This is a genomic window from Alphaproteobacteria bacterium, assembly GCA_016699305.1.
In the GTDB taxonomy this organism is placed as follows: Bacteria; Pseudomonadota; Alphaproteobacteria.
Window position 1 is genome coordinate 1 of record CP064970.1, and the last position, 114,544, is coordinate 114,544.

General features: G+C 57.1%; 112 protein-coding genes, 2 tRNA genes and 1 pseudogene (1 of these 115 cut by a window edge). 62 read left to right on the forward strand and 53 right to left on the reverse strand.

The window, feature by feature from the left end; all coding sequences use genetic code 11:
• Positions 1-23: 23 nt before the first annotated feature.
• The 15 genes from IPI58_00005 (at position 24) to IPI58_00075 (ending at position 10,381) form a co-directional block, all read left to right on the forward strand.
• Positions 24-1,430, forward strand: coding sequence for a phage tail tape measure protein (locus tag IPI58_00005; GenBank protein QQR69116.1), 1,407 nt, complete (start codon positions 24-26; stop codon positions 1,428-1,430).
• Positions 1,431-1,447: 17 nt separating this feature from the next.
• A complete protein-coding gene (locus IPI58_00010; protein ID QQR69117.1) occupies positions 1,448-2,620 on the forward strand; it encodes a DNA circularization N-terminal domain-containing protein in 1,173 nt (390 codons plus the stop codon).
• Entirely contained in the window at positions 2,617-3,663 is a 1,047-nt protein-coding gene (locus IPI58_00015) for a baseplate protein (protein QQR69118.1), read from the forward strand. Before IPI58_00010 ends, IPI58_00015 begins: the two co-directional genes overlap by 4 nt.
• Complete coding sequence (locus tag IPI58_00020; protein ID QQR69119.1) at positions 3,656-4,120, forward strand: phage baseplate assembly protein; 465 nt, start codon at positions 3,656-3,658, stop codon at positions 4,118-4,120. Before IPI58_00015 ends, IPI58_00020 begins: the two co-directional genes overlap by 8 nt.
• A gap of 65 nt (positions 4,121-4,185) precedes the next feature.
• On the forward strand, positions 4,186-4,572 hold the full coding sequence (locus IPI58_00025; protein ID QQR69976.1) for a phage GP46 family protein: 387 nt from the start codon (positions 4,186-4,188) through the stop codon (positions 4,570-4,572).
• Positions 4,562-5,608 (forward strand): baseplate J/gp47 family protein, encoded by a 1,047-nt coding sequence (locus IPI58_00030; GenBank protein QQR69120.1) that lies wholly within the window; start codon positions 4,562-4,564, stop codon positions 5,606-5,608. Before IPI58_00025 ends, IPI58_00030 begins: the two co-directional genes overlap by 11 nt.
• Before the next feature lie 44 nt (positions 5,609-5,652).
• On the forward strand, positions 5,653-6,303 hold the full coding sequence (locus IPI58_00035; GenBank protein QQR69121.1) for a DUF2313 domain-containing protein: 651 nt from the start codon (positions 5,653-5,655) through the stop codon (positions 6,301-6,303).
• A gap of 14 nt (positions 6,304-6,317) precedes the next feature.
• Positions 6,318-7,181: a hypothetical protein gene (locus IPI58_00040; protein QQR69122.1), complete on the forward strand. Its 864-nt coding sequence runs from the start codon at positions 6,318-6,320 to the stop codon at positions 7,179-7,181.
• Positions 7,182-7,193: 12 nt separating this feature from the next.
• Positions 7,194-7,559 (forward strand): tail fiber assembly protein, encoded by a 366-nt coding sequence (locus tag IPI58_00045; protein QQR69123.1) that lies wholly within the window; start codon positions 7,194-7,196, stop codon positions 7,557-7,559.
• On the forward strand, positions 7,559-8,770 hold the full coding sequence (locus tag IPI58_00050) for a hypothetical protein (protein ID QQR69124.1): 1,212 nt from the start codon (positions 7,559-7,561) through the stop codon (positions 8,768-8,770). Before IPI58_00045 ends, IPI58_00050 begins: the two co-directional genes overlap by 1 nt.
• 23 nt (positions 8,771-8,793) lie before the next feature.
• The gene (locus IPI58_00055; protein ID QQR69125.1) at positions 8,794-9,135 is read left to right on the forward strand and encodes a hypothetical protein; all 342 of its coding nucleotides are present in this window, start codon (positions 8,794-8,796) and stop codon (positions 9,133-9,135) included.
• Complete coding sequence (locus tag IPI58_00060) at positions 9,132-9,332, forward strand: hypothetical protein (GenBank protein QQR69126.1); 201 nt, start codon at positions 9,132-9,134, stop codon at positions 9,330-9,332. Before IPI58_00055 ends, IPI58_00060 begins: the two co-directional genes overlap by 4 nt.
• Complete coding sequence (locus tag IPI58_00065; protein QQR69127.1) at positions 9,329-9,991, forward strand: structural protein P5; 663 nt, start codon at positions 9,329-9,331, stop codon at positions 9,989-9,991. Before IPI58_00060 ends, IPI58_00065 begins: the two co-directional genes overlap by 4 nt.
• Positions 9,988-10,227 carry a hypothetical protein gene (locus tag IPI58_00070; GenBank protein ID QQR70110.1) on the forward strand — a complete coding sequence of 80 codons (240 nt, stop codon included), beginning with the start codon at positions 9,988-9,990 and terminating at the stop codon, positions 10,225-10,227. Before IPI58_00065 ends, IPI58_00070 begins: the two co-directional genes overlap by 4 nt.
• Complete coding sequence (locus tag IPI58_00075; GenBank protein ID QQR69128.1) at positions 10,148-10,381, forward strand: hypothetical protein; 234 nt, start codon at positions 10,148-10,150, stop codon at positions 10,379-10,381. Before IPI58_00070 ends, IPI58_00075 begins: the two co-directional genes overlap by 80 nt.
• Before the next feature lie 5 nt (positions 10,382-10,386).
• Here the strand turns inward: IPI58_00075 and IPI58_00080 are convergent, their stop codons facing one another.
• Positions 10,387-11,061 carry a hypothetical protein gene (locus tag IPI58_00080; protein ID QQR69129.1) on the reverse strand — a complete coding sequence of 225 codons (675 nt, stop codon included), beginning with the start codon at positions 11,059-11,061 and terminating at the stop codon, positions 10,387-10,389.
• A 170-nt stretch (positions 11,062-11,231) separates the two neighbouring features.
• Between IPI58_00080 and IPI58_00085 the strand changes: the two genes are divergently transcribed.
• Entirely contained in the window at positions 11,232-12,074 is an 843-nt protein-coding gene (locus IPI58_00085) for a DNA adenine methylase (GenBank protein QQR69130.1), read from the forward strand.
• A gap of 93 nt (positions 12,075-12,167) precedes the next feature.
• On the opposite strand, the gene IPI58_00090 is transcribed toward IPI58_00085, so the two are convergent.
• From IPI58_00090 to IPI58_00110, 5 genes are all read right to left on the reverse strand, one after another.
• Positions 12,168-12,243, reverse strand: a tRNA-Ala gene (locus IPI58_00090).
• Positions 12,244-12,359: 116 nt separating this feature from the next.
• Positions 12,360-13,133 carry a hypothetical protein gene (locus tag IPI58_00095; GenBank protein ID QQR69131.1) on the reverse strand — a complete coding sequence of 258 codons (774 nt, stop codon included), beginning with the start codon at positions 13,131-13,133 and terminating at the stop codon, positions 12,360-12,362.
• A 14-nt stretch (positions 13,134-13,147) separates the two neighbouring features.
• Positions 13,148-14,302 (reverse strand): DegT/DnrJ/EryC1/StrS family aminotransferase, encoded by a 1,155-nt coding sequence (locus tag IPI58_00100; protein ID QQR69132.1) that lies wholly within the window; start codon positions 14,300-14,302, stop codon positions 13,148-13,150.
• A 25-nt stretch (positions 14,303-14,327) separates the two neighbouring features.
• Entirely contained in the window at positions 14,328-15,371 is a 1,044-nt protein-coding gene (locus tag IPI58_00105; GenBank protein ID QQR69133.1) for an NAD-dependent epimerase/dehydratase, read from the reverse strand.
• A gap of 99 nt (positions 15,372-15,470) precedes the next feature.
• Positions 15,471-15,896, reverse strand: coding sequence for a hypothetical protein (locus IPI58_00110; protein QQR69134.1), 426 nt, complete (start codon positions 15,894-15,896; stop codon positions 15,471-15,473).
• A 174-nt stretch (positions 15,897-16,070) separates the two neighbouring features.
• Between IPI58_00110 and IPI58_00115 the strand changes: the two genes are divergently transcribed.
• A complete protein-coding gene (locus IPI58_00115; GenBank protein ID QQR69135.1) occupies positions 16,071-17,972 on the forward strand; it encodes a hypothetical protein in 1,902 nt (633 codons plus the stop codon).
• Between the two features lie 245 nt (positions 17,973-18,217).
• Here IPI58_00115 and IPI58_00120 read toward each other — a convergent pair whose 3' ends face one another.
• The 3 genes from IPI58_00120 to IPI58_00130 form a co-directional block, all read right to left on the reverse strand.
• Positions 18,218-20,182, reverse strand: coding sequence for a hypothetical protein (locus IPI58_00120; protein ID QQR69136.1), 1,965 nt, complete (start codon positions 20,180-20,182; stop codon positions 18,218-18,220).
• A 120-nt stretch (positions 20,183-20,302) separates the two neighbouring features.
• Positions 20,303-20,665: a TIGR02300 family protein gene (locus tag IPI58_00125; protein ID QQR69137.1), complete on the reverse strand. Its 363-nt coding sequence runs from the start codon at positions 20,663-20,665 to the stop codon at positions 20,303-20,305.
• A gap of 133 nt (positions 20,666-20,798) precedes the next feature.
• The gene (locus IPI58_00130) at positions 20,799-21,338 is read right to left on the reverse strand and encodes a hypothetical protein (protein QQR69138.1); all 540 of its coding nucleotides are present in this window, start codon (positions 21,336-21,338) and stop codon (positions 20,799-20,801) included.
• Positions 21,339-21,473: 135 nt separating this feature from the next.
• Between IPI58_00130 and IPI58_00135 the strand changes: the two genes are divergently transcribed.
• The 11 genes from IPI58_00135 (at position 21,474) to IPI58_00185 (ending at position 29,143) form a co-directional block, all read left to right on the forward strand.
• The gene (locus IPI58_00135; protein ID QQR69139.1) at positions 21,474-22,013 is read left to right on the forward strand and encodes a gamma carbonic anhydrase family protein; all 540 of its coding nucleotides are present in this window, start codon (positions 21,474-21,476) and stop codon (positions 22,011-22,013) included.
• The gene (petA, locus tag IPI58_00140) at positions 22,010-22,567 is read left to right on the forward strand and encodes a ubiquinol-cytochrome c reductase iron-sulfur subunit (GenBank protein ID QQR69140.1); all 558 of its coding nucleotides are present in this window, start codon (positions 22,010-22,012) and stop codon (positions 22,565-22,567) included. The genes IPI58_00135 and petA overlap by 4 nt, the downstream gene beginning before the upstream one ends.
• Entirely contained in the window at positions 22,564-24,402 is a 1,839-nt protein-coding gene (locus IPI58_00145) for a cytochrome b N-terminal domain-containing protein (protein ID QQR69141.1), read from the forward strand. Before petA ends, IPI58_00145 begins: the two co-directional genes overlap by 4 nt.
• A 114-nt stretch (positions 24,403-24,516) precedes the next feature.
• Positions 24,517-24,744, forward strand: a complete 228-nt coding sequence (locus tag IPI58_00150; protein QQR69142.1) for a F0F1 ATP synthase subunit C — start codon at positions 24,517-24,519, stop codon at positions 24,742-24,744.
• 17 nt (positions 24,745-24,761) lie between these two features.
• Positions 24,762-25,388 (forward strand): hypothetical protein, encoded by a 627-nt coding sequence (locus tag IPI58_00155; GenBank protein QQR69143.1) that lies wholly within the window; start codon positions 24,762-24,764, stop codon positions 25,386-25,388.
• 10 nt (positions 25,389-25,398) lie between these two features.
• Entirely contained in the window at positions 25,399-25,914 is a 516-nt protein-coding gene (locus IPI58_00160) for a hypothetical protein (GenBank protein QQR69144.1), read from the forward strand.
• Between the two features lie 33 nt (positions 25,915-25,947).
• On the forward strand, positions 25,948-26,337 hold the full coding sequence (rbfA, locus tag IPI58_00165; GenBank protein ID QQR69145.1) for a 30S ribosome-binding factor RbfA: 390 nt from the start codon (positions 25,948-25,950) through the stop codon (positions 26,335-26,337).
• Positions 26,338-26,381: 44 nt separating this feature from the next.
• Positions 26,382-27,350 carry a DHH family phosphoesterase gene (locus tag IPI58_00170; protein ID QQR69146.1) on the forward strand — a complete coding sequence of 323 codons (969 nt, stop codon included), beginning with the start codon at positions 26,382-26,384 and terminating at the stop codon, positions 27,348-27,350.
• A 9-nt stretch (positions 27,351-27,359) separates the two neighbouring features.
• The gene (gene truB / locus IPI58_00175; protein ID QQR69147.1) at positions 27,360-28,280 is read left to right on the forward strand and encodes a tRNA pseudouridine(55) synthase TruB; all 921 of its coding nucleotides are present in this window, start codon (positions 27,360-27,362) and stop codon (positions 28,278-28,280) included.
• 15 nt (positions 28,281-28,295) lie between these two features.
• On the forward strand, positions 28,296-28,565 hold the full coding sequence (gene rpsO / locus IPI58_00180; GenBank protein QQR69148.1) for a 30S ribosomal protein S15: 270 nt from the start codon (positions 28,296-28,298) through the stop codon (positions 28,563-28,565).
• Complete coding sequence (locus IPI58_00185) at positions 28,565-29,143, forward strand: NUDIX domain-containing protein (GenBank protein ID QQR69149.1); 579 nt, start codon at positions 28,565-28,567, stop codon at positions 29,141-29,143. The genes rpsO and IPI58_00185 overlap by 1 nt, the downstream gene beginning before the upstream one ends.
• 159 nt (positions 29,144-29,302) lie before the next feature.
• On the opposite strand, the gene hpnH is transcribed toward IPI58_00185, so the two are convergent.
• Positions 29,303-30,490, reverse strand: a complete 1,188-nt coding sequence (gene hpnH / locus IPI58_00190; protein ID QQR69150.1) for an adenosyl-hopene transferase HpnH — start codon at positions 30,488-30,490, stop codon at positions 29,303-29,305.
• A 38-nt stretch (positions 30,491-30,528) separates the two neighbouring features.
• Positions 30,529-31,491 (reverse strand): 4-hydroxy-3-methylbut-2-enyl diphosphate reductase, encoded by a 963-nt coding sequence (gene ispH / locus IPI58_00195; GenBank protein ID QQR69151.1) that lies wholly within the window; start codon positions 31,489-31,491, stop codon positions 30,529-30,531.
• Between the two features lie 149 nt (positions 31,492-31,640).
• Between ispH and IPI58_00200 the strand changes: the two genes are divergently transcribed.
• A complete protein-coding gene (locus tag IPI58_00200; protein QQR69152.1) occupies positions 31,641-33,050 on the forward strand; it encodes a two-component sensor histidine kinase in 1,410 nt (469 codons plus the stop codon).
• Between the two features lie 2 nt (positions 33,051-33,052).
• Positions 33,053-34,288, forward strand: coding sequence for a CCA tRNA nucleotidyltransferase (locus IPI58_00205; GenBank protein ID QQR69153.1), 1,236 nt, complete (start codon positions 33,053-33,055; stop codon positions 34,286-34,288).
• Here the strand turns inward: IPI58_00205 and IPI58_00210 are convergent.
• From IPI58_00210 to IPI58_00220, 3 genes are read right to left on the reverse strand one after another with little or no spacing between them, the layout of a single operon-like run.
• Positions 34,285-34,908: a TIGR00730 family Rossman fold protein gene (locus tag IPI58_00210; GenBank protein QQR69977.1), complete on the reverse strand. Its 624-nt coding sequence runs from the start codon at positions 34,906-34,908 to the stop codon at positions 34,285-34,287. The genes IPI58_00205 and IPI58_00210 overlap by 4 nt on opposite strands.
• A 28-nt stretch (positions 34,909-34,936) precedes the next feature.
• Positions 34,937-36,223 carry a hypothetical protein gene (locus tag IPI58_00215; protein ID QQR69154.1) on the reverse strand — a complete coding sequence of 429 codons (1,287 nt, stop codon included), beginning with the start codon at positions 36,221-36,223 and terminating at the stop codon, positions 34,937-34,939.
• Positions 36,220-37,812 (reverse strand): hypothetical protein, encoded by a 1,593-nt coding sequence (locus tag IPI58_00220; GenBank protein ID QQR69155.1) that lies wholly within the window; start codon positions 37,810-37,812, stop codon positions 36,220-36,222. The genes IPI58_00215 and IPI58_00220 overlap by 4 nt, the downstream gene beginning before the upstream one ends.
• A gap of 237 nt (positions 37,813-38,049) precedes the next feature.
• On the opposite strand from IPI58_00220, the gene IPI58_00225 reads away from it, so the two are divergent.
• The 4 genes from IPI58_00225 (at position 38,050) to IPI58_00240 (ending at position 43,491) form a co-directional block, all read left to right on the forward strand.
• Entirely contained in the window at positions 38,050-39,756 is a 1,707-nt protein-coding gene (locus tag IPI58_00225; GenBank protein ID QQR69156.1) for a L,D-transpeptidase family protein, read from the forward strand.
• A 122-nt stretch (positions 39,757-39,878) separates the two neighbouring features.
• On the forward strand, positions 39,879-41,357 hold the full coding sequence (locus tag IPI58_00230; protein QQR69157.1) for a hypothetical protein: 1,479 nt from the start codon (positions 39,879-39,881) through the stop codon (positions 41,355-41,357).
• Positions 41,358-41,456: 99 nt separating this feature from the next.
• Positions 41,457-42,809: a preprotein translocase subunit SecY gene (gene secY, locus IPI58_00235; protein ID QQR69158.1), complete on the forward strand. Its 1,353-nt coding sequence runs from the start codon at positions 41,457-41,459 to the stop codon at positions 42,807-42,809.
• Between the two features lie 25 nt (positions 42,810-42,834).
• Positions 42,835-43,491 carry an adenylate kinase gene (locus IPI58_00240; protein ID QQR69159.1) on the forward strand — a complete coding sequence of 219 codons (657 nt, stop codon included), beginning with the start codon at positions 42,835-42,837 and terminating at the stop codon, positions 43,489-43,491.
• 162 nt (positions 43,492-43,653) lie between these two features.
• Here IPI58_00240 and IPI58_00245 read toward each other — a convergent pair whose 3' ends face one another.
• Complete coding sequence (locus IPI58_00245) at positions 43,654-44,613, reverse strand: ABC transporter ATP-binding protein (GenBank protein QQR69160.1); 960 nt, start codon at positions 44,611-44,613, stop codon at positions 43,654-43,656.
• 155 nt (positions 44,614-44,768) lie between these two features.
• Here IPI58_00245 and IPI58_00250 point away from each other — a divergent pair, with 155 nt between their 5' ends.
• From IPI58_00250 to IPI58_00265, 4 genes are all read left to right on the forward strand, one after another.
• Entirely contained in the window at positions 44,769-45,032 is a 264-nt protein-coding gene (locus IPI58_00250) for a hypothetical protein (protein QQR69161.1), read from the forward strand.
• Between the two features lie 450 nt (positions 45,033-45,482).
• Complete coding sequence (locus IPI58_00255; protein ID QQR69978.1) at positions 45,483-45,671, forward strand: hypothetical protein; 189 nt, start codon at positions 45,483-45,485, stop codon at positions 45,669-45,671.
• A 114-nt stretch (positions 45,672-45,785) separates the two neighbouring features.
• Positions 45,786-46,088: a BON domain-containing protein gene (locus IPI58_00260; GenBank protein QQR69162.1), complete on the forward strand. Its 303-nt coding sequence runs from the start codon at positions 45,786-45,788 to the stop codon at positions 46,086-46,088.
• 33 nt (positions 46,089-46,121) lie between these two features.
• A complete protein-coding gene (locus IPI58_00265) occupies positions 46,122-46,280 on the forward strand; it encodes a DUF3309 domain-containing protein (protein ID QQR69163.1) in 159 nt (52 codons plus the stop codon).
• Positions 46,281-46,333: 53 nt separating this feature from the next.
• Here IPI58_00265 and IPI58_00270 read toward each other — a convergent pair whose 3' ends face one another.
• The 4 genes from IPI58_00270 to IPI58_00285 all read right to left on the reverse strand — a co-directional run bounded on the left by IPI58_00270 (position 46,334) and on the right by IPI58_00285 (position 49,240).
• Entirely contained in the window at positions 46,334-47,305 is a 972-nt protein-coding gene (locus IPI58_00270) for a ketoacyl-ACP synthase III (GenBank protein ID QQR69979.1), read from the reverse strand.
• 23 nt (positions 47,306-47,328) lie between these two features.
• Positions 47,329-48,402: a phosphate acyltransferase PlsX gene (gene plsX / locus IPI58_00275; protein ID QQR69980.1), complete on the reverse strand. Its 1,074-nt coding sequence runs from the start codon at positions 48,400-48,402 to the stop codon at positions 47,329-47,331.
• Positions 48,403-48,500: 98 nt separating this feature from the next.
• Positions 48,501-48,704 (reverse strand): 50S ribosomal protein L32, encoded by a 204-nt coding sequence (gene rpmF / locus IPI58_00280; GenBank protein QQR69164.1) that lies wholly within the window; start codon positions 48,702-48,704, stop codon positions 48,501-48,503.
• A 188-nt stretch (positions 48,705-48,892) separates the two neighbouring features.
• A complete protein-coding gene (locus IPI58_00285; GenBank protein ID QQR69165.1) occupies positions 48,893-49,240 on the reverse strand; it encodes a hypothetical protein in 348 nt (115 codons plus the stop codon).
• A gap of 263 nt (positions 49,241-49,503) precedes the next feature.
• Between IPI58_00285 and clpB the strand changes: the two genes are divergently transcribed.
• Both clpB and IPI58_00295 read left to right on the forward strand, forming a co-directional pair.
• A complete protein-coding gene (gene clpB, locus IPI58_00290; protein QQR69166.1) occupies positions 49,504-52,119 on the forward strand; it encodes an ATP-dependent chaperone ClpB in 2,616 nt (871 codons plus the stop codon).
• A 186-nt stretch (positions 52,120-52,305) separates the two neighbouring features.
• A complete protein-coding gene (locus tag IPI58_00295) occupies positions 52,306-53,097 on the forward strand; it encodes a hypothetical protein (protein QQR69167.1) in 792 nt (263 codons plus the stop codon).
• 226 nt (positions 53,098-53,323) lie between these two features.
• On the opposite strand, the gene IPI58_00300 is transcribed toward IPI58_00295, so the two are convergent.
• The 3 genes from IPI58_00300 to IPI58_00310 all read right to left on the reverse strand — a co-directional run bounded on the left by IPI58_00300 (position 53,324) and on the right by IPI58_00310 (position 55,600).
• Positions 53,324-53,689 carry an HU family DNA-binding protein gene (locus IPI58_00300; protein ID QQR69168.1) on the reverse strand — a complete coding sequence of 122 codons (366 nt, stop codon included), beginning with the start codon at positions 53,687-53,689 and terminating at the stop codon, positions 53,324-53,326.
• Between the two features lie 241 nt (positions 53,690-53,930).
• Complete coding sequence (locus IPI58_00305; protein QQR69169.1) at positions 53,931-54,845, reverse strand: EamA family transporter; 915 nt, start codon at positions 54,843-54,845, stop codon at positions 53,931-53,933.
• Entirely contained in the window at positions 54,845-55,600 is a 756-nt protein-coding gene (locus IPI58_00310) for a triose-phosphate isomerase (GenBank protein ID QQR69170.1), read from the reverse strand. The genes IPI58_00305 and IPI58_00310 overlap by 1 nt, the downstream gene beginning before the upstream one ends.
• A gap of 102 nt (positions 55,601-55,702) precedes the next feature.
• Here IPI58_00310 and IPI58_00315 point away from each other — a divergent pair, with 102 nt between their 5' ends.
• From IPI58_00315 to IPI58_00325, 3 genes are all read left to right on the forward strand, one after another.
• The gene (locus IPI58_00315) at positions 55,703-57,598 is read left to right on the forward strand and encodes a peptidyl-prolyl cis-trans isomerase (GenBank protein ID QQR69171.1); all 1,896 of its coding nucleotides are present in this window, start codon (positions 55,703-55,705) and stop codon (positions 57,596-57,598) included.
• Positions 57,599-57,701: 103 nt separating this feature from the next.
• A complete protein-coding gene (efp, locus tag IPI58_00320) occupies positions 57,702-58,268 on the forward strand; it encodes an elongation factor P (GenBank protein QQR69172.1) in 567 nt (188 codons plus the stop codon).
• Between the two features lie 36 nt (positions 58,269-58,304).
• Positions 58,305-59,141 carry an inositol monophosphatase gene (locus IPI58_00325; GenBank protein QQR69173.1) on the forward strand — a complete coding sequence of 279 codons (837 nt, stop codon included), beginning with the start codon at positions 58,305-58,307 and terminating at the stop codon, positions 59,139-59,141.
• Between the two features lie 33 nt (positions 59,142-59,174).
• Here the strand turns inward: IPI58_00325 and IPI58_00330 are convergent, their stop codons facing one another.
• Positions 59,175-59,993 carry an undecaprenyl-diphosphate phosphatase gene (locus tag IPI58_00330; GenBank protein QQR69981.1) on the reverse strand — a complete coding sequence of 273 codons (819 nt, stop codon included), beginning with the start codon at positions 59,991-59,993 and terminating at the stop codon, positions 59,175-59,177.
• A 309-nt stretch (positions 59,994-60,302) separates the two neighbouring features.
• On the opposite strand from IPI58_00330, the gene IPI58_00335 reads away from it, so the two are divergent.
• A complete protein-coding gene (locus IPI58_00335; protein ID QQR69174.1) occupies positions 60,303-67,973 on the forward strand; it encodes a tail fiber domain-containing protein in 7,671 nt (2,556 codons plus the stop codon).
• A 79-nt stretch (positions 67,974-68,052) separates the two neighbouring features.
• Here the strand turns inward: IPI58_00335 and ettA are convergent, their stop codons facing one another.
• From ettA to IPI58_00380, 9 genes are all read right to left on the reverse strand, one after another.
• Positions 68,053-69,735, reverse strand: a complete 1,683-nt coding sequence (ettA, locus tag IPI58_00340) for an energy-dependent translational throttle protein EttA (protein QQR69175.1) — start codon at positions 69,733-69,735, stop codon at positions 68,053-68,055.
• A gap of 103 nt (positions 69,736-69,838) precedes the next feature.
• Positions 69,839-70,588: a F0F1 ATP synthase subunit A gene (locus IPI58_00345; GenBank protein QQR69176.1), complete on the reverse strand. Its 750-nt coding sequence runs from the start codon at positions 70,586-70,588 to the stop codon at positions 69,839-69,841.
• A gap of 32 nt (positions 70,589-70,620) precedes the next feature.
• Positions 70,621-70,992: an AtpZ/AtpI family protein gene (locus IPI58_00350; protein QQR69177.1), complete on the reverse strand. Its 372-nt coding sequence runs from the start codon at positions 70,990-70,992 to the stop codon at positions 70,621-70,623.
• 104 nt (positions 70,993-71,096) lie between these two features.
• A complete protein-coding gene (locus tag IPI58_00355) occupies positions 71,097-72,389 on the reverse strand; it encodes a serine hydroxymethyltransferase (GenBank protein QQR69178.1) in 1,293 nt (430 codons plus the stop codon).
• 54 nt (positions 72,390-72,443) lie between these two features.
• Complete coding sequence (locus IPI58_00360; protein QQR69179.1) at positions 72,444-72,821, reverse strand: hypothetical protein; 378 nt, start codon at positions 72,819-72,821, stop codon at positions 72,444-72,446.
• A gap of 240 nt (positions 72,822-73,061) precedes the next feature.
• Positions 73,062-73,135, reverse strand: a tRNA-Cys gene (locus IPI58_00365).
• Positions 73,136-73,202: 67 nt separating this feature from the next.
• Positions 73,203-74,603 carry a DNA repair protein RadA gene (radA, locus tag IPI58_00370; protein ID QQR69180.1) on the reverse strand — a complete coding sequence of 467 codons (1,401 nt, stop codon included), beginning with the start codon at positions 74,601-74,603 and terminating at the stop codon, positions 73,203-73,205.
• Positions 74,604-74,613: 10 nt separating this feature from the next.
• On the reverse strand, positions 74,614-75,108 hold the full coding sequence (locus IPI58_00375; GenBank protein ID QQR69181.1) for an RNA pyrophosphohydrolase: 495 nt from the start codon (positions 75,106-75,108) through the stop codon (positions 74,614-74,616).
• A complete protein-coding gene (locus IPI58_00380; protein ID QQR69182.1) occupies positions 75,095-76,186 on the reverse strand; it encodes a divergent polysaccharide deacetylase family protein in 1,092 nt (363 codons plus the stop codon). Before IPI58_00380 ends, IPI58_00375 begins: the two co-directional genes overlap by 14 nt.
• 275 nt (positions 76,187-76,461) lie before the next feature.
• On the opposite strand from IPI58_00380, the gene IPI58_00385 reads away from it, so the two are divergent.
• The 3 genes from IPI58_00385 to radC are packed head-to-tail and all read left to right on the forward strand — an operon-like array spanning position 76,462 to position 81,042.
• Positions 76,462-79,428: a hypothetical protein gene (locus IPI58_00385; protein QQR69183.1), complete on the forward strand. Its 2,967-nt coding sequence runs from the start codon at positions 76,462-76,464 to the stop codon at positions 79,426-79,428.
• Between the two features lie 55 nt (positions 79,429-79,483).
• On the forward strand, positions 79,484-80,305 hold the full coding sequence (gene map / locus IPI58_00390) for a type I methionyl aminopeptidase (protein QQR69184.1): 822 nt from the start codon (positions 79,484-79,486) through the stop codon (positions 80,303-80,305).
• A complete protein-coding gene (gene radC / locus IPI58_00395) occupies positions 80,302-81,042 on the forward strand; it encodes a DNA repair protein RadC (protein ID QQR69185.1) in 741 nt (246 codons plus the stop codon). Before map ends, radC begins: the two co-directional genes overlap by 4 nt.
• Positions 81,043-81,088: 46 nt before the next feature.
• Here the strand turns inward: radC and IPI58_00400 are convergent, their stop codons facing one another.
• The 4 genes from IPI58_00400 to IPI58_00415 form a co-directional block, all read right to left on the reverse strand.
• Positions 81,089-81,886, reverse strand: a complete 798-nt coding sequence (locus tag IPI58_00400) for a PhzF family phenazine biosynthesis protein (protein QQR69982.1) — start codon at positions 81,884-81,886, stop codon at positions 81,089-81,091.
• Positions 81,887-82,256: 370 nt separating this feature from the next.
• Positions 82,257-82,712, reverse strand: a complete 456-nt coding sequence (locus IPI58_00405) for a periplasmic heavy metal sensor (protein QQR69186.1) — start codon at positions 82,710-82,712, stop codon at positions 82,257-82,259.
• A complete protein-coding gene (locus tag IPI58_00410) occupies positions 82,709-83,074 on the reverse strand; it encodes a hypothetical protein (GenBank protein ID QQR69187.1) in 366 nt (121 codons plus the stop codon). Before IPI58_00410 ends, IPI58_00405 begins: the two co-directional genes overlap by 4 nt.
• An 83-nt stretch (positions 83,075-83,157) precedes the next feature.
• Complete coding sequence (locus IPI58_00415) at positions 83,158-83,739, reverse strand: sigma-70 family RNA polymerase sigma factor (GenBank protein QQR69188.1); 582 nt, start codon at positions 83,737-83,739, stop codon at positions 83,158-83,160.
• A gap of 232 nt (positions 83,740-83,971) precedes the next feature.
• Between IPI58_00415 and IPI58_00420 the strand changes: the two genes are divergently transcribed.
• Entirely contained in the window at positions 83,972-84,469 is a 498-nt protein-coding gene (locus IPI58_00420) for a hypothetical protein (GenBank protein QQR69189.1), read from the forward strand.
• 108 nt (positions 84,470-84,577) lie between these two features.
• Here the strand turns inward: IPI58_00420 and IPI58_00425 are convergent, their stop codons facing one another.
• A complete protein-coding gene (locus tag IPI58_00425; protein ID QQR69190.1) occupies positions 84,578-85,405 on the reverse strand; it encodes an EF-hand domain-containing protein in 828 nt (275 codons plus the stop codon).
• On the opposite strand from IPI58_00425, the gene IPI58_00430 reads away from it, so the two are divergent.
• Positions 85,371-85,781, forward strand: a complete 411-nt coding sequence (locus tag IPI58_00430) for a hypothetical protein (GenBank protein QQR69983.1) — start codon at positions 85,371-85,373, stop codon at positions 85,779-85,781. The genes IPI58_00425 and IPI58_00430 overlap by 35 nt on opposite strands.
• 57 nt (positions 85,782-85,838) lie before the next feature.
• Here IPI58_00430 and IPI58_00435 read toward each other — a convergent pair whose 3' ends face one another.
• From IPI58_00435 to IPI58_00450, 4 genes are all read right to left on the reverse strand, one after another.
• A complete protein-coding gene (locus tag IPI58_00435) occupies positions 85,839-86,615 on the reverse strand; it encodes a hypothetical protein (protein ID QQR69191.1) in 777 nt (258 codons plus the stop codon).
• Between the two features lie 38 nt (positions 86,616-86,653).
• Positions 86,654-87,517: a hypothetical protein gene (locus tag IPI58_00440; protein ID QQR69192.1), complete on the reverse strand. Its 864-nt coding sequence runs from the start codon at positions 87,515-87,517 to the stop codon at positions 86,654-86,656.
• Positions 87,518-87,651: 134 nt separating this feature from the next.
• Positions 87,652-88,137 carry a MerR family transcriptional regulator gene (locus IPI58_00445; protein QQR69984.1) on the reverse strand — a complete coding sequence of 162 codons (486 nt, stop codon included), beginning with the start codon at positions 88,135-88,137 and terminating at the stop codon, positions 87,652-87,654.
• Positions 88,137-88,469 carry an integration host factor subunit alpha gene (locus IPI58_00450; GenBank protein ID QQR69193.1) on the reverse strand — a complete coding sequence of 111 codons (333 nt, stop codon included), beginning with the start codon at positions 88,467-88,469 and terminating at the stop codon, positions 88,137-88,139. The genes IPI58_00445 and IPI58_00450 overlap by 1 nt, the downstream gene beginning before the upstream one ends.
• 269 nt (positions 88,470-88,738) lie before the next feature.
• Here IPI58_00450 and topA point away from each other — a divergent pair, with 269 nt between their 5' ends.
• Positions 88,739-91,450 carry a type I DNA topoisomerase gene (gene topA / locus IPI58_00455; protein QQR69985.1) on the forward strand — a complete coding sequence of 904 codons (2,712 nt, stop codon included), beginning with the start codon at positions 88,739-88,741 and terminating at the stop codon, positions 91,448-91,450.
• Positions 91,451-91,688: 238 nt separating this feature from the next.
• On the opposite strand, the gene IPI58_00460 is transcribed toward topA, so the two are convergent.
• The gene (locus tag IPI58_00460) at positions 91,689-92,144 is read right to left on the reverse strand and encodes a hypothetical protein (GenBank protein QQR69194.1); all 456 of its coding nucleotides are present in this window, start codon (positions 92,142-92,144) and stop codon (positions 91,689-91,691) included.
• A 139-nt stretch (positions 92,145-92,283) separates the two neighbouring features.
• Between IPI58_00460 and IPI58_00465 the strand changes: the two genes are divergently transcribed.
• Positions 92,284-92,424 carry a hypothetical protein gene (locus tag IPI58_00465; GenBank protein ID QQR69195.1) on the forward strand — a complete coding sequence of 47 codons (141 nt, stop codon included), beginning with the start codon at positions 92,284-92,286 and terminating at the stop codon, positions 92,422-92,424.
• Positions 92,425-92,522: 98 nt separating this feature from the next.
• A complete protein-coding gene (locus tag IPI58_00470) occupies positions 92,523-92,798 on the forward strand; it encodes a hypothetical protein (GenBank protein ID QQR69196.1) in 276 nt (91 codons plus the stop codon).
• Here the strand turns inward: IPI58_00470 and uvrB are convergent.
• The 9 genes from uvrB to IPI58_00515 form a co-directional block, all read right to left on the reverse strand.
• On the reverse strand, positions 92,795-94,870 hold the full coding sequence (uvrB, locus tag IPI58_00475; protein QQR69197.1) for an excinuclease ABC subunit UvrB: 2,076 nt from the start codon (positions 94,868-94,870) through the stop codon (positions 92,795-92,797). The genes IPI58_00470 and uvrB overlap by 4 nt on opposite strands.
• A 68-nt stretch (positions 94,871-94,938) precedes the next feature.
• A complete protein-coding gene (locus IPI58_00480; GenBank protein QQR69198.1) occupies positions 94,939-96,303 on the reverse strand; it encodes an O-antigen ligase family protein in 1,365 nt (454 codons plus the stop codon).
• A gap of 102 nt (positions 96,304-96,405) precedes the next feature.
• Positions 96,406-97,965 carry a glycosyltransferase family 39 protein gene (locus tag IPI58_00485; protein ID QQR69199.1) on the reverse strand — a complete coding sequence of 520 codons (1,560 nt, stop codon included), beginning with the start codon at positions 97,963-97,965 and terminating at the stop codon, positions 96,406-96,408.
• Positions 97,965-98,972: a glycosyltransferase family 2 protein gene (locus IPI58_00490; GenBank protein QQR69200.1), complete on the reverse strand. Its 1,008-nt coding sequence runs from the start codon at positions 98,970-98,972 to the stop codon at positions 97,965-97,967. Before IPI58_00490 ends, IPI58_00485 begins: the two co-directional genes overlap by 1 nt.
• A gap of 516 nt (positions 98,973-99,488) precedes the next feature.
• Complete coding sequence (locus IPI58_00495) at positions 99,489-100,013, reverse strand: PTS sugar transporter subunit IIA (GenBank protein ID QQR69986.1); 525 nt, start codon at positions 100,011-100,013, stop codon at positions 99,489-99,491.
• Complete coding sequence (gene raiA / locus IPI58_00500) at positions 100,013-100,627, reverse strand: ribosome-associated translation inhibitor RaiA (protein QQR69987.1); 615 nt, start codon at positions 100,625-100,627, stop codon at positions 100,013-100,015. The genes IPI58_00495 and raiA overlap by 1 nt, the downstream gene beginning before the upstream one ends.
• Positions 100,628-100,852: 225 nt before the next feature.
• A complete protein-coding gene (locus IPI58_00505; protein QQR69201.1) occupies positions 100,853-101,821 on the reverse strand; it encodes a hypothetical protein in 969 nt (322 codons plus the stop codon).
• 20 nt (positions 101,822-101,841) lie between these two features.
• Complete coding sequence (gene flgK, locus IPI58_00510) at positions 101,842-103,245, reverse strand: flagellar hook-associated protein FlgK (GenBank protein QQR69202.1); 1,404 nt, start codon at positions 103,243-103,245, stop codon at positions 101,842-101,844.
• 28 nt (positions 103,246-103,273) lie between these two features.
• Entirely contained in the window at positions 103,274-104,608 is a 1,335-nt protein-coding gene (locus IPI58_00515; GenBank protein QQR69203.1) for a flagellar hook protein FlgE, read from the reverse strand.
• 219 nt (positions 104,609-104,827) lie between these two features.
• Here IPI58_00515 and pyrH point away from each other — a divergent pair, with 219 nt between their 5' ends.
• Both pyrH and IPI58_00525 read left to right on the forward strand, forming a co-directional pair.
• A complete protein-coding gene (pyrH, locus tag IPI58_00520; GenBank protein QQR69204.1) occupies positions 104,828-105,577 on the forward strand; it encodes a UMP kinase in 750 nt (249 codons plus the stop codon).
• An 8-nt stretch (positions 105,578-105,585) separates the two neighbouring features.
• Entirely contained in the window at positions 105,586-106,503 is a 918-nt protein-coding gene (locus IPI58_00525; GenBank protein QQR69205.1) for a 50S ribosomal protein L11 methyltransferase, read from the forward strand.
• A 277-nt stretch (positions 106,504-106,780) separates the two neighbouring features.
• Here the strand turns inward: IPI58_00525 and IPI58_00530 are convergent, their stop codons facing one another.
• On the reverse strand, positions 106,781-108,055 hold the full coding sequence (locus IPI58_00530) for a type II toxin-antitoxin system HipA family toxin (GenBank protein ID QQR69206.1): 1,275 nt from the start codon (positions 108,053-108,055) through the stop codon (positions 106,781-106,783).
• The gene (locus IPI58_00535; GenBank protein ID QQR69207.1) at positions 108,045-108,386 is read right to left on the reverse strand and encodes a helix-turn-helix transcriptional regulator; all 342 of its coding nucleotides are present in this window, start codon (positions 108,384-108,386) and stop codon (positions 108,045-108,047) included. Before IPI58_00535 ends, IPI58_00530 begins: the two co-directional genes overlap by 11 nt.
• A gap of 241 nt (positions 108,387-108,627) precedes the next feature.
• Here IPI58_00535 and IPI58_00540 point away from each other — a divergent pair, with 241 nt between their 5' ends.
• The 8 genes and pseudogenes from IPI58_00540 to IPI58_00575 all read left to right on the forward strand — a co-directional run.
• Complete coding sequence (locus tag IPI58_00540; protein QQR69208.1) at positions 108,628-109,437, forward strand: hypothetical protein; 810 nt, start codon at positions 108,628-108,630, stop codon at positions 109,435-109,437.
• Positions 109,424-111,283, forward strand: coding sequence for a 7-cyano-7-deazaguanine synthase (locus IPI58_00545; protein ID QQR69209.1), 1,860 nt, complete (start codon positions 109,424-109,426; stop codon positions 111,281-111,283). Before IPI58_00540 ends, IPI58_00545 begins: the two co-directional genes overlap by 14 nt.
• Before the next feature lie 198 nt (positions 111,284-111,481).
• Positions 111,482-111,667: pseudogene (locus IPI58_00550) on the forward strand (DNA-binding protein).
• Between the two features lie 71 nt (positions 111,668-111,738).
• The gene (locus IPI58_00555; protein QQR69210.1) at positions 111,739-111,912 is read left to right on the forward strand and encodes a hypothetical protein; all 174 of its coding nucleotides are present in this window, start codon (positions 111,739-111,741) and stop codon (positions 111,910-111,912) included.
• A 1-nt stretch (position 111,913) separates the two neighbouring features.
• Positions 111,914-112,207, forward strand: coding sequence for a hypothetical protein (locus tag IPI58_00560; GenBank protein QQR69211.1), 294 nt, complete (start codon positions 111,914-111,916; stop codon positions 112,205-112,207).
• Positions 112,204-113,073, forward strand: a complete 870-nt coding sequence (locus IPI58_00565; GenBank protein QQR69212.1) for an ATP-binding protein — start codon at positions 112,204-112,206, stop codon at positions 113,071-113,073. Before IPI58_00560 ends, IPI58_00565 begins: the two co-directional genes overlap by 4 nt.
• A 3-nt stretch (positions 113,074-113,076) precedes the next feature.
• Positions 113,077-113,664 (forward strand): hypothetical protein, encoded by a 588-nt coding sequence (locus IPI58_00570; protein QQR69213.1) that lies wholly within the window; start codon positions 113,077-113,079, stop codon positions 113,662-113,664.
• A gap of 8 nt (positions 113,665-113,672) precedes the next feature.
• Positions 113,673-114,544, forward strand: the 5' portion of a protein-coding gene (locus tag IPI58_00575) for a DEAD/DEAH box helicase (protein ID QQR69214.1). It continues 790 nt past the right edge of the window; 872 of the gene's 1,662 nt are visible here — the first part of the coding sequence; the start codon lies at positions 113,673-113,675; its stop codon lies beyond the right edge, outside the window.

Genomic DNA, 114,544 nt, shown 5'->3' on the forward strand with positions numbered 1-114,544 from the left:
GAACCACTGCCGACTTTCAGAATATGATGACGGCCCTGGTGCGTCAGGGCGTGCAAGGCCGCGACATCCTGGACGGCATCGGAAAATCCGCCGCCTATCTGGGCGTGCAATTGCAGCTGGCCCCCGAGCAAGCCGCCGAATTCGCGGCCAAGATGCGCACGGCCACCAGCACCACGCCCCAAGACATGCTGGACTTGATGGACGTGATTCAGCGCACGGCCAATCTGGGCGTGGATAGTCAGGACATGCTGGCGGGTTTTTCCAAGCTCACTCCGGCGTTGGATATGGTCAAGATCAAGGGGTTGGAGGCTGGCAAGGCCATGGCCCCTCTTCTGGCGACGGCCATCCGCACCGGCATGGCGGGCGAGTCGGCAGGCAACGCCTATCGCAAAATGTTCATGGCGTTCTTCGACGCCCGGAAACTCGGCGCGGTGAATGCAGTCTTAGGAAAACAGGGCATCAATCTGGACTTCACCAACGGCAAGGGCGAGTTCGGCGGGTTCGATAAGATGTTCGCGCAGCTTCAAAAGCTGAAAGCCCTGACCACGGCGCAGCGCGTGCCCTTGCTTAAAAAGCTTTTCGGTGACGATGCAGAGACGCTGCAAGTCGTACAGCTGATGATCGACGGTGGCAAGGAAGCCTATTCGGCCATGCAGACCCAGCTGACCGGCCAGGCCGATCTGCTGATGCGTGTCAACGCGCAGCTGGCCACGCTTAAGAATCTGACCGAGGCCGCGATGGGGAACCTGACCAACATGGCCGCCGCCATCGCCGAGACCCTAGCCCCGGAGATCAAAGCATTCATGACGGATATGGGCGATCTGGCCAACGCAGTGCGCGTCTATATCGGCCAGAACCCGGCCTTAGTCAGGACGCTGACGGCTGCTGCGACGGCATTCGTGGGTCTGAAACTGGGGGCGTTGGTGCTTAGCGGCGCGCTCACCATCCTTGGCGTCGGGATGCGCGCCTTCGGAGGTCCTTGGCTCTTGATCTTGCAGGCCGTCGCCATGGCGGCGGGCGTTATCATCGCCAATTGGGGGCCAATCTCGGCTTTCTTCAAAGGCCTGTGGGACGATGTCTCCGCCGCGACCAAAAGCACCTGGGAAGGGCTGGTGAATTGGTTCTCAGGGATATGGGATCGCATCTCGGCCTTCATCCGCCCGATCATGGACGGGGTACGCATGGCGCGCGCCGGGATCGACGTCCTATCTGGACGCGCGCCCAGCCTGTCGGACGCCACGGCTTTCCTGCCGCGCGCCCAGCCATCGACCAGCCTTATCTCGGGGCGGCAGAACCTAAACGGCGAGGTCACGGTGCGCTTTGATAATGCCCCCCAGGGGCTGCGTGTGACGAAGGCGGAGACCAATCAGCCCGGCCTGACGCTTAATCCCGATGTCGGATACAGCTCGACCGCTTGGGGCGCGCCCTGATGTCATGGCGTGAATCCATGCGCCCCGCCAGTTTTCGGGGGGTTCCGTTCCATGTGGATGGGGATGATCTGGTCGCCGGGCGGCGCACTGTCGTTCACGAATATCCGCAGCGCGACAAGCCCTATGCCGAAGACATGGGCCGCGCGACGCGCGAGATAAGCTTTTACGGCTTCGTCATCGGGCCTGATTACATGTTGGCGCGCGATGCTTTGCTCTCCGCGCTTGAAACCGAGGGGCCGGGCCAGCTGATCCATCCCTATTACGGGACGGTTCAGGTCTCTGTTTTGCGTTGCCGCGTCTCGCATAGCCGCGCGGAAGGCGGCATGGCGCGGTTCGATCTGTCCTTTTCCGAGGCTGGCGAACTGGTATTCCCCTCCTCGCAATTGGCGACGGATCGACATGTGCAGTTGCGCGCGACCGCCGCGCTGGGCGCGCTGGCGGCGTGGTTCTCGTCGGCCTTTACATTGGCGGGCATGGCGGAATGGGCGACGGTCGCGGCGCAGAGCAATCTGGACGGCGTGTTGGATGCCGCGCGAGGGCTGGTTACCGATGCAGATGCCACGGGACAGTGGGTACGGATGGTGGACGAACAAGCCCCGACGGCTATCACACAAACTCCGTCTTCTTTGGCCGATCAGATGATCGCCGCGTTGACCCCGCCTGAAAGCATCTGGCCGAGCGCGAACTCTGTGGATGCTTTTTCTTCGATGGTCTCATGGGCCGCATCGGGTCATTCGGCCTTGGCCGCACCGACATCAACCGGCGCTATCGATCCCATGGGCGTCCAGGCAGGCACCAACGCCGCCGCCTTACGCGCCTTGGCGCGTGGGGCCTTGCTTGTCCAAGGGGCCGATCAAGCCAGCCGGATGCCGGTCACGGTCTATCAAGATGCCATGTCGGCGCGGCGCATACTGACACGCGGCATCGATGCGGAGATCCTGGCGACCACCGATGACGGGCTGTTGAACGCCTGGTCGGACCTGCGCGCGGCCTTGCACCGTGACTTGACGGTACGGGCCAAAAACGCGGCGCGGCTGGTGACGGTGACGCCGCGAACCACGCTTCCCGCTTTGGCGGTGGCCTATAATCTGTATGAAGACACGGGCCGCACCAGCGAGATCGTCGCCAGGAACAAGATTCGTCACCCAAGCTTCGTACCGCCCGAACCCCTGCTGGCCCTCAACCGATGACGGCCCCGTCTGATCGCGTCATTCTCCAGATCAAGGATCAGCTTTACGAGGGATGGAAGAGCGTTCGCGTCACGGCAGGAATCGAACGGGCAGCGCGGGACTTCGATATCGACATCACCTTGCGCTGGCCAGGACAAAGCGGCCCCGATCTGCCCTGCGTTCCCGGAGATGCCTGCGCCTTGCGGCTCGGCGACGATCTTGTGGTCACAGGCTATGTCGATGCGGTCCCTGTTCGTTACGACGCCCACGCGCTGACGGTGGCTGTGAACGGACGCAGCCGCACGGCGGACCTCGTCGATTGCAGCGCCCATGATGCCCCCGGCCAATGGCTGGGACAAAAGGTCGAGACCATCGCCGCCGCCCTGGCCAAGCCTTACGGCATCGCGGTGCGGACCGAGGTGGACACAGGTCGCCCGATAGCGGATCACCAGGTTCAGCAGGGCGAGACGGTATTCGAAAGCCTGGACCGCCTGCTGCGTCAACGCCAATTGCTCGCGACGGACGATGCGGCGGGCGCGCTAGTCATCACAAAACCCGGCCTGTTGCGCGCGACGACGGCCCTGGAGCTGGGCGGGAATATTCTGACGGGAGAGATATCCCGCGATTGGCGGGATCGCTTTTCTGAATATCAGGCCAAAGGGCAGGGCAGTGGAACCGATAGCCTTTTTGGTGTCGGCGCATCGGAATGTCTTGGGTCAGCCACAGACAAGGCCATTCGTCGTCACCGATTGCTGGTCGTCACGCAAAGCGGCCAGGCGGACACTCCGTCTTGCGGCAACCGCGCCGAATACGAACGCGACCTGCGCGCGGCCAAGTCCGAGGCGGTCACCTATACCGTTCAGGGTTGGCGGCAGGCGGACGGGGCTTTGTGGAAACCCAATATGATGGTCCATGTCACCGATGCATGGCTTGGCATCGACCGCGATCTGCTGATTACCGAAGTCGCCTATACCCTCGACGAGGGAGGCATGCTGACAACCCTAAGCCTGACGCCGCCCGAAGGATACACGGTACCCAATGCTGGCGAGGATGTGGATGTCTGAGCGACAGATATCCCGCGCCCTCGCTCCGTTCGCGCGGCGCATCGGCAATCTGGCCAGTCGGGGCGTCGTGGTGATGGTCAATGCCGCCTTGAAGATGCAGGGCCTGCAGCTCCGGCTGATGGCGGGCGAGATCAAGGACGGGGTGGAGCATATCGAGCCTTATGGCTTTACGGCCCATCCCCATCCCGGTGCCGAGGCCATCACGCTGTTCTTTGGCGGCGACAGGTCCCACGGCGTGGTGCTGGCGACCCCCGACCGCCGCTATCGATTGCGAAACCTGGCCGAAGGCGAGGTCGCTCTGTACGACGATCTTGGACACGTTATCAAGCTTTCGCGCGGCGGGATCGTGGTGGATGGCGGTGGCCATCCGATCACGGTGACCAACACGCCCAAACTGCGCTGCGAGATGCCCTTACTGGAATGCACGGGCGACATCATCGCCCACTGCGACGATTGAGGTAGGTGGCCATGCTGTCCGACGACGTCCAAGTGATCGTGGATGGAAAGATTGTCAACGCCGATATGACGCCCGTTGCGGCGTTGCACCGGGCCGTTGCCATCAGCCTGTTCACCTGGCGGCGCGCCCAGCCGGGCGATGTCGGACCCGAGCAGCAACGCTGGGGATGGTGGGGCGATACTACCGCCGAGCCGAGCGGAAGTCGGATCGGTTCGCGTTTGTGGTTGCTGTCTCGGGAAAAGCTACTCCCCGAGACGATCGCTAGGGCCAAGGATTATGTGCGTGAGGCGCTGGCGTGGTTAACCGAAGACGGTGTCGCCAGCCGCGTTGATGTGACAGCGCAGCGCCAGGGCCTGGATAGGCTGGATGTTTTGATCGCGATCACCCGATCAGACGGGTCGCAGGTTGATCTTCGATTTGCCGATTTTTGGAGATCGCTCTATGCCATTTAGCCGCCCGAGCCTGGAGACGCTGGTCAGCCGCACCCGCGCCGACGTCCTGACGCGCCTGAGCGCGGACGAGGCCCTACGCCACTGTGACGCCGAGGTTTTGGCGCGCGTTGAGGCTGGCGCGGCCCATGGCCTGTACGGTTATATCGATTGGCTCTCGCGCCAGTTCCTGGCCGATACCGCAGAAACCGAATGGCTGGACCGCCACGGCTCGATCTGGGGCGTCGCGCGCAAGGCGGCGGCCACGGCTACAGGCACCGTTACCTTCACGACGCAGGCAGGGGCCGTGATCCCCGTGGGCGCGACGCTTCAGGCCGCCGATGGCGCGGTGTATCAGGTCACGGCGGAGGTCCTGGCCACAGGGGCATCCACCACGGCGGCCTTACGCGCCGTCCTTGCGGGCGAGGCCGGAAACCGCCTGACCGGTACGCCCTTGTCTCTTACCAGCCCCTTGGCTGGCGTGCAGTCCTCCGCCACGAGCGGCGCGATCACGGGCGGCGCGGATGTCGAAACGGATATCGCCTACCGCGCCCGCATCCTGGCCCGCATTCGGCGGACGCCCCATGGCGGCGCGGCCCATGATTATGTGGCTTGGGCGTTGGAAATCCCTGGTGTCACCCGCGCCTGGTGCTATCCGGAAGAACTCGGTCTGGGAACGGTCACCGTCCGCTTCGTGCGCGACGACGACGCCAGCCTGATCCCGGACTCCCCGGAAGTGGCGACGGTGCAGGCGCATATCGATTCTGTGCGGCCTGTCACCGCCCAGGTCACGGTGGTCGCGCCCGTTGCCGCACCCTTGGCCTTTACGATCAGCGGATTGGCTCCATCGAACGCCGAAGTGCGCGCCCATATCGAATCCGCTCTGCGCAATCTGCTGCGGATTGAGGCCGAGCCGGGCGAGACGCTGTTGATCTCGCATATCCGCGAGGCGATTTCGACGGCCGCCGGTGAGTACGACCATGTCTTGGTCAGCCCCTCATCGAATGTAACCCACAGCACCGGCCAGTTGGCGACCTTCGGGGGCATCACATGGACCTGACCGGCAGCATGAGCGCCGACGATTACCGCCAGAACTTACAAGCCTTGCTGCCGCACGGTCCCGCCTGGCCGCGTGAATCTAACTCTGTCCTCACGAAATTACTGACAGGCCTGGCGCAAGAACTGGCGCGGATCGATGCGCGGTCATCGGAACTGCTATCGGAAACGGATCCAAGGCAGACATTCGAGATGCTCTCGGAATGGGAGCGCATGGCGGGACTGCCGGACGAATGCTGGCTGCCGTCGAGTGGCAGCAGTGTGGATTATCGCCGCGCGGCCCTGCTGATGCGCCTGACCGGACGCGGCGGTCAAGACGCAGCCTATTACATCGCCCTGGCCGAGGCCCTGGGATACAGGTCGTCCGGCATGGTGCTGGAGCTGGATTTTGCCGGCGGCCCGAATCGGCAATGGCAAGCAGACGCAATTGAGGCGGTGCCGCCTGACGTCATGCCGGCGGCGGCGGTGGTCGAGTTCCTACCCTTTACCTGTGAATCGGCCTGCGCCGACACGCTCAACACGGGCGACGCGGGGTGGGGTTACACCTGGCGTTACGACCTGGCCGCGCTGCGCATGACCGTCATGACCTGCGCAGCCAGCTGCACGGACTCCCTGCGCGACTGGGGCGACGACGTCATCGAATGCGTCATCCGCCGCTTGAGGCCTGCACACACAAACGTTCTTTTCGGCTACATCTAAAAAAGGGGACTGCGATGCAGCGCATCACGACATCGACCAAAGCGATCGATCTATTCGGAGCCGGGAAGCATGGGTTTACCGATGGCAACCCATCGTTGGGGACACCATCGACGCAGCTGAACGCTATCTGGTTCAACGGCATTCAAGAGGAAATCGCCACGGTCATCGAGACCGCTGGCATCACCCTAAGCGGCGGGGATAATACACAGCTGGACGATGCGCTTGCCGCGCTCTATCCCAGGATGGATGCGTTGCAGCAGGTGACCGGTGCGACAACCCTGGTCAACAGCACCTCGCGCAAATTCATTCGTACGGTGCAATGCATCAGCGGTGGCAGCTATACCGTCACGTTGCCTATGGCCTCCGCCTGTCCCAGCGGCAGCATGATTAGAATCATCAATGGTCAGTCCAGCGGCACGATCACCGTCTCTCGCCAAGGTTCGGACTTGCTCTATCCGAATGGCAGCACCGTGACCTCAATGGCTCTATTTACTGGCGACCAGGTCTATCTGACCAGCACCGGGGCCAACTGGGTCGTTGATGGCGGCACCGCGCAACTTCCCTATAGCTATGGGTTTCTGTCCAGCAAAACGGCGAATGGATGGAGACTATATCCAGACAAATCAATCGAACAATGGGGCAACGGTATAACCAGCAGCGGCTTTGTCGCGGTCACGTTCCCCACGGCATTCCCGACAGCCGCGACTGCGTTCGTGATGACAATCAATGGGGCGACAGTTAACGGCACATGGGGTGCGGTTGAAAGTGGCGGCCTCGGAACGACTGGGGTGAATGTTTACAGCGCGGCGTTTGGCACCGCCGCAGGTGGGGCTGCAAACTCTGGATTAGCATTCCACTGGAGAGCCACGGGCTACTAAAGGAGAAAGACAATGACAATTTTTTACAGCGCCGCAACAAACGGATTCTACATCCCCGAAATCCATGGCGATGCTATCCCGGCCGACGCCGTCGAGATTACCCGGGAAGAGCATGAAGCTTTGATGACGGCCAATTCGCAGGGGAAAGTTATCTCGGCAAATGCCGAAGGAAGTCCCGTTGCGCTTGATCCCCCGCCGCCCTCGCCGGAATATCTGATCAGGTGTCAAATCGCCGATCTTGAGCGGTTACAAACGCCGCGCCGCCTGCGCGAGGCCATGTTGACCGAGGCAGGAAGATTGTGGCTGGCCGATCAGGATCAACAGATAAACATTCTGCGCGGGACGTTGAAAGACGTTCTGGTTGGTGGTTCCGGCTGATGCCTCTCGTCTCCGTTCCAGTGATCGAAAATCTGCCCAATAACGTCGCGTTTTCGCGTGCCTCTGCCGCATGGAGCCATAGCCTAACCGGCACGCTGCAGCAATCTCTTGCCGACAAAGCGCGGATCGATTTTGATCCGGCCACATTAGAGGCGCGGTGCCTGCTGATTGAATCCGAGCGAATCAACAGCTTGCGCAATTCAGCCTGCTCGGGGGCTGTCGCCGGAACGCTAGGCAGTGGTGGAGCCGTACCCACTAACTGGATCATCTCTGGCCTGCTCGGTGGCGTCAATATTAGCGTCTCCGCGCCCGGCTCGGAGGACGGTATGCCCTATCTTGATCTGACATTCGCAGGGTCGGGATCAGGGACGTTCTCGTTGGGATTTGAGGCTACGACATTCATTGCAGCATCGTCCAGCCAGACTTGGACAGCCTCGGCCTATTACCGCCTGATATCTGGCAGTCTGGCCAACGCCTCGCTCATCCATAAAGTGGTTGAGCGAAACAGCGGAGGCGGCACCTTGGTATCTGGGGATATATCCATCAACCCCGACGCGGCGGCCTTGCATACCCAGCGCCCGAGCGTAACGCGAACCTTTAATAATGCCAGCACTGCCTGGACCAATGCGCGCCTGGACGTGATCGCAGCGGGGGCGGTCAATTTTACACTGCGCATCGGCGCACCACAACTTGAGCGGGGCGGTCATGCCAGCAGTCCGATCATCACCACAGGTTCGGCGGCGTTGCGTGCCGCAGACATTGGTCTGGTGCAGCCAGTCGCGCCATGGTTCAACCAGGCGGCAGGGACGTTCTTCGTGGAATGGGAACGCCCTGCGGCTATCGTCGCATCCGGCATCCTGGCCGAGTTTAACGACGGAACATTCAATAATCGCGTCACGCTGGAGATCATCGATGGCAAGCTGCGCGCGCATCAGTTCTTGGGCGGAGCATCGCCCGGATATCTCGAGCGCGCCGCCCCCGACGGCATAGGTCGCGTGGCATTCGCCTGGGGCGGAGGCAGCCGTGCCTTGGCCAGCAGCGCCTCGTCCAGTCTGGCGACGGACACGGCCAATCTTGGGGCTATCCCGGCGGATCGGCTGTGGCTGGGCTGCCAAAACAACAACTCGGCCTGCCTCAATGGCTGGCTGCGCCGCATTCAATACAGCCATCAACGCAAGAGCGACGACGATCTTCTGGCCCTCGTGGCCTGATCCATCCCATGGGAGACCCACGCATGCATGATTGCCCCCTCATGGCCCCGGATAAAAAGGGCGGCTTTCTTTCAGAACCCTGGCATTTAGACAAGAAGGTACCCATCGCCCTGATCGTCACGTTGTTGCTGCAAGCGGCGGGGGCAGTGTGGTGGGTATCGACCAAGGACGCCGAGGACCGTCACCGCGATCAACGCATCAGCGGAATCGAATTAGCAATCGTCAAAGCTGGCGACACCCAGGACACGATCAATGACCGCCTGACACGGATCGAAGAACGCTCCGCCGCGACCAATGCCACACTGGAGAGGATCGAAGCCATCCTTTCCGGCGATGTGCGACCTATGAGCCGCGTGAAACGATGAATGATAAGGCCGTCTTCCCGCCATCAGCGCAGGAAGAAACGCCATCACCTAAAAAAAAGATACCAGACACAAGCCCCGTATGGGACCAGATGCGCGATGCGACTGCCCAGGCCATGCGGCAGGGCCGCGTCACCAAATGTCCACCGGCCTATGCGGCAGGTGCCTATCCCGATTCCATCACTGGAGACACCCCATGAGCACACGTCCCGTACCGCGCGGCATTCGCAACAACAACCCTGGCAACATCCGAAGATCACGCGACCCTTGGCAAGGTTTGGTCAAGACCCAGACTGACGAGGCATTCCTTACATTCGAAACGCCGGTCTATGGCATTCGGGCTTTGGCGCGGACGCTGATCACCTATCAGGACAAATATTTCCTGCGCACGACCGAGGATATCATCAACAGGTGGGCCCCTCCGGCGGAGAATCGCACAGGAGCCTATATCGCCTCCGTCACGGCGCGGACTGGCCGTGAGCGCAAGGAGGAATTGAACCTGCACAGCTATCAAGACCTGCGCCCCCTGGTCGAGGCCATCATCCAGCACGAAAACGGCCAGCAGCCCTACCCCGACGCCCAGATCGACAAGGCCTTAGTGCTGGCGGGTGTGGAACCGCCGCAAAAGCCGCTGCCCCAGACGCGCACCGTCAAGGCCGCCAAGCTTGCCACGGCCAGCACGGCAGGCACCGCCGCCATCGAGGCCGTTCAGCAGATCGTGGAACCGGCCAAGACGACTCTGACCACGCTGGCCCCATCTTTGGACGCCGCGAAATGGGCGCTCCTGGCCCTAACGCTTCTGGCTGTTGGCGTCATGGTGTGGGCGCGCATCGACGACCGCCGCCGGGGGCTGCGGTGATCGCTCTGATTCAGGCGTGGCTTGGCCGTCATGCATTAACGCTGGCTGGCTGGGCCGCGATGGCAGGGGCGGTCATGGCCGTCCTGCTGGGGGCGCGTCAAGCTGGCCGCACCGCCGAGCGCGTAGACCAATTGAAGCAGATAGCGGAGATCAAGGATGCCCAGATCAAGGCGGCTGCCGCCGCTCCTCGCACTCGGGATGATCTTATGCAGCGGCTGCGCGACGGGCGTTTCTAGCCCGTCCGTCTGTCCACCTGTGCCGGTCTATGACCGAGCCATGCAGACACGCCTGGCCGCCGAAATCGCCGCCCTGCCACAGGGCGCGGCGCTGGAACGCGCCATGCTGGATTATGCCACGATGAGGGCGCAGCTAAGGACTTGCATGGAGTAAGTCATCTACGTGAGAGGTTGGAAAGGCATTGAACCTAAAAAGAGAATAGGGGATGATAAATCGTCAAAGGTTGCTTCCATATATGTTGCAGACACTTCTCTCAGTAGAATCTTCCTGGCTTGTTCTTCTGATAAAACATCAAAAGCCCCACCATCATTTAGCAAATTAAAATCACCAATCTTTGCGCCACACTTGTCGCAGTGATTCATCCAATATGAAAATCCGGATGTTTTGCTGTAGTCAACACAATAATGGTTGTTAGATATTTCACTAATTGATCTTGCAAAACTTTCTGTAATAAATTTTGTGTAGCACATGTAGAAGGAGTGTCCGCTATCCGATATAGTGCAGCATTCATCTTCGAAAGATTCATCTTCGTTGTCACCTGCTGGTTCTAGATCAAAGTTTGGATAGATGAGCGGTATAGCATAAACAGTGGTCGTATTCATACATTTCCAACATTGGCTATATGCTTGGGCTACTAAATACTCGCGTGTCAGGACCCATAGAGTCCCTGTATCTTCTTTGCTTAGCCGTTCCCATTTTGAGAACCTCTCATGAGGTATCTTGTTAGGGACATACCAAATCTTATTATAGGAATCCCACGTTGCGCCCATATCGCGGGCTTCATTCACATCTGAGGCTGGAATCTTCAGTTCTAGTCTACCCATTTTCAGCATGTCCTCCGTACTGCTGTGAAAATGTGTAGCATAGTTGTCCCACGTTAGAAAACGGGGGCCGGGTCGCGCCAACGACCCGAGCCGCGAGCTGACACTCGCATGACCTGACTGGCCAAACAGGCCACCCCGACGGACGCGCGTCCGCTCGGGGAGCATGCAAGGAAATAGTTATGAAATTGTCACCGCGTCCGCCTATCAAGGCGGAAAGGGAATCGGTGCGTCCGATTTCCCCCGTCGCCGCCTATATCGGCGGCAAGAAACTGCTGGCAAAGCAGATCGTTCCCCTGATCGATGCCGCCGAGCATGATACCTATGCCGAGCCTTTTGTTGGTATGGGCGGCATTTTCTTCCGGCGCACCATGCGTCCGCGCGGCGAGGTCATCAACGATCTCAACAGGGACGTTGCCACTCTGTTCCGCGTGCTGCAACGCCACTATGTCCCGTTCTGCGACATGCTACGCTTCGGCCTAAGCAGCCGCGCAGAGTTTGATCGCCTTCTTGCCGTCGATCCGGACACGCAGACGGACCTGGAGCGCGCAGCCCGTTTCCTGTACCTGCAGCGTCTGACTTTCGGCGGCAAGGTCGCTGGACAGACTTTCGGGGTTGATCCATCCCGGCCTGCGCGATTCTCGCTGACACGGCTAGAGCCGATCCTGGAGGCCGTCCACGACCGCCTATGCGACGTCACGATTGAGTGTCTGCGCTGGCAGGATTTCCTCACGCGCTACGACCGACCAGGCACCCTATTTTATCTCGACCCACCCTATTGGGGCAGCGAAGACTATTACGGTAAGGAGGCATTTTCCCGAGACGAGTTTGCCGAAATGGCCGATATGCTGGCCGCCATCAAGGGGCGGTTCATTCTCAGCCTGAATGATACGCCGGAAGTTCGCGCATTATTCGTTGCATTTAATCAACAGGCTGTCACTACCGCCTATTCCCTCAACGGGTGTTCACCTCTCCGGAACATCGCCAGAGGAGAATTGATCATCACAGGCCGCCCAGGCCGTTGACGGCTGCCAGTCGGTTTCGCCGACCTGCTCTCACCAATACTCTCACTGAAAAAAAACGGGCCGACGCAATCGCGTCTAGCCCGTTGTTTTTATTGGTGGAGCCGAGGAGGATCGAACTCCCGACCTCTACAATGCCATTGTAGCGCTCTCCCAGCTGAGCTACGGCCCCGACCTGGTGTGTTTTGCTATGCCGATCGACAGAAGCCGACCAGGGGTGCTTATACGCCCTGACTGTGTGGGATGCAAGTCTTAAGGAGATGCCATCCAGGGCGGCCTATTTTCAGATTACATGCCGCGAAATAGCCGCCAGAAACCTTGGGTTGGCTTCTGAGCCTTCTTGTCATGCAAGAAATAGGCTGCCGCACCCCAGGAATAGGTGAACCAGGGGCTGGCTTGCCAGCGTTTGTGCTTTTTAAGGAAGTCGCGCAAGGCGGCTTGTTCTCCATATTGCGGGTTGGCGCGGTTGCAATAGAAGTCGTCGAATAAGACGACCATGCCGTCTTGAAGAGCCCCTGCCTTTTCAAGCGTATCCAACACATAAGAGGTGGACTCGTACAAGTCGCAATCGAGATGCAGCAAGCATAGCTTCCGGCCCTCTACGGCCACGGGCAGAGTGTCTTGGAACAATCCCTTGATGACGCGCAGGCGCGAGCGATCAAAGAAGCGACACAGGCGATCGGTGATGTGTTCGACGATGCCGCGCGGTGCCGATAATTCGCCTTCGACCCATGTTTTTTGTGTCGCCAGTTTGGGGCTTTGTGTGTCTTGTGTGGCTGTGCTGACGGGGAAGCCGCTGAACGTGTCGAACAGCAGCAAGTCGCCCTTCGCGTTAAAACGGTTCATCTGTTCGGCCAGGATGCGCGCCGTGAACCCGCCATAGGCACCAAACTCCATCACATCTCCCATGATGGATTCGATGTAAAGATATTCGAACGCGCGTAAGAAAGCGGCGGTGTAGTCCCGCCGCGCTTCTTCGATGCATAGGGTGTTGCCGCAATGGGTTAGGGTGGTGTCCAGATTCGGATCGGAAAGATCAAGATCAGGGGTCAGATGCGGCATATTCGTGATCCTTCTTAGGCTTTGGCGTCTTGCCAGAAACTCTTTATGCCATCTGCCACGCGCTCGATTTGCGCGGGTGTCAGATGCGGAGAGAAGGGCAAGGACAAAACGCGCCCTGCTAGGCTTTCTGTGATGGGCAATGCGCCGGTCTTCATGCCTAGATCCGCATAACAAGGTTGCAGATGGACAGGCTTGGGATAGTGGATTTGCGCGGCGATGCCTTTGGCCGTCAAATGGCGCTGCAAGGCTTCGCGGCGATCGGTCTTGATGACATATAAATGATGCACCGACTCGCCATACGACGGCGTTTCCACGAGTTGCAAAGGAAGACCTTCAAGCGCCTGGTCATACATGGCCTTTAATTGCCTCCGCCGCGCGTTCCAATCGCGCAGATGTTTCAGCTTGACGGACAAAACGGCGGCTTGCAGCCCATCTAGCCTGGCGTTGTGTCCCAGCATGACGTGATGGTGCTTTTCCGGTTGGCCGTAGTTGCGCAGCATACGCACGCGGTCCGCAAGGCTTGAGTCTGACGTCAGAATGGCGCCGCCATCGCCAAGGCATCCCAGATTTTTGCCCGGGAAGAAGCTATGACAAGCGATCTGGCCATATGTGCCCACGGGGCGGCCTTGGATGCGGGCGTCCAGCGCTTGCGCCACATCCTCCACCAGGGTCAGATGATGCTTTTGACAAATCTTGATCAATTCATGCACCGGTGCGGGATGGCCAAAAAGATGCACGGCGATCACGGCTTTGGTGCGCGGGGTGATGGCGGCCTCGACGGCGGCAGGGTCGATCTGATGCGTGGCGGCATCCACCTCGACCAGAACAGGCCGCGCCCCGCTTTGCGAGATGGACGAGATGGTGGATATCCATGTATTGGCGACCGAGATGACCTCGTCGCCCGGTCCCCAGTTTAATGCATGAGCGGCCATTTCCAGTGCCGCCGTGCCCGATGAGACCGAGACGGTCTGTAAGGGCGCGCCGCCGTGAAAATCGCTGAAGTCCTTTTCGAACTTATCGACATGCGGCCCTAAGATGAATTGCGAGTCGTCCAGAACCGATTCGATGGCGGCTCGCAGCTCGTCCGCGATCTCACGATGTTGTGCGCCCAGATCCACAAAGGGGATGGGTGCGTCAGTATCTACGCTCGATGCGGCAATGCCGGTCATGTCTTAGCTCCACAAGAGATAACGATTACAGCAAGCGCCCATTGCAGGTGACATCGTCCACCAGTTTGCGGGCATCCAGGATGTGGCGGTACCAATCCACTGTCACGGTGCGCGGGACATAGGACAGGCGGCGTTCCAGCAGGGCTTGGGTGACCTCGCGCAGGCCTTCCATGGGCGTGATGTGGCTTTCAAAGCCCAAGACATCCTTGGCCTTGGTAAAATTGGCCATATAGTTGCGCTTATCGACCGCGCTGGGAATCACGACCAGCTCCACATCGAAATGCAGTTTCTGCTGCACTTCCGAAGCCAGCTCCATGATCTGGATGTTGGAGTGGCCGATGTTAAACACCTGGCCGTTGATCTTAGCCTTATCCGCCTTCATGGCGGTGCAAAAGGCGCGCGCGGCGTCGTTGACGTGTAGAATAGGACGCCATTGTTTGCCCCCGCCCGTCACTTCCAGGCGGCGTTTGGCGACGGCGGTATAGGACATATAGTTGATGATCAAGTCAAAGCGCATCTTGGCCGACATGCCGAACAAGGTGGACATGCGCAAGGCTGTGACGCAGAACTTGTCGCTGGCCAGGGCCAGAGCGCCAAGCTCCGCTTTGCGATTGCATTCGGCGTAAACCGTCAGCGGGTTTAGCGGCGATTCCTCGCTGCAAGGCCCGCCGCTTTCGCTGGCCCCATAGACCGAGCATGAGCTGGACAGCAGATATTGCGACACGCCTGCCGTATGAGCGGTCTCGGCCACATGCACGCGGCCCAGAAAATTGACGTTGATCGTCAGATTGGGATCTAAATTGCCGCTGGGATCGTTGGAGAAGGCGGCGAAGTCGCACACCACATCCACGCCCGCTAAGTCCGAGACTTCCATGTCTCGGATATCCTTTTTGACCAGGGTCAAGCGCTGCGCCACTTCCGGATCCGCCGCGATGTCGTTGAAGACATCGGTGCCAAAGTAGAAGCGGTCATAGGCCGTCACTTCATGGCCTTCGCGCAGCAACATCTTGACCAATTGGCTTCCCAGATAGCCGCCGCCCCCGGTGACCAGAACTTTCTTGCGCATCATGTTGTCGTTCTCCTTTTGGGCATCGGCGTCAAGCTTGGTCTTGATTCAGAACATGTCCGCGTCACACAAGGGCATTCGTCCCAATTGTGACCTGGCTTATTAGTCGATCAATGGCACGCGGACGACGTCCGCCTCGTATTCCTCTTGACTACGACCATTGCCCGAGACGACGAGTTGCAGGCTATCTTCAGTGAAGCGCAAGGCGTGTTCTGTCATCGGCCCCGAGAAGACGGATTGTCCGGCCACGACGTGAACGCATTTGGGAGGATTGGGGTCGCCCACTTTGCGCCAGTAATAGTCGAACGCTCCCTTAATGAGATGGTCTATATGCCAATCCGTCTTGTGGTAGTGATTGGCTCGAATGGTGCCGGGCCGGGACGCGATCAATCCGGCACTTTTCATTGGTAGGTCGCAAATCGGCTGAATCATGCCGCGCGCATCCTCAAACCCCTTGGGCAATTCAACCAATCCGTCTTCGGGATAGTTTGTCGCGCCTCCGAGAGATTTTTTGACTTCGCTGCTCATGATACCCTCTCTTGTTAAGGTTTATGAAGGTATAGAAGGCCGAAATTCTTAATTATTGGTGAAGGATGAGATGCCAATTATTGGCCGTTCTCTTGGGTGTCCGGTATGCTTGGCGACCATGCGCGACTCGTCTAAGCTTCACCGACAAGACGAATATACCGAAGGGCACAAGGCATGACGGATTCAGGCGATAGCGCGCTCAATGTCCCGCTTGTCATGGCGCGCTGGCTCCGCACCTTGGAGGGGTTCGATGCGTCTGTGGAGAATTTGTATCGGGAAGACAGCAGCTATGATGTGCCGTCTATAGAACGGGTTATCGATACTGATCCACTGATAAAGGCTGCGGCGCATATTCGATCCCAAATGATTCAAACGCTGTGTGGATTGTCAGAGGCTGATAGTCGTGCTTGCGCGGCTTTTAAGTTGGAACGGCAAAACGGATACTGGGCTTGGCGACATGCCGCCGATTTGATGCCTCTGGCATCGGACGAAGAAAAATTGTTCGAGCAGATATGTGATCAATTGACTCGGCCCTGGGACCAGCCTGGCATGCTTCGGGCATGCAATCTTTTGCGTCTGTATCCATGGAGGCATGTATGGCGCGCGCCTATTCAGATGTATGGCCTGGCTTCGCCCCTGTTGGTGCAGAATTATATCGAGACGATGCTGCATGAACCGTCCTGGTTGATGCAGAGGGAGGATGCGGGGCTGTTGGCGCAGCATCGGGTAGGTCTATTTTCAACTTCTGAAAAATGGTTGCTCGACAATTCCATTCCAACGCCAGCGCGCAAGGCGGCGGCGTTGATGCTGCTGGATTGGGGGCGCACGGCGGCATGTCTGGCGGCGGATATCGATTTATCGGGAAGCTTGTCAGCTCGGCATCGCATGATTGACGCGGCGGCGGGTCTGTTCACAGACAGCGACGGAGCATCGGCCCAGGAAGGGCATCATGCCGCGCCCCCGCCGGCTAAGACAAAGCGGCGCGTGGGCATCATGTGCGAGAGCGTGCATCCCACCCCTCGGGCGTGGAGCGTGCTGGCCATCGCCATGGCCCTACCCGCAGACATGTTCGAAATCGTGATTTTGACTCCTGACTACGACATCTCCTTCACGGCGAATGCCGATTTCTCACGGCCTTTGTTCAATCGCATCGACCGAATCCATAAATTGATCGGCACGCCCGCGCAGGTGCGCGTGGCGTTGCGGGAAGAGGACTTGGATGTTCTGATCTTGGCCATCACGCCTTTCCAAGGCGGCAAATTCGATTATGTGCTGCGTGAGCGTTTTGCCCCGCGTCAGTATCTGATGGACCGCTTTTGGCCCGCCCATGTGGATCGTTTGGTCGTGGATGCCGTGATCTCGGAAAATGTGGATGCAACCGCATGGACCAATGCTCCCGTTGTGGCGATCGGGCCTGCGGCGCAATTCTCGCCCATGGCATGCAGTGTGTTGGCGCGTCATGAATCCCTTAGCCGTGCGAGTTTGGGACTGACCCAGGATCAGCCCGTGCTGTTCGCTCTGCCCCCTGGCATTACCATGACGGCGGATATTCCACAGATGTGGGTCGAGGCTTTGGTAGCGGTTCCGGGGTCTGTGCTGCTGATTAGCCCTTATCCCCATGCGCAGGATATAACTTTGCGTCACGCATTGACGCAAGCCTGTCAGTCGCGCGGGATCAATGCGGATCGGCTGCGCTTCTTGTCGGATCTGAACGCCGGGGACTTAAGACAATTATTCGCCATGGCGGATGTGTGCTTGGCATCGGATATGGGGTTTGCTCCCCTGTCGCTCAACGATGTCCTTGGGGCTGGCGGCGTTCCTGTCTTGGTGGCGTCTGCGGGAGCGCGAGGCGACCGCGCCCGATCATGGATGCGTGGCCATGGCCTTGAAGATCTTTGCATCAGCCAGGACGAGCATGCTGGGGCGCATATGGCGCGGTTGCTGGAAGATTCGAAGGAACTTCAGTCCTGGCGTTGCCGCATCGCCAAGCTGGCGCAGCAAGATGATGGGGAGCGTCTGGCCGGGGCCGTCAAGGCGGCAAGCGCTGTTCTACCTGATGCCCTAGTCAGGCCATAAGCCTCCATACATGTTGAAGGGTCTAAGATTCAGCACAGGCGCGAATGGCGGGTGATGGATGCTCGCCGTCGCGAGCATGACTCGTTGAGAGGTTGGAATCACAAAAGCTTTTGAGTTCTTGTGGGGATCCAGTTCTTTCCCTGTCTCACGGGAGTCACCCTCGTGAAAACGAGGGTCCATCACCTGTCCTTGCCGATGGAGCTCATGGTCCAGACTTATCATTCCCATACAAGCTGATATGGAAATTAGTCGAACTGAGTATAAACCTCGCTTGATGCGGCTGGGTTAGGAACTGCGCTATCAGTCGCGGCAAGGATGCGGTCTTCGATCAAGCGATCAAAGACCGTCTGCATGTTCGCGCTGTTACGCATGCCGTCGAAGAAGGGGAAGTCAAGTTTATCCTGGCGCGCCTTCAATGTGTCGCGGATGGATTGCCGCCATGCCGGGTCGTTGCCCAGCCGCGCGGCGATATCAACGTATTCTTGCGTGCTTTGGGCGACCACCTCGCCCAGGCCGATATTGGCCGTTAGGTTGGCGTCCGTCGTGCCGCGCAGCCAAGGGCTTTGCCGAACCACAAGCGGCGTGGCGTGCAAAAGAGACAACATGACCGAGGTCGATCCGCCATGAGGGAAGCTGCCCAGAAAAACATCGCCCAGCAGCATGATGCGGTTGCCCATGGTCGGCGTTAGAACGCCGGTCAGTCGCACACGGGCGGGATCGATCTGCGGGAAGCGTTTGAACATGGCTCGCAGCCGCGCGGCCAGCGTCAGCGACCAGAATGTGGCGTCCCAGCTGGGATTGTAAGGGGACAAAAGCAATATGCTGCCCGGTACGCGCTCCAGGATTCGCATCCAGCTGTCCAACAGCGTGGGCACAAGCTTTTGCGCGGCGTGGCCGTTGTAAAAGACCACGGCATCCTCCGGCAGTCCCAGCGTCGCTCGGGTCAACGCCTCGTCCGGTTCGGTCGGTGGGCGCGGATCGTACCAGACCATGGGAGATGGAGTCGTCACCACGTCTTCGGGACATTCGGCGCGGTATTTACGAAGGCACCATTCCGGGGCATCGCCCGTGATGCAGGCGTCGAAACTGGGATGCCCCATGCTCATCGGGATCATGCTGTTCAGCCATAGCTGCAGCCGGGCCAGACGATGGCTCAGCAGCATGTCTAGGCCCGAATAGGCGGTCGCAACGACGAATATATCCAGATCGTCGGCCAAGATAGTACGAACCTTGTCACGGACGGTGCCACTCAATGAGACGGTCTTGTGCGCGGTGCGATAGATCAAGCGATAGAAATTCAGACGATGCTCGCTGTTCGGATCATGGCGATCCAGCGAGTAGAAATAGAGTTGATAACGCTTGGAATCAAAATTGACGAAATGGGAAAAGGTGGCGCGCGTATCCGTATAGTCCACCAGGTTGCGCGTCAGGATGCCCAGACGGATCGGTGCGTCAGGCCAGCGCGGACGTGGCGGCGAGACGGGCAGAGGCTCCGCTAAATAAGGTATGGAGGCCACCAGGCTTTTGAACAGACATCCCCGCTCTCGTACCAGGTCATCGGCAGGTTGGTCCGAGTGTTGCGCCGGAGAGGTGTCCAAGCGATCTGCGATGGCTTTACGAAGTAGGCTTTTACGCAACGCGGTCCAACGCGGATGATGGGTCGCGCTCTCCTTAGCTTGGTTTTCTAGCCAAGCTATCAGGCGGCGGATCGTGCCCAGCCATAATTTTTCATCGTCCGGATCGATGAAATAGGACGGCCGTGTCAGGATCATCAAGGCTTGGCCGTAGCGGGAATCGTTCAGATCCTCGACTCCCTTCAGGACCGGAATCTTGTGGGGCTGGTCGTATAAGGAGACAATGAGAAGGGCGCGGAAGACCTCGGGATTGGTGACAGGATGCGCCAACATGCCGCGCATCACGTCCAGAATCTCTCTCTCGGTCTTTTCCAACGGCTGGTCGATAATCGCGCCCATCAGGGAATTGCCGAATTCAATGAGCCGCAGGCCAGTGTCTTCGCGCAGCGTATCGGCGGGCACGGATACGATGGCCGAGAGTATCTGTAAACGCAGTTTCGCCAGTTCGGACGCCACCGCATCCATCCCTACGGGGGCGGTTAGGCTGGGGTGGCGCATCTGGTTGAAAACGCCATTCGTCACCTGGCGCATGCGCGAAGTGGCGGCCATCAGTACGGAAGCAACGTCAACACTCATGCGCCAAATGTGGCAGTATCAGACTCTGCGTGCAAGCGCGTTGCTTGACCCAAGCCCAGCCAAGCCATTCATGATCATGGGAAAACGAGGCATAGATATGTCTATGGCGAATCGGTCGGGTTAGTGCGACTGATCCTCTTCCTCGATGTCTTCTTCTTCGGCGTCGAGCACATCTTCCACATCCACATCGTCGCCTAGCTCGTCGGTGTCTTCGATCACGACGTCTTCCACATTGCCCTCGTCGCCTTCCAGGCCGGGGATGATGGGGGCCTCGTCATCGGCAAAAGGCGTCACGGCCTTTTTGGGCGCACGCACCTTTTCTTCGGCAGGAACGGCTGCGCTGCGGCGTCTGGACTTGCTCTGCGCCTCGGGGTCGAAAACCGCGCCGCATTCCGGGCAAGACGGCTTGGCCTTCTTGAGGTCGTAAAAACGGGTCCCGCAGCTTAGGCAGATTCGCTTGGTGCCCCATTCCGGCTTGGCCATGTCATACCCCCAAAAAGTCCATCAATACGCCAGCGCCCACAAAACACCAGCATCGGCGTGCCGTTTGCCATGATCTGACGCAGATGTCAAAAAAAAGTTTCAGGACGGCCAAATATTTGGCGTGGCTGCACTTTTAAGGATGGGGTGTCGAGGCGGGCGATTCGGCCTGTGCCGTCGCCTGTTGACCGCATTTTGGCTTGCTGAAGGCTGCCGTACGCACCACAGCGCCCACCTCATGCTGCAAATCTGCCTCACTCCATCCCAAACTGGCAATCAGGCGCGGTCCGTTCGAGGTGCAATAGGCGGCAGGAGAAGCCACGGTGGCGATACGCTGGGAAATATCGTTCGCCAGGGTCGTGCGCAGGCGATCCAGATCCGCCGTACCGCCGCCTTGGCTGCGATAGTGGCTCAGCATCACTTGTTCCCATTTCTTGATGTTCTTCAGGTTCTTGCGGGTGAAACTGGTATAGTTCTTGATAAGGTCTTCGCCCTTTGCTCCGCGTAGACAGGTGATGGCGGTGACCATCAATTCGCTATGCAGACGCAAAGCGCTTTCGGCTTCGGCTTCAGACGGTTCATAGCATCCAGCCGCTTGGGCGGGAGAGGCATTCGCCAAGGAACACGCTAAAAAAGCGGCGGCGCATAACGTTCCATAACGGAAGAAGATCGTCATTTTGGTCACCTCGGTCAGGTTGAGCTTCTTGTGAGGTTATTGCGGTTTGTAGCCGAGTTTGCAAGTCTTGTGCCCAAGCTACCATGGATGCAGGAAAATGTCCGAATCTCCCCAAGGTCAGGAAACAGCAAAAACATGGCCGGGACCTGTTATTCTCCCTTATCGGGGATTTGGCCTCGGTTGGCTCCGGATGCGTTTGTCGCGCCGGGCGCGGTGGTGGTGGGGGATGTGGAGATCGGCTCGCAAAGCAGCATATGGTTTGGCTGCGTCCTGCGCGGGGACGTGCATTCCATCCGTATCGGGGCGCGCACCAATATCCAAGATGGAACCGTGATCCATGTGACCACAGGCGGGCAGGGGACGCAGATCGGCGATGACGTCACCATCGGCCACGCCGTTTTGCTGCATGACTGCGTCATCGAATCGGGGGCCTTTATCGGTATGCGGGCGATTGTGTTGGATGGCGCTCGTGTCGCATCGGGCGGCATGCTGGGGGCGGGGGCCTTGTTGCCGCAGGGGCGACATGTGCCCGGGGGCGAATTGTGGCTGGGTGCGCCGGCGCGGTTCGCCCGATCCTTGCGCTCGGATGAAAATGCCATGATCCATGACCGTGCCGCGCATTATGCGGCGTTGGGCCAAGAATATCTATCCATGCAAAAGGGGAATGCGGCATGAGCCAATCCGACGACGCGCCTTCGCGCCGTGAATTTTTGGGCCTTGCCGCCTGTGCCATGGCCGGGGTAGGGGTCTTGGCGGCGGCGGCGCCTTTTGTCATGGCTTCGGGACCGGGGCAGATGGACGACACGGCAAGCGTGGTGGATGTCGATTTGGGGGACATGCTTCCAGGCACACAAAAAATCGTGTCCTGGCAGGGTAAGCCGGTCATTATCCGCCATCGCACAGCCGAAGATATGGCCAGCGCGCGCGGCGATGATGCAGCTCAGGGCCTTATCGACCGCGCCCGTGATGCCGATCGTGTGCGCGGTTCGGTGATTGATGGTCAGGCGGCCCCGCAATGGTTGGTGCTGGTGGGTGTTTGTGCTCATCTGGGGTGCATGCCAGGACCGGCGCGCGATTCCCAAAATACAGGCGGCTGGGTATGCCCGTGCCATGGTTCCCGTTTTGACTCTTCGGGCCGTGTCCGTAGCGGTCCTGCAGCTCGCAACATGGCGGTGCCGCCCTATCGCTTCGTCACGCCCACGCGCATTCGGATCGGTGAAGAGGCATGACCAAACACCCTGGTATTCTGGCTTGGTGGAATCAACGTTTGCCTGTGGGCGCGTTCTGGCAACGTCATGTCGCTGGCCATCGCGTGCCGCGCAATTTGAATCCGATGTGGAGCTTTGGCGCGGCGGCGACGTTGCTTCTGCTGGTCATCATGTTCAGCGGTTTCGTGTTGGCGCTGCATCTGCGCGTGGATGTGGATCAGGCGTTTGATAGCGTGCAGCGTTTGGTGCGCGAAGTGCCTTATGGTTGGTTGATGCGGTCGCTGCACGCGCATGGTGTCTCATTCCTATTTTTCGCCGTCACGGCGCATATGCTGCGCGGCGTGTATTACGGATCGTTCAAGCCGCCGCGCGAGGTGGTGTGGATCATCGGCGTGGTCATGGGGCTTGTGATGTTGGGCTGCGCCTTCACGGGTGCCGTGTTGTCGTGGTCGCAAACGGGATACTGGTCGGCCACGGTGGTCACTGATCTGGCCTCGGTCCTGCCTGGCGGCGATTCTGTGGTGACATGGTTGCGCGGCGGCGAGACCTTGGGCACACCAACATTGCAACGCTTCTTTGTGCTGCATCTGTTGTTGCCGTTTTTGTTGCTGTTCTTGCTGGGGCTGCATATTTGGGCGATTCATGCGGTCGGCTCCAACAATCCCACGGGGATTGAGCCGCGCGCGGCGAACGAGACCAAGCCCTTCTTTCCCAACCATCTGGCACGAGTGGGGCTGCATCTGTGTTTCATGATGATGCTCTATGCGGCCTGTGTCTTCTTTTGGCCCGAGGCATGGAACGATCCAAACACTTTGCGTCCGGCCGATCCGATGCAAACCCCTGCCCAAATTGCCCCGGCCTGGTATCTGCGGCCCTATTTCGCCATGCTTCGCGCGGTTCCAGATAAGGCCTTGGGCGCGCTGGCATTGCTGGCCGGATTGTTGGTGCCTTTGGCACTGCCCTGGTTGGATCGCCATCCGGTGCGTAGCGGGCGTTATCGTCCGTGGTTCCGTGCATGTTTCGCGGGATATGTGGCGGCATGGTTGGCCTTGATCTGGGCGGGCGGGCAAGAGGCTCAAGGTGCGGCGTTGCTGGTCGCGCGCTTGGGTACCGCCTATGTGCTGGGGTTCTTCTTGGTGATGTTGCCTCTGCTGTCCCGCTTTGAAAAAGTCCGTCCCATTCCAGCCAGTTTGACTCAGGCCCTCAAGGGCAAGAAACATTTATGCCTATGGCTGTTGTTGGCGGGTGGACTGGCCCCCGGTTCTTTGCAGGCCGCCACAACCCCGACATGGCCGCATTTGGCGATGTTGGGAAGCTATGACCGGGTGGCCATTCAGCGCGGTTGGCAGGTCTATCGTGAACTTTGCTCAAACTGTCCGGCTTTGGCCTTTGTCACCTATCGCCATTTGACAGGGTTGGGCTATGACTTGGCTCAGGCCCGCGCCTTTGCTCGGCGCGATGCGGGAGGCGTCATGGACGCGCCCTTACGACCAATGGGCGCAGTCTATGATCCGGTGGCTGCGCGAGCGGCCAATCTGTCCTTGATCGTGCGAACCACGCCAGGGGGGGAAGCGGCGGTATTTCGCTTCTTGATAGGTCAAGGAGACGGGCTGTCCCCCATCCTTGGGTTGGCCGAGATGCCCATGAGCATAGGCCAAGCGCAGATGGCCTATGCCGATGCTACCCCCGCCACACCACCGCAGATGGCCTATGACCTGGTGGCTTTTCTGGCCTGGGCCGCCGATCCGAACTTAGATCAACGGCACCGCCTGGGGCTGGGCGTGATGATCTTTCTTGTTGTTTTTTCGATCATATTCATTGGCCGAGTGGGGCTGAATGTTCCAAAAACCGTTTGATTGTTCGAATCCAGCATAGTTGACACGATCATGCAGCTTTGAGACAAACTCTATCGCGCGGTTCGTCGATGACGAATCGTTCCTCGTAAGAACGTTGCAGAAGGTGGAGCAGCCATGGATCCCGTCAGTGCAAAATATCTCGCCGCCGCTTTGGCGCTGTTGCCGGTCTTTGGCGTCGGTTTGGCGCTGGGCAATCTGGCCAATGCGTGGTTGACGGCGATTGCCCGCAACCCGTCCGCCGCGTCGCAATTGCGTCCCGTGGCGTTCCTGACCTTGGGCATGACCGAAGCCTTGGCCCTGTTCGCCTTGGCTGTGTCGATCATCCTGCTTTTCGTCGTTTGATGGGAAGGGGCGGCTCGATGCCGCTGCGGCGGTCTAGGCCATGGGGGATAATTGCAGGGACGTGGCTGCTGGCCATGTTCGCGCTGCCTTTGTGCGCCTTGGCCGCCGAGCATGCCGAGGAAGCCGCCGCCCCCAAGGGCCTGCCGCAATTCGATCCCAGCTGGTACCCTTCCCAGGTCTTCTGGCTGCTGGCGATTTTCGCGGTGTTCTATATCGCCATGGCCTTCATGGCGGCCCCGGCCTTCCAATCGCTGTCGCGTCAACGGCAAGAGGAAATTGACCGCGAAAGCCACCAGACGCAAGATTTGCGCGATCAGGCCGAGGCTCTGATGAATGAGTATGAGGCCGACATGGCGCAATCGCGTCAGCAGGCCCAGGGCCTCATTGCTCAGACGGTTGATGACGTCCTACGCCACGAGAACGTGGCGATGATGGAGATGGCCAGCAACATCACGAAGCGGTTGGACGATTCTCATCAACAAATCGAACAGGCCCATGCCAAGGCCGTCACCTCGGTCGAGGGGGCCTGTGTCGATCTTACGATCCAGATGATCGAGAGAATGACGGGCGCGCGCCTGACTCCCGATCATGTGCGCCCGAGCGTGGCGGCGGTTTTGGCGCGCCGCTTTGCCACAACGTCATAGGGGCCGGGCGATGGATTTTCTTCATGCCTATCTTCAGTCTCCCGTTTTCTGGTTATGGGTGGGCTTGGCCATTCTGGTCTTCGCTGCGGCCCGTCCCGTGGCTAAAATTGTCGCTACGGGGCTTGACGGCTATGCCCACAAGGTGACGCATGAGATCGAGCAAGCCCAGCGTTTGCGGGAAGAGGCTCAGACCTTGCTAGAAGAAGCCAAGCATAAGCACATTGAAACCGTAGATGAAGCCAAAGCGATTTTGGAGGCCGCCCGGGTTCAGGCCGAACGTCTGCGTATCCAGGCCCAGCAGCGCTTGGAGCGTGAGATTGCCCAGCATGAGGATTACGCCTTACGCCGCATCCGTCAGATGGAGTCCTCGGTGGTCGAGGATCTGCGCCATGGGCTGGCCGATGCCGCCGTGGAGGCGGCCGAAGAAACCCTGCGCGGCCATCTGGATGCCGCCCAGCAGGACGATCTGGTCGAACATGCGCTGAAAGCGTTGCCAGCAAAGCTGGCGCGGCGCACTCTGCCGTAACGACCTCAATTCGATCATAAGGAGTATTTGTCCGTGGCCAGCCAAAGGCAATTGCGCGTGGGCGAGATGGTGCGCCATTCCTTGTCCCGCATGCTGCAGCAGGGCGATGTGTCCTGGCCTGAGGGCGTCAGCGAAACTCCCGTGACCATTAGCGAGGTGCGCATCAGCCCTGATTTGCGAGCTGCCCTAGTCTTTGTGATGCCTCTGGGCGGCGAGAAAGTGAAAGAGACGGTGCGCGCCTTGAACGACATGGCCCCCGCCTGCCGCCATATTTTGGCCAGTGAGATCGAATTGCGTTATGTGCCAACTCTCAAATTCAAGGCGGACGACAGTTACGGCCAGGCCGATGTGGTCGAACGCCTATTGCGTGATCCCCATGTGGCACGCGATCTGGAGCCTTCCGCCGACCCCGATAAGGAATAAGCGCTGTCCGTGCTTCACGGCTGGTTCAGGATCGAAAGTATAGAATGATGACCTATGTCGTAACTAGTGGCAGCGGACATATTGATATTGACGCATTGGCCTGTGCCGAGGCGTATAACGAATTCTTGCTGGGAAGCGGACAGCGTTCGCAGGTGGTGTTCACTCCACAGGTGAACGCTACGGTGCCGCCGATGATTAGACAGCTACAAGGTGCAAGGATTCGGGGCAGCGATTGGGTTCCCACAGAAGCGCATTTGAAATTTGTCGTTATGGATGTGTCCAATCCGGATTATTTTGATCCGATTGTCAAAGCCAGTGGCATTGCAGAGATATTCGATCATCATTACGGCCACGAAGAATATTGGCTGGCAGAAAAAAGCGTGAAGGCCACGATTGAACCCATCGGGGCATGCGCGACTCTGGTTTGGGAACGGATTAGAGAGCAAAACGGCGAGAGTCATTTATCCGAGGCCGCCATTCAAATGCTGATGGCGGCGATCTTATCGAATTCCCTGAATTTCAAGAGTCAGGGCTCAACGATCAGAGACGAACAAGCCTATGCGGCACTCGCCGCGCGAATAGGCGCTGGCCATGAATGGAAAGAGCGGTTTTTTACAGAGGTTGGGCAGCATATTGCCGCCGATCCCGTCAAGGCTCTTTTGCAAGACCAAAAGATCGTGAAGCTGGGAAGCTCCGATTTCTGGATGGGCCAAATTGAGCTGTGGGACGCCCAAGCATTAACATCGCCGGAATTTGGTCAGATGATCATGCATATGTTAAGCAATGTCGGTCCAGGACTGGCGAATATTGTCAGTATTGAGAAAGGTGTAAATTATATTTATGCTGACTCCGTCCAAACAATGGCGTTTATTCGTGACCTCCTTCCCGGAAAGCAATTGGGGGCATGTCTATACCAGACATCGCGTCTCTGGTTGCGCAAAGAGATTATCAAGGAAGCCGCGCAGAGGTTGGATAAACACGATGCCGACCATCACAGCGCACGCGCATCTTAAACTCTGTGCATGGGGTTAGAATTTATGCCTAACGGCTGGCTCATTCTCGATAAACCCTTGGGCCTTAGCTCGACACAGGCCATGGGGCGGGTAAAGCGTTTGTTGGGACAGCGTAAGGCCGGCTATGCCGGGACGTTAGATCCCCTGGCCAGCGGCGTTTTGCCCATTGCCCTGGGGCAGGCCACGCGCACCATTCCCTTTACCGAATCCTATGACAAGACCTATGCCTTCACCATCCGTTGGGGCGAGGCGCGCAGCACGGATGATGCCGAAGGGGAGGTTATCGCCCGCAGCGATATGCGTCCTTCGCCCGAACAAATCCATGCGGCTATGGTACAATTTATTGGCGATATTCAACAGGTTCCGCCCATTTATTCAGCTATTAAGCAAGGTGGCCGTCCGGCCTATGCCAGGGCGCGGGCAGGTGAAGACGTGCAGATGGTTCCCAGGCAGGTGGTTATTCGTCGGTTTGAGGTCAAGGATATCCCCGATCCGGACACCGCCTGCTTCGAGGTGGATTGCAGCAAGGGCACCTATATTCGGTCTTTGGCGCGGGATTTGGCCATAGCGCTGGGCACTTGCGGCTATGTGGCGGCCTTGCGCCGTCTGCGCTGCGGCATTTTCGGCGTTGAAACTGCAATAGGGCTGGAAAGTTTGGCGGATTTGGTGCACAAAGAGCGCGCGTGTTCTGCTCTTTTGCCTTTGGATAGTGTGCTGGACGACATCCTGGCGCTATCCGTGACGGAGGAACAGACTCAGTGCTTGCGGCACGGACAGCCCCTGATGGGCGTCCATGCTCAAGGGCTGCCCGTGGGCGACGAAGGTCAAAAGGCCTTGGCTCGCGGCGTCGCGGAAAGTCCCGTGGCCTTGCTGGAATACCGGCAAGGCGCGTGGTGGCCGGATCGCGTATTCACTCACACAGACGAATGAAAAGGAGACATCACGATGTCGCTATCTGCCGAGCGCAAGCAAGAGCTGATTAAAGACAATGCCCGGGTCGCGGGCGATACCGGTTCGCCGGAGATTCAGGTGGCTTTGTTGACCGAGCGTATCAACGGCCTGGACGAGCATTTCAAGACGCACCGCAAAGACCACCATTCGCGCCAAGGGCTGCTGAAGATGGTGGGCCATCGTCGCAGCCTTCTGGATTACCTGAAGGGCGTGGATGCCGGGCGTTACGAGGCGTTGATCAAGAAATTGGGTATCCGCAAATAATGGCCAAGACGATCAAAGGCTGGTTGGATTTTTTGGAATCCTACCGGCCTTTTGACGAGTCTGAGGCTTTGAACTGTCGTCAGTTGGTGGATTTTCTGCGGTCGAGCGACAATCCGTTCGATCGCAGCAATCTGTTGGCGCATTGCGTGGCTGACGCCTTGATTGTCAATCCGGTGCGCAGCCATGCGTTGATGTTGGTGCATGGCGTTTCCGGGAATTGGATGTCTCCAGGCGGTCATGCCGATGGTGATGCCGATCTATGTGCCGGGGCCTTGCGCGAAGCCGAGGAAGAAACCGGCCTGAGTCAGGCTATTCTTATGCCTTTGCGTGGTGGGCGGCTTTGGGACGTCAATGTCGGCCTGGTGCCCGAACGCATATCGCGCTATGGGCGCGAGCCTTCACATCTGCATTTCGATATATGTTTCGCCTTTGAGGCGGAGGATTCATTCCCTTTGAAAATCAGCGATGAATCCGACGATTTGGCGTGGCTTCCCGTACAAGATGCCTGTGATAGGACCATACCACCCCATCGCCGACGTTTTGCCAAGCTTCAGGCGGGTTGGGAAGACGTGGCGTGATCTTCTTCCCTTGCTCTCTGGTCGAGGACAAGAGAGCAAGGGAAGCGTGCCAGGACTTTTTAACGTCTGCGCTGTGTCAATGCTCCCGCGCCATGCACGAGATAGTGCCGTCGATCATAGTTAGGGGAGGCCGTGATCCAGAGTTAACTGCCTCAGTCTTTAAGCCGCGCTGACTCGCTTTGCGTCCAGTGCCGTCTTGTCCAGCTTGGTTTTGCCTTCTTCGTGCAGCTGGGTCAGGGTTTTTTGGACGTTCGAGTCGAAGACGTATTCCGCCGGGCGTTGGTGTTCCAACGAGATTTCCGGCGTCATCGGGCCGTCCACACGCGGGCCGCGCAGGGCGACCAGCAAAGTTTTGATCGGGTGGCTGAAGGCATCGTCAGCGGCGGTCGGCTCATAGCCGCAATGCATCATGCAATTGGCGCATTTCTCGTAATTGCCGGTGCCGTATTTGTCCCATTCGGTCGTTTCCATCAGCTCCTTAAAGCTCTTGGCAAAGCCTTCGCCCAGCAGATAGCAAGGACGCTGCCAGCCAAAGATGTTGCGTGTGGGATTGCCCCAAGGCGTGCAGTGGTACGACTGGTTCCCCGTCAGGAAATCCAGGAACAGGCTGCTTTGGCTGAATCCCCAACGCTTTTTGCCGGCTTTTTGTCTGTCCTGGCCCTTCTTAAAGATGGCGCGGAACAAGTCCTTGGTTGCTTGGCGGCTCAGGAAATGCTGTTGGCTGGGCGCGCGCTCATAGGCATAGCCGGGCGAGACGGTGATGGCGTCCACCTTCAGCTCGTCCATGGCCGTGTCAAAGAAAGCCGCCACGCGATCAGGATTCGCGTTGTTGAAAAGCGTGCAATTGACGTTGACGCGGAAACCCCGCGCCTTGGCTTCCTTGATCGCTACCACGGCGCGATCATAGACGCCGTCTTGGCAGACCGAGCGGTCATGCTCTTCCTTTAAGCCGTCCAGATGGACGGAGAAGGTCAAATAGGGCGAGGGCTTGAATTCATTTAACTTCTTTTGCATCAACAGGGCGTTGGTGCACAGATAGACATATTTTTTACGCGCCACGATCCCGGCCACGATCTCGGGCATTTCGTGATGCAGCAAAGGCTCGCCGCCGGGGATGGAGACCACGGGCGCGCCGCATTCGTCCACCGCGTCCAGACATTCTTGCACCGACAGACGCTGATTGAGGATGGCATCGGGATAGTCGATCTTGCCGCATCCTGAACAAGCCAAATTGCAACGGAACAGAGGCTCCAACATCAGCACCAGCGGATAGCGCCGATTGCCTTTCAGTTTTTGGCCCATGATGTAAGAGCCGATATCCAGGCTTTGGCGCAACGGTACGGACATAGGAGATTCCTTTTTTACGGTCGTTATCGGACAGGTGCTTAGGCGGCGCGTCGGTGTTCGGCCTTGGTCAACGCGGTGGGTAGATTGAAGTGAACATTCTCCTCAATTCCATCCAACACCGAGACTTCAAAGCTTTCGCCCCAAGATTCGGCCAGGCGACGCAGCTCATCCACCACGCCTTGCACCAAGTCTTCGGGAGCCGAAGCGCCTGCGGTGACTCCTACCTTCTGATGGCCCTTGATCCATTCTGGCTTCAACTGGTTCTTGTCCTCGACAAGATATGAGGGGATGCCATGCGCTTCCGCCGCCAATTCACGCAGGCGGTTCGAATTGGAACTGTTGGGCGCGCCGACCACCAGCATCACATTCACCTGCTCGCCCATGGCGCGAACGGCATTTTGCCGGTTTTGCGTGGCGTAACATATGTCTTTCGTGGCGGGGCCTACGATATGGGGAAAACGCTGGAACAGGGCCTCCACCACGGCGCGGGTATCATCCATGCTCAATGTCGTTTGGGTGACATAGGCCAAATTCTCGGGATCGCTGACTTCCAGATTCTGGATGTCCTGAACCGTCGAAACCAAATGCACCTTGCCGTGAATGCGGCCCAGCGTGCCTTCGACCTCGGGGTGGCCTTCATGGCCGATCAGGATGACTTCGCGTCCTTGCTTGACCCATAACTGACCCTCGCGGTGGACCTTTTGCACCAAGGGGCAGGTGGCGTCATAGACTTCCAGGCCACGTTGATCCGCCTCTCCCACCACGGCATCCGAGACGCCATGGGCGCTAAAGATCGTGACGCTACCAGCGGGAATCTCATCGCATTGATCGACAAAGATCGCGCCTTTGGCGCGTAGCCGATCGACCACATGGCGGTTATGAACAATCTCGTGCCGTACATAGACGGGCGGGCCAAATTTGTCCAAGGCCATTTCGACAATGGCGATGGCGCGCTCCACACCGGCGCAGAACCCACGGGGCTGAGCAAGGATGACGTGCATGTTCGAGTTTCTCGTCTCAGGGATACGAATAGGAAGAGGGACAGAATAGACGTTAACTGCCCCAAATGCCAAGTCATTTCTTGCTAAACCGTAATATATCGGCAGAGAAAGGCTATGCTATTGAGGCATCAAGCGTTTAGACTGCTGGCATGACGTCTCGATTGGAAGATAGCTGGGCGGAAGTGCAGCAAGGCTGGATTAGTTTGCTGCGCCGTCTGAAGCATTTAACCCCGCGCGGCCTGTTTGGTCGCGTCCTCTTGATCGTGATACTGCCCGTGGTGTTGGCGCAGGGCGTGGCGACCTATACTTTCTTCAGTGGGCATTGGGAAACCGTGACGCGCCGCTTGGCTTCGGCCATTGCGGGCGATTCCTGGATGATCGTGCAGGGCGTCGAGCGGGAGCGGGGCGATCCTCTAAGGGTTTCCGCCTTCTTGGAAGAGTCCTATCACGGCACCGAGATACGCGCCGAGTTGCGGCCAGAAGGCGCGATGGACCCGGCCCCCAATCTGACGCCTTCTCTGACGCGCCGTCTGATGGCCCAGGCCATGCGGCGGAAATTGGAAGAGCGGGATTTTTGGGTGGATTCGCAGTCCGATCCCGAACTGCTGCGCATGCAGGTCGCGCTGCGCGGCGGTGGGGCGTTGATGATGTCCTTGCCGCTTAAACGCTTGGTAACGCCCAGTAGCAACGCTTTTATCTTATGGATGCTGGGAAGCTCGTTGGGACTTTGTGCGATTGCCGTTCTTATGATGCGAAATCAGATCCGGCCTATTCATCGCCTGGCCGAAGTCGTGGAGCAATTCGGCAAGGGCAGGGACGTCCCCGGCTATCGTCCAGAGGGCGCATTAGAGGTGCGTCGCGCCGCCGTGGCATTCTTGCTGATGCGCGACAGGTTGCGCCGTCAGATGGCCCAGCGCACGGCGTTTCTGGCGGGGGTGTCGCATGATTTGCGTACCCCTTTGACCCGGATGCGGCTGCAATTGGCGCTATTGCCTGACAGCCAGGAAATTCAAGACATGGTGCGCGACATTGGCGAGATGGAGGCGATGGTCGAAGGATATCTGGCCTTCGCCCGCGATGAAGAGGACGAGCCGCGCGTTTATATCGATCTTGCGGAGCTATTGGCTGATCTGATCGAACAAGAAAACCGCACAGGCGGCGACGTGGCGTGGAGCCAGGGCGCACCGGCGGAGCCGTTCGGTTTGACGGCCCCGCCGCGCGCGCTGCGTCGGTGCCTGGGCAATCTGCTGGGGAACGCGGTGCGCTATGGGGGGCGTGTGCGTGTGGGGATGCAACGTCTGAACCAGACGGCGGGCGATACGTTGGAAGTGATGATCGATGATGACGGCCCCGGCATTCCTGCTGAGAAGCGCGAGGATGTGTTTCGGCCCTTCGTGCGTCTTGATCCGGCCCGACATGGCGGCGGTAACGGCAATGGAAATGGCATTGGTCTGGGCTTGACCGTCGCGCGCGATATCGCGCGGCGTCATGGGGGCGAAGTGACCTTGGGTGAGAGCCCCATGGGCGGACTGCGCGCCACGCTTCGCTTGCCGGTCTAATCATGAAAGAAGCATGGCCCGATCCCAAGAATTGGCTGGGTCACCCCGCCATGCAAGAGGCCCTGCCTTTGATTGTGGCGCTGGAATTGCTGGGAGAGCAGGCGCGATTCGTGGGTGGATGCGTGCGGGACGCCATTTTGGGACGACCTATTCGGGATGTCGATTTGGCGACCACGGCCCAACCCGCATGGGTGATGAATGTATTAAAGGAGCGCGGCTATCGCGTGGTTCCCACGGGTTTGCAGCATGGCACGGTCAGCGTGGTCTTGTCCGGCGGAACGGTAGAGATCACCACCTTGCGCCATGACGTGGAGACCGACGGTCGCCATGCCAAAGTGGCCTTCACGACCGACTGGGAGGCCGATGCTGCGCGGCGCGATTTGACCATCAACTCCATGTCGTTGGACCGTGACGGAAGACTGCATGATCCTTTCTGTGGTTTGCAGGACCTGCATGATGGCAAGGTGTGTTTTGTGGGCGATCCGCGCGGACGCATCACGGAAGACGTGCTGCGCATTTTGCGTTTCTTCCGCTTCCATGCCTGGTACGGCAAGGGCGATGCGGACGCGGAATCCGTTCTTGCCTGCGCCGAGTTGGCGCATTTGATTCCTCGGCTCTCCGCCGAGCGCATCACAAAGGAATGGCTGACTTTATTGGCCGCGCCGGACCCGTTGCCGTGTTGTCGGTTGATGCATGAGCGGGGCGTGTTGGCGCACTTCCTGCCCGAGATCGTGTCTTGCGACAGGCTCGCCGCCTTGATCCAGGTGTCGCGTGGCTATGACATTCAATGTCTTTCCTTGCTCCGCATGGCGGCATTGGTGCCGCCTGCATGCGATGTGCGGGTTTTGGCGCTGCGGATGAAATTCTCAGGGGCACAGACGCGCTATCTGGTCTCCGTTTGCCAAGATACGGCCCCGGCGCATGCCGATATGTCATGGCCCGATTTGCATCGATGCATCGACAGGCAAGGACGCGCGGCGACTCAAGGTCAGATGTTGTTGGCGGCAGCGGACGGCAAGGGCAGAGAAAAACTCAGCGCGGCAATGGATGAAGTCGCGGTCTGGGAAACCCCACCACGCCCCTATGATGGTCTTGACGCGCAAAGACTGGGCCTGACGCAGGGACAAGAATTAGGCAAAGTGATTCAAGAGATGGACGTCTGGTGGCAAGGCCAGGATTTTCAACCCGATCGCGCCGCATGTCTGGAGCATATGGAGCAGATCATCAAGGCTCGTTAGGTTCTTTCCTTCAATTTTGCTAGGAATTCGTCGCGCGCGCGGCCATTCCATTTGGCCATTCTCGGATCCATCACATGGGGCTGCGGTTTTGTGATGGACTGGAACACTTCTTCCAACGTGTCGGCTACGCTGTACAATTCTTTGTGGGTCGAATGCGCGAAACCGCATGTGATGACGTGATCGAACACCCCGAATAGGGGATCCCAATAACCGTTCACATTCCAAAAGACGATGGGCTTGTTGTGCAACAAAACCTGGCGCGCGGTCAGAACTTCCAAGATTTCGTCCATGGTACCAAAGCCGCCGGGCAGGGCGACGAAGGCATCGGCGCGTTGCATCATCTGGCTCTTGCGCGCCTGTAATCCGGACACGGCGTGAATCTCTCTTAAATGCGGGTGCACCGGCTCGCTATCACGAATTTCAAGCGGAACATACCCAACCACATGTCCGCCTGCGGCCAAAGCCGCATCGGCCATGATGCCCATCAGGCCGATGGCCGCGCCGCCATAGACCAGTTCGAATTGCCTCAAGGCCAATGCGCGCCCCATATCGGCGGCGGCTTGGCGGATTTGAGGGATATGGCCGTCACAAGAGGAGGCATACACACAGACCGAGCGCATTCCTCCTCCCATATTCATGTGCTTGTGGCTACTTTTTGCTGCTCTTGGTGACGGTGTTGGATGACGAGGTCGAAGAGGACGACTGGTCGGATGGATATGACTTGGATGATTCTCCACCTTTGCCGACGGCGCTTCTTAGGAACAACTCCAGATTCTTACCATTGGTCATCACGAGCGCCTTATCCTTGCCGACATCGGTCACTCGATAGTTGCGCCCATCCAGATTGAATTCGCCGCCGCGTCCAACGACCTGGACTTGACCTTGAGGGGTACGAATAATCGCCTGCTGGCTGATGATACCAATCAGTTCTATGTCGGCGGGCGGCAGATCTATATGGCTTGATGATATGGCTGGAATATGGTCAGCGACCTCGCTGACGGTAGAGATAGGCATGGATAGTGGTCCGGCAGTCCCGCTCTTGGAAGGCAAGGTGAGTGAGGTGTCGTCTCTGCCACTGCTTTTGTCTCGGTCGCTTCCGGATGAGCTGCTTCTGTCGTCGCTTGCTCCTGCAGACTTGCCACGCACAGGCATCACAACGAAAGAAGGCTGGCCTGTGTGCTGAATGATAAGGTCTGTCGACACATTGCCGCGGTTGCTGGGTTGCCAAACAAGGGTGATGGGGCAGGATTGCCCCGACTTCAATTCTTGCTTGACCTTGCAACCGCTTTCCAAGCGAGCCAAATCATGGTCCGATGCGACAAGGTCGATGCTTTCGATTACCAAGGGATCCTGCCCCCCATTGATCATCAAGGCCGTGCGCACGGCCTTGCCGATGTTAACTTCGACATCGCCAAAATCAATGGGGGAAATCGAAACGGAGCTGGGCGCTAAGCCGGGTATATCTGACGCCTTGCTGCTGAGCGTATTGCCCAGAACCTCACCGCGCGCGAAACGCGAAGGACCCGTGTGGTGCATCAGCACTTCGGCCGTCCACGGACCGCCATTGGTGGGTATGATCTCAAGAACCATCACGCAGCGGCCGTCTGGTGGCAATGAGCCGTTCTTGGTGCAATCGTCGCTGATGATCGTCGCTTTGATGTTGCCGTCTTTGTGCAGATCGACGCTTTTGATTTCGACCTTCTCGGTTCCCGAATTCACGAAGAACAAAGATGCGTTACGAGCTACGCCCAGATTGGTCTCTCCGATATCAACTTGGGTCGGCTCGGCGCGCACGGGCAGAGATTGCGGGTCAAAGTTACCCTTGTTGCGCGGGGCTACGAACGCAGCATCACGCTCTTTGGCCGGTACAGCCTGTGCCGTGGTCATGAAGATCAGTCCAGATAGACCCAGAACAATAAGGTAGCTAAGGTTCATAGGGATCTCCTGGCCGCAGCGGATTCGATACGGCTCCAAGAGCTGGCAAACCCATCTTGAAGCTTTTGCCCGGAAACCAGGCTTTGCGTGGAATGCGGTGAGGATGCGGCCACGGGCTTGATCTCCTGTGCCACCGGGCTGACCTCTTCGAGTTTAGGCTGCTCGTCGGAGAAGAACACCACCGAAGGCCGCACCAGGATGACCATTTCATTGTTCTGAATGATGTTGTTGGCATGAAAGGGCAAGACGCCCAGGACCGGGGCCATCAACCCGTCCCGGCCCGACTCATCGCGCGAGGACGTTATGCCGGCCAGAACCAGATTGTCGCCGGGACGGACGCGCAATACCGTGCTAATTTTTCGATCGGATGTCTCAGGCAATTGCAACGTGGTTTCGCCGTTTCTGATTTCTCGCAAAGCCACAAGATTGGTCAGGTTAAGATTAAGGCTGGCGAAGACAACGCCGCCTTCATAGGAGCCATTGGCTTTGATTGTCAGGCCGGTTTCCACCTTATCCGTTTGTACGGTGTTTTGACCGACATTTGAGCCGCTGGATCCCGAGACGGAGTTAGTAACCAACTGACCGACTTGTGAGACGTAGTGACGTGTGCCCCCAATCTTGAATTCGGCGGACGAGCCGGAAACGAAGGTCATCTGAGGGTTGCTGATGGTCTGCACGGTGCCTTGCGTGCCCAGGAACTGGGCCAGGAATTCGGCACTGAACTTGCCCCCAAAGACCGCGCCGAAATTGACGCCACTTTGGACCTTGCTGAGTGCTGAACTGGCAGACAAGGCCACTGTATCGTCCCCAAAGGTTTGGAATGCCTTGATCTTCAGGTTGTCCCAGTTGATGCCGCGTTGACGGCTGTCATCTAGCACCACTTCCCATACATAAAGCTGCAGCACCACCAGTGGGCGACCCTGACGCAGCTCGGTTAGATATTCTTTCACGCGCTGCTGCTGTTCGGAATCGGCGGTGTAGATCAAATAGCCTCCTGCACTGTCCACCTTGACTTCTTTATCGGTCAGACTGCCGATGGCATCGGCAATGGTGTTGCTCACCGCATTGCCCGATGATTCGGGGTTTACGGCTACGGGCGGCAACTCGATAATGAAAGTCTCGCGGTCTTTGATTTCCAATGTTCCTTGTCGATAGCTGCAATAGACTTTGGCGGCTTGGCATATCTTGTCCACGACATGAGGCAGGTTGCCCGATAGGTTGAAGATGGTGACGGTGCGATCATTGAATTCACCCGAAGGCCAGGACAGCGAAACGTCGGTTCCGGCTAAGACAGCCTGCAGGGCTGCAGCGATGGGAACGGAATTTAGGTTGGTGGAACCGATCACAGCCGTTGCTGGCAGACGATCCGCACGATCCATCATGCGTTCGCGTAGCGCTTTGCCGATCTGCAAGGTAACAACGGGAGGATTATCAGCTCCGCGCACATTTTGTTCCTTCGTGGGCACGACGGCAGCTTCCGGTTTGCGGAACTTCGACTCGTAGGTCTGCGTGGGTTCTGTACCGGTGCATGAAATCAGAACCAGCATCAGGCTCATTAATGCCAAAATATGTGGTTTGAGTAAGTACACGCCCGTCTCCTTTTGGCCTGAGTGAACACGGCCTAGGATCATGCTTTCACAGATTTGCATTGAGATTTGGTTAATTTTCGAAGACTATTCCATATGTGCTAGCAATGCTATATTGCAGTAAAATAACAGAAATCATACTTAATCTTGGGCTGGCTGCATGGTGTCGGCATTGAAACGTCTTAGGTTCATCTTATATCTTTGATCGTAGGCTTGTCTCAAACAGAAAGGAGGCGGGCTATGCGGGGGCGTCGTTGGGCTTTACTGGACGCGGCGGGGGCTGTGGTCTTTGGCGTGGTGGTCTCCTCTATGGCTATCGCGGGTGTTTCTTTCGCTCTTCCTGTATCAGCGGATACTGCCGTTCCCATGGCTCAATCGGAGAGTGCTGTGTTGGAACAGCAAGTGCGCGAAGGGTTGCCTTCTCAGTGGTCCGATCTGTTACGGCACGAGATCACGTCTTTCTATCAAAAACGCAATTTTGCTCCGGCATGGTTGAAGCAGAACAATGCAGCGGAAATGCTTGTCATGCGTCAATTAGCAGCCTCGGTACGCGAGGCTGTTTATGCCCAAGGCATGCGTGTGGGGCCGTATAATTTTGAGAATTTGCACACGCTAGCGGGGGATATAAAAGATGTCCGTCATCTGGCGGGGGCCGATGTCATGCTGACGGCTTTGGTCCTGCGCTATGCGCTTGAGGCGCGCGTTGGACAGATTAACCCTCGTCGTCTGCACAACAACGAATGGAGCGTGGATCCACCTGCCTATCCGGCCGCAGAGCGTTTGGCCGAGGCAGTGGATAAAGGGACGTTGTCTACTTTCTTATCCGAGGCTGCGCCAGCGAACCCCTCTTACATGGCCTTGCAGCATATGTTGGGGAGCTATCGTCAGTTTGCGCTACAGGGAGGGTGGGGTGTGGTAGCCGAAGGAGGCACACTCAAAAAGGATGGCCACGATCCTCGTGTCGCCCAGTTGCGCGCGCGTTTGGTGGCCGGTGGCGATTTGGTGCCGCCGCCGCCCATCGCGGTGTCTGAGAACACGGAGGCTCTCAAGGTTAAACCAGAAGAGATATTTGATGACACGGTTGAAGCGGCCGTTCGTCGTTTTCAAGTACGCCATGGGTTACCTGTGAGTGGACAGGTGGATAAATTTACCTTGGCGGCGCTGAATGTGCCCGTAGGTGATCGTATCGCTCAGATACAAGCGAATATGGAACGCTGGCGTTGGCAACCACGCGATCTGGGAATGCGGTATGTCGCCATCAATGCGGCATCCGCCACCTTACAATTGGTAGAAGAGGGCAAAGTAAGCTTGGAGTTGCCGGTGATCGTGGGCCGCCGCCATTCTCCTACGCCTTTTGTGACATCGGCCATCGACACGATTGTCATCAACCCTCCTTGGAATGTACCTCCTGCCATTGCGCGCAAGGAAATTCTGCCTAAACTAAGCCAGGACGAGGGTTATCTGGAACGCCACGGCTATGTCTGGCGTGAAAATGGCGGGTTGCAACAACGGCCAGGGGCTGGGAACAGTCTGGGCCGGGTGAAGTTTGATTTTGTCAGCCCATTCGGAGTGTATCTGCATGGAACCCCTGGGCGTAACTTATTCGCCCGCGCTGCGCGGACGCTGAGTCATGGGTGCGTGCGTTTGCGTGATCCGGAAGAATTGGCGGCCATCTTGCTAGGCGGAGAGCAGGAGGAAACGCAGGCCCATATCGACGAATTGATTGAGGCCGGAAGCACCAAACGCCTCTCACTTGATGTTAAAGTGCCGATCCATATTCAGTACTGGACGGCCCTTGTGGATGCTCAGGGCGCTTTGCATGTCCTGCCAGATGTGTATGGTCGGGACTCCAAACTGAATAAGGCTCTCAACGCCCTAGATCCTCCGGTCCCGTCTCAGCCGACCGATACCAAGGTCAGTCAGTTGCTGCCGGTACAAACCCCATAATCTGATTCAGAGACATTGCGATATGGGATGAAAATAAAAAATATCGAGTAGAGCCACTAGAGGCCCTTATAATTGTTATGTTACCGTCATGAATTGCCTGGTTGTGGGAGCCTCGTAGAGATATGGACACGGAACTTTTTAGCACCGACAGGCGCCGTCCTATATCATGGGCTGTTGTGCATAGAAAGCGTGACCCTTGCACACATTTTCTAGTTTTTGAACAAACTGATGGTGTTATTGGAATCAGCTCAGCATTGCGCTCATCTCTAAGCGATCTCATGACCATCGGTATTGCAGCAACGGCTTCAGGGTCGCTTTATTCGCTTCAAGGTATCCCTACCCCCGAAATTGTCAGGCTACTTTCGCCAGAGAGGATGGCCGGATGCGCCGTCAGCAATTTCTCTCCAGATTTGCCACCAAAGGTACCTTGCGGCGTTTTAACAGATTACAACATTCATCGTTTGGAAGATGGAAGCCTGGCCGTTAAGGGACAGCCTTTTTATCCTGGAATGGATGACGAGCAGCTTCCTTTATATGAACGCATTGATTCTCCTGCTAATCCCAGTCAGATGTGGGTGAAGACCCAAAAGGGGTTGGTGTTTCTACTGGGAATGCAGGCATGGGATCGTGGGCAGGATAGTAAAGATTATGGCCATTATGTGGATGCAGTCCTAAGCGTATTGAACCAAAATAAGCATGAAGTTTTACCCACGGAAGAGGATGTCAAATACACATACTGGGTTCGATCATTTGCACATGCCTTTCACAATAGGGATGATCTGGATGCTTCGGCCTCATCGGCTTTGAATATGTCCTGGTTTCAGCACGTCGCCGAGGCCATCCCGGGCAATAAGTCGCTTCATAAAGCCTTCTTTGATGATGTGGCAACGTTCGCGCGTGCGGCCTTGCAAAATGGCACGACGACCCATTGCATGAATATCGGCGGTCGCCAGCGCGCGGTGCGTTTTAAGCTTTACCTCAGTCTGAACTGCGATGATCCCTTGGATTATCTAGCCAAGAATAGCCAGTGCGTGTCGTCTTTATTGGAAAATCTGTGCAAGACGGATCCGGCTTTGAATTGGGAATGTAATATTTCCGGGAAAGCACCTCCCAAGCGCGGGGTCGATGATATTGTGATCCATTTCGATGATCCATCTTATGCGGCGCAGATCATCCGTAGTGTTCAAGGCAGTGGTCTACCAATCAGGAATCGTGAAGCCATGAATCGCGATTGGCTGGGTGTGGATGAACATGTCGAAGGGGGCCAGCCTCAGAGCCATATGGAACTATTGGCGGCCCGAATGATGCAGATTCTTTCCAAGCGCCAACATATGCTGATGTTCTTACGTCATCATGACAGGCCGCAAGAATTCACCCGCCAGGTTTTGGGTAGCGTGGTGGCTTTGAGCGTCAATCGTCAGCAAGCGTTTATACGCCAGGCCTTTGGCCCTCAGCATTATGACAGTCTGGTCAGTGACCCGCTGTTGTTGCCAAGGCTTCCTACACCCCCATATGATCCGAATGCAACCGTGGTACAGTCTAGTCGTGGCGGGTTAAAGGCGGCTATCACGCGTCTAAGCCAAGCATATCGTTTCGGATAAATCGTCTGGCGATCTGCCCACGTCAATCCGCTTTCAGGAGGCGGCTTGATCTGCTATCAATACCCGTCTTGAATTCCTTCATCTGTTGTGGGGCGCGTGATGGCTTCTCCTGCCGAGCAGTTGGCTGCGGCCAATATCTGGGGCGTGTTTTCTAAGGCGACGGAGCTGAAAAGGCGTCTGTGGTTCACCTTGGGCGCATTGGTCATCTATCGCCTTGGCACTTATATCCCCACGCCGGGTATTGATCCGAATGTGTTGTCGCAGATATTCGCCCAGCACCGTGGCGGCATCTTGGGCATGTTCGACATGTTCTCGGGCGGTGCCTTGGGGCGCATGACCATCTTTGCCTTGAACATCATGCCTTACATCTCGGCATCCATCATCATCCAGCTTTTGACGGCGGTGATGCCCACGCTGGAAACCTTGAAGAAGGAAGGCGAGTCGGGCCGCAAGAAACTGAACCAATACACGCGCTATCTGACCGTCGTTCTGGCCGTGGTGCAGGCCTATGGCATCGCTGTGGGGCTTGAGGGAATGAATGCGGCTGGCGTGTCGGTGGTCATGGATCCTGGCTTCTTCTTCCGGTTAACCACGGTCATCACGCTGACGGGCGGTACGGTGTTTCTGATGTGGCTGGGTGAGCAGATTACGGCGCGCGGCATTGGCAACGGCATTTCGCTGATCATCTTTTCGGGCATTGTCGCGAATCTGCCTTTGGCCTTTGCCAATCTGTTGGAATTGGGACGCACGGGGGCAGTATCGGGACTGTATATCGTCTTTATGCTGTTGTTGGTGGTGGCTGTGGTGGCGTTCGTGGTGTTCATGGAACGCGCGCAGCGCCGAATCTTGGTGCAATATCCCAAACGCCAAGTCGGTATGCGCATGTTCGGCGGCGACTCGTCGCATCTGCCGCTCAAGCTGAACACGGCGGGTGTCATTCCCCCGATCTTCGCCAGCTCGCTTTTGCTGCTGCCGTTGACTTTGGTCGGTTTCTCTAGCCAGGGGGGAGATCAAGGGCCGGGATGGGCGCAATGGTTCATGACCTATTTCGGCCATGGCAAGCCTATGTTCATGATGGCTTATGCTTTCTTGATCGTGTTCTTCTCGTTCTTCTACACGGCGATCGTGTTTAACCCCGAGGAGACGGCCGAGAATCTGCGCAAGAATGGCGGTTTTGTTCCTGGCATCCGTCCGGGCAAGAACACCATGGACTACTTCGACTATGTTCTGACCCGTCTGACGGTTCTGGGCGCGGCCTATCTGACCGCGGTGTGTCTGTTGCCTGAGATATTGACGGCGCAAAATACGCTGCCTTTCTATTTCGGCGGCACCAGTCTGTTGATCGTCGTATCGGTGACCATGGACACCGTGGCGCAGATCCACGCACATCTACTGGCGCACCAATATGAAGGCTTGCTGAAAAAGGCCAAGCTGCGCGGCAACAAGAACTAGGGTCTAGGTCGTGTCGGTGGGCGTGATGGATATCATTCTCTTTGGTCCGCCTGGCGCGGGCAAGGGAACTCAAGCTGGCTTGTTGCAGCAACGCCTGGGATTGTTGCCCATATCGACGGGCGCTTTGCTTCGCGCGCGCGCGGCCATAAGCGACGAACTGGGGCAGGAATTAGAGGCTATTATAAGCCGTGGCGAATTGGTGCCCGACGGCATGACGGTAGGAATTCTGCGTGAAAGACTAAACGAGGACGATTGCGCGCGCGGCGTGATCTTTGACGGCTTTCCTCGCACGCAGCAGCAGGCCGAGATATTAGATGAGATGCTGGCCGACATGGATCGACCTTTGCGGGCCGTGGTGCATATGCAAGTGAACGATGACATATTGATCGACCGCATTTCAGGGCGCTTTTCCTGTGCCCAATGTGGCCAGACCTATCACGATCGCTTGATGCCGACAAAGGTGGCAGGTGTGTGCGATTCCTGTGGGAGTGACAAGTTTACGCGCCGCAGCGATGACAATCCCGACACCATGCGTGTCCGTTTGGCGGCTTTCAACCAGCAGACACGGCCTCTTCTTGCGTATTATGAAAACAGTGGACTGCTCAAGACCATCGATGGCCTCGCCTCTGTCGAAGAGGTGACACGCCAATTGATGCAGGCGATTGATGTGAAGACCTGCTAGGAATCACGAATACATATCGTTTTCTTATAGTTTTATTCTGAACCCCAGCGCCTTCGGCCAGGGCAGGAGATGGACTCCCGCTTTCGCAGGCGGGTATCCATCACCTGTCGCTTACGCTGATGCTGAATCGCAGAATCCTTATCTCAATCACAAATGATATTGTCATGCCGCCGTTCGATCACGTCTTGTTAGCTGGAGGAAGATGTCTTCCAGATCCGATTCCCGTGATGTTAGGTCGGTGATCTCGATCCCGGCGGCGCGCACGGCGTCCAGTAAAATGCCGATAGGCTGGCGGCTGGGCTGATAGCGCAGGGTTATTTGGCGCGGCGATTCTTGCGTCATGCCCAGTTTGGTCAAAGAGGGTGGCAAGGTCGCCATGTCCTGGGCCAAGGTCAGGCGCACTTCCTTGGAGTCCAAGCGGCGCAGTAGATCGACCTTGCTTTCCGAGGCTACTAAATGGCCGTGATTGATGATGGCGATGTGGTCGCACAGCTCCTCGGCCTCTTCCAAATAATGTGTGGTCAGTAGCACGGTCGTGCCTTGCGCGTTCAGCTTGCGCACATAGGCCCATAGGGTTTGGCGTAGCTCGACATCCACTCCAGCCGTGGGTTCGTCCAGAACAAGGACGGGTGGGTTATGCACCAGGGCCTTGGCCACCATCAACCGCCGTCGCATGCCGCCCGAAAGCGAGCGGGAAGCATCGGGAAGCTTGTCGGATAGGCCGAAAATATCCAGCAGTTCCAATGTTCGCCTTTGGTTTTTCGGCACGCCGTAAAGCCCGGCCTGCATTTCCAGAATCTCGCGCGGTGAGAAGAACGGGTCCAGAACCAGTTCTTGCGGTACCACGCCGATGCTGCGCCGAGCCTGACGCGGGTTCTTGGACACTTCATAGCCGCAGATATGGGCGGTGCCTGATGTCTTGCGAACCAGGCCGGCCAAGATATTGATCAAGGTAGATTTGCCCGCGCCGTTGGGACCAAGCAAAGCAAACAGACTGCCTTGCGGGACTTCCAGATCAATGCCGCATAAGGCTTCCTTGGCGTGCGCGCGGCCACGTGGCGGGTAGGTTTTGCGCAGACCGCGCAAAAGCAGGGCAGGGGAGCTATCGGTTGGAAAGGTCATCAGTTTTGTCCTGGGATACGAGCTTGCTTGGACCTGCGTATCATGACGCAAGCGTCAGGGATGCGCCAGAAAAATGGGCTGGGCGATGTGGCAGGCATGCGCTAGGTTAGACGCGAGAACACCAACCAAGGGGCACGGATATGAAGGCAGTTCACATGGCTCGCACCGGTCTTTTTCTGGCGGCGGCGGTGATGCTGTCGGCCTGCGTCACATTCGGCGGCGCGGAATCCGAAACGCCTCGCGAACGCGCAGCTGGCGCGCGCGGCCCGGTCGGTGAATGTATGGCCGCATGTGACCGTTCTTATGGCGTGTGTATGGATGCCGGCGCCAGTGGCCGCCGTACCGAAAACCTGCCCAGCATGAGCGGCGGCGCGGTATGCGATCGGTCCTTGCAATCGTGTCGGAAAGATTGCCGCTGACGGTCTACTACCGCAACAGCGCGGATACCCATTTAGGTCCGCACCCAAGGCGACCACATCACCAATTGCCCGAGACGAATCTGCCATCTGCGGCGGAATCGGAGAGAGATGAAGCGTTGTTTCATCCTCGATCCTCGTATCTGTATAGAATCTCGATGAGCAAAAATTTGAATTTTCTCTATCTATGATCTCAATGTAATTGTATTGATATCATAGATAACTTCATATGTATTGTTATTTATATGTAATTCTTATGAATGCCATCGTATTATCATAGTAATGATTATATTATCGTGGGGGCATTGTTTTATAAAACATTCATATTACATTTCTGTTTACTCGGACGATTTTCGTTCAAGCAGGCATATTCTTTATTCGATGAGGTGAACTATGACAAATGCAGAATCCAGCCCGAATGTGGCTTCCGCCAGCACCCCTGTGAAACCCGAAATGGCCGCCGGTGACAAGCAGGCGATCATGAAGGAAATCGGGACGAAATGGGACAAGTTTTCTGAACCTGAGCTGTCGGCGATCAAGGGCAAGGATGATCTTATTGCCCAGCTCTCGGCCAAATATCACATGGATCGAGTGGTCGCTCAGCGTGATGTCGATGCCTTACTGAAGGGCCGCCATATCTAATAAAAAAGTTCCTTTATCGAGGCCGTATGACCAAGCGGCTTCGATAAAGGTTCAGGATTTCTTGCACTGAACGCTCGATGCTCATGGAACACAAAGAGAGGATGCGACATGCGAATGACACGCCTTTGGCGAAATCTTTTGTTGGCCTTCACCCTGAGCGTCTCTGCGGCGGGATGCGCTGCGGTGGCCGGGCGGGAGACGGCTGGCGAATATGTTGACGATGCGACCATCTCAACAAAAGTGAAGGCATCCATCATCAACGAATTGGGGATGAAGCAAATCGGCGTTGAGACGATGCAGAACGTCGTTCAACTCAGCGGCTTTGTCGATTCTCCGCAAATCAAGGTCAGGGCGGGAGAACTCGCGCGCAACGTATCTGGCGTCCAGAGCGTTAAGAACAACCTGATCGTCCGCTAACGTCGTGCGGAGTCTCACTCAAGGGAGGTTGCTATGAGTCTTGGAAGCATTCTGATCCTTATCCTGCTGCTGATGCTGATCGGCGTTTTACCCACCTGGCCACATAGCAGAAATTGGGGATATTATCCCAGCAGCGGCTTGGGTCTTGTCCTTATCGTCATCCTTGTGTTGCTTTTGCTGGGGCGAATATAGCCCGAGCTAACGTCACATGATGGGCTGACGAAATCCGACGATTCCCTGTTTTCCTACCACCGCAGCAGCGCGGATCCCCAGGTGAAGCCCGCGCCCATGGCCACCAGCATCACCAATTGCCCGGGCTGAAGCCGGCCATCTTCGGCGGCGACGGTCAGAGCCAAGGGAATGGAGGCGGCCGAGCAATTGGCGTGCTGATCGATGGTGACCACCACGCGATCCATCGGCAGCCCAAGGCGCTCTGCCAGAGTTTCGATGATGCGGCGATTGGCTTGATGCGGCACCAGCCAATCTAGGGATTCGCCCGTCAGGCCGTGTGCCGCGAGGGTCTCTTCGATCACCTCGCCCATGCGGGTGACGGCGTGGCGAAAGACCTCGCGTCCTTGCATGCGCACATGTCCCGCCGTTCCCGTGCTGCCAGGCCCGCCATCGGCGCGCAGCAGGTCATAACCGCGTCCATCGCTGTGCAGATGGGTGGAAAGAATGCCGCGCGGTTTGGCCTCCGTTGCGGCATGGTCCTGGGCTTCCAGAAGCACTGCGCCTGCGCCGTCGCCAAACAACACGCAGGTACCGCGATCCTGCCAGTCCAGCAGACGCGAAAACACCTCGGCCCCGATCACCAGCACGCGGCGTGCCTGACCCAGACGAATGAAGTTGTCGGCCAGTGACAGGGCATAGACAAAGCCCGAACAGACCGCCTGCACGTCAAAGGCAAAGCCGCCTTCCATGCCCAGCAAAGCCTGGACCCGGGCGGCGGTGGCCGGGAATGTATTATCGGGCGTGGCGGTGGCCAAGATGATGGCGTCCACATCGGCGGACGAACGTCCGGCCTTGGCCAGGGCGGCCCGAGCCGCTCGAGCGGCCAGATGCGAGGTCATCTCGCCCTCGGCTGCCATATAACGCTGACGAATGCCGGTGCGCGTGACGATCCATTCATCGTCCGTTTCCACCCCCCGGCGCATCAGTTCTTGGTTGCTTACGCACGAATCGGGGAGGGCGTGGCCCCAGCCGGCGATAACGGATATGGGCCCTGAAGAGGCGACGAAATTCACGAAGCGTTGGCCCTGAGGGTGTCGCTTGTATCGTCGCCATTGGCGGCGACCGATGCGGCGGCGTTCGCCTCTACGTTTTGTCCATTGTGGTGCTTGTCTACCTCATGCGCGATCAGGCTGTTAAAGCCGCCTTCGCATAGATCGGCGGCCACGCCGATGGCGTTGGCAAAACCGAAAGCGTCCGTGCCGCCGTGGCTTTTCACGCACACGCCGCCAAGGCCCAGCAACATGGCCCCGTTATAGCGGCGCGGGTCCACCCGCGCGCGCAGTCGGGCAAAGGCGCGACGCGCCAGGAAATAGCCCAGCTTGGCCGTCAAGGACGAACGGAAAGTCTGACGCAGGAATTCGGAATAGAGCTTGGACGTGCCCTCGATGGCTTTGAGCAGGACATTGCCGGTAAAGCCATCCGTGACCACCACATCGGCGTCGCCCACCGCGATGCCGTCGCCTTCGATGAAGCCGACAAATTCGCCCGGCAAGGAGGCGCGGGCGCGCAAGTCGGCGGCCGCCGTGCGCAATTCCTCATGCCCCTTCATTTCCTCGGTACCCACGTTTAAGACGGCGATACGCGGCTTTTCCACGCCCAAAACCAAGCGCGAGAAAATGGCACCCATCAGTGCGAATTGTACCAGATTATCCGCGCCGCAGACCAGATTGGCGCCAAGGTCCAGGATCACCACATCGCCTTTTTGCCGCGTGGGCAGAAAGGTGGCAATGGCCGGTCGATCAATGCCGGGCAGGGTTTTAAGCGAGAATTTGGCCAGAGCCATCAACGCACCGGTATTCCCCGCCGAAACGGCTCCCGCCGCCTCGCCTGCCGCCACGGCATCCAATGCCAGGCGCATGCTGGATTGCCGTCCTTGTCGCAAAGCCATGGACGGCTTCATTCCAGAGGCGATGGCCTGGTCGGTATGACGGATGGTGCAGGCGGCGCAAAACGCCTCAGATCCCTTTAAAAGGGGCTTAATACGCGCTTCGTCACCGAAGATCAGGAATCGCAGATAAGGCTGGCGCTCATGCGCCAGGGCTGCGCCTGCCAACACCATATCGGGGGCACGGTCGCCCCCCATGGCATCCAAGGCAAGAATCAGAGGAGGATGGCTCACGCGGATTCACCGTCCTTGGGCAAGACCATATGGCAAAAGGAGTTTAGAAAAGGCCACGACTGTTAGGCCGCCGCCGTTTCGCCACCCTCATTCGCGTTGCTAAAGACCTGGCGCTTGCTGTAATGGCCACAAGCCTTGCACACATGATGCGGCAGGCAGGGCACGCCGCAATTCTCGCACTCGCCATAGGTCGCGGGCTTAATCGCGTGGTGAGAGCGACGCATGTTGCGCGCCGATTTGGATGTCTTTTTCTTTGGAACTGCCATGATACCTGCCTCCGGACACGATCACTCACGCCACTTGGCCACCGCTTTTAGTGGCGACGCATGGCGCAAAAGAGAAACCCTGTCCCTCTCCGGTTAAACCGTCAAGGGACCAGATTGTTTAGCCAAAGAACGAACCCAATGCAAGGCTTGCATGCGGGCCGGTGTTCGGCTCCCTGAATGGGTCAGAATTAACCTTCTTTTTTGGCCTCGCCGTGACATCCCGCGCCGGGTGAGCAGCAACCACCTTCGGAGTTCCCCGCGCTTTCTTCTGTCGAACAGCATCCGCCCTTGCCGCCCTCGGACGAGCAACAGCCTTTGCCTGATCGACAGGCGCAGCCCTGCGATGCGGAAGCCGTCAACATCAGGCTAGGCCCCATGAACAAGCCCTTGGCGATGAAGTACAAGGCAAAGCCCACCCAAAGGCCTTTTTCAGCCCCGTCATGAAGCACAGAAAACAGCACCACCCCAGCGGCGGCGAATGCAAACAGCATCGACAAAACGCCCATGCCTTTGCCGCAACAACATCCTTTTTTCATGACGGTTTCTCCTGTCGTAAGCTAAGCCAACCCATTCTGGGCGATATATCGCGCCAGTTCAAGCGGATAGACACGCCTATGCGTGGCCAGACCTGTCTCACATCTGCTTGGTCGCGGACATCACATCCTAAGTTTGCTATATTGTTCCGGTATTGTCTCGTAAACCGGGGCTACGGTACCCTCGCATGACAGATGTGCCACTTGCGATAGGGCATAACCGGATTAGATTGGTCAATGACCGTTGAACATGGGGACAAGATGCTATGAATCCCGAACGTTATACCGAGCGCGTACAATCCCTGATGCAGGCGGCGCAGATGCTGACTTTGCGGCATCGGCATCAGCGCATTCAGGGCGAGCATCTTTTGAAGGCCATGATGGAAGATCGGGACGGCCTGGTGACAGGTCTTATCCGCGCGGCGGGCGGGAACCCACAGGCGGTGGACGCCGAATTGGATGCCCAACTGGCCAAACTGCCCAAAATCCTGGACGCCTCGCCCGGTGCCGACCGGATCTATATGGATCCCGAATTGGCGCGAGTCTTGATGGAGGCCGAGTCCCTAGCACAAAAGAGCGGCGAGCAATATGTGACGCTTGAACGTGTGTTGCAGGCCTTGGCGGCTCTACCTCCTACGAACGGCGTAACGCAGGCTTTCAAGGCGGGCGGCATATCGCCTGACAATTTGACGGCGGCGATAGAACGCCTGCGCGCGGGACATGCGGCCGACTCGCCCGGCGCGGAAGGCGGCTATGACGCCCTTAAAAAATACACCCGCGATCTGACCGAAGCGGCGCGTAGCGGCAAGCTGGACCCGGTGATAGGTCGGGACGAAGAAATCCGCCGCACCATCCAGGTCTTGGCGCGGCGCACAAAAAACAATCCGGTCCTTATCGGCGAACCCGGTGTAGGCAAAACAGCTATCGTCGAGGGGCTGGCCCAGCGCATCGTGAAGGGCGACGTTCCCGAAGGCCTCAAGAAAAAGCGCGTTCTGGTCCTGGACCTGGGCGGCTTGGTGGCCGGTGCCAAGTTTCGCGGCGAGTTCGAAGAAAGGCTTAAAGCCCTGCTGCACGAAGTCTCGGCGGCGGCGGGCGAGGTGGTGCTGTTCATCGACGAGCTTCACATGCTGGTCGGCGCGGGCCGCGCCGATGGCAGCATGGACGCTTCGAATATGCTCAAGCCCGCTTTGGCGCGCGGCGAGTTGCACTGCATCGGCGCGACGACATTGGACGAATACCGCGAGCGCATCGAAAAGGACGCCGCCCTGGCGCGGCGTTTCCAGCCCGTCTATGTCAGCCAGCCCACGGTGGAAGACACCATCTCCATTTTGCGCGGACTGAAGGAGCGATACGAGCTGCATCACGGCGTACGCATCACTGACGGCGCGTTGGTGGCCGCCGCCACGCTATCGAACCGCTATATCGCCCAGCGTTTCCTGCCCGACAAAGCCATCGATCTTGTGGACGAGGCTTCGGCGCGTTTGCGCATGGAGGTGGACAGCAAGCCCGAAGCCGTGGACGAGATGGATCGGCGCATCATTCAGTTAAAGATCGAGCGCGAGGCTCTGCGCAAGGAAACCGATTCCGCCTCCCATGATCGCTTGGCAAAGCTGGAAAAGGAATTATCCGCCTTGGAAGAGGAATCGGGTGCCCTGACCGCCCGATGGCAGGCGGAGAAGCAGACTTTGACCGACGCGCAAAAGGCCAAGGAGCGTCTGGATCATGCGCGCGTCGAACTGGAACAGACTCAGCGCGACGGCAATTGGACCCGCGCGGGCGAGTTGACCTATGGCGTCATCCCCGAACTGGAACGTCAAGCCCAAGAGGCCGGGGAAAAAGGCAGCGAACGCCTGCTGAAGCAGGAAGTGCGCGAAGGCGATATCGCCGCCGTGGTCAGTCGATGGACCGGGATTCCTGTCGAACGCATGTTGACCGGCGAACGCGAGAAGCTTTTGAACATGGAGCAGGCCCTGCATCGCCGTGTCATCGGCCAGGACGAAGCCGTCTCGGCCGTCAGCCATGCCGTGCGCCGCTCTCGCGCCGGAATACAAGACCCCAACCGTCCTTTGGGTTCCTTCCTTTTCCTGGGCCCCACGGGCGTGGGCAAGACCGAGTTGGCGCGCGCCCTGGCCGCCTTTTTATTCGACGACGAAGCCGCCATGCAGCGCATCGACATGTCCGAATACATGGAGAAACATGCCGTGTCGCGGCTGATCGGCGCGCCGCCTGGTTATGTCGGCTATGAGGAAGGCGGCGCACTGACCGAATCGGTGCGGCGGCGTCCTTATCAAGTGATCCTGTTCGACGAAGTGGAAAAGGCGCATCCAGACGTCTTTAACGTCCTGCTGCAAGTGCTGGATGACGGACGCCTCACCGACGGCCAAGGCCGCACGGTGGATTTCCGCAACACGCTGATCATCATGACGTCCAATCTGGGATCGGATGTCCTATCGCACCACACGCATGACGACGAAAGCGTCGCGGTGCGTGAAAAGGTCATGGAAGCGGTGCGTGGGCATTTCCGCCCCGAATTCCTCAATCGCCTCGACGAGATCCTTATTTTTCATCGTCTGTCGCGTGAGAATATGGGTGCCATCGTCGATGTCCAATTGCAACGCCTGTCCGCCTTGCTGTCCGATCGGAAAATCACGCTGGATGTCACGCCTTCGGCCCGTTCTTGGCTGGCCGAGACCTGTTATGATCCGGTCTATGGCGCGCGTCCCTTGAAACGAGTCATTCAGCGTGTCTTGCAAAACCCCCTGGCCGAGGCCCTACTGGCCGGCACCATCCATGACGGCCAAACCGTGCGCGTCGCGCCCAACCACGATAACGACGGCCTCGATCTGGAGCCGCTGGAAATCAATGGGGATGCAGCGAGGTAGCACTGGAATAGACGGGAAGTTAACAAGGGAGATCACAAACCAGATTCACTCCTTTGCCTTACCTTCATCTTCTAGAGCCGCCTCGCTGCCTCATTGAGATTGGCCGCGCATCGGCTCTGTACAGGCATATCGCTGTTTGGTAAGTTGTATGCGTTAGGATTTAAAAAGTCGGAGCCATACACGGCGATGGAAGAAGCTGGTTATACCCCACCCCCTGCGTGCTGTGCATCGGCGTTTAAATTAGGCACTCAATCAGGCATAGCCATTGGGCCGATCCTGTTCATCGTGGCGATTCTGGCCGTCTTGGCTGCTGCCATTGCGGCGGGGTCGGGTTCGTTCCATGGCGATACTTCCACCGTCGGCGCCAAGGCCCAGGCATCCGCCATTCTCGAATATGCCGATGAGGTGAAATTCGCCGTGGATAGGGTATTGGCAAAGGGCTGCACCGATACGCAAGTCAGCTTTGAAAACCCTTTTGTCAGCGGCTATACAAATTCAAATGCCCCGTCTGATAAATCCTGCCATGTCTTTGATGTCAATGGCGGCGGTATTTCATATAAATATCCGCCACCACAAGTATTGGATGCAAGTCTTTCTGGATATACGGGTTATGGACAATACTTTTTCACGAGCACGCTATCTGTTAAAGGTATTGGGAATGGTCAAACAACAACATCATTAATTATGATGATGCCATTTTTAAAGAAAGAAGTAGCAAATAGTATAAACAAGTATAGTAATGTGATAGGAAATCTAGAGGTTAATGCATTGTGTAACTTTGCATACGTTCCTGGTAACTACTTCACGGGATCTTATTACCCTCCATGCAGCGGCACATTCGATGGAAATGGGGATGCTGCTCAACAATATGGAACCCATGTTACGGCTAATGTTGCTGGTCATACATCAGGATGCATAACAAACCAGTTTGGCCCATTATCTGAATCAAATTGTTTCAAAGTTCTTATTGTGCGTTGATTCGTGAATATTTCCGCTCGTTTATTCGAAGACGGAAGACCACTGAGAGGGACGTTTCGCCATGCCTATGGCAATTAGGCATCAAATTCATCTTATCTCACAATCCGTCCGATAACTTGTCGCACGTCTCCAAAAACGACAATGCCCGAGACGACAAGCATCTCGGGCATTGGGATAGCCAAATTCAAGCCATACAGTTCCCGTTGCCGGGAGCGCCGTATAAGGCTTAGGCGGTGGCGGCGGCCTTGAGCTTCGACAAGGCGCGGATCTTCACTCGCACGCTGGCGGGCTTAGCATCTGCCTTCATCATCTCACCCGTGGCCGGATTGCGGATCAGCGTTCCCGCCTTGCGCGCCGGAACCTTGCGCAAAGTCACTTTCAATAAACCGGGCAAAGTGAACTCACCCACACCACGCGGGTGTACGGAGCCTAGCAACACGCTTTCGAGCGTGTTGAAGACGCCCAGGGCGGTCTTGCGAGGAATCTCGTTCTGCTCGGCAATCAGGTTGATCAGCGCCGATTTGGTCAAAGTCTCTTTGACCGGACGAACGGGCGCGGGTTCTGACTTGGTGGGCTGCTTCTTCGTAACCATCGTTTTCTCCGAGTTGAGATGAGACACGAACCGTGATTCGGAACCCCATTAGTAACACACAGATTTATCGATGACCATATGGTAAACACCACCATCCCGTGATCTTGAGAGGGGCAGGAGAGGGCGGGGAGCCTGGGCTGCGTCCGGCCAAATTCGCGGGCATGGCCGCCTTCCGCCGCGCCTGGCCACCAAAGCCCAGAATAAGGATGAAAAATCCGTCATCCCCCTCCGCCCATGGGACTTACATTTTTAGAGCGATCAGCAAACATCCCAGCGCCAGCATGGCGAAAGCGCCCAATTTGCGCATGATGCTGGTGCGATCCATCGATTCGCGCAGATCATGGCCCTTATCCTTACGGATCAATATCCAGCTGAACAACAGCACGAACAGGGGTTGAAGCGCGGAGACGGCCACCACCAAGGTGGCGGGCGCGACGGACAAGGCATAAATGACAAGAGCATTGGCACATAAGGTCAATGCGGCATCGGCCGTCACGATGTGCCAGTTGCGGCGAAAGGCGGGCCATTCCTGCAAAGGGTGGCGTCCGCGCGGCCATATCAAGAACAGCACCATCATGGCCGCGCCCAACAGACGCGACCAAAACAACAGGCTCAGCCAATCGACATGGCGACTTGTCATGCGCGTCAGCACAATGGCGATCGATACCAAGAAAGCCGCCAGAATCACATATCCCAGAGACGATAACTGTTTTAATTTCATGCCTGGACGCCAGATCAGCAATAAACTGCCCGCCACGATGATGCTAAAGCCCAGATACGCGCCACCGGGCAGATGCTCACCGATCAGGAACCAGGCCAAGACCGGCACGAAGATGCGGCCCAGGGAATACAAGGCCGTGACGGTGGACGTGTCCTCTACACGAAAAGCCATGTAATAGGGCAGCAGATAGATGGTGTCGAAGAATGCGACCAGCAGGATCAAAAACCAGACCCCCCAGCTGCCCGGCACAAACGGCAAGCCGCCTACCATGGACCAAGGCAAAAAGACGACCAGCAGGCATGCTGTATAGAAAACCGGCGAGAATCCGTACCGGAACACCCGATTGGCCAGGAATGAGTCGACGATATTCGCATAAGCGAACATCGCGCGCCCCAACAGGGCGCATACATACCAAGGAATGATCAGAGCGCTCATCAGACGCGATTATGTGCGGCTTGGACGATGGCTATAAACTCCGATGCTTTCAAGCTGGCTCCCCCCACCAAGGCCCCGTCCACGTCATCCAGGGCCAAAATGGCTGCCGCGTTGTCGGGCTTGACGGAGCCGCCATACAGGATCCGCATATCCGCGCCCAATGCCCCCAACGTGTCACGAATGGCCCGATGAATGGCGGCGATTTCCTCCAAGCTTGGGGTCAGTCCCGTGCCGATGGCCCAGACAGGCTCATAGGCGATCACGGTGTTCAAGGCCGTCGCGCCGCTGGGCAGCGATTCGGATAGATGCTGTTCGACCACCGCGCGCGACGATCCGGCGCGATACTGCGCCTCGGTCTCGCCCACGCAGATGATAGGAATAAGGCCTACGGCTTGGGCCGCCGCCGCCTTGGCCGCGACCAGGGCCGATGTCTCGCCATGCAAACTGCGTCGTTCGGAATGCCCCACAATGACATGGCTGCATCCGATATCCATTAGCATCGTTGCCGAAACATCGCCTGTATAGGCACCTTGAACCTTATCGGAACAATCCTGCGCGCCCAGATGTAAATCCGATCCGGCGCTAAGCTGCCCCACTGTCAGTAGATGAGGAAATGGTGCGCAGACAACGGTTTGAGGGCCATCTGCCTGCGTTTTTGGCAAGTTTTCCATCACTTCCTTGGTCAAGGAAGCAGCCGAGGAGAAGGTGCCATGCATCTTCCAGTTTCCTGCCACAATCGGGCGGCGCGCGGTCATCGGTAAAATCCTTGTTGCCGTGAACGGATGGCGCATTATTATCACGCCCAGTTCCGGGTTCCAATGGTTCCCGGATTCGTCGTCTATCCAAGGTGCCTTTCCATGCTTCGATCCATGCGCGTGATGACGCAATCCAACATCTTCAAGGCTCTGCTGATCCTGATTGTGGCCAGCTTTGCCCTATGGGGGGTAGGAGACACGCTGCGCAATCGCTCCAAGGAAAAGCCAGTGGTGGAAATCGGTCCCGATTCGATCACCCGCGCCGACCTAGAGACCAATTTTCGCCGTGACCTGATGATGCTGCGTCAGCGCACCGGAGAAACCGTCAACGAAGATGCCGCTCGCGCGCAAGGTCTGCTGGACGACACGTTAGAGCGGTTGATCAATCAATCCGTCCTGGACCTAGAGGCCGATCGGCTTGGGCTGCAAGCGGGGCAGGATGTGGCCCTGTTGCGTCTTAGCCGCTTTGGCGAGATGCGCAATCCCGATGGAACGCTCAACCGTCCCATGTTCGAACAAATGCTGCGAAACTTGGGCATGTCGCCCCAACAATTCTTGAGCGACGAATTGCACGATATGACGCGCGCCTTGATTCTAACTTCGGTGCAATACGGTCTTCGCGCCCCTGAAAGCCTGACGCGGATGATGTATCAGGCACAAAATGAGCGCCGGGTGATGGAAGTCCTGCTCCTGGACGCCAATGCCATGTCGCCACCGGCCGATCCCGATGCCGCGACATTAGAGTCTTATTACAAGGAGCATGAGGACCGTTTCATGCGGCCCGAAATGCGCGCCATTCATGTGGCGCGTCTGGTCAGCGACGATCTGGCCAAGGACGTGAAGGTCAATGAGGAAGACATCAAGACCGCTTATGAAGGCAAAGCCGATTCGGCCAGCGAGCCGGAACGGCGCAACATCTTGCAAGTCACCGCAACCGATCAGGCCCAGGCCGAGCGCGTGTCCAAGGCCGCGCGTGCGGGCGGCAATCTGGTGGCTGCGGCGTTAGCCGAAAAGCTGGACGCGGTGCCTGTACAACGCGCCGCTGAAGGCGACGTGCCGCCCGAGCTGGCCCCTGCGGCCTTCTCGCAATCCAAGGGCGAGATCAGCGACGTGTTGCCCAGTCCCTTAGGTTTCCATGTGCTGCAAGTGACCGAGATCATCCCCTCGCGCCGCCCTACACTCGAAGAAATGCGCGAAGAAATCGTCAATAGCCTGAAGCAGGAAATGGCGTCGCAAAAGATGGACTCCGTGGTGGCTAAGCTGGAAGATGCCGCCGCTGCCGGTAAACCTTTCGAGGAAACCGCCCGTCAGCTTGGTTTTCGCGTCATGGCGGCTCCAGCCATCACGGCCCAAGGACTGGGACCGGACGGCAAGGCCGTTGATGGGCTGGGCGATATCGGATTGCCGGTCGCGGAGTCGGCTTTTGGTCTCCTGCAGGGCCAAACCAGCACGGCGGTGGACCTGCCCGATGGCAGCGTTGCTTTGGTGCATGTGGACTCCATCGCCACCATGAGCGTACCGCCGTTGGCCGAGGTGAAATCCAAGGTCGTCGAATCCTGGAAGGAAACCCAGAAAACCCAGCAGGCCCGCACACGCGCCATGCAGTTGACCGAATCGTTCCGTCAGGGCACGCCGCTTGACGGCTTTCCCGCCGAGCCTGGCTTGCGTAAGCTGACCACTCAGCCGCTTTCGGCCAAGGACCCCATCCAAGATACCGGACTATCCGCCGATGTCTTCGCGCGGGCCTTCACCTTGAATGTGGGTCAAGTTACGGATGGCGCTTCGCCCTTGGGCTGGGCCTTGGTGCGCTTGAAAGACATCCGCCCGGTCAGCGATGCCGAGGCCAATCACTCGGCCCAGGAACTGCGCGAACAGGTCAATCGGCAATTGACCGAATCCGTCCTTCAGCAATTCTTGTTAGAGCTGAAGCACCGCCAGAAAATCCTGATCAACACGGATGTGCTGAAGCCGCTCTATGGGCCTGCGTCGGCATCGTAGCCAGCAGGAATACATTGCATGCGCGGCGCGTTTGCCGTAAACATGCGGCAGCTGCGGCCGTCAGGGTCGACGGCTCCATTGCCATGACATTCGAGGTTGTATCGTGAAAGTCCAAGCCAATACCCTGCGCGCCGGTCATGTCTTTGAGCATAATGGCCGTGTTTGGATCGTCGCGCGCAGCGAAATCAACACACCCGGCAAGGGTGCCGCCGTTATCCAGGTGGAAATGCGCGACGCTAAGACCGGCGTGAAGAGCAATGAACGCTTCCGTACCCAGGAAACGGTGGAGCGCTTGCGTCTGGACGAATTCGACATGCAGTATTTGTATGCCGAGGGTGATGTCTATACCTTCATGAACCCCGAGACATATGAGCAGCTGAGCCTGAATAAGGACCTGATCGGCGATCCCGTGGTGTACTTACAAGACGGCATGACCTGCAACGTCAAAGTCCTGGAAGGCAAGCCGATCGGCGTGGAGATTCCCAGCTCGGTGGTCTTGGCGATTGTCGAGGCGGATCCGGTGGTGCGCGGCCAGACGGCGACATCGTCCTACAAGCCTGCCGTGTTGGAAAATGGCGTGAAGGTCATGGTGCCCCCGCATATCGAGACGGGAACGCGCATCGTGGTCAACACCGCCGATTCCAGCTATGTCGAGCGCGCCAAAAACTAGGTTTCCTTATCCCGTTATTCCAGGAGAAAATCCCATATGCCCGTCCGATCGGCACTTATGACCGTGATGGCCCGTGCGGCCGAAAAGGCGGGCAAATCCCTGGTGCGCGATTTTGGCGAGGTCGAGAATCTGCAGGTATCCAAAAAGGGTCCCAAGGATTTCGTCAGCAATGCCGATGAGCGTTCGGAAAAGATCCTGCGCGAAGAACTGGCCAAGGCGCGGCCCGATTTCAGCTTTCTGGGTGAAGAGTCTGGCAAGCATGTCGGAACCGGCGGCGAGGATGCCCCTTGCTGGATCGTCGATCCCTTGGACGGCACCACGAATTTCCTGCACGGCCTGCCGCATTGGTGCATTTCCATCGCCCTGCAGCGTCATGGCGAGATCATGGCGGGCCTGGTTTTCGATCCCGTTCAAGACGAAATGTTCTGGGCCGAGCGTGGTCATGGCGCCTATATGAACCATCGTCGCTTGCGCGTATCGGCGCGCAAGGAGCTGGGTTTGGCGCTGATCCACCTAAGCCACAACCCGGCCCGCACCCCCGAAGACAAAACGGAATGGGATATTTTCCTGAGGGAAATGGCCGAACTGGAACCCATGGTCGCGGGAAATCGCCGCATGGGTTCGGCCGCCCTGGCATTGTCCTATGTGGCTGCGGGCCGTTTGGACGCATGCGTCATGCGTCATTTTTCGATATGGGACGTGGCGGCGGCACGGCTGATCGCCATCGAGTCAGGGGCGGCCTTGGCCTCTTTAGTTGAACGCAATCATCCCATCTATGATACCAGTATCTTGGCTTCGACACCCGGCCTGTTCTCTCAAATCCAACGCCGTCTGCGCAGCGTGCGCACCAAGACCGAATCATCTGCTTCGTGAATTCTCTCAATTATTCGATGTAAATACATATGGTTACCGCGTGAACAGCAGCGCCAACATGGCCATGCCTGCGGCGATGCGATACCAGCCGAACGCCGCCAGGCCATGACGTCCCACGAAGTCGAGGAATGGACGAATAACAATCAGAGCCGAGATAAAAGCGACGATAAAGCCCACTCCGATGGTCATCGCACCGTCCATACTGATTCCATTCCACCCCTTATATAGGTCATAGGCCGTCGCGCCGAACATGGTGGGTAAGGACAGAAAGAAGGAGAACTCAGCCGCGGCTTTCTTATCCACGCCGCACAGCATGCCACCCACAATAGTGGTACCCGATCGCGACACGCCCGGGATCATCGACACGCATTGGAACAAGCCGATGATAAGGCCCGTGCGCGGTTTGATGGCCTCCATATTCTGAATCTTAGGCGTTTTTGCCCATCGATCGATGAACAGCAACACGACGCCTCCCAATATAAGCGATGCACACACGACATAATGGTTGAACAAAACCTGTTTGATAAAGCTATGCGCTAGGCCACCAATCACCAAAGCAGGCAAGAAAGCCACCAAGATGATCAGCACCATCTTGCGCGCCTGCTGACCTCGGGCATCCTGTAGGGGCAGCCCCACGGCCAATCCCCAAAGCTTGCCAAAGAAGGCCCAGACGACAGCAAGGATGGCTCCCAATTGAATAGCCACTTCGAACACATGGCCCGGCGGCCCCTGGAATCCCAACAATTCGCCAAATAGGATTAAATGCCCCGTTGAGGACACCGGCAGAAACTCCGTCAGCCCCTCCACGACACCCAAAACGGCGGCATTGAGTAGATCGGATACGGAAGGCATCAGCATGTTGAACACCTATAAGCATGATAAGGATTAGGTATCTGTCGGCGCCATATGAACAAAGCTGCCCAGTCTGCGCAACAATAAACAGATTATACACTCACGCGAAACGTAGATGGAAATGTAATGAATTAAGATGTCATTGGCCTTTGATCTCTAGAATGCCTCTGGGCCGGGGTATTCTGAGGCCAAACGATCACCAGCTATCTGTAACTATCTGCTAGCAGTCAATTCTTAACCTTCCTCTGCTTAGATTCTGTCGAGTTGGGCTTGTGGCGAGGCGTATCCCGAGGGGAGAGGGAAGATAAGATGAAGCGCACCCCCTATTTTGCAAGGCGGCGTGACAACGGTTCCCGAGGGTTCATCTTGGGGCCGATTTTGTATGTTTTGGGCCTTATTGGCGTGGCCACCGGGGTGTTGTTCGGCGGGTATTCACAGGTGTTGCGCTCGGGAATAACGGTCTCGAACGAGACGGCGGCCCGCAATCAGCTGTTCATGGCCGGTCAAGCCCTCTCGGCCGCCGCCACCATCGACAATACCACCTATGCCCAGCCCGTGTTGTTGCCGCCGGCCCTTTTGGCCTTTGGCAGCGCGGATGCCGCCAAGCTGCCTTCGGGCTATGCGGCCATCAGCGGCGGCGGTTCGCCCACGGAAACCGGCGTGTTGGAAGTGTCCTCGGGGGCGCGGCAACTGGATCCGTGGGGACGCTATTACCTGTATTGCCGCTGGCAGCAAAATCTGGCCGATAGCGCGATGCCCGTCATCAAGCTGATCTCGGCGGGCGCGGATGGCACGGTGCAGACCAACTGCGCCCAAAGCGCGACTCCCTCTGGCGACGATCGGACGGAGTATCTATCGGTGGCCATTGCGCGTGAGCGGGCCAATGTGTGGCGGGTGGACAACGCGAACAAAGTGACCTTTGGCAACAGCAGCAATGCGGTCAGCGTGCAAGACACCGGCGACATCTCGGCGCGCAATCTGACTCTTTCGGGGACTCTGACGGGTGCGGGGATGAGCGCCAGCAGCCTGGTCCTGACCACGGCCTTGCCGATCACCAGCGGCGGCACGGGATCCGGCAATGCCAATGGCGCGCTGAGCAATCTGGGCGGCACCGTCGTGGGCAAGGACGTGTTCACCGCCGCCACCCAAGGCACGGCGCAAGACGCGCTGGGAGCCAGCGCGACGGGCAAGAGCGTATTCACGGCGGCCAGCCAAGACGCGGCGCAAGGCGCGTTGGGAGCCACCGCGACAGGCAAGGGCGTGTTCACGGCGGCCAGTCAAGACGCGGCGCAAGGCGCATTGGGAGCCACCGCGACAGGCAAGGGCGTGTTCACGGCGGCCAGCCAAGACGCGGCGCAAGGCGCATTGGGAGCCACCGCGACGGGCAAGAGCGTGTTCATGGCGGCCAGTCAAGACGCGGCGCAAGGCGCATTGGGAGCCACAGCGACGGGCAAGAGCCTGTTCACGGCGGCCAGCGCGGCGGCGGGACGCACGGCCTTGAGCCTGGGCACCATCGCCACGCAAGACGCCAACGCCGTGGCGATCACCGGCGGCACGATCAGCGGGGTGACTCTTTCGGGCAGCACGATCACGGGAGATGTCAGCGGCAATGCGGGCAATGTGACCGGCACGGTGGCCATCGCCAATGGCGGCACCGGGGCGACGACCGCCGCCACCGCGCGCTCCAATCTGGGCACCAACGACGCCGCCAATCTGACCGCCGGAACCGTGGCCACCGCGCGTTTGGGCAGCGGCACCGCCAACAGCACCACCTATCTGCGCGGTGACAGCACCTGGCAGAGCATATCCGCCACCACCAATACTCTCAGCCAAGGCAACACCAGCATCACCGCCACCGACACCGGCGCAGACGGCACGCTGACCTTCGTCACGGAAGGCACCACACGGATGACCGTTAACCCATCTGGCGTCTTTAATGTCGTGGGCAATGCCACCATCGGCGGTACATTCAGCGCCACGGGAGGAATCAGCGGCACCAATATCAGCGGCGGCACCATCAGCAACAGCAGCCTCGTCCTGCCCGTCGGCTCTGCCGCTGCACCGTCGTTGTCCTTCACCAGCGACTCCAACACCGGCATCTATTCCCCCAATGCGGATGCCGTCGCCATATCCACAGGCGGAACGGCGCGCATGACAGTAGACTCGACGGGGCTGTCTCTTGGCGCCGTGGACGGCACAAGTGAAGGCGCGCAAGTCGCTTGGAATAGATCCAATGGTACCTATTCAAATTGGACGACGGACGTCTATCAAAATGCGTTCCGTATCACGACGTCGGATGCCAATTCCAACCAAGTCCAGATACTCAACGCCGGTGCAGGAACCGCCGGCCTCTATGTCGAGGGCAAACTCGGCGTAGGAAATAACAACCCCAGCAGCACATTGGACGTCACAGGCACGCTCAACGTCACGGGCGGCATCACCGGCAATGTAACGGGCAACGTGACGGGCAATGTCACCGGCAATGTGACGGGCACGGCGGCCAATGTGACCGGCACGGTGGCCATCGCCAATGGCGGCACCGGCGCGACCACGGCAGCCACCGCGCGCTCCAATCTAGGAACCAACGATGCCGCCAACCTGACCACCGGAACCATGGCCACCGCCCGTCTGGGAAGCGGCACTGCCAACACCACCACCTATCTGCGCGGCGACAGCACCTGGCAACCCCTCTCCGTCAATGCCATCAGCCAAGGCAACACCAGCATCACCGCCACCGACACCGGCGCCGACGGCACGCTGACCTTCGTCACGGAAGGCACCACACGGATGACCATCGGCAATGCCGGCCTGGTCAGCATCACCGGAGAACGCCTGGATATTGGAGACGCCACCGCTTACAACCTGTTCGTTGGCTATGGGGCGGGGGCTGCGAATTCAGGCAGCAACAGCAACACGGCAGTTGGCGTTCAGGCGCTCTACTCCAACACCACGGGCTACTACAATACCGCGCTGGGCAGACATGTGCTCTACGCCAACACCTCGGGCCACACTAACACTGCTGTGGGCTTTCAGGCGCTCAAAGCCAATGACACGGGCTACCTCAATACGGCAGTAGGTTCTGAGGCGCTTACCGCAAACGCCTCGGGCGTCCTAAACACCGCAATAGGTGTTGAGGCGCTCAAAGCCAATGACACGGGCTACGGCAACATCGCCGTAGGTAATTCGGCGCTCAAAGCCAACACCATGGGCTTTGAGAACATCGCGGTGGGCATGTTCGCGCTTTTCAACCACACCACGGGCTACAGCAACACGGCTCTTGGATCGGCAGCGGGCATGAACGTCACCACGGGCAACTACAACACACTTCTGGGCAGAGGGGTGGCTTCAACACTGACCACCGGGTCTAATAATATCGTCATCGGATATAGCGCAAATGTGCCGGCGGCAGACACCAGCGATTATCTAAATATCGGCAACACGATCACGGGGAATCTATCGTCCGGCGATGTCACCATCGCGGGCGTATTAACAGCCACGGGCGGCGTCAGCGGTAATGTGACCGGCACGGCGGCCAATGTGACCGGCACGGTGGCGGTTGCCAATGGCGGCACCGGCGCGACCACGGCAGCCACCGCACGCTCTAATCTAGGAACCAACGATGCCGCCAACCTGACCACCGGAACCATGGCCACAGCGCGTTTGGGCAGCGGCACCGCCAACAGCACCACCTATCTGCGCGGCGACAGCACCTGGCAACCCCTCTCCGTCAATGCCATCAGCCAAGGCAATACCAGCATCACCGCCACCGACACCGGCGCGGACGGCACGCTGACCTTCGTCACGGAGGGCTCCACACAGATGACCATCGCCAATACGGGCCTGGTCAGCATCGCCGGACCACGCCTTGGGATCGGGAGCGTCGCCACCTTTGGTACATTTGTCGGCTATAGCGCGGGAGCTTCGAGTTCTAACACAAACAACGTCGCCGTCGGCTATAACGCTCTCAACGCCAACGTTACCGGAGTCCAAAACACAGCGCTGGGCTTTCGGACGCTCCAAGTCAACACAGCATCGAGTGGCACAGCACTGGGCTATATGGCGCTCGCCGCCAACACTACGGGCATCGCAAACACTGCTGTGGGTGCTTCTGCTCTCACCTCAAACATTACGGGCAACAGCAACACTGCTGTGGGTAATTACGCGCTGTGGGCCAACACCGGATACTCGAATACCGCCGTAGGTGATTACGCGCTCAAAGACAACACCACGGGTACCGCCGGCGTCGCAATGGGCGTTAGCGCGCTCCAAGGCAACACCACGGGCTACTACAATACCGCGCTGGGCTTTGAGGCGCTCCAAGCCAACACCACGGGTAATAACAACACCGCTCTTGGCTATCAGGCGCTCAAAGCCAACTCAACATCCGATAGCACCGCACTGGGCTATCAGGCGCTCAAAGCCAACACCTCGGGTGCCGGCAACACTGCTGTGGGCACTTCCGCGCTCGCCGCCAACACCTCGGGTCCCGGCAACACCGCAGTGGGCTATAACGCTCTTGCCGCCAATACCACGGGCATCTCAAACACTGCAGTGGGCTATCAGGCGCTTAAGGCCAACACCACAGGTCAATCCAACACCGCCATCGGATCTAACACGCTTGCCGTCAACACCACGGGGACCCAAAACACCACGCTGGGTGATGGTGCCCTCTACTCCAACACCACAGGCTTCGGCAACATCGCACAGGGATATAACACTCTCAACTCCAACACCACAGGCTACTACAATACCGCGCTGGGCACTGTAGCGCTCTACTCCAACACCACGGGCTACTACAATACCGCGCTGGGCGGTGAGGCTCTCCAAGCCAACACCACGGGTAATAACAATACCGCGCTGGGCTATCGGGCGCTCAAAGCCAACACTGCCAGCAATAACATCGCTGTGGGCGAGGAGGCCCTTACCGCCAACACTACGGGTGCCAACAACATCGCCCTAGGTAATGAGGCACTCACCCATAACACCACGGGCAGTGCCAACACTGCCGTGGGCAATTACGCGCTCTTCACCAACACCACCGGAGACCAGAACGTAGCACTGGGCTTTTGGGCGCTCAAATCCAACACTACGGCCACCAATAACGTTGCTGTTGGCTATGGCGCGCTCGCCGACAACACCACGGGTCAATACAACACCGCGCTGGGCTATAACACGGCAGGAACACTGAACACGGGGTCTCGGAACCTCCTCATCGGATATAACGCCAATGTGCCGGCGGCAGACACCAGCGATTATCTAAATATCGGCAACGCGATCACGGGGAATCTGTCGACCGGCGCTGTCACCATCGCGGGCGTATTAACCGCTACGGGCGGCATCACCGGCAATGTGACGGGCAATGTGACGGGCACGGCGGCCAATGTGACCGGCACGGTGGCCATCGCCAATGGCGGCACCGGGGCGACGGACGCCGCCACCGCGCGCTCTAATCTAGGAACCAACGATGCCGCCAATCTAACCACCGGAACCATGGCCACCGCCCGCCTAGGCAGCGGCACCGCCAACAGCACCACCTATCTGCGCGGCGACAGCACCTGGCAACCCCTCTCCGTCAATGCCATCAGCCAAGGCAACACCAGCATCACCGCCACCGACACCGGCGCAGACGGCACGCTGACCTTCGTCACGGAAGGCACCACACGGATGACCATCGGCAATGCCGGCCTGGTCAGCATCGCCGGAGAACGCCTTGGGATCGGGAGCGGCGGCACCTTTAGTACATTTGTCGGCTATGGGGCGGGAGCGGTGAATTCAGGCAGTAGCAACACGGCAGTAGGTTTTGAGGCGCTCAAAGCCAACACCACGGGCATCTCAAACACTGCTGTGGGCTCTGGAGCGCTCAAAGTCAACACCACAGGCTTCCACAATACCGCGCTGGGCGCTGGTGCCCTCTACTCCAACACCACGGGCTATTACAACGTTGCTGTGAGCACTGGCGCGCTCTACTACAACACCACGGGCTTCAATAACGTCGCTGTGGGCTTTAGCGCGCTCCAAGCCAACACCTCGGGCGTCAATAACGTCGCCGTTGGCTATGGCGCGCTTGTCGCCAACACCACTGGTGACCAAAACGTCGCCGTTGGCTATGGCACGCTCTACTCCAACACCACGGGCAACTACAACATCGCCGTCGGTAGTGGCGCGCTCTTCAACACCACCACGGGCATCAGGAACACCGCGCTGAGCAATGAAGCACTCTACTCCAACACCACGGGTAACAGCAACATCGCAGTGGGCTATCAGGCGCTCAACGCCAACACCACTGGTGCCTATAACACCGCTGTGGGTGATTCCGCGCTCAAAGCCAACACAGCATCGGGTGGCACCGCACTGGGCTATCAGGCGCTCAAAGCCAACACCACGGGCGACGGCAACACTGCTGTGGGCACTTCCGCGCTCGCCGCCAACACCTCGGGTCCCGGCAACACCGCAGTGGGCTATCAGGCGCTCGCCGTCAACACCACAGGCTTCCACAATACCGCGCTGGGCAAATTAGCGCTCCAAGCCAACACCACGGGCTCCCTCAATACCGCGCTGGGCAAAGAGACGCTCCAATCCAACACCACGGGCACTAATAACACCGCTGTGGGCGGTGGGGCCCTCTTCTTCAACACCACGGGAACTCAGAACACAGCGCTGGGCACTTACGCGCTCGTATCCAACACCACGGGCCACTACAATACCGCTGTGGGCAGTGATGCCCTCTTCTTCAACGCCACGGGAACTCAGAACACCGCTCTTGGCTATCAGGCGCTCAAAGCCAACACAGCATCGGGTGGCACCGCACTGGGCTATCGGGCGCTTTACGCCAACACCACTGGTACCTCTAACACCGCTGTGGGTAATTCCGCGCTCATCACCAACACCACGGGGGCCAGCAACACTGCCTTGGGTAATGTTGCGCTCGCCGCCAACACCACGGGTGCCAACAACATCGCCGTAGGTAATGAGGCGCTCGCCGCCAACACCACGGGCAACACCAACACTGCCGTGGGCAGTTACGCGCTCTACGCCAACACCACCGGAGAACAGAACGCAGCACTGGGCTTTTGGGCGCTCAAATCCAACACTACGGCCACCAATAACGTCGCCATTGGCTATGGCGCGCTTGCCACCAACACCACAGGTGCCAATAACGTTGCTGTTGGCTATAGCGCGCTCTACGCCAACACCACCGGAGCCCAAAACACAGCGCTGGGCTATCTGGCGCTTACCGCCAACACCACGGCTCACTACAACGTCGCCGTTGGCCATAACGCACTCAGTGTCAATAGCACCGGATTCCAGAACACAGCACTGGGTGGTAATGCGCTCACCGCAAATACCACGGGTCAATACAACACCGCGCTTGGCAATAACACGGCTGCAACACTGACCACAGGATCTAACAACATCCTCATCGGATATAACGCCAATGTGCCAGCGGCAGACACCAGCAATTATCTGAATATCGGCGGCGCGATCAAGGGCGATCTGTCAACCGGCTATATCGGTATTGGTATTGCTGCAACCAGCCCAAGTTATAGATTGGAAGTCAACGGCACAGCCTATGCCATCGGCGCGGCGGGAGCGTTGTCGGATATGCGGCATAAGAAAAATATTCATTCCCTGGACCAGGGCCTGTCCGCCGTCGAGCGCTTGCGGCCGGTGACCTTCGAATGGAAGGATCCCAAGGATGGGGGCATGAAGGGCGAGCAGATCGGCTTTATCGCCCAGGAAGTCGAAAAAGTCCTTCCCGGCGTGGTGCTGACCAACGAGGATGCCGAGCAAACCAAGGGCCTTAAATACAACGAACTCATCCCCGTCCTGACCAAAGCCATCCAAGAGCTGAAGGCCGCCAAAGACAATGCCGATACCGAGAACGCTCAATTAAGGGCCGAAAGCGTGGCCATGAAGGCGCGGATAGATCGGCTTGAACAGATTTTAAAAGATCACATGCCAACCAAAACGGCTCATTAGCCGTTCTATCAAGGCTTCAATCTTCGCTCACACTGTCCCACGCGCCATGCACACCGAGCTGCCCGAGTAAGCGAGAATGCTAGCGCGTCAGAGGCTTGTATCTCAGACGGTGAGGCTGATCGGCTTCGGTGCCAAGGCGGCGGTGGCGGTCGGCTTCGTAGTCTTGATAGTTTCCTTCGAACCACACCACTTGGCTGTTGCCTTCAAAGGCCAGGATATGCGTGGCGATGCGGTCCAGGAACCAACGGTCGTGACTGGTGATCAACGCGCAGCCGGGGAAGTCGGTCAAGGCGTCTTCCAAAGCGCGCAAGGTGTCCACGTCCAGATCATTGGTCGGCTCGTCCAGCATCAGCACATTGGCCCCGGATTTAAGCATCTTGGCCAGATGCACGCGGTTGCGTTCGCCGCCGGATAATTGGCCCACTTTCTTTTGTTGATCGCCGCCCTTAAAACCGAAAGCCGCCGTATAGGCGCGGCTTTGCATCGTGCGCCGGTTGCCCAGATCGATGATGTCTTGGCCTTGCGAGATTTCCTCCCACACATTCTTTCCATCGGCCAGGCTGTCGCGGCTTTGATCCACATAGCCCAGCACCACCGTGTCGCCCAGACGCAACTGGCCCGAGTCGGGCTTTTCCTGGCCGGTGATCATGCGAAACAGCGTGGTCTTACCCGCGCCGTTCGGACCGATCACGCCCACGATGCCGCCAGCCGGCAGATTAAAGCTGAGATTGTCGATCAATAATGTGTCGCCAAAGCCCTTGCTGAGCTTATTGGCCTCCACCACCAATTGCCCCAAACGCGGCGGCAGAGGCAACAGGATTTGCGCCGTTTCGGGTGCCTTATCCTTGCTCTGTGCCAGCAATTGTTCATAAGCGGTGATGCGCGCTTTGCTCTTAGCCTGGCGCGCGCGTGGGCTGGCCTGAATCCATTCCAGCTCGCTGGACAGGGTGCGTTGACGCGCCTCTTCCTGACGGCCTTCTTGGGACAGACGCTTGCGCTTTTGCTCGAGCCACGAGGAATAATTGCCCTCATATGGAATGCCCTGGCCGCGATCGAGTTCCAATATCCATCCCGTCACTTGATCCAAGAAATAGCGGTCATGCGTCACCATCACCACGGTGCCCGCATAGTCGCGCAGATATTGCTGTAACCAGGCCACCGACTCGGCGTCCAGATGGTTGGTCGGCTCGTCCAACAACAGCATGTCGGGCTTTTGCAACAACAGACGACACAGAGCAACGCGACGTTTCTCGCCGCCCGACAATTTGCCGACATCGGCATCCGAAGCCGGGCAGCGCAGCGCATCCATGGCGATTTCAACGGTCCGTTCAAGGTCCCAGGCATTGGCCGCGTCGATTTTTTCTTGCAGCGTGCCCTGTTCCTCGATCAAAGCGTTCATCTCGTCGTCATCGGTCACCTCGCCCAGCTTCATGCTGACTTCGGTAAAGCGATCGACCAAGGCCTTAATCGGCCCCAGACCTTGCATGACGTTTTCGCCCACATTCTTGCTAGGGTCCAAATGCGGTTCCTGCGGCAAATATCCGACGGTGGCGCCTTCGGCGGCCCAGACCTCGCCCGTATAATCCGTATCCAACCCCGCCATCACCTTCAGCAAGGTCGATTTACCCGAGCCGTTGACGCCCAGCACACCGATCTTCGCGCCCGGATAGAAGGACAGCCAGACATTCTCCAGAATCTTCTTGCCGCCCGGCCACGCCTTGCCAAAGCCCTTCATGACATAGATGTATTGATAACTGGCCATCGGCGCGCGAGTCCTTAGAGATAGAGTAAAGTTAAGCTGACGCAAGGAACCCTAGCATGCGCCGGGTTTTTTGCTCAAGCTTCACACCATAAGAAGAAATCGATTAATGTCCGCTGGATAGGGCGTCGTGCAGATACACGCTGCTGAGGATGGCGAAGATATACGCCTGCAAGGCCGCGACAAACAGTTCCAATCCGGTCAAGGCGACGATAAAGGCCATAGGCAAGATGCCCAGGAAATACCCGCCCACGCCCAAGGCCGCGCCCATGCTGACGACGAAACCGGCGAATATCTTTAGCATCAAATGACCGGCGAACATGTTCATGAATAGTCGCAAGGCCAAGGTAAAGGGACGTGCCAGGAAAACGATGGTTTCAATAACCACCATCAGCGGGGCCAGGAACCACGGAATGCCCGAAGGCAGAAAGATACGGAAAAACCCCAAGCCCTGCTTGATAAAGCCAACCATGACGATCAGCAAAAAGACGACCATGGCCAAGGTCATCGTGGCGCTGACTTGACCGGTAAAGGTGAATCCTCCCGGGATCATGCCCAAAAGATTGCCAAAGAAGATCAGCATGAATACCGTCAGCATGAACGGCACGAAGGGTTTTGCCTTTTCGCCCGCATTTTCCTGCACCATGCTGGCGACAAAGCCATACATAACCTCGGCGGCGGCCTGCCACCGCCCTGGCACCAACGCGCCGCGCCGCAACCCGCCTACCAGAAACACGCTGGCCAGCAAGGCCGCCAATCCCGCGAATAACGCGGCATTGGTGAAAGGCAGATGCAACCCGCCTAACTCGAAAGGGGCGATGGTTTCGATCTGGAATTGGTGCAACGGACTGGACATGGGCAAAAGTTTGTCTTGATCTGGCGGAAAATTCAAGGATTCTTCTTGGGGGTATCCTGATGCGGGGTATCTTGACGGGCGGCCTCGTTTTCCCAGTGACGGAACATCCGCCAAGCCGACACGAAACCCGCCATAACTCCAAGTGCAATCAAAATAATCGCCCCCCATGGCGCAGTGTTCGCCCAGCGATCCAGCGAAATGCCCAAAAAGGCCCCCACGCCGATGCAGGCGACAAACTCCACACCCAGACGCATGGCTCCTGCCATAGAGCCAGTGGGGCCGTCTGCCCCTGCCCCGTTATTGCTATTCTTGCCTTTGGCACGACGAGACTCGTCCAAATGACGATCCAGCTCGGCCAAAGCTTTGCGTTCAGGACTGGAAGGGTCGGTGTCGTGCGCGCTCATGCCTTATTCTTACGCCCAAGGAATGCCCGCTGCAATCTGATCGCCGCGATCAGGCTTGGCCTGAGCGCATTGATCGTGCAACGGGATTTTGTCACATCTAAGCCTTACTTCGGATAAATGGGAAACCGGCGACATAGATCGCGTGTTTGCGAGCGGATGGCGCGTTCGGTGGCCTCGATTTCGCCGCTGTTGGAGCGCGTCATCGCGTCCAGGATATCGGCGATCCAGTTGCCGATGTGGCGAAATTCGTCTGTGCCGAAACCGCGCGTGGTGCCCGCCGGGGTGCCGATGCGGATGCCCGAGGCTTTGGTAGGGGGCAAAGGATCAAAGGGCACGGCATTTTTGTTCACCGTCAGTCCCGCGCGATCCAGCGTTTCTTGTGCGTCTTTACCCACCAGACCTTTGGCGCGTAAATCCATCACGATCAGATGGCAATCGGTGCCGCCCGTCATCAGGTCATAGCCGCGTTGCAGCAGACTATCGGCCAGCGCCTTGGCGTTGTCGATGATGCGCTGGGCGTAATCCTTGAACTCGGGCTGTAGGGCCTCGCCCAGCATCACGGCCTTGGCGGCGATCACATGCATCAGCGGCCCGCCTTGGATGCCCGGAAAAATCGCGCTGTTGATCTTTTTGGCCAGGTCTTCGTGATTGGTCATGATCATGCCGCCGCGCGGGCCACGCAAGGTCTTATGCGTCGTGGTGGTGACGATATCGGCATAGGGGAACGGGCTGGGATAGACGCCGCCCGCCACCAATCCGGAAAAATGCGCCATATCGACCATCAACAATGCGCCTACGGAATCCGCGATGGCGCGAAACCGCGCATAGTCCAGAATGCGGGGGTAAGAGGTCGCGCCCGCGATGATGATCTTGGGATGATGTTCGTGTGCCAGACGTTCAACCTCGTCCATGTCGTTGGTGTGGTCTTCGGGTCGCACGCCATAGGCCGCCACCTTAAACCACTTGCCCGATTGGTTGACTGGCGAGCCATGGGTCAGATGCCCTCCGGCGGCTAGTCCAGGCCCCATTAACGTATCGCCCGGCTGCATGGTGGCCATATAGACGCCCTGATTGGCCTGCGACCCCGAATGCGGTTGCACATTGACAAAGGCGCAGCCGAATAGACGCTTGGCGCGTTCAATGGCCAGATTCTCGGCCTTGTCCACTTCTTCGCAGCCGCCGTAATAACGTCGCCCGGGATAGCCTTCGGCATATTTGTTGGTCAGCACCGAACCTTGAGCGTCCAACACGGCGCGCGAGACAATGTTTTCCGAGGCAATCAATTCAATCTGGTCACTTTGACGGCGATGCTCGGCGACAATCAATGCGGCGACTTCCGGATCAGATTTCTCAAGCGGCGTCGAAAAAAGCTGGGACGGCGTGGCGATGCTGCTCATGACGGAGCCTCCAAAAAAAAGCGGGCGGCCAGAATGGCCAACACCGGTCCATGCCTAATTTTGTTGCCGGTGGCGAAGCCAAGCCGCGGATTGTTCGCTTTCTCGGCGTATGGATTCTATACGCATTTCCGCCGAATGGCTGATGGCTGCTGCGGCGGCGCTGGCGTCGGTCTCGGCCTCTTTGCGCAGGCATTCCATGGTGGCTTGGGTCTCCGCCACATGTTGATTATGCCGCGCCACCAGCTCGTTCAGGCTTTCGGCGGGTGACTCGGACCCCATTTCTGGCAAATTCAAGGGAGTCGGCTCGCGGCATTGCGTGGGCTGCCAGACGATCTGTCCTTGCTCTAGATGAATGGTGCCCGCTTTGGCGGGGGCGGCATTGGTTAAGGCAAGCCCTAGGCTGGCTACGGCCAGAACGGTCAGTTTGATCATGATATGTCCTCCATCGGATTCTTAAGCTTACATTCGCATGTCAGCATGCGCATGAAAAGCGGCAGAAATTCGACCAGAGCGTGAAGGTGGCAAGGTCTTGTGCAGGCGTTATTAAAATTAAACAAGCCGTGACAGATACGATCCACCCTAGATTACTAAATCAGCATCCTGCCATACAGGCTACAGCACACAACGGCAGTAACCTCAGATTAACGGTTAGGTTCCGAGCTTGATGTGGAATGGAGGCACGGGCCGGAATCGAACCGGCATACAAGGATTTGCAGTCCTCTGCATAGCCACTCTGCCACCGCGCCATCCGGTGGTATTTTTATGCGCTACAATGCCGCAAGTCCAGAAAATTGAGCGGGGACGGGGAAGAAATCAGGAAGCTGCGCGGGTGGCTTTGCGCGGGTTTGCGTCGAAAAGGGGCAAAAGATCGGTCAGGCGGGTGATGGGGATGCGGCGCAGGCCGTTGCCGTCGGTGGCACCGGGCGAGTCGTGCCGGGTGGGGAGGATGGCTTGGGTAAAGCCCAGTTTGGCGGCTTCTTTCAGTCGTTGGGCGCTTTGGCCCACGCCGCGCACCTCGCCCGATAAGCCGATTTCACCAAACACCACCGTGGCGGCAGGGCAGGGTTCGCCCGTCAGGGCCGAAAGAATGGCCACGGCCACGGCAAGATCCGCTGCGGGTTCGCCGATGCGCAATCCGCCTGCGACGTTCAAATAAACATCGTTAGGACCGATGGCGACGCCGCAGCGCGCCTCCAGCACCGCCAGCACCATGGCCAGACGTCCCGCATCCCATCCCACAACGGCGCGGCGCGGTGTGCCAAGCGGCGAGGGTGCGACCAGGGCCTCAATCTCGACCAGCAAGGGGCGCGTGCCCTCGATCCCGGCAAAGACCGCCGCGCCGGGTACCGGTTCGGAACGGTCCGCCAGAAACAGGGCCGAGGGGTTGGCGACCTCGGCCAGCCCCATATCGCCCATTTCGAACACGCCGATCTCGTCCGTCGCGCCAAAGCGGTTTTTTACGGCGCGCAGAATGCGAAAGGAATGGCCGCGCTCGCCCTCGAAATACAAGACGGTATCGACCATGTGTTCCAACACGCGCGGTCCGGCGATCATGCCTTCCTTGGTCACATGGCCGACAAAGATCAGCACGGTGCCGCGCTGCTTGGCGATGCGGATCAGCTCTTGCGCCGAAGCCCGCACTTGGCCCACGGTTCCGGCGGCGCTGTCCAGGCCATCGACCTGCATCGTTTGGATGGAGTCGATCACGGCCACGCGCGGCGGCGAAGAGGAGGAAATGGCGCTGCCGATCTCGCCCACACTGGTGGAAGCGGCCAAGGCCACCGGCGCTTGCGCCAGGCCCAGACGCGCCGCGCGCATGCGAATCTGGTCGGTCGATTCCTCGCCCGTGACATAGGCGCAGGCCACACCCTGCGACGCCAAACGCGCGGCGATTTGCAGCAGTAAGGTGGATTTGCCGATACCCGGATCGCCGCCCACGAGCAGGGCAGAACCGGGCACCAATCCTCCCCCGCACACACGGTCGAATTCCTTGATGCCCGTCACCAGACGCGGGGCAGGGGCGGTGGGCATTTCGTGCAGCGCGGCAAAATTCAAGGGCGCGGATTTGCGCCTGGGGCCGGCACCCGCCACGGGCGGCGCCAATTTTTCCTCGGATAGGCTGTTCCATGCGCCGCAGGACTCGCATCTTCCCGTCCATTTTGGCGCGCTGGCTCCGCAACTTTGGCAGACGAACAGACTTTGCGGCTTGGCCATGCGCTGTGCCTTACTCGGCCATGGGGCGGGCGAAGACGTCGAATTCGCGCTTGATTTCCTCATAGACCGCGCGCTTGAAATCCACGATCCGGGCCAGCACGTTATCAAAATCCAGCCAGGACCATTGCGAGAATTCGGGTGGTTCGCCCTCAACACTGCGGGTGATGTCGATCTCGTCGTCTTGGCCTTCGAATCGCATGGCGAACCAGATTTGCTCTTGCCCCCGATATTTCAGCTTATACGGGTTGCCTGCCAGATGGTCGGGGAAGATATAGGTCAAAGGGCGCGAATGACGAGCCAGGATCGTGACGTTGCGACAGCCGATCTCCTCTTCTAACTCGCGCATGGCGGCCAAAGCGGGATCTTCGCCTGGCTTCAGGCCGCCTTGGGGCATCTGCCAGCCGCCGATGGCATCGTTGCGCTGGCCGCAAAACAGCAATCCTTGTCGGTTGAACAAGGCCATGCCAACGCATGGACGCAAGGGCATGGGATCAAGGGGAGCCATCGGACACCACCGCCGTCACGGGAACCAGGACAAAGCCTTTCTTGCCCAGGCCGCTCAGCCATGTGTTCAAGGTTTCCAGCACATAAGGCGTGGGGTTCGAGACCATGCCCACCGCCTTGCCCTCGGCCTTGGCCGTGCGTTCCAGGTCTTGCAGGGCGGTCGTGACGCTGGACGGGTCGATATCCAAATCGGCGTCGATCAATCGGCTGCTGACCGCATGCGGCATTTTTAATCGCTTGGCGATGTCGCCGGTCACGGCCTGGGGAGCCAGGCGCGTTTCAAACCACATCAGGCCCCGGTCATGCACTTCCTTTAAGACAGGTTCCATCTTGTCAGGCACCGAGATAAGACGTGTGCCGCTAAGCGTGGCGACGCCCACATAGCCGCTGGCCTTGGCCAGATGGCGTTGCAGACGTTCGATATTGCTGGAGTCGTCCAGGCTGGACAAAAGAGTCTCGGGGCCAGGATCGTCTTGGGGATAGTCCAAAGGCTCCATGGGCAGCATCAACAGGGTTTCATGCCCGCCGCGCCGCGCATAGGTGATCCCGTCCGCCACGAAACTGCCTTGGGCGTCAAAGCCCAATGTCACCTCTGGGGGTAATTTCCCTAAAATCGTCTGGGTGGTCAACGCCGACACGCCAAGCCCCGCCACCAATATCGCTACGCGCGCGCCTTTGGTCGCGCCCGGAGGCACAGGGCGCGCATAGACCTGCCAAGGACGACGGCCATCGGCGGCGATGCGCGGTAACAAACCCACCGTAGAATTCTCCTGCAGGCCTTCGACCGGCGCAGGGGGTAAAGCGCCACTGGCCGATAGGGCCGGACCACCGCTGATGCCTTCCGTTGCGGCGTCGCCGTTGGGCGCTTCGCTTTCGGTCGTGGTCTGAGCAGCCTCGATCTGCATCACAACCCGTGTGGAATCGTTCGTCGTCGTCGCCTCCTGCGACGGCCACAAGACCAGGACACATACGGCCAGAACGACCACGCTCGCCCATGCGGCCACCAGGCGCGGGTCGAATTTGGCCATGAGGCTACGGGTGTTGATGTTTTTCAGGGACGGCATCGAAAGTACTTTCATCGCTCCCGGCACAAGCAAGATGTTCGCAAGACTATGGCCCAGCCATACGGTGCGCATCAAGCGTCTTGCCGGTCACTTGTCCATCATAGCGTGGGCAAGCGGAGATTAGGCCCCAAAGCGATGGGTCGTTACCACTTAGTAATGTATCTGGGATGGGTCGTGCGTATTATATCTCATCAGAATCTAGGTTTGGTCCTTCACATCCCGTTAACCAGAAACTACCATCATGTCGGGAAATGGGCGATTCAAAGGTGACTCATGGAGCGCATATATCCATGAAAGCAGGGATTCGGATCTGGGCTGTGTGTGGAATCGTCGGCTTGGCGGCGACGCTGATGGGCGTTGCCGCGCTGGCTGGCGAAGGATCTGTGCGCGTGCGTGGCGGGGTGCATGCCGATTATGACCGCTTGGTCTTTGATTGGCCGCAGGATGTTCCTTACACTCTCAGCCGCAAAGACAACTTGGTCACGTTGACATTCCGCCAATCCGCACGAGCCATCATGGAGAGCGTTCCGGCGAATAAATTCGCGCATCTGCGCGGCCTGGCGCAAGAGAGCAAATCGGGTGCATTATCGGTGACATTTAGCGTCACGCCTGGCGGTACGGTGCGTCATTTCCGCGACGGCACGCGCGTGGTTGTTGACGTGCGTGGCGGCGGTGCAAGTGGCGAGATCGCGCGCAAAGATAAAGATGAGGACGATGAATCCACGGATTCGGCCAAGGCGAACACAACTCTGCTGGCGCAGGAATCTCATTCGGCCTCGGCTCAGACCGCTCCTCCGGTCAAGCCGGTTCCTCCTGCGGCCAAGGATTCGCCATCTGCCACACCCTTTGCGACTGCCGCTCGGGCAGAACCGGCTGCCGCCTTGGCAGCGACTGAGGCGTCTGCCGAACCGCAACAGATTGGCCGCGTGTTGCTGCTGCGGGTCAGTCCCAGCGTTCCGACGGCGCTGGCGGTGTTTGTCCGCGCAGGCCAAGGCTATGCGATCTTTGATCGCAAATTGGATCCGGGCGTGGTGGCCCCCACGACGGTCGAAGGCATCAAGCCGATGGCCTTGGCCGATGTCAGCGCCTATCGCTGGCCGGTGCCGCGCGCCACGCGGCTGAAGGTCGAACGTCAGGGAACGTCCTGGCTGGTGTGGCAGGTAACCTCGCCCGAGGCCGTGCCGGGCCTGTCGATCTTTCCGCAAATGCGCTTTGGTCTGGGCGATCGTTTGCTGATCAACGCCATCAATCCTTCGGGCGCGATCAATATGACGGATCCCGTTTTGGGCGACCGCTTGATCATCGTTCCCTTGCCCGAGGCCAATCAGAAGATCCTAGATGCCCGCGCATTTGCCGAGTTGCGTTTGTTGCCGACTGAACAAGGCGTGGTCGTGCGTCCTTTGGAAGACACGTTGGTGGCTGCGCCCGTCGCGGACGGGCTTGAGATTACCTCGCATGGCGGTTTGCGTCTGTCTCAGCCTTCCGATACGGGACGCATGACCGGCGCCATGAACGCGCCGGCACCTGATCTGTTCGATCTGATGGGTTGGCGCGGCGATCAACGTCTTTCCTTGACGGAGGGACGCCAGAAAATGCTGGCGGACATCATCGAACGTCCCGAGACCGATAAGCCGCGTTTGCATTTAGACTTGGCGCGTCTGTATTTCTCGTGGGGCCTGGCGCAAGAGACCATCGGCACGCTGCAAATGTTGGCCAAGGAAAGCGCGGTCATGACCAAGCAAAAGGAATATCGGTCCTTGAAGGCTGCGGCATTGATCATGACCGGCTATCCCGATGAAGGTCTGGCGGAGTTCTCGGCGCTTGACATGATGCCCAGCCGCGAGGCCGCATTGTGGCGTGGCCTGGCCCAAGCGGGCCGTCACGAATGGGATGCGGCGCTTAAGAATCTCATTGCGGGCCATGCCTTTTTGCGAGGTTACCCCGAACCTTTCTTTGGGCGTTTTATGGTCCTGGCCTCTGAAACGGCGATTGCCGCCGGTGACATGGCCCAGGCCGCGACCTGGTTGGATGAGCTGGACGCCCAACCCGTGGAGCAGACCAGCCGCGATACGGGAGTCTATCTGCGCGGCGTGGTCGAGGCCAAGCGCGGCCATGGCGATGCCGCCCAGCGACTATGGGAAAGCGTGACGGATAGCCGCAATCGTTTGGTGGGCGTGCGCGCCGAATTGTCGTTGGTCGATCTGGCTATTGCGCGGGGCAAGATGACTCCCCTTCAGGCGACGGAACGTTTGGAAGGTTTGCGCTATGTCTGGCGCGGCGATGATCTGGAGATCGATATTTTGCGCCGTCTGGGCGAATTCCATGTTCAGGCGCGGCAATATTCCAAGGCGCTGTCGGCTTTTGGCTTTGCGGGTAAGCTGTATCCGCAAAGCCCCATGGTGCCCGAACTGCAAAAACAAATGACCACCGCGTTTCGTCAGGCGATGCTTAACGCTCCGCAAGAAACCGGCCTGACGCCGCTCGAAGCGTTGTCTTTGTATCAGAACTATGGCGCGCAATTGGTCTCGGGGGATGACCGCGACGCCATTGGTCGCCGACTGGCCGAACAATTGGTGTCGGTGGATCTGCTGGATCGGGCGGCGGGATTGTTGGAGGAACAGGCGTTGCGGATGAAAACGCCCGAAGGCAGCGCGATCGGCGCCCGCGCGGCGGCGATCCGTCTGTTGGACGGTAAGGCCAAGGAGGCCGTGGCCATTTTGGATAGCAGCAACTATCCCGGCCTGACCGACGCTCAGCAGCATGAACGCCGCATGTTGCGCGCCCGCGCGCTTTCGGACATGGATCAGGCGGATGCGGCCTTGGCTTTGCTGGATCAGGATGACAGCGAGACCGCGCGCATGCTGCGTTCGGATATCACCTGGCAAGCCAAACACTGGGCGCAGGCCGCCGAGGCCTTGGCCCGGATCACCAACGACAAAGCGGGGAAGGCCCTGAATGAAAAGGAAGCGCAATTGATTGCGCGACAAGCGGTCGCTTTGGCTTTGGCTGGAGACGATGCCAAATTGCAGGCTCTGCGCCAGTCCTATTTACCCGCTATGGAAAAAACGCATCAGGCCAGCATCTTCAATCTGTTGACAGGGCCGCAACGAATGGGCAGCTTATTGGATGTCGCCGTGGCGCGCACGCGCGTGGCGGAAGTCGGGCTGTTTCAAAGCGTCCTCGACTCCTACCGCAAAGTCGCGCCCTCAGGAGCGGAGGCACCCGCGCCCAGTGGTCCCGTGGCGCCCAATCCCTAAACACTCCGCACCGCCCCTGATGCGCGTAACCGAAGACCGGAAGGGGTAAACGCGCATGAGCGATGACGAGCATGACAGCGCGACCATCCTGCACAGCCAAGAAGACTTTGCCGCCATGCGCAAGGCGGGCAAACTGGCGGCCCAGACATTGGACTATATCACGCCCTATGTTTTGCCCGGCGTGACGACGGAGCGTCTGGATACGCTGTGCGAGGCTTTCATCCGCGATCATGGCGCGATTCCGGCCCCGTTGGGATACCGGGGATTCCCCAAATCCATCTGCACCTCGGTCAATCATGTGGTTTGTCACGGCATTCCCGGCGATAAGAAATTGGCCGATGGGGATATCGTGAATGTCGATGTCACCGTCATCTTGGATGGCTGGCATGGCGATACCAGTCGGATGTTCTGGGTGGGGCAGCGCGTCAGCCGCTTGGCCGAACGCCTGACCAAGGTCACATGGGAAGCCATGATGATCGGGATCAAGACCGTGCGCCCGGGGGCGACTTTGGGCGATGTGGGGCACGCCATACAGTCCCATGCGGAAAGCGCCGGATTTTCGGTGGTGCGCGATTTTTGCGGGCATGGGCTTGGCACGTTCTTTCATGGACCTCCCACGGTGCTGCATTACGGCAAGCCTGGGCGCGGCGTCGTGCTGCAACCGGGCATGTTCTTCACCATCGAGCCGATGATCAATGCCGGTAAGTATCCCGTGAAGATTCTGGCCGATGGCTGGACGGCGGTGACGCGCGACCGGTCGCTTTCCGCGCAGTTCGAGCATTCGGTGGGCGTGACCGAGGATGGATGCGAGATATTCACCCAGTCATGCTTGGGCTGGGATGCTCCGCCTTACGTCATGACGGCGGACACGCCATGACGGCGCGTCCCGCTTTATCACAAGACAGCTTGTTGCCGAGTACGGATGACGACGAGGACCAGCCACCCGCGCATTACCTGAATCACCGGCACAGATTGCGGCGGCGTTTTATCGAAGGCGGCGCGCAAGCCCTGCAAGAATATGAGATGGTCGAGCTGATCCTGTTCAGCGCCTTGCCCCGGCGCGACGTGAAGCCGCTGGCCAAAGACTTGCTGCGCGTCTTCGGATCGTTATGGGATCTGGTGAACGCCTCGCCCGACCGTCTGGCCGCCTATGGGCTTAAGGATGGGGCCATCGCGGCCTTGACCATCGTCGGTGCCGCCGCCTTGCGGGCAGGGCAGGGGCGTATCATGAACCAGCCGGTCTTTGGTAACTGGGACGCCGTGATGGAGTATTGCCGCGCGGCCATGGCGCATGAAAACAGCGAACAACTTCGCCTGATGTTCATCGGTCCGCGCAACCGCCTGCTGGCCGAAGAGGTGCAACAGCGCGGCACCGTCAACCACACGCCTGTCTATACGCGCGAAGTGGTGCGTCGTGCATTGGAATTGGGGGCCACGGCGCTGGTCATGCTGCACAACCATCCCAGTGGCGACCCCACGCCCAGCCGTGCCGACCTGGAACAAACCCGCGAGATCGACAAGGCCCTGAAATCCGTCAGCATCGACCTGCTCGACCACGTCATCATCGGACGCGGCGGCCGCGTCTTTAGCATGAAGAACGAGTCGGCGCTATAAGCTGCGGCTTGTCACGTCGCCCAAGCTATTTGCTCCGAATACATCCTTATACCCTCATATTCCCCTCAATAACGGTCAATGCATGCCCTGAAATAAGAATACGATCTCCTGCTATTTCTAAATCCAGTTCGCCGCCTCGCTTTGATGCCTGATACGCACGCAATTTTTCTTTACTAAGCTTTTCAGCCCAATACGGAGTCAATGTACAATGCGACGACCCAGTGACCGGGTCTTCAGCAATGCCGTCATCGGCGCAAAAGAAACGTGAGATGAAATCATATCTGTTATCCGAGGATTGAGCCGTCACAATAATAAAATCATCGTATTTAGCAAGCGCATTAAAATCGGGATTTATATCCCGAATAGTCTGGTCAGATTCGTAAACCAGCATAAGGTCGCGTGCCTTATACGCCTCCATTGGTTTGGAATCTATCCCAAGTCCTGACAAGACAGAATCAGGAATATCTTGAATATCTATTTTTCTGCCTGGTCGGGATGGAAGGTCCATTCTGTATCCAGATTCTTTCTTCTTCACGCAAAGTGTCCCTACAAATTTCGTATCAAAATTCACTTCATTTGTATTTTTGTTTACTTCTGTTAGATAGATATGAGCAGCGGCCAGGGTGGCATGACCACATAAATCAATTTCAAACATGGGCGTGAACCAACGAAGAAGCGGATTCTGACCATCACGAAGCAAGATAAAAGCCGTCTCAGATAAATTCATTTCAACGGCAATATTTTGCATAAGTTGATCGTCTATTTCCTTATCTAGAAGAAATACGGCAGCAGGGTTGCCTTTGAATGGCTCTTGAGCAAAGGAGTCAACCTGCCAGAACTTCATATTTTCTCTCATTTTTTACCTCCTGATTAGTGTGAACAGCCCCCTCATTTGAGACCAAAAACCGTCTCAGTGACTCTGGCGGCGCACAGGCTATTTCGCCCAAGCTATGTAGGTATTCCGCCTACAACGTCAAGCATCCAAACTGGAGCGCGCGTTAAACCGCCAAGAAACCGTGCTTCATAAAGAGACGGAGAATAAGTTGACAGCAAATGTCTGGACTTACTAGGCATCCGTACCAGTATGGCGCCATGGATCGATGCGGGCGATGCTGTTCTCCAATTGCTTAAGCTATCGGCTCAGCTTTATCTATCATCGCTGCGCTTTTGCTCTTTGACGTTATCAACCTACACAGAACGTTTTCGAGAGAACATCATGGAATCGGCGGTGGGGGTGGTGGTCCATCGCGCATGTGGTCAGCGATGATCTTGCGTTCCTGAGGCGTGAGCTTTTCAAGCAGCGCACGCATGCGCGCACGACTTTTTTTCATATTCTCATCCATCAGCGATTGCATGCGCTCTTCAGCTTTATCAAGGGCAGCGGCATTCCAGTCTGGTGCACCAATAGCTTCGGCTATGGCTTTGCGCGCGTTCTCAATATCCTCTCGCCCATTCTTGTGTATGTCGTGAATATCGGCGAAGGTTTCACGCATCAATGCGCGGCCTTGGTCGGACATTTGGCCGGACAGTTCCGATATCGGCCCACCATCACGCAGCCCAGGGAATGGCCCGTGTGGAGGATGATAAATTGCTCTGCCCAGAAGGAAGCCAACAAGCAGAATGTTCAAACCGAGCGAGGCATAATAGGTCAGCCAGTTGTTTTTCGTCATAGTATCCTCTGATGTGCGTAATAAAGGCTGTTTAAGAGAGGGTCTTCGCTTTGACCTGCCGGTTCGGATTGCAAGACCTTGTGGGATTCTGCATCGCGTGAATCAGCGGCATCCGCATAGATAGTTCCTGCGGCAAAGCTGGCGACGAAAAGCGCGGCAGCCACGAATAGATGTACGCGCGACAGCATGAGATTGGCCGAAACGGCATGATAAGGTGTTCCCCCCAAAAGAGAAGAAACTGCCGATGTTTCAGCATTAGCCCGCAGGCGTGCCGCAAAACCAGCGGGAAGCGTCGCCCGCGGCTGCGCTTTAAGCGTCGCCCGCAGCCTTGCTTCAAAAAGACTGTCTTCCCTGTTCTTCATGTTACTCCTCCGTACATTTTTCTTCCTGTCCTTGTAACGCAAGAAAGTTGGTATGCCTTTTGCCTTCTCTTGTTTTTTTATTTTTATTTCTTTCGTGAAGTCTGACCTTCCTTTCTTAGTAGGTCTTTTTTGAGACGCTGGCGAGCACGATAAAGCAGCGATTCAAAGGCTTTTACATGCATTTTCATAACCGCGGCCGCTTCGGCTTGCGAAAAGTCATCGTAATAGTAGAGTTGAACCGCCACATTCTGTTTAGGTGGTAATTGGCTAACGGCTTTAATCAATGCATGGCCTTGCTCATCATGCAGAAGTCGATCTTCTGCATTGGCAGATCCATCGACTATATCGGTCAGAATATCATCGCCTTCCGTCTTTCTCAGGCGGCGCCGATAGTCGAGAAAAAGATTGACGAGAACGCGGTAAAACCAGGTGGTGAATAGTCCCCCCTCCGGTTTCCATGCAAAAGGATTGCGCCACAGACGCATAAAGGCCTCCTGCAGAATATCGTCGGCATCGGCATGGGAGCCGCTAAGACGCAGGGCAAGATTAAAGAAACGATCACCATGTCGCCGGACGAGCCTTTCAAAGGCCGTTGCATCGCCCGCCTGAATGGCTTCGATCAATTTTTCGTCACACGGCATTTTTGTTTCAGGATTCTCGGACACTACGGATAACACTTACATGAAACGAGGAACAACGCACAAATCCTTCGTGAAGCGCCTTAAAAATCTCACATGTTTGATAGATATGCACCCTTCATCAGGAATTGCCAACAGCGGCGAAGGATTAGTCGATTTCAAACGTTACAGATACATGGTCGCGTAAGTTTTTATAAAACCTCTCCAATTCTGACCCTTCACCGCACTCCCAGAGCAACCCCCAGACAGGAGAACGAACATGTCATCTGCCATCGGAAATATAGGCACAAGCGCATCCTTCACAGCATCGTTTAAACAACCCAGCGATGAGGAAATCCTTGCCAAAATAGAAAAGGACTTCGGAAAAGATGCCATCGCCAGCGTGACCGATGATGAAGGTAAGCTCGATAAAGCCAAGCTTGAAGATTTTCTTAGAAGCAAAGGTGTTCAGCCACCACAAGGCGGAGGAGGAGGCGGACAAGGCAATGCGGCGGGCGGCTCCCAGCAAGCGGGTGGCCCATCGGGAAGCGGTGGCAGCAGCGCGTCGACTGAGGTTAAGAGTGAGACGCGGCAATCTAATCCAGATGGCTCTGTCACGACCACGATCACCTACATTGATGGCAGCGTAGAAAAGACGACGAGCCAACCTGATTTGGAAAAAGCATCGGACAATTATAAACTGCAGCACCCGGAGAAAGATAAGAAGAACAATGACAAGGAGACTGAATCGGGCTCTCTTGTTTCGATCAAGGTCTGACAACAGAGCTCCCTGCTCTCGCTGGCGATTAACGTGGAGATGAAACAACTCATCATAAAAAACGACCCTGCATGATGACAGGGTCGTTTTCTGTCTACAAAAGCATCCTTATGCAAATAAGGATGCTTTTGTCAGTTCCTGCATAGTCGCCTCGCGATTAAGCGACGAGTTGTAGGATTGCGCTGCCTTCATGAACTCCTGCAAAAGGGCAGTGGTTTGATTGCTCTCTGTTGCCGTCGTTGAAGCCGTGCCGCTTTCAGATGTGCTGGTGCTGTCGTTTGCACTGTTGGTGTAGCCATATTTCTTCAGAATGGATTCCAGCGTGTCTTCAAGCTCGCTGTCATCTGAAGAAGCCATGCCGCCCATGGGTGGTGGCGGGCTGCTAGGGCCACCTTTTGGCATGGAGGCCTCAAATTGGCTTTGCGTGACTGATCCGGCATTGTCGGTATCAATCGAAGCAAAAAGTTCGCCTGCCTTCTCTTCGCTCACGCCTTTGGGACGTGCATCGACAAACTCCTCTTTCGTGACCTTGCCGTTTTGATCTGTGTCGATTTTTCCGAATAACGCGTCAGAGGAAGACGACCCGTTCTGGCTCTGCGTGTCTTGCGTTTTCGTACCTTGGTTTGAAAGCAGACCAATCAGGCTTGAGAGCATATCACTGGAAAGATTGCTGCCCATTGAACCCATACCATCCGGCTTGTTTGCTTTCATCCCAGCATCAAGCTGGTCTTGAGTCAGCGCATTGCCGCCCTCGGTATCAATCTTCGCGTAAAGCGCGGCTGAATCGGCCTCGCTTACATTTTTTGGGCGCGCACTGATGAACTCATCCTTGCTGATGCCGCCACTGCCATCGCTGTCCATCTTACTGAACATGGCCTGACGCATCTGCGCATGGTGAGCCATCCCGCCGCCTGAAATTGCACTTAGGCTCGTCATAGGGGGTCTCCTTTGGTTACGGGCAGGATTAGTCCTACCTGTATCTAAGAAACGCAAAGCCGTGCCTGAAGCCTCCACCCATCCTTCGGATAAAATTTATTCAATAAAATCAACGTTGTTTTTAGGTCGCGACCGGTATTTTTTGCCGACTTTTATCGAGACATACGATATTTTGTTGAACGGTCCGCGCAATCGCTTGCTAGCCGAAGAGGTGCAACAGCGCGTCACCGTCAACCCCACGCCCAGCCGTGCCGACCTGGAACAAACCCGCGAGATCGACAAGGCCCTGAAATCCGTCAGCATCGACCTGCTCGACCACGTCATCATCGGACGCGGTGGCCGCGTCTTTAGCATGAAGAACGAGTCGGCCTGGTAATCTCAGACTACGGGCAAGACGGCAAAGCGGTTTCTTATAGGGAGCAGGTGCCTGCTATCAAGGCTTGGGTTGCTCGCTGTACCGGGGCGCGGTTGGGGGATAGCGGTAGTCGTTGGGTCGCGGTGGATAATCGACACCCCAACCGCTCCCATAGATGCCACCGCCATTGTTAGGTGTGATGATCATGGGGCGCTCTTTTCCATCCCCACACAAAGCGGTGGCGTTGACGCCAAATGCGGCCAACCCCGATGATCCCCTTAATCTGTCAGCCCTGTCGCTGTTGCGCAAAAGCAGGTCGCATTGATATATACGCCCACCATTCGAGCCGGAAATGGTGCCGATGACCTTGATATCATAGCTTGGAGTGAGGCCAGGGATATTGTATCCCGCCATTCGTTGCACAGGGGGATAACAGACATTGATGTAGGCAATCAATCCCCCTCCTGGAGCCGTGCCAACCTCCGTCAGGATATCGGGCGAGTAGAGGCGGCCCAAAGCCAACTGTTCTGCCGGTGAGCTATAATCCGTGCATTCTGGATGCCGCGCGGCACGCCTATCGTCTTCTCTTACTTTAGCCTCACCGCGAGTCTCCCATGCAACTCCCGCCGACCACCAAGAAGGCACGCCCGCTCTGTCGCTCATGGCTTTTTTTTGTGTATCCGTCATTCGTTCCCCGGAAAGGGAATATTCATCTGTCTTGTAGGTTTGCATTCCTCCACATCCCACCAGCAGACTGATGGGCATGAGAATCGCAGCCAACCGGTAGGCAGCCGATGTGCGCTTGGTGGATACGCTTTGCGCCGTACGCTTAAACAAATCACGGACATTGTACATCAGCTTACCCTCCCGGCAGCTTTGTTGAGCCGTTGGTACTAATATCGAGGCTGCGACCATCTTCCTTGCGACCTAGGGTCGGAATATGGGGGAACGCGATACGGCGGAGGTCGCAAGCCTGGCGCATAATCATAAGAAGGAGAGCCATAAGAAGGCGCGCCATAAGAAGGCCCAGGGGATCCCGGAACAATACTCTCAAGGGATGTGTCATATGGCAGTACCGAGGGTTGCCCAGATGTCAGTGAAGTGTCCGTTTCTTTTGTTATGACGCGCAAACTCCACCCCCTATCGGTGGCTACGGCCACCGGTTTGACGGCATCATTCGAAGAAATAATCACCCCTCTTTTTGCCCCATCTATGATGGCTGCTTCGCGGATTTCATCCATGATGCTTGCATGAACATATGCATTGGTGAGCGGGATTGATCCCTTTAATTGTATCGCATGCAACGCCAGTAAATTGGCCAAGTCTCGTCGCTCTTTTTTATCACGATCGTTCTTCCCACCCGTTTGTGCTTCCTCTAAATTTTTTAGACGATATGCTGCGGCTTCTTCCCTTTTACCTGGGGGTAGCTGGCTCATTTCCTTGGTGACCCGCTTGTCTAGTGCGGCAGAATTCGAGCCATCATAGCCATACTTCTTCGTAAGAAATGCGTAGGCAATCTTTGCTGGATGATCCGTGCACGGCGCCCAGCCCGCCCCCGTATCGCATTGAGCCATCGTAAGGCTATGAGACGCGAGAGGAAAGAAACTACCGCCAATTGTAACGCCGTAAACTTCCGTCTGCCCTGGATGAAGAGTCCCGCATCCCGTTTGGGCTGCGACCAGTGTCCACAAAGCGCCAGCCATACAAGTTTTGCTATTCTCTTTAAATATTTTCTTTAAATGATCGCCATACATCATTGTATCTCCTATTCTTTTAGGGTAAGCGTCGATGCGGGAACGGAGAGAAACAGCATCGACGCTCTAGCCCCATGGGGTGTCATTTTTCTCAGTCGAACCGGCTTCATTCTATCATATGCGTGGCATGATTGGGATTAGTTGCTTTTACGGCGGGCCAATGAGGGGGCAGTTTCCTCTTGAGCCTTAAGCCATGTCCGCATGCCGCGCAGCTCGTTCAAGGTCTTTTCGAGTGTGCGGCGCATCGGGGCTTCGTTTGGTTTTGCCGAAATGGGGTTTTGCGCCTCGGTCTTGGCCAAGGATATCTGCGCGCGGTTCTTTGTCTGTGACACCGTCTTTGGCGAAGCTTCCCCGTTCAGCAATTGCTGAACGCCTCGGATAGTATAACCCTGACGGTGCAACAGATCGTGCAGACGTCGCAAAAAGGCGACATCCTCCGGGCGATAATACCGCCTGCCGCCTGTGCGTTTGACCGGTTTGATCTGTGAAAAACGGCTTTCCCAAAAGCGCAGGACATGCGGTGGCAAGCCTAAAATCTGGGCAACTTCGCCGATCGTACGATAGGCGCCGTCCTCCTTTTCGGAGGACGGCGTGTCAGATAAAGAAAGTGCTGTACGCCCGATCACGCCTTACGTCCGGCCCCAGAGCGGGCCAATGTGCGGTTAAGACGCGCCTTCAACACATGGCTGGCGCGGAAGCTGAGAACGCGCCGAGGGAGAATCGGGACTTCTTTGCCCGTGCGCGGATTGCGGCCCACACGCTGACGCTTGTCACGCAGATTGAACGCGCCGAAGGAGGAAAGCTTGACATTCTCACCGTTTTCCAGGGCCTGGGAAACGATTTCAAGCATCTGTTCGACCAGTTCGGCCGATTCAAGACGCGACAGACCCACATGTCGATAAATCGCCTCGCTTAATTGGGCGCGGGTCAGAGTTTTCGATTCGGTATCTTCCATGGGTTCCTCCACTGGCGCGTTGCGGCGTCACGTTGGCTCAAGCTGCCTCGGGCATTCTACACATCTTCCTTCGACAAGGCTATCTTATGAGGGGCTTGTGGGCAAATATTAAACTTTTCCGATGATGCTACCGGAAACCGTTTTAGGATTACGGGTTGCCAGAACGGCGCGGGGCGATTATACCGGCCCCTTGAAGACGGCGGCGAATCTGTCGCGTTAACCATGATGAGGACTTCCAGGACGTGGCAGACGAAGCAAGCAAAGTCGTCATTGTCGAATCTCCGGCCAAGGCCAAATCCATCAACCGCTATCTGGGCGGGGGATATAAGGTGCTGGCCTCTTTCGGCCATGTGCGCGATCTGCCGTCCAAGGACGGTTCGGTACGACCCGATGACGATTTTGCCATGGATTGGGAAGAAGGCGAAAAGGCCGCGCGCCCCTTAAGCGAGATCGTCAAGGCAGTTAAAGCTGCGGATGTCGTCTTTCTGGCCACTGACCCTGACCGTGAAGGGGAGGCCATCGCTTGGCATGTTCAGGAAGTATTGCGCCAACGCAAGGCGCTGGGATCAAAGCCCGTTCACCGGGTGATGTTTCATGAAATCACAAAAACGGCGGTTCAAAAGGCCATCGCCGCGCCGCGCGAGCTGGATCACAATTTGATCGAAGCCTATTTGGCGCGCCGCGCCTTGGATTATCTGGTGGGCTTCACTCTTTCGCCGGTGTTGTGGCGCAAATTGCCCGGATCGCGCTCGGCCGGACGTGTGCAGTCGGTGGCTTTGCGTCTGGTATGCGAACGCGAAGAGGAAATCGAAGCCTTCGTCGCGCGCGAATATTGGAGCATTGAGGCGTTGTTGCGCTGCCCGGGCGGCGAATTCACCGCGCGATTGTCGCATATGGACGGCAAAAAGCTGGACAAGTTCGCCATCAACAACGAGGCGGACGCCCAGGCGGCGGTCATCCGTTTGCAGGGCATGGCCTTTGCGATTGGCGAAGTTGAAAAGCGTCAGATCCACCGCAATCCGCCGCCGCCTTTCATCACCTCGACCTTGCAGCAAGAGGCCTCGCGCCATCTGGGTCTTGGTGCCGCGCAGACCATGCGCTTAGCGCAGCGATTGTATGAAGGCGTGGAGATCGGCGGCGATACCGTGGGTTTGATCACCTATATGCGTACCGACTCCACCAATATGGCCCAAGAGGCCGTGGCGTCGGCGCGTCAGATGATCGAAAAGGTATATGGCGCGCGTTATGTGCCCGAATCGCCGCGCCTGTATCGCACCACCGCCCGCAACGCCCAAGAAGCGCATGAGGCGATCCGCCCCACCGACATGACTCGCCGTCCGGAAAGCCTGCAGGGCTATTTGGATGCCGAGCAATTGAAATTGTACGATCTGGTATGGAAGCGCGCCGTGGCCTCGCAAATGGCCAGCGCCTTACTGAACCAGGTCAGCGTCCATATTCCTGGCCAAGAGGGCGCCAAGGTCGAAGCCGCCGCGCTGCATGCCACAGGAACGACGGTAGCCTTCGACGGCTTTCAGCGTCTTTACAACGAAGGCCGCGACGATGCGCCCGGCGATGAAAAAGATGAGGAACGCCGCCTGCCTCCGATGAACACCGGCGAGAAGGCCGATGCCAGCGCCATCACGCCGCACCAGCATTTCACCGAGCCGCCTCCGCGCTATACCGAAGCCAGTCTGGTCAAGAAAATGGAAGAGCTGGGCATCGGGCGGCCTTCCACTTATGCCAGCATCTTGCAGGTCCTGCAGGACCGCAATTATGTGAAGCTCGAGCGCAAGCGATTTATCCCCGAGGATCGCGGCCGCTTGGTCACCGCCTTTTTGGTCAAGTTCTTTGGCCCCTATGTGGCCTATGAATTCACTGCCGATCTGGAAACGCGCCTTGACGATATCGCGGCGGGCGAATTGGCTTGGAAGGAATTGCTGCGTCGTTTCTGGACCGCCTTTGCCTCTGCCGTGGACGGAACCAAGGACCTTAAGATCAGCGATGTCATTGACGCGCTGGATGAGTCCTTAGGATCGCATTTCTTTCCGGTCCATGACGGTCAGGATTCGGCTGACCCCCGAATATGCCCTTCGTGCAAGACCGGTCGCCTAGGGTTAAAACTTGGCCGTTTCGGGCCATTTATCGGCTGTTCGAACTACCCCGAATGCCGCTTTACCCGCCCGCTGGCCGTGGGCAATGGCGACGACGCGGCGGCGGTCGCGCGGCTGGAAGGCCCGCGTCTGTTGGGGCAAGACCCTGCCACTGGATTGCCCGTCGCGATACACCAAGGACCTTATGGCCCCTATGTGCAGCTGGGCGAAAAACCGCCCGCCGCGCCCAAGACCAAAGGCAAGAAAAAGAAGACCAAAGGCGAGGACGGGGCCAGCGCATCCGTCGACGACGCCAAGCCCAAGCGGGTGTCATTGCCCAAAGGTTTGGCGGCGGATGCCGTGACCTTGGAACAAGGCTTGGCCTTGTTGGCGCTGCCGCGCGAGGTGTGTAAACACCCCACCAGCGGCGATGTCATCAGCGCGGGAATCGGTCGGTTCGGCTCTTATGTGAAGATGAAGAGCACCTATCGCACCTTGCCGCCCGATGAAGACGTGCTGACGGTCGGGGCCAACCGCGCGGTAGCCTTGATCGATGAAGCCATGACCAAGGGCGGCGCGGGGCGTCGTGGCGCGGCAACGGGGCGTGAACTGGGCGCGAACCCGCAAGACGGCACGACGATCAGTGTGCATTCGGGCCGCTATGGCCCCTATGTCAAGAACGGCAAGATCATGGCCACCATCCCATCGAGCGAATCGGCGGATGACATATCGCTCGAGCGCGCCATGGAATTGATCGAAGCCAAGGCCGCCAAACAGCCTGCGGGCAAGAAGAAGGCCGCCGCTCCTAAAAAGACCGCTTCGAAGAAAGCTGTCCCGAAAAAGGCGACCGCAAAAACCACCAAGAAAGCGCCTACGAAGAAGAGCAAATAGCTTGGGCGAAATAGCCTGTGCGCCGCCAGAGTCACTGAGACAGTTTTTGGTCTCAATGAGGGGAGTGTTCCCACTAACTCGTGCGTTCGCTCTTCGCTACGGGCCTTGACGCCTTGCGAAAACTCTTCACGCCAAGAACTTTTGCTCAATCCCTGCAAATTCTCCTCAAGAATCCAAAGAAAAACGAGGATTTGATATGCAGCTAGACGCAGGATTCGGGCACTATGGTGAAGATCATTCAGTCCACTTTCTTTAAACAATTTTCCACAGCGTATGCACACTGTTCGCCTTTTGTTAACATACCGCCGGTTGGTCCTGAGTAGTTAATTGCGCTCACAATTTCCTTCTGCATCACAACATTTACAACACAAAAGCGACGTGATGCAGCACTCGAAGCAAATGTCGAAGCGGAACCGTTCACAGAAATCTGCGGTCCTCCAACCGTGGCTGTTGCCTGGCCATAACTCTGACCTGCAGCAAAGGCATCCACTCTCCCGTTACCTGAACTATATACCCAAATCTCAACATCATCTTCTCTAGCCTTTTGGGTGGGCACCCCCATGCATGAGAGTATTTGCTTTTTTGACATGCCTACCAGGTCGGTTTGAGCTTGTTCGGCCATTCGCGATCGTTGAACCGAACACCCTATGAGCAGCACAAACGCAGCACTAAGGAATAATATGCTTTTTGTCATGATCACAAACCCTCCAGATTTCCGAGATGACTTGAGTTTTTCTTAAAAAATGCAGTAAAGCAAGAAATAATAGTGTAAACAAAGGGCATAGTGCCCGACACAAGGGAGAGGGGCAGAGAATATAACGCTCGAGCGCGCCATGGAATTGATCGAAGCCAAGGCCGCCAAACAGCCTGCGGGCAAGAAGAAGGCCGCCGCTCCTAAAAAGGCGGCTCCTAAAAAGGCCGCAGCTCCGAAGAAACCAGTCAAGAAGAAAGCCCCCGCGAAGAAGTCAAAATAGCTTCGACGGTATGATGCTAAATTAGTCGCTTCTGATGTGAAGGCAGGGGTATTCCAAACCAGACTTTCATCGGCAAGGATAGGCCATGAACCCTTGCTTTGGCGAGGGCAGGCTCCATCGGGCCGATTCTGTGGGTGGTGGCGATTATAGCCGTCTTGGCCGCTGCCATTGCGGCGGGGTCGGGTTCGTTCAATGGCGATATTTCCGCCGTCAAAGCCAAGGCCCAAGCAACGGCCATTCTCGGTTATGTCAATGAATTGCAAATAGGCGTGGATAGAGTTCTATTGCGCTGCCCGGATACGCAAATCAGCCTCGCCAATTCGTCCAAGGCAGATGACGGGCTTTTGCATACCCCCCGGCAATGTCCGGTTTAGCGTGCGTGTTTCGGCACGCCAAGCTCCAACTCGCTTGCCTCTAGGCTGTGAATCTCGTCGCGTAGCGCGGCGGCTTGTTCGAATTCCAGGTTTTCGGCGGCTTTGCGCATACGTTTTTCCAGTTCCGCGATATGGGCGCGCAGATTGGCTCCCACCCATTCGGGTTTGGCGCGTTTGTCGGTGGCGACGGTCACGCGATCGCCGCGCTCATAGACGCTGGCCATCACATCGCCGATGGCTTTGCGCACTCCTTCCGGGGTAATTCCGTTGGCCTCGTTATAAGCGTTTTGTTTGGCGCGGCGGCGCGAGGTCTCTTCCATCGCGGCCTGCATGCTGCCGGTGATCTTGTCGGCGTAGAGCACGACGCGCCCGTCCAGATTCCGCGCCGCGCGGCCGATGGTTTGGATCAGTGACGTGCGGGAACGCAAGAATCCTTCTTTGTCGGCGTCAAGTATCGCCACCAAAGCGCATTCGGGAATGTCCAGCCCCTCGCGCAGCAGATTGATCCCCACCAGCACATCATAGGTGCCAAGGCGCAGGTCGCGGATGATCTCGATCCGCTCCAAGGTCTCGATATCGGAGTGGAGATAACGCACGCGGATTCCCGCTTCGGTCATATATTCGGTTAGGTCTTCGGCCATTTTCTTGGTCAATGTCGTCACCAGAACGCGCATGCCCTTGGTCGCTGCCGCCCGGCATTCGGCCATCAAGTCATCCACCTGGTGTTCTGTTGGACGGATGATGACCGGCGGGTCCATCAGACCCGTGGGACGCACCACTTGCTCAATCACATGTCCTTCGCAGCGCGCCAGTTCCCACGGTCCGGGCGTGGCCGAGACGAAGACGCTGTGCGGGCGCAACTGGTCCCATTCCTCAAAGGTCAAAGGCCGGTTATCCATGCAAGCGGGCAGGCGGAACCCATAGCGCGCCAGGATGCTTTTGCGGGCAAAGTCGCCGCGCGACATGGCCTGAATCTGGGGCAACATCACATGGCTTTCATCCACGAACAGCAACGCGCTTTTGGGCAGATATTCGAACAGAGTCGGCGGTGCCTGGCCCCGCTTTCTGCCGGTCAGATAGCGGGAATAATTCTCGATGCCTGGGCAGCTTCCTGTGGCGGCGATCATTTCCATGTCAAAGCGCGTGCGCTCGGACAGACGCTGCGCCTCGACCAACATGCCCTGCTGTTCGAACCAGGCCAGACGCTCCTTTAGGTCATTTTTGATCTGAGCCATGGCCTGAACCAAGGTCGGTTGGGGCGTGATGTAATGGCTTTTGGCGTAGATGCGTATCCGATCTAACGTGGCGAATTTCTCACCCGTTAACGGGTCAATTTCTTGAATAGAATCAATTTCATCTCCGAAGAAGCTGATGCGCCACGCGCGGTCTTCAAGATGCGCGGGGAACAGCTCTAACGTATCGCCCTTCAGACGGAACGTGCCGCGCGCAAAGGCGATGTCGTTGCGGACATATTGCAAGGTCACCAATTGCTTGGCCAATGCCTGCGGCTCGATCTGCTGGCCCTTGGCGATATCCAAAACCATGCCGGCGTAATCTTCGGCCGAGCCGATGCCGTAAATACAAGATACAGATGCGACGATGATCACATCGTCGCGTTCGAACAAAGAGCGCGTGGCCGAATGGCGCATGCGGTCGATCTGTTCGTTGATTTGGGACTCTTTTTCGATATGCGTATCGGATTTGGGGATATAGGCCTCGGGTTGGTAGTAATCGTAATAGGAGACGAAATACTCCACCGCATTGTCGGGAAAGAAGCTCTTCATCTCGCCATATAACTGCGCGGCCAGGGTCTTGTTATGCGCCAGTATCAGAGCCGGGCGCTGAGTGGCCTGGATCACATGCGCCATGGTGAATGTCTTGCCCGAACCGGTAACGCCCAGCAGAACTTGATCGCGCCGCTCTTGCGTCAGTCCCTCGACCAACGCGGCAATCGCCTGAGGCTGATCGCCCGCAGGCTGGAAATCGGACACCAGATTGAACCTCTTCCCCGCCTCGGGACGCGAGAGAGGCTGTGGCGGCGTGGCGGGGTCAAGGATCACGGGGTGAGACATGGTATCGATTCTTATCTTAATATGGCGTCTGCCACGAGGCAGTTTTTCATTCAGCTGATACCGCTTCTCTAAGTTTTGTGTCTTGATGAAGGGCTTTGCGCCAAACCTACGGCCAGTAAGGTCAACCATGTGATGGTGACGGCAGGAATCTGTAGGCTGAAATCTACCAAACTGTGCAATCCCACCAGAATCGTCGCGGCCAAGGCCAAAGCGGAATAGATGCCGTCGCGCCGCCGATGCCACACCCCTTGCGCCACGCGAAGGACGATCAAAGCCACAGCCGTCCATAGCGCCACGGCGGCGGGTATCCCAAGGTCCAAGATCATCTCTAGCCAATCATTGTGCTGGTGATGAAACCAAGTGCGGACATTGTCATCGCGGAACAGGCGAAAAATGCCGTCAAAACTGCCCAGCCCATAACCCAACCAGGGCGAGGCCGATGCGGCGCGCCAGCCAATCTGATAGGCCGCCAACCGCTCGCTGGCATCGTCGTTCAATAGCCCTAGCCGCGCTTCGATGCCGTGTCCGGCAACCATATAGCCCAACATCAGTCCGCCCAAGATAACCACCAAGGTCAATGTCATGGGCCATCCCTGGCGGCGCTTGTTCAACGCCAGCCCTAACCCGAACACCGCAAGCCCGATCGCGGTGCAGACAAATCCCGCCCGTGAACCGCTCAGCAAGAACGCGCCCAAGATGCTGACAACGCCCAGACACGTCCAAAGCACCGGTCCGCTATGCGTATTCAGCCATTGCGATAAAGCAAGATGGGAACTCGACGAATGTCCCATCGGTATGCGTCCAAAAGTCTTGATTGCCACCGCGATCATGGCCAATAGTCCCAGCCCCGCGAAAGTGGCATAGCTGTTGTGGTTGACGAAAGTCGCCGTGACGAATTTCTGATACGCCCATTTTTCAAACCACAAGATCATCGGCTGTTCGGGAATGTGCTGGGCAGCCAGACCATAGACCGCCAGCCCGACCGAGATTATCGCCACCCCTTTGACAAGTTGCTTGGCCCGATCCCGATCAAGGGCCAAAACCAAAACCGCCGTGAAATAGGCGGCATAGGTCAAAAGACGCATCACCGACATCAGGCCAAGCGCCGGATCGATACTGATCGAGGCCGGAAGGTCGCGGCCCAAGGCCATGCCTGCCTCTGCCCATAACGGATGGTTCCATGTCGTGGGCAGCCAGGGGCAGGTTTGCAGCAAGCCCCAACCCAGCACCAGAGCGAACAAGACCGTCGCCGGTATCAATGTGCCGCGCAATTGGCGCAGGCCTGTGCTGCGAAGCGTTTCTCGTGTCAGGGGAATAACCAAAAGCAGCAAAACTGCCGCCATACACGCTAGGATGCTGGCGGCCAAAGGTCGCGCCGACCCAAAAGGCAACGGGGCCACCGCCAGCAACAGCAAGGTCCAGGCGGTTGCCATCCCATCCTTGGGCGGACGGGAAGAAGACGAAGCGAGATTATTCATGGCAAAAACGGGTCCAACGCGAAGGTGATTCGTTCCAAGGATATGCCTGAACGGGGTTCAAGGTGTCAAAACCTGCGCCGGAACTATCGCCCAATGCACAAGAATGGGAGACAAAGGGGCAGCGCTTTGCCATTCCAGAAGCATATCCGGCATTTTCTGCGCCACGGTCAACAGGCTTCGTGCCTCGGGCGACCAGTGCGCCAAATCGGTCGCGTCGGACCAAATCAAAACAGCGCCCCGTTTTATGCTGTCAGCGTTCTTGAACCGAGCCGTAGGATCGACCAATTGATCCGCAATCCACACATGGGGACGCGCGGCGGCGTACCAGCCAACATTCCCCGCTAGCCAAACATCGCCCACGGCATAAGGCAAAGGCAATCCCGGGAACCGCGCCGACCATTCGAGATCGATTTGGGCAGCCAAATCACGCCCAGGAAACAAGGCACGCTTTCCGCGACCCGTCAGGAAGGGAGATAACGGATAAAAACATATCAGGGCCACTTCCCATACCACCATCAAGACCGATGCGGCCACACCCAAGCGGCGCATGGCGCGATCATCGCATATCCATCGCCAGGGAGTAGCCGCCATCAGCCATGCGCCCACGAAGACCCACAAACTTACCCCCCACATGCTGCGTAACCGCAGGCCCGTCACGGCCGACAGCACCAGCAAGACCAGGAACGGCCCCCAACACAAGATCGTCAAAGCTCGACGACGCATCGTATCCAAGGCCGCATGATCGGCGGCGGAGGCTTCGTACGACACCGTGCCACGGCGCCAAGGCAACAACACAAGGGCCAGCATGGCCACCGGCAGCAGGGCTAAGAACTGCGCCAGCGCGAATTGTAAGGGGTGGCTAATATGTTGAATAAATCCCGTGGCCGTGACTTCGGCCCGACTGGCGGCATAGGCAAAGGGCATCCCGTGATTTCCCACCAACCAAGCCAAATGCGGCGTGGCGATTAACAACGCCGCCAACCCCGCCCACCAAGGCCCCCTTGTGCGCCACACACCGCGTGCCGCAGGGTCCAACACCAGGAAGGCTCCCATCACCGCCGCCAACAGCATGATGGTATATTTAACGTAAAATCCAGTTCCCACGCACAGACCAAGTATCAACCACCAACGGGTTTGTTCAGGGGTCCGCAAGGCGCGCATGAAGGCCCATCCGGCCAAGGCCCAAAAAGGGATCAGCAGGACGTTGGGATTGAACTCAACCGCCGTCAGACCCAGATAATGCACACCCAACAGCAAGATCACCGAGGCCACGGCCAGACGAGGCGTGACGATATCCAGCGCCAAACGCCCAGCCGCCAGCAAGGCGACCGCAATGGCCGTGTAACTGAGGAGGAAAGCGCCCCAATCGGCGCGTTCTGTCACGAATGCAACCAGCTCCAACAACCAAGCCTGCATGGGGGGGTGCTTGGCATAGCCCCATTGCATCTCGCGGCCCCACGCCAAGCCTTCGATCACGTCAAGGGGCAGATTGGGATGTACCAAGGCGCTGGCCACGCTCCACAACGCCGCCACCAAGACTGCCAACCCCGCGATGACGCGCATCGGATGCGCGTCCATCATCGCCCATAGACGAGACGTGTCGGAGGATTTTGTCATCAGCCGTTGCGCCTGTCGCTGATATAAGACGGTGCCTGCGGCGTGCCATGTCGCTCGGAAACCAGATACAGCGGACGCCGCTTGACCTCGATAAAGATTCGCCCGACATATTCGCCCAAGATTCCAAGCGCGGTCAGCTGAACCCCGCCCAGGAACAACACAGCTACCATCAAAGAGGCGTAACCTGGCACATCAATGCCCCGCACCAAGGTTTCGACGATCACCACCACCAGATACAACAAGGCTGCCAGAGACACCGCGAAACCGACCAAAGCACTCCAGCGCAAAGGCGCAACACTAAACGCCGCCAAGCCGTCAAAGCCAAAGCGAATTAACTGGTTCATGTTCCAACTGGACTGCCCGGCATGGCGATGCTCCACGTCAAAGGGCACGCTGGCCTGGGGAAAGCCTGTCCAGCTCATCAGCCCCTTCATAAAGCGGCCGCGTTCGGGCATGTGGTTCAGCGCATCGACCACCACATGATCCAACAGGCGAAAATCGCCGCTGCCTTCGGGAAGATCGATCTCGGCTAGGCGATGAAACAGACGATAATAACCCCATGTCATCACGCGGCGTAGCCAGGGGTCGGTGTCGCGGTTGCGGCGAACGGCATGCACCATGCGCGCCCCCGCTTTCCATTGCGCCACCATCTGGGGAATCACTTCGGGCGGATGCTGAAGGTCGCTATCCATCAGCACCACGCCATGCGCGTCGGCATGATGCAGGCCGCAGGTCAAGGCGGTGTCCTTGCCGAAATTGCGCGCCAGACGGATAAGCCGCAAGCGAGGCTCGCGCGCGCGCCATTCTTGAAGCCGTGCGAAGGTGTCGTCGCGGCTTCCGTCATCCACAGCCAGAATATGCCAATTGAGGCCAAGACTGCCCAGCACCGGCAATAGGCGGTTCATCAGCGCGTCCACATTCTCGCCCTCATTGTGAAAGGGCAGAACCACGGCCAGATCGGCCGAAAAATCCGGCGCGTTCACATGGGTCTCCGGAACAGGGATCATCCATTTCCTCGCATCATGAGATCAAAACTGAGGCGCATGGTGCCAGTGGATGGGCCGCGCAACAAGCATCCCTCTGACCCCGCATAAAAAAATACGGTGGCCCCGGTCTGTGAGACAGATTTTTGTGAATTCAAGAGAAAGTCCCACGCTCTGGTTGGGCCGTCTATACACGGAGCGCGAGTGAGTTGATAATGATCCGTAGGTTCCTGCAAATATGAATAAAGTGTGACGCGCGGCACCTTGTTTGAAGATACACATAAACCGATTCGGTTCTGGCTTGAGGCTGTTTGATATATGGGGAACTAGAAGAGTAGCGTGAGCGCGTTGTGGTTGTAAAAAGCCATCATCCCTTGCTGCTATAAGACAATATCTGAATGGCTATACACACATCGTTGCGCCATGGCACGAGCTGGCCGAGACCGGTTTCCTACTAACATCTTCAAACACAACATCCAGTAGGCACAGACGTCAACCACACAGCCCAGTAAGTTTAACGGGTCTGTTCGACTTATCTGCTTACCCTACAGCGCGCAGCAGGCGAGGGGAGGTGGTCATCATGTCGTCCTCATCCTCATGCGCGTGACTGCGCAGCAGCATCTGGCCGGCGGCGCGGATTAGGCGGCAGATTTCCGTGCTACCCTTGGCATTGCGCAGCTTTTGGCACAGGCGCGAATCGCGCATCAGGTGCGAGGCCCAAGACAACGCCTTGAGATGGTCGGCCCCGGCATGGCTGGGAGCCAACAACATCATCACCAGGTCCACAGGTTGATCGTCCACCGCATCAAAGGCCACGGGATGCGCCAAACGGGCGAACAGGCCTTGCACCTGATCCATCCCCTCGAGGCGGCCGTGAGGAATGGCGATGCCGCGACCGATTCCGGTCGTGGCCAGGCATTCACGCTCCCACAAAACATCGAAAATGGCATGCTCGGTCTGGCCCACCAGCGGGGCGGCCTGACGGGCCATTTCAAGCAAAACGCTCTTTTTATCGCTCGCTTCAAGACCCACAAACACGCCCTGATTTGTCAGAAGGGATTCCATCATGAACTCCTTTTGCTGTCTTTCTCGGCACTCGGCTGCATGGCGGGATCGACCCAGCCAATATGCCCATCGCGACGCCGATAGATCATGTTGAACCCACCATGCGAGCGGTTGCGGAACATCAAGGCCGACAGGCCACCCAGATCCAAACGCATGACCGCCTCGCCGACGGTCAGGTTTTCGATCTCGGTCGTCATCTCCGCGACGATGACAGGGTTGTTTTCCGTGACATCACTCTTGGAAGCTTCTTCCTTGTCAGGATCCAAAATGAAGTGGCTGACCGACTCGGCAACCTCGGCCGCCGAACGGCGGTCGCGGTGATGCACGTCGTTGAGACGCCCTTTATGGCGAAGGAGACGCCGCGCGATACGGTCCGCCGCCGCATCAAACGCCGCGTAAGGATCGGGGGCCTTACAGTCGCTTTGCAAGACGATGCCCTGACCAGCATGCACCGAAATGTCCGCATCGAACAAATGGGCTTCCTTGGACAGGGTGACCTGAGCCTCGATCGGATGGCTGAAATACTTGCCGACGATCTCTTTTAAGGCTTTATCGATATGGGTACGCAGAGAATCCCCGATATCGAGTTGCTTGCCCTTGACGGTCAAGGTCATCGCGTTCGCTTTATCTTGGTTCATGTTGAGCAGATTTCTCTCTAGGTTGCGACTGACATAAGCTGACGGTCCCGTTGGATGTGCCGGATCTTGCCGGATAAGCTTACCATCAACGGAGGCATCCATCTGCCTTGCCTTAACTTTGCCTTATCAGCATGGAAGTCTGACGGACTGATGTCAAGGCCTTGGTCATTTTCTTCAAGTATCAGTTGATATTACAGTGGTTTATAAATAGTTAAGCAAGGACATCTGGGCCAGTGAAGATGTGGCTGAATAGGACGCGCTTAGCTGTGTTTGATAAAAAGTGATTCGTGTTGCCACCTCGGCTGGGTCCGCGCGTTGGATATCATCGGCCTGGTTGGTGAGAGCGTCGATCTGGCTCTTGAGTGATTTGCTGCGTTCCGTCAAGGTCGAGTCGGCTGACGCAATCGTGGCGTGCATATCTCTCATGCCCTCCACGGCGTTGCTCAGCAATGAATAGGCCTCTTGCATGTGTCCCGTATAGGCGGCCTGAGTGGCGTCCTGCGTGGCCGTCTTCATCAATCGCAACCCCATGATAAGTTGCTGGAATGGTGTTTGGCTCGATGTTATGCCATAGGTTAGATCATAACCCTCATCAATATGGGTATGGGCTTTGGTCCATGCATCAGCGCTGTTGCCAGGCGCGGCAACGTCGTAAGAAGGCAAAACGGGGGAGGCGACCGTGTAAGGTGAGGTTTCCACTGGCGGCGTCGGTAGAGCGGATAAGTTTCCAACAGGTCGCGTGCCTAGGCGAGAGCCATCGCCGGCAAAAATATAACGATCACCGACTTTCTGATTGAGATAGAATCCCGTGCTGTCAAAATATTCGTTCAGCTTATTTGCGATATATTGCTGCTGACCTGTTGTCATTGTTGATGAATCCGCTATCAGGCGTTGCGCTTGGGCCGCCACGTCTTCAAGACCCGTTAGCGAAGAGTCATAGACCTTCACACGCGGCTGAACGGCATTAATAGCTGATATATAGCTTGTGCTTTTTATGACAACGCCTCGTAAATTAATAATATTCTTAACTTCTGTTGCGGTGTAGTCGGTCAAGTCCTGCGACCTTTTTCCGGTGGCAAGCTGCTCGTTTAGATTGGCCAAATCCTGCTTGTTTGAGCGCAGCAGCATCAAGCTTTGAAGTTGGATTCCTAGGTTGCTGATGACGCTCATGAGAAATCTCCTTGTATGTTCTAGCCAGACATCAGGGATTCGAGAATATCGAACATCTGTTTGACGGCAGTGATGACACGAGCCGAGGCGGTATAAGCGGTCTGTAATGTCGTCATATTCAAGACTTCCTCATCGATATTGACTCCCACGCTATCTTTGTAACGTTTCTCAAGAGATTCAGATTGGCCCTTGTTGATGTCGTTGATGTCTTTGGCATGACCAGCCGATTGAGACCAAACAGCCACAAGGCTGCTCACCATATTGGTATATCCTCCCGTTGGTACGGACAGACCATCGGCGGTGAAGCTGCGGGTGTCTGCATCCAATGCGGCGGCGGTTGCGGCGATGCTGGCTTTTTTGATAACACTGGTGCCATTCATCAGATTGGCATTGATGGCGATATCCAGGCGATCGGTGCCAGTAAAGAAATTCTGATTCAATTCTCCCGCTTGGGCTGCGCCGCTATTGTAGGCCGATGCGAAGCTTTGGGGAGGGCCTGCGGCGACAGTCAAAAAGCTGCTGGCCACAAGATCCAATTGCGACCGCAGCTTGCGGATAACCTCTTCCGTTGCATTGCTGCTGGGGGCGGCTGGCGATGTGTCGCTGCGTATATCAAGCAGGGCTTCGATCTTCCCGCCCTTGAGATAACTGGTCACATCGATGCTGTTGATCGTGTCGGTGATTGTTGCGCCGTTATAGGTGAACGTCTTGGGCAATTGGTCGAGTAGGGGATAGCCATCGGGCGTGTACAGGGCTACCGAGCCATCTTTGCGTTCCATGATGGTTATGTCCAACAAACCGCAAACCTTGCGCAGTTCCGTATCGCGCCGATCCTCGAAATCACCGGTAGGCAGATTGTTAGCTTTGCCGTTTGATACCTGATTGTTTAAGGTGGTGATAGTCTCGAGTGACAGGTTTAATTGCTCGATGGCATCACCGGTATCCGTGCGAAGACTGCGATCCAATTCTTCCACACCCGCAGACAGACGCTGAATTTCTTGTGCGAGAGATTGGCCGCTCGAGATCACCTCGCGTTGCTGGACGACGCTTTCCGGGGCCGCCTCAAGGCTACGCCAAGCAGAGTTGAATCGATCCAACAAGCTAGGTAGTTTCGGAGAGTCCGAGCTAGAGCCGATCAGACCCTGCACGCGGCTGAGATAGTCGTCGCCCACTCCGGAATAGCCGGACTCCGTCAGCGACTGATTGAGCGCCTTATAGGTTAGGCGATCAGTGCTGCGCTCATAACTGGCAACAGTCACACCGCCCAGGCCGTCGACGTTGCCGCCTTTGCTCTTTTGAACCAGTTCTTTGCGGGTATAATCGGGGACAGCCGCATTCGAGATGTTCAGCGACAGAATCTGCAACGAAGACTGAGCCACACGCAGGCCAGACATGGCGTTATTCAGGGTCGCTTGAATGGACATGCGTCTTTCCTCTACTTACCCGTCATCATTAGCGAACGATGTTGATGGTTTCGTCCAACATCGAGTTTGTGGTGGAGATGGTGCGCGCGTTGGCGGAATACACACGTTGTGCCTGGATCAGTTTGGTGAACTCGTCGGCGATATCCACGTTTGAGCCTTCCAGGGTATTCCCGACGATTTGCCCGGCGCCTACTGAGCCGGGAGCGCTGAAACGCGGCGTTCCGCTATCTGTAGTGCGAGAAAATGCACCGCCCTCCACACGCTGCAACGAGTCGGGGCTGAAGAACTGCACAATGGGCACCTGGAAAAAGGTTCGGGCGCGGCCATTATCGTAATTCAGGACGACATATCCGCTCTCATCAATGCTTAGGTCACGAAACGAACCGCGCGGAATGCCGTTCTGTTCCAAGGATGTCACCTGCGGCGAGGTATCTGAAAACTGAGTGACGCCGCTGGCTACGTCGTAGTTCCCAAAATCTAGACGGATGGACTGGCCACCCGCGCCTGTGAAGCTTAACGGCAAATCGACATAGGCATAATTGTCAGGGGCCGAGGGAGCTACGACAGTAAAGGGGGATGTCGCAGGCGGGCCACCGGTCAGCACAGCCGCGATGCTATTGATCGTACCAGGCAGTGAGCCGCCGGTGCCGTCGTTGAAAGTAAAGGTTAGATTGTTGTTGATCGGCGTTGTCGCATCCGGAACCGCGACGTTTAATGTCCATTGGTTGGTGGTGGCTGTCTTCGTCCAAGTCAGTGACAGCGTGTGTTGGTTGCCCAGGCCATCATATGTCTGAATCGTCGATGCCGGATATGATGTGCCCGACACCGCACCGGCAGGAAGATTAGCGGCATAATTGAGCGAGCTTGTCGCCACGGGATTGTCCAGCAACTGAGAAATACGCAGCGGTGCCCATGTGGACGAGTCGACAATGCCAGTCGTGCCGTTGACATTGTAGCCCGACAGATAAAATCCGGCACCGTTAACAAGATATCCTTCGCTGTCGAGCGTATAGTCTCCTCGGCGTGTGTATAAATCTTCTTCTGTAAAAGTGGTGGTGCCGTCCGCTTGAACCACGGGGCGGCGCACGGCGAAGAAGCCAGCACCGGAAATAGCCAGATCCGTCGAGCTTTGCGACTGCACCAAGTTACCTTGTTTGCTGTTGGTGTAACTGGGCTTAGCGCGCACACCGCCCGGATCGTTCACGAAGGCGTTGGACTGCGTGACCAGGGATTCGAAACTTGTATCCACGCGCTTGTAACCGGTGGTCTGTGTGTTGGCCAGATTGTCCGAGATATGGCCAACGGCCGCAGATTGGGCGTTCAAGCCACCAACGGCGACGGTAAGGGCGGCAAACAAGCTCATGAGAACATCTCCTTAGCTGCAACACATGAATCTTCCACCCAAGGATATGCATGTGGCGTGCCAAACCCGGTTCTGATGCAGCATTCTCCTATCCTGCTGTTTTATATTGTTATCTTCCTATGGCTCAGGAGCTTCTGGACAAAGTCTGCGATCTCTTGTTCTATGCGGCGGGCGAAGATGCCGATGGCTTTATTTCCACGCGAAGGATGGAGTTGAAAAATGACCACGGATTCACGCCGATACAAAAGAGTGATGATCAAGCTCAGCGGTGGGGCCATCGCAGGCGACCAGGAAATTGGTTTCGACCAAAAATCTATTGAACATATCGTCAGCGAGGTGATGACGGTCAAGGATCAGGGCATCGAGGTATCGATCGTCATTGGCGGCGGCAATATCTTTCGCGGCAATCTGGCCGCAGCCTGGGGCATCGAACGCGCCGATGCGGATTATGTGGGAATGCTGGGCACGGTGGTGAACAGCCTGATGTTGCGAGGGGCGCTCAAGGCCCGCACGCCACATGATGTTCGGGTCATGACAGCCATCAATATGGATGCCGTGGCCGAGCCGTTTATCCGCTTGCGCGCCATTCATCATATGGAAAAAGGTGCCATCGTCATCATGGCGGGCGGCATCGGCCAGCCCTATCTGACGACCGATTACACTGCTGTGCAGCGCGCCCTTGAAACGCGGTGCGATGCGATATTGGTGGCTAAGCAGGGTGTGGACGGCGTGTACACCGCCGATCCCAAGAAAAACCCCGCCGCCAAGCGTTACCGCACTCTGGCCTATGACGACTTTATCTTAGAAAAGCTGCATATCATGGATCATTCCTCGCTGCTGCTGGCGCGCGATCACGCCTTGCCCATTCATATCTTCAGCTTTGCCGAGCCGGGCTGCATGGAACGCATATGCGGGGGCGAGGATATGGGGACGTATATTGATCCCAACACCTCTATGCAGACGGTCTAGGGCATATCTTGACCAAGCGCCCTTCTTCACGGCGGATTTGGCGTCTGACCTTACACATGGATGAAGGACAGGCGCTGTCCTTGGCAGAGGGTATGGAAGTCGGCGGCGATGTGCTGGCCGTAACCTTGTTACCGCCCAAAGGACCGGATCATACGGTCGAGATTTTGACGGCCAAACCACCCGATGAATGGGCGGCCCATCTGGCGTTGCTGGAGTCCTGGCTGGGATCCCCCATTCCCAAACCCATGGTCGAAGAGGTCGAGCCAGCCGAATGGATGAAATTCCAGGAATGCGAGACCAAGCACATGCGCTTTGGCCGTCTCTTGGTGGGTTTGGGGGGATTAAATCCTGCAGGACGGCATCGATCTTTGCGAGTCGTGCTGACCAGTTATACCGCCTTTGGTACGGGTGAACACCCAACCACGGATTTGTGTTTGCGGGCGCTGGATCGTCTGTCGCGCACCGGTTATCGCCCGTCGCGCGTGTTGGATATGGGATGCGGTTCGGGGCTGTTGGCTTTGGCCAGTCGTCGTCTATGGCCACGCGCAAAGATCATGGCCTGCGATAATGACCGGGAAGCGGTGCGCGTCTCCACCATCCACGCCAAACGCAATGGAAGCCAGCCTTATGTCGAGATGGTCTATGGCGACGGTTATCATGCGCGCCAGGTGAAACGCGCCGCGCCGCATGATGTGATCCTGGCCAATATCTTGGCCCGTCCCCTGACCAAAATGGCCCGCCATCTGCGGGTTCAATTGGCACCGGGGGGCTATGTTATTTTATCGGGCATTCTGGCCGAACAAGAAAAACGCATCTTGTCGGCTCACCGCATGCAGGGGCTTTATCTTGTTCGCCGCCTGGCTCGCGGTCCCTGGCGCGCCTTGGTGTTGCGACGGAAAAATGGGCGTCACAAAAACGATCCGTAAAACGGGTCGGCATCATTGGCTTAAGACGGATGATGGGACAGACCGATTTGTTTGTCATTCTGCTTGGTAAGGACGGGGTCCGCGGTTCAATTCCGCGCGGCAGCACCAGTTTTTCTTTTTATGTCAAAGCGTTAAAGGGCGGTTTTCGAACCGCCTTTTCGCTTATCTGCCCTAAATTTGGCTCGTGGAAGCACCGTGGAAGCAATAGGGCGAAAACCAGAGCGTAATCAAGCGTATATCTGGTTACGAAGAATTGCGATTTTTCTCTGCCGTCGCACTATCGGCTTTCTGACCTGAATCCCTCATAAGCAAAGGCTCCGGCCAAGGTCGTGCAATCGCGTTCACAGACGCCTTCAGCGCGAGCGGTTTTATACCATGCGGATTTGATCGTGTGCTCCATCGCGTCGATGATGGCACCGGCTTCCTCTGGGGCTATCAGAAACCGCGCGCTTTGCGAAAGCAGATTCTGGGCGTTGGCAAAACGCCCCATGTCGCCGCAGATCATGGCGAGGTCGCGGCGTTCGATGCTGATCGGTGCCGTCGGCGTCAGGTCATAAGCCGGGGAAAGTCTCCAGTCTTTATCCTTGGCGATAAGCGCATGATTGCGCGGATGATCATCGGTATTCGAGATTAACGCGTTAAAAACCATCCTCCCGAAAAGTTCAGTAGCATCCTTGCTTGGCTCGGCGCTTACGCGGCGCAGCTCCTCGGCCAACGCGACATATGACCAACGCTGTCTTGAACGCGTGTCCTCTTCGGCACGCAACAGGGTCAACGCGCTGATCATGCGGGCGCGATGATACCCGCCTCGGACTTTCTTCCGATCAAAGCGCTTAACAAGAAGAACGTCCCTGCCTCCGACATCAACCACTTTGCTTTCCGCTGCTTTAAGACCGCAGGCGCGCGCTAAAACAAGCATCGCATGTTCCATGCGCGCATTGTTCCATGCATCGTCGGCGCGGTTGAATTTGGCAATCCACAACCCGCCTTCATCTTCAACCACCGCTTTAGGGCGCGCGCCGCCCATGGATGTGCCCATCAGAAGCAAATCTTCGATCTGCGCATGGCTTGTGGTCGCAGGCAGTTCTTCTTCACGCATAATGGCGTCTGCAACCTGCTGAAGTTTTTCCAGATCAAGCGTTTTGTTGAAATCTCTTTTCGGCGCAGGCGGCGTTTGGTTCAAACCGAAGCCAAGAGCGCCAGCCCGATCATCGGGCGCGTAAAGAAGGTAATCCAATTCGCCAAGGCGCGCTTTGCCCACATGGCTTTCGATAACACGACGGCCCCAATAATCAGGCCCGGAATCGCGCAAGGCGCCAAACACGCCATTCATGGCTGTCGTCTCAAATGTTCCTGTTGCCAGTTTCAATTCTATGGGATCAATCGCCAAAGCATCCGTGCGCTCAAGATAGCTTTTTCCGTAAACAAAGCGCCCCAGCGAAACGCCATGACGATCTTCAGTTATGACAAAGCGACCCGCCGTAACTGGAGCCAGCTGCTCCGGCAGCGTGATATAAACGAACGCTTCCTGCGCGGGCAGTTTAGAAATCATTGTCGAGGTCTCCGCTTGTGCTTGCCCGTTCACGTCCCTTGGCCAAAGACAATGTCATGCCTTCCTTGTCCTTCGCGGGATCTGCAACATCCTCGAGTTGGGGCAACAAATCAACCGCCCACAGCAAGGCGGCATAAGTGCCAATGCTTGTCGCCAGCTTTCCTTTTTCGGCGTCGCCTACCGCGCGCGGGCCGGTGCCAATTTTTTCTGCAACATCCTGAATGGTCAGATTGCGCCGCAACCGCGCGGTGCGCAGATTAGCCCCCAAGCGTTTCAGGGCCTGTTCAACGGCGTAAGGCGGTGTTTCCAAAAGTTTATTCTTGCGAGCCATGGGCGACCTTAAAAAGCTAATTGAAGTCTGTAACTTGCTTTATAGTGCATATTACACGATTTGTCAAGAAAAATGCTTTGTAAAGCATATTAACGGACTGTAAACGCTCTATAAAGCTCATTCGAGTGACCAACGTTCGAAAAACGTTCATTTTTCTGCGTACATCTAGGAATATCACGATAGTACAGCTAAACTATTACTACCGTTGGGTGCGTAATAAAATAACGAGGCGTTGTCGCAAATGGGGCATGTTCGGCTCGGCAGATTGCCAGCTACAAAAAAATGGAAGGAGATCGTCCAGTTTCTGGCTAGCGACGGCTTCTCTATTGCTGCCTTAGCTGATCGTGTAATGGATGCATGCGATAAATCTTTTTCTGTTGCCAGCAAGGATCCCGCGTTTCAAAAAGCCCTACAACTTCTCTGCCAAATCCCGCTCGCATCAAAACAAGATAATTTATCCGCCGCCCTATCTGAAATAGGAATCAATGTTCCCAATAATCCAAGCCGAACAGACATTATCGTTGGTTTTGAAAAAGCTGTCGAAAAAGCACAGCGTGACGGATCAAAGAATATTACAGACCTTAGTGAGCTTGCAAAGCAAGCCGGCATTGCTGCACTTAACACCATCTTGGTTCAACCAGCTCCGCCGCCGCAACTTGGTTTTTGGGAGGCTCCCAAGGAAGAGACGCACCGACAACTTCAAGCGTCCGCAACACCTGAAGGATTCGGCGATTTGGCTCAAATGTTTATCTCGAGTTTTGCATGTAACAACATTCGATATTACATGGATAGAGAGATGCCCAAACATTTGGGTGCAGATGGAATGGTAAAATCAATTTCTGATCTGACGTTGTTTGATCAAGGAGTCGCGAGGCACTGCCGAGAGGCCTCCTTTATTATGAGGGCTTTTGCAAGAGATTGGGACGCCAAAAAGGTTTATAGCGAAAAGACATCCCCCAACAAAAAAGATATCAGCGGTTTCGCTCATATCATTGCTGAGAAGATGAGAAAAGAATTCAGGATTAGGAACGGAAAAGATGCACGAATATAACTTCATTTGCGGCGGCATCAAAACGCCAAAAGACATATCAACCGGCGATGTGTGTTGTCTTGACGTTCAGGGAAAGAATAAAAACGTTGAATTGAAAATTGAGGCCATATCGAAGGCCGTCATGGGCAACATCCCTGATGAGCTTTTGGATTTATTGGAAATCGGAGCCTATGTGTATTGTGCCGATCAAAAAGCAAGCCGTGGTTCTGAAAAGCTAACAGATTATGGGTCGGATTGGCGCAGGGTTATGAACTTCGTTATCCCCGTTCGCAATCCCGCCCTGTGGAACTCTGATGCGTTAAAAAGTGGATTGAAAGAGACGCTCGGTTTTCTTGCTGGAGAAACGTATTCCTTTCGTTTTATGCAGGCAACACAGCCCATGTCGCAGCTGGATCGTTATTTTGATTTTGTGGACGATCCTATAACGCCGGATGAAGTTGCATTGTTTTCTGGCGGCATAGATTCTTTCGCGGGTGCAGTGGAGAGTATTGCAGGTAACAACAAAAGGGTTGCGCTAGTCGGCCACCATTCGGCGAATAAAGTTAAAAGCGTCCAGACAAATCTGATAAATGGCTTAAAAGCCAAAGGTTACGCCAAAAACATACAATATATCTCTATTGGCGTTAGGAACAGTCATGAAGAAGCTCATGAATACACGCAGCGGACGAGATCATTTTTGTTCGCATGCTTGGCTATGGGCGTTGCCCACATGTACGGAAAAGACAGATTTTCATTTTACGAAAATGGCGTTGTGAGCTTGAATCTCCCCATTACAAAAGATGTTCTTGAGAGTCGCTCCACAAGGACAACTCATCCTCGTGCTATAAACGGATTTCAAGAAATCTTTTCTAACGTATTGAAGAAGCCCGTCATCGTTGAGCACCCTTTCCGATGGCTAACGAAGGCGGCAGTAACAAGAAAGATTAAACAATATGGATGTGAGGATTTGCTCGGAGAGACCAATAGCTGCACGCGTCCACGAAGCTGGACACAGGGAAAAAATCATTGCGGGGTTTGTTCTCAATGCATTGACAGACGTTTTGGGATTCTTGCTGCAGAAATGGAGCAAAATGATAATGCGGATAAATACAAAATTGACCTTTTATGCGGTGTGCGCAGTCAAGACGATGCCATTGTTATGGCGGCATCTTACGTCAAGTTCGCACAAGAATTTAGCACGTTAACGAAAGAAAGATTTGTTACCGAACATCCACAGCTTTCTTCAGCCCTAAGTGAGTTTGACGGCCTATCCACACTCGAAGCTGAACAAAAGATTTTTGATCTTTATAAGGAACACTCGGTAGACGTTCTGCGCGTTATAGAAAATGGCTTCGAGCAGCATAAAAAAAGGCTGTTGGAAGGGACGCTTCCTTCAACATGCATTCTGTCGATCTTTTTTAATAATTCAAAGATTGATGGCGTGCCGATGACGGATGTTGAAGAACAACTCAAATCGACTATGGACCGCCTGTCTGTCGAGCGCTGCAGGTTTTTCTTTGATGGCAAAAACAGCGAAACAAAAATAGTTTTTCGCGGTGGCTTTGAATTGACAGGTGTTAACGCAAATCTTATTGCTGCTTTGATCCCGAGTTTTCGGGAAGGAAAACAACATAATCGTGAAATTGACTGCATACATGCAGGCACGCTTGCTGGTAATTTAAGCGTTGAAGAGCAAAGTCTCCGGCAAACTATTACCAGATTGAGGAAAGAGGTGGAGGAAAGACTCGGAAAGGATCAAGGCCTTGTTCTAAACACAGACGCCTTCATCGAGAATGTTCCGGCTAAGGGATACAGGCTGAACAAGAATCTTCGAGAGGTTATGTCTGTGATGGATCTGGAAGACTAACGCCGCCCGTCACAAGAAATTCATCGTTTGTCACAAACTCATTATTAAAGCCTCGGTTTTCCGAGGCTTTTTTATTGCTCAATGTCACAACAAAGATTCGTCCTGAACATATCAAACCAAGCCAAGTCATTAGAAAATAAGGGCAATTCTGAGGGCGGGAAACCGTCCCAAACAACCCCTTCTGCCTTGGAGGCACTAATGACGGACCCAACATTTATCAATCAGCGGGAACTCGCCCAACGTTGGGGGATTTCGCCGCACACGCTCGAACGCTGGCGGTGGCTTGGCGTGGGGGTTCGCTATCTGAAACTTGGCGGACGTGTCGTTTATCGCATGGACGACATCACGACGTTCGAGGCGGAAAGGCTTTACGCCAACACAAGTCAAAACCAGCCCTTGATCCCTGACTATCGCAACGAACGAATTGTGAGCGTCCCTCTCAAGGAGGGTGCGCGATGAGCCAGCCCCTTCCCGAAAAACCATCCCTTGAATCCGTATTTGGCACGCCCGTCGGGCAGTTGCTGGAGATGGACGAAATCGAAATCCGCCAGTTGTTGGCCAAAGCCGAACTGCTCTGCAGGTGGCTGCGCGGAGTCCTGCGTCTCAAAACCAAGAAAGGAAGCAAATAACATGTGCAACGAGAAACTCAAGAAACTTAAGGAAGATATTCACTTCAACAGTCTCCCCGAAAGCATTCGCGTGCCGTCCGGCGGCGATAGGCAGACCGAGGTTATCAAGCCGATTGAATTGGCGACGCTCGATGATCTTGCCTTCGCAGCCATCGGCGTAGAAACGCAGGTGGATGTGCTGAACAGCCGTTTTTATGCCTTGCGCAGACTTTATCGCTTGGCGCGCGAAAAAGGCGCCCTCGGCAGTCATAACGCCATCGATGTCGTCACGAACGACAAGGGAGGCGCGCAATGAGCCTCCCCATCATTTCCGCAGACGAACGCTTGGCCGAAAAGCGTGGGATCAAAGGCTGCATCTTCGGAAAGTCCGGCATTGGAAAGACCTCGCTTCTGTGGACGTTGCCTGCCGACAAAGCGTTGTTCTTCGATCTCGAAGCGGGCGATCTCGCCATTGAAGGTTGGGCTGGGGACACGATCCGTCCCCAGACTTGGCAGGAATGCCGTGATTTCGCGGTGTTCATCGGTGGCCCCAATCCGGCCTTGCGCGACGACCAGCCCTACAGTCAGGCGCATTTCGACGCTGTGTGCGAACGCTATGGCGATCCAGCTGCACTCGACAAATACGACACCGTGTTTGTCGACAGCATCACGGTTGCTGGCCGCTTGTGTTTTCAATGGTGCAAAGGCCAACCGCAGGCATTCAGCGACAAGACGGGCAAGCCAGACACGCGCGGCGCTTACGGTCTTCATGGCCAAGAGATGATCGCGTGGCTGACGCATCTGCAGCACACGCGCGGCAAGAACATCTGGCTGGTCGGGATTCTCGACGAGAAGATGGACGATTTCAATCGCCGCTTCTTCACGCCTCAGATCGAAGGCTCGAAGACTGGTCTCGAACTTCCCGGCATCGTCGATGAAGTCATCACGATGGCCGAGCTGAAGGCCGAGGACGGCACGCCTTATCGCGCCTTCGTTTGCCACACGCTTAATCCGTTTGGTTATCCGGCCAAAGATCGATCCGGTCGCCTCGACGTGATCGAGGAACCGCATCTCGGAAGGCTCATGGCGAAAATCACCAGCGCGGCAAAACCCGCACCGGAACGCCTGACCTATGCCCGACCCGAACAAAGCACCCAACAACAAACCTCACAGGGAGAATGACCCATGTCCATTTGGAACGATTTCAGCAGCGCAGAAGATCAACAGAGTTTCGACATCATCCCGAAAGGAACGATCGCGCGCGTGCGCATGACGATCAAGCCGGGCGGCTATGACGATCTTCGCGAAGGTTGGGATGGCGGTTACGCGACTCGCAACATTACATCGGGGGCCGTTTACCTGAATTGTGAGTTTGTAATTCTCGAAGGCCCATACGCCCGCCGCAAGGTGTGGAGCATGATCGGTCTCTACAGCGCCAAAGGGCCGGAATACGCCAACATGGGACGCTCTTTCATCAAGGGCATCCTCAATTCGGCGCGCGGATTCACGTCGAAAGACGACTCCCCGCAGGCAGTTGCAGCGCGATGCATCAAAGGTTTTGCCGATCTCGACGGGATCGAGTTTATCGCGCGCATCGACGTCGAAAAAGACCAACGCAACGGCGAAGACCGCAACACGATCAAAACGGCGATCACAAAGGATCACAAAAGCTATCCCGCCGGTCAGGCGACTTACACGCCGCCACAGACCCAGCAGCATACGCCGCAAGCGCAGGCGACTCCCGCCAGCAATCTTCCCTCTTGGGCGCGGTGAGGTGAACCATGCTGTTACGACCTAGACAGAAGGAACTTGTCGCGCGTGCCGTTGAGGCTTTGCACAAGCATGGCAATACGCTGGCGGTCGCTCCAACCGGCGCGGGCAAGACGATCATGCTCTCCGCGATCATCGGAGAAATGTTCAAAGCGTCATCGGGCAAAGCCTGCGTGCTGGCGCACCGCGACGAATTGACGTTTCAGAACGAGGATAAGTTCCGGCGCGTCAATCCCGCCCTTGGCACCGGCGTGTTCGACGCCTCGGTCAAATCGTGGCGCGGCGATGTTACTTTTGCGATGGTGCAGACGCTGTCGCGGGAGAACAATCTTGCCGCCATGCCGCCCATCGACATGCTGGTGATTGATGAGGCCCATCACGCCCGCGCCGACAGCTACATGCGGGTGATTGAACGAGCCAAGGCCACAAACGCCAACATCAAGCTTCTGGGCATGACGGCAACGCCCAATCGCGGCGACAAGAAGGGTTTGCGTCCGATCTTCTCGAACGTGGCCGACCAGATCACCGTTAAGGAATTGATCGCCTCCGGCCATCTCGTTCCGCCGCGCACCTTCGTCATGGATGTCGGCGTGCAGGACGAATTGCGCCACGTCAAGAAAACAGCCAGCGATTACGACATGGGCGCTGTCGCCGCGATTATGAATACGCGACCGATCAACGAGGCCATCGTCAAGCATTGGAAGGACAAAGCCGCCGATCGCCAAACCGTGGTGTTCTGCTCCACGATCGATCATGCCGAAACGGTTGCCGCCAGTTTCAACGCGGCTGGCGTTCCCGCCGTCTTCGTCCATGGCGAGATGTCGGATACCGAGCGCAGCGCCGTTCTTGCGGAATACACCGAAGGTCGCGCGCAAGTCATCGT

What these genes read in the sequence shown, in the direction of transcription:
- IPI58_00005 (QQR69116.1), top strand. Translation starts at nt 24, where the DNA reads ATGATGACGGCCCTGGTGCGTCAGGGCGTGCAAGGCCGCGACATCCTG.
- IPI58_00010 (QQR69117.1), top strand. Translation starts at nt 1,448, where the DNA reads ATGCGCCCCGCCAGTTTTCGGGGGGTTCCGTTCCATGTGGATGGGGAT.
- IPI58_00015 (QQR69118.1), top strand. Translation starts at nt 2,617, where the DNA reads ATGACGGCCCCGTCTGATCGCGTCATTCTCCAGATCAAGGATCAGCTT.
- IPI58_00020 (QQR69119.1), top strand. Translation starts at nt 3,656, where the DNA reads ATGTCTGAGCGACAGATATCCCGCGCCCTCGCTCCGTTCGCGCGGCGC.
- IPI58_00025 (QQR69976.1), top strand. Translation starts at nt 4,186, where the DNA reads ATGACGCCCGTTGCGGCGTTGCACCGGGCCGTTGCCATCAGCCTGTTC.
- IPI58_00030 (QQR69120.1), top strand. Translation starts at nt 4,562, where the DNA reads ATGCCATTTAGCCGCCCGAGCCTGGAGACGCTGGTCAGCCGCACCCGC.
- IPI58_00040 (QQR69122.1), top strand. Translation starts at nt 6,318, where the DNA reads ATGCAGCGCATCACGACATCGACCAAAGCGATCGATCTATTCGGAGCC.
- IPI58_00045 (QQR69123.1), top strand. Translation starts at nt 7,194, where the DNA reads ATGACAATTTTTTACAGCGCCGCAACAAACGGATTCTACATCCCCGAA.
- IPI58_00050 (QQR69124.1), top strand. Translation starts at nt 7,559, where the DNA reads ATGCCTCTCGTCTCCGTTCCAGTGATCGAAAATCTGCCCAATAACGTC.
- IPI58_00055 (QQR69125.1), top strand. Translation starts at nt 8,794, where the DNA reads ATGCATGATTGCCCCCTCATGGCCCCGGATAAAAAGGGCGGCTTTCTT.
- IPI58_00060 (QQR69126.1), top strand. Translation starts at nt 9,132, where the DNA reads ATGAATGATAAGGCCGTCTTCCCGCCATCAGCGCAGGAAGAAACGCCA.
- IPI58_00065 (QQR69127.1), top strand. Translation starts at nt 9,329, where the DNA reads ATGAGCACACGTCCCGTACCGCGCGGCATTCGCAACAACAACCCTGGC.
- IPI58_00075 (QQR69128.1), top strand. Translation starts at nt 10,148, where the DNA reads ATGCCCAGATCAAGGCGGCTGCCGCCGCTCCTCGCACTCGGGATGATC.
- IPI58_00080 (QQR69129.1), bottom strand. Translation starts at nt 11,061, where the DNA reads ATGCTGAAAATGGGTAGACTAGAACTGAAGATTCCAGCCTCAGATGTG.
- IPI58_00085 (QQR69130.1), top strand. Translation starts at nt 11,232, where the DNA reads ATGAAATTGTCACCGCGTCCGCCTATCAAGGCGGAAAGGGAATCGGTG.
- IPI58_00095 (QQR69131.1), bottom strand. Translation starts at nt 13,133, where the DNA reads ATGCCGCATCTGACCCCTGATCTTGATCTTTCCGATCCGAATCTGGAC.
- IPI58_00100 (QQR69132.1), bottom strand. Translation starts at nt 14,302, where the DNA reads ATGACCGGCATTGCCGCATCGAGCGTAGATACTGACGCACCCATCCCC.
- IPI58_00105 (QQR69133.1), bottom strand. Translation starts at nt 15,371, where the DNA reads ATGATGCGCAAGAAAGTTCTGGTCACCGGGGGCGGCGGCTATCTGGGA.
- IPI58_00110 (QQR69134.1), bottom strand. Translation starts at nt 15,896, where the DNA reads ATGAGCAGCGAAGTCAAAAAATCTCTCGGAGGCGCGACAAACTATCCC.
- IPI58_00115 (QQR69135.1), top strand. Translation starts at nt 16,071, where the DNA reads ATGACGGATTCAGGCGATAGCGCGCTCAATGTCCCGCTTGTCATGGCG.
- IPI58_00120 (QQR69136.1), bottom strand. Translation starts at nt 20,182, where the DNA reads ATGAGTGTTGACGTTGCTTCCGTACTGATGGCCGCCACTTCGCGCATG.
- IPI58_00125 (QQR69137.1), bottom strand. Translation starts at nt 20,665, where the DNA reads ATGGCCAAGCCGGAATGGGGCACCAAGCGAATCTGCCTAAGCTGCGGG.
- IPI58_00130 (QQR69138.1), bottom strand. Translation starts at nt 21,338, where the DNA reads ATGACGATCTTCTTCCGTTATGGAACGTTATGCGCCGCCGCTTTTTTA.
- IPI58_00135 (QQR69139.1), top strand. Translation starts at nt 21,474, where the DNA reads ATGGCCGGGACCTGTTATTCTCCCTTATCGGGGATTTGGCCTCGGTTG.
- petA (QQR69140.1), top strand. Translation starts at nt 22,010, where the DNA reads ATGAGCCAATCCGACGACGCGCCTTCGCGCCGTGAATTTTTGGGCCTT.
- IPI58_00145 (QQR69141.1), top strand. Translation starts at nt 22,564, where the DNA reads ATGACCAAACACCCTGGTATTCTGGCTTGGTGGAATCAACGTTTGCCT.
- IPI58_00150 (QQR69142.1), top strand. Translation starts at nt 24,517, where the DNA reads ATGGATCCCGTCAGTGCAAAATATCTCGCCGCCGCTTTGGCGCTGTTG.
- IPI58_00155 (QQR69143.1), top strand. Translation starts at nt 24,762, where the DNA reads ATGCCGCTGCGGCGGTCTAGGCCATGGGGGATAATTGCAGGGACGTGG.
- IPI58_00160 (QQR69144.1), top strand. Translation starts at nt 25,399, where the DNA reads ATGGATTTTCTTCATGCCTATCTTCAGTCTCCCGTTTTCTGGTTATGG.
- IPI58_00170 (QQR69146.1), top strand. Translation starts at nt 26,382, where the DNA reads ATGATGACCTATGTCGTAACTAGTGGCAGCGGACATATTGATATTGAC.
- truB (QQR69147.1), top strand. Translation starts at nt 27,360, where the DNA reads ATGGGGTTAGAATTTATGCCTAACGGCTGGCTCATTCTCGATAAACCC.
- rpsO (QQR69148.1), top strand. Translation starts at nt 28,296, where the DNA reads ATGTCGCTATCTGCCGAGCGCAAGCAAGAGCTGATTAAAGACAATGCC.
- IPI58_00185 (QQR69149.1), top strand. Translation starts at nt 28,565, where the DNA reads ATGGCCAAGACGATCAAAGGCTGGTTGGATTTTTTGGAATCCTACCGG.
- hpnH (QQR69150.1), bottom strand. Translation starts at nt 30,490, where the DNA reads ATGTCCGTACCGTTGCGCCAAAGCCTGGATATCGGCTCTTACATCATG.
- ispH (QQR69151.1), bottom strand. Translation starts at nt 31,491, where the DNA reads ATGCACGTCATCCTTGCTCAGCCCCGTGGGTTCTGCGCCGGTGTGGAG.
- IPI58_00200 (QQR69152.1), top strand. Translation starts at nt 31,641, where the DNA reads ATGACGTCTCGATTGGAAGATAGCTGGGCGGAAGTGCAGCAAGGCTGG.
- IPI58_00205 (QQR69153.1), top strand. Translation starts at nt 33,053, where the DNA reads ATGAAAGAAGCATGGCCCGATCCCAAGAATTGGCTGGGTCACCCCGCC.
- IPI58_00210 (QQR69977.1), bottom strand. Translation starts at nt 34,908, where the DNA reads ATGCGCTCGGTCTGTGTGTATGCCTCCTCTTGTGACGGCCATATCCCT.
- IPI58_00215 (QQR69154.1), bottom strand. Translation starts at nt 36,223, where the DNA reads ATGAACCTTAGCTACCTTATTGTTCTGGGTCTATCTGGACTGATCTTC.
- IPI58_00225 (QQR69156.1), top strand. Translation starts at nt 38,050, where the DNA reads ATGCGGGGGCGTCGTTGGGCTTTACTGGACGCGGCGGGGGCTGTGGTC.
- IPI58_00230 (QQR69157.1), top strand. Translation starts at nt 39,879, where the DNA reads ATGGACACGGAACTTTTTAGCACCGACAGGCGCCGTCCTATATCATGG.
- secY (QQR69158.1), top strand. Translation starts at nt 41,457, where the DNA reads ATGGCTTCTCCTGCCGAGCAGTTGGCTGCGGCCAATATCTGGGGCGTG.
- IPI58_00240 (QQR69159.1), top strand. Translation starts at nt 42,835, where the DNA reads ATGGATATCATTCTCTTTGGTCCGCCTGGCGCGGGCAAGGGAACTCAA.
- IPI58_00245 (QQR69160.1), bottom strand. Translation starts at nt 44,613, where the DNA reads ATGACCTTTCCAACCGATAGCTCCCCTGCCCTGCTTTTGCGCGGTCTG.
- IPI58_00250 (QQR69161.1), top strand. Translation starts at nt 44,769, where the DNA reads ATGGCTCGCACCGGTCTTTTTCTGGCGGCGGCGGTGATGCTGTCGGCC.
- IPI58_00255 (QQR69978.1), top strand. Translation starts at nt 45,483, where the DNA reads ATGGCCGCCGGTGACAAGCAGGCGATCATGAAGGAAATCGGGACGAAA.
- IPI58_00260 (QQR69162.1), top strand. Translation starts at nt 45,786, where the DNA reads ATGACACGCCTTTGGCGAAATCTTTTGTTGGCCTTCACCCTGAGCGTC.
- IPI58_00265 (QQR69163.1), top strand. Translation starts at nt 46,122, where the DNA reads ATGAGTCTTGGAAGCATTCTGATCCTTATCCTGCTGCTGATGCTGATC.
- plsX (QQR69980.1), bottom strand. Translation starts at nt 48,402, where the DNA reads ATGGGGGGCGACCGTGCCCCCGATATGGTGTTGGCAGGCGCAGCCCTG.
- rpmF (QQR69164.1), bottom strand. Translation starts at nt 48,704, where the DNA reads ATGGCAGTTCCAAAGAAAAAGACATCCAAATCGGCGCGCAACATGCGT.
- IPI58_00285 (QQR69165.1), bottom strand. Translation starts at nt 49,240, where the DNA reads ATGAAAAAAGGATGTTGTTGCGGCAAAGGCATGGGCGTTTTGTCGATG.
- clpB (QQR69166.1), top strand. Translation starts at nt 49,504, where the DNA reads ATGAATCCCGAACGTTATACCGAGCGCGTACAATCCCTGATGCAGGCG.
- IPI58_00295 (QQR69167.1), top strand. Translation starts at nt 52,306, where the DNA reads ATGGAAGAAGCTGGTTATACCCCACCCCCTGCGTGCTGTGCATCGGCG.
- IPI58_00300 (QQR69168.1), bottom strand. Translation starts at nt 53,689, where the DNA reads ATGGTTACGAAGAAGCAGCCCACCAAGTCAGAACCCGCGCCCGTTCGT.
- IPI58_00305 (QQR69169.1), bottom strand. Translation starts at nt 54,845, where the DNA reads ATGAGCGCTCTGATCATTCCTTGGTATGTATGCGCCCTGTTGGGGCGC.
- IPI58_00310 (QQR69170.1), bottom strand. Translation starts at nt 55,600, where the DNA reads ATGACCGCGCGCCGCCCGATTGTGGCAGGAAACTGGAAGATGCATGGC.
- IPI58_00315 (QQR69171.1), top strand. Translation starts at nt 55,703, where the DNA reads ATGCTTCGATCCATGCGCGTGATGACGCAATCCAACATCTTCAAGGCT.
- IPI58_00325 (QQR69173.1), top strand. Translation starts at nt 58,305, where the DNA reads ATGCCCGTCCGATCGGCACTTATGACCGTGATGGCCCGTGCGGCCGAA.
- IPI58_00330 (QQR69981.1), bottom strand. Translation starts at nt 59,993, where the DNA reads ATGCCTTCCGTATCCGATCTACTCAATGCCGCCGTTTTGGGTGTCGTG.
- IPI58_00335 (QQR69174.1), top strand. Translation starts at nt 60,303, where the DNA reads ATGAAGCGCACCCCCTATTTTGCAAGGCGGCGTGACAACGGTTCCCGA.
- ettA (QQR69175.1), bottom strand. Translation starts at nt 69,735, where the DNA reads ATGGCCAGTTATCAATACATCTATGTCATGAAGGGCTTTGGCAAGGCG.
- IPI58_00345 (QQR69176.1), bottom strand. Translation starts at nt 70,588, where the DNA reads ATGTCCAGTCCGTTGCACCAATTCCAGATCGAAACCATCGCCCCTTTC.
- IPI58_00350 (QQR69177.1), bottom strand. Translation starts at nt 70,992, where the DNA reads ATGAGCGCGCACGACACCGACCCTTCCAGTCCTGAACGCAAAGCTTTG.
- IPI58_00355 (QQR69178.1), bottom strand. Translation starts at nt 72,389, where the DNA reads ATGAGCAGCATCGCCACGCCGTCCCAGCTTTTTTCGACGCCGCTTGAG.
- IPI58_00360 (QQR69179.1), bottom strand. Translation starts at nt 72,821, where the DNA reads ATGATCAAACTGACCGTTCTGGCCGTAGCCAGCCTAGGGCTTGCCTTA.
- radA (QQR69180.1), bottom strand. Translation starts at nt 74,603, where the DNA reads ATGGCCAAGCCGCAAAGTCTGTTCGTCTGCCAAAGTTGCGGAGCCAGC.
- IPI58_00375 (QQR69181.1), bottom strand. Translation starts at nt 75,108, where the DNA reads ATGGCTCCCCTTGATCCCATGCCCTTGCGTCCATGCGTTGGCATGGCC.
- IPI58_00380 (QQR69182.1), bottom strand. Translation starts at nt 76,186, where the DNA reads ATGAAAGTACTTTCGATGCCGTCCCTGAAAAACATCAACACCCGTAGC.
- IPI58_00385 (QQR69183.1), top strand. Translation starts at nt 76,462, where the DNA reads ATGAAAGCAGGGATTCGGATCTGGGCTGTGTGTGGAATCGTCGGCTTG.
- map (QQR69184.1), top strand. Translation starts at nt 79,484, where the DNA reads ATGAGCGATGACGAGCATGACAGCGCGACCATCCTGCACAGCCAAGAA.
- radC (QQR69185.1), top strand. Translation starts at nt 80,302, where the DNA reads ATGACGGCGCGTCCCGCTTTATCACAAGACAGCTTGTTGCCGAGTACG.
- IPI58_00400 (QQR69982.1), bottom strand. Translation starts at nt 81,886, where the DNA reads ATGAAGTTCTGGCAGGTTGACTCCTTTGCTCAAGAGCCATTCAAAGGC.
- IPI58_00405 (QQR69186.1), bottom strand. Translation starts at nt 82,712, where the DNA reads ATGACGAAAAACAACTGGCTGACCTATTATGCCTCGCTCGGTTTGAAC.
- IPI58_00410 (QQR69187.1), bottom strand. Translation starts at nt 83,074, where the DNA reads ATGAAGAACAGGGAAGACAGTCTTTTTGAAGCAAGGCTGCGGGCGACG.
- IPI58_00420 (QQR69189.1), top strand. Translation starts at nt 83,972, where the DNA reads ATGTCATCTGCCATCGGAAATATAGGCACAAGCGCATCCTTCACAGCA.
- IPI58_00425 (QQR69190.1), bottom strand. Translation starts at nt 85,405, where the DNA reads ATGACGAGCCTAAGTGCAATTTCAGGCGGCGGGATGGCTCACCATGCG.
- IPI58_00435 (QQR69191.1), bottom strand. Translation starts at nt 86,615, where the DNA reads ATGTACAATGTCCGTGATTTGTTTAAGCGTACGGCGCAAAGCGTATCC.
- IPI58_00440 (QQR69192.1), bottom strand. Translation starts at nt 87,517, where the DNA reads ATGATGTATGGCGATCATTTAAAGAAAATATTTAAAGAGAATAGCAAA.
- IPI58_00450 (QQR69193.1), bottom strand. Translation starts at nt 88,469, where the DNA reads ATGGAAGATACCGAATCGAAAACTCTGACCCGCGCCCAATTAAGCGAG.
- IPI58_00460 (QQR69194.1), bottom strand. Translation starts at nt 92,144, where the DNA reads ATGACAAAAAGCATATTATTCCTTAGTGCTGCGTTTGTGCTGCTCATA.
- IPI58_00465 (QQR69195.1), top strand. Translation starts at nt 92,284, where the DNA reads ATGGAATTGATCGAAGCCAAGGCCGCCAAACAGCCTGCGGGCAAGAAG.
- uvrB (QQR69197.1), bottom strand. Translation starts at nt 94,870, where the DNA reads ATGTCTCACCCCGTGATCCTTGACCCCGCCACGCCGCCACAGCCTCTC.
- IPI58_00480 (QQR69198.1), bottom strand. Translation starts at nt 96,303, where the DNA reads ATGGCAACCGCCTGGACCTTGCTGTTGCTGGCGGTGGCCCCGTTGCCT.
- IPI58_00485 (QQR69199.1), bottom strand. Translation starts at nt 97,965, where the DNA reads ATGACAAAATCCTCCGACACGTCTCGTCTATGGGCGATGATGGACGCG.
- IPI58_00490 (QQR69200.1), bottom strand. Translation starts at nt 98,972, where the DNA reads ATGATCCCTGTTCCGGAGACCCATGTGAACGCGCCGGATTTTTCGGCC.
- IPI58_00495 (QQR69986.1), bottom strand. Translation starts at nt 100,013, where the DNA reads ATGGAATCCCTTCTGACAAATCAGGGCGTGTTTGTGGGTCTTGAAGCG.
- raiA (QQR69987.1), bottom strand. Translation starts at nt 100,627, where the DNA reads ATGACCTTGACCGTCAAGGGCAAGCAACTCGATATCGGGGATTCTCTG.
- IPI58_00505 (QQR69201.1), bottom strand. Translation starts at nt 101,821, where the DNA reads ATGAGCGTCATCAGCAACCTAGGAATCCAACTTCAAAGCTTGATGCTG.
- flgK (QQR69202.1), bottom strand. Translation starts at nt 103,245, where the DNA reads ATGTCCATTCAAGCGACCCTGAATAACGCCATGTCTGGCCTGCGTGTG.
- IPI58_00515 (QQR69203.1), bottom strand. Translation starts at nt 104,608, where the DNA reads ATGAGCTTGTTTGCCGCCCTTACCGTCGCCGTTGGTGGCTTGAACGCC.
- pyrH (QQR69204.1), top strand. Translation starts at nt 104,828, where the DNA reads ATGACCACGGATTCACGCCGATACAAAAGAGTGATGATCAAGCTCAGC.
- IPI58_00530 (QQR69206.1), bottom strand. Translation starts at nt 108,055, where the DNA reads ATGATTTCTAAACTGCCCGCGCAGGAAGCGTTCGTTTATATCACGCTG.
- IPI58_00535 (QQR69207.1), bottom strand. Translation starts at nt 108,386, where the DNA reads ATGGCTCGCAAGAATAAACTTTTGGAAACACCGCCTTACGCCGTTGAA.
- IPI58_00540 (QQR69208.1), top strand. Translation starts at nt 108,628, where the DNA reads ATGGGGCATGTTCGGCTCGGCAGATTGCCAGCTACAAAAAAATGGAAG.
- IPI58_00545 (QQR69209.1), top strand. Translation starts at nt 109,424, where the DNA reads ATGCACGAATATAACTTCATTTGCGGCGGCATCAAAACGCCAAAAGAC.
- IPI58_00555 (QQR69210.1), top strand. Translation starts at nt 111,739, where the DNA reads ATGAGCCAGCCCCTTCCCGAAAAACCATCCCTTGAATCCGTATTTGGC.
- IPI58_00560 (QQR69211.1), top strand. Translation starts at nt 111,914, where the DNA reads ATGTGCAACGAGAAACTCAAGAAACTTAAGGAAGATATTCACTTCAAC.
- IPI58_00565 (QQR69212.1), top strand. Translation starts at nt 112,204, where the DNA reads ATGAGCCTCCCCATCATTTCCGCAGACGAACGCTTGGCCGAAAAGCGT.
- IPI58_00570 (QQR69213.1), top strand. Translation starts at nt 113,077, where the DNA reads ATGTCCATTTGGAACGATTTCAGCAGCGCAGAAGATCAACAGAGTTTC.